At 65.7% G+C, this 113,588-nt stretch carries 112 protein-coding genes, 1 tRNA gene, 1 pseudogene and 1 riboswitch (1 of these 115 running past the window's edge); of the genes and pseudogenes, 37 read left to right on the top strand and 77 right to left on the bottom strand.

What is annotated here, in order from left to right:
* Positions 1-77: 77 nt before the first annotated feature.
* The 19 genes from CH274_RS21285 to dacB all read right to left on the bottom strand — a co-directional run bounded on the left by CH274_RS21285 (position 78) and on the right by dacB (position 20,548).
* Positions 78-2,618 carry an ATP-dependent Clp protease ATP-binding subunit gene (locus CH274_RS21285; RefSeq protein ID WP_032380134.1) on the bottom strand — a complete coding sequence of 847 codons (2,541 nt, stop codon included), beginning with the start codon at positions 2,616-2,618 and terminating at the stop codon, positions 78-80.
* 274 nt (positions 2,619-2,892) lie between these two features.
* Positions 2,893-4,416, bottom strand: a complete 1,524-nt coding sequence (gene lysS, locus CH274_RS21290) for a lysine--tRNA ligase (protein WP_094659117.1) — start codon at positions 4,414-4,416, stop codon at positions 2,893-2,895.
* 36 nt (positions 4,417-4,452) lie between these two features.
* Positions 4,453-4,875 carry a rhodanese-like domain-containing protein gene (locus CH274_RS21295; protein WP_032395529.1) on the bottom strand — a complete coding sequence of 141 codons (423 nt, stop codon included), beginning with the start codon at positions 4,873-4,875 and terminating at the stop codon, positions 4,453-4,455.
* Between the two features lie 11 nt (positions 4,876-4,886).
* The gene (locus CH274_RS21300; protein ID WP_032395162.1) at positions 4,887-5,456 is read right to left on the bottom strand and encodes a cysteine dioxygenase; all 570 of its coding nucleotides are present in this window, start codon (positions 5,454-5,456) and stop codon (positions 4,887-4,889) included.
* Between the two features lie 122 nt (positions 5,457-5,578).
* Positions 5,579-6,379, bottom strand: coding sequence for a type III pantothenate kinase (locus CH274_RS21305; protein ID WP_032395163.1), 801 nt, complete (start codon positions 6,377-6,379; stop codon positions 5,579-5,581).
* 4 nt (positions 6,380-6,383) lie between these two features.
* Positions 6,384-6,815, bottom strand: a complete 432-nt coding sequence (gene panD / locus CH274_RS21310) for an aspartate 1-decarboxylase (protein ID WP_032395164.1) — start codon at positions 6,813-6,815, stop codon at positions 6,384-6,386.
* A gap of 9 nt (positions 6,816-6,824) precedes the next feature.
* The gene (gene panC / locus CH274_RS21315; RefSeq protein ID WP_094658863.1) at positions 6,825-7,763 is read right to left on the bottom strand and encodes a pantoate--beta-alanine ligase; all 939 of its coding nucleotides are present in this window, start codon (positions 7,761-7,763) and stop codon (positions 6,825-6,827) included.
* Positions 7,760-8,674: a Rossmann-like and DUF2520 domain-containing protein gene (locus CH274_RS21320; protein WP_094658864.1), complete on the bottom strand. Its 915-nt coding sequence runs from the start codon at positions 8,672-8,674 to the stop codon at positions 7,760-7,762. The genes panC and CH274_RS21320 overlap by 4 nt, the downstream gene beginning before the upstream one ends.
* A 113-nt stretch (positions 8,675-8,787) precedes the next feature.
* Positions 8,788-10,152, bottom strand: coding sequence for a DUF6779 domain-containing protein (locus CH274_RS21325; protein WP_094658865.1), 1,365 nt, complete (start codon positions 10,150-10,152; stop codon positions 8,788-8,790).
* A 90-nt stretch (positions 10,153-10,242) separates the two neighbouring features.
* Complete coding sequence (locus tag CH274_RS21330) at positions 10,243-10,713, bottom strand: DUF3180 domain-containing protein (RefSeq protein ID WP_094628620.1); 471 nt, start codon at positions 10,711-10,713, stop codon at positions 10,243-10,245.
* Positions 10,710-11,252: a 2-amino-4-hydroxy-6-hydroxymethyldihydropteridine diphosphokinase gene (folK, locus tag CH274_RS21335; protein ID WP_094658866.1), complete on the bottom strand. Its 543-nt coding sequence runs from the start codon at positions 11,250-11,252 to the stop codon at positions 10,710-10,712. Before folK ends, CH274_RS21330 begins: the two co-directional genes overlap by 4 nt.
* On the bottom strand, positions 11,249-11,653 hold the full coding sequence (gene folB / locus CH274_RS21340; RefSeq protein ID WP_094658867.1) for a dihydroneopterin aldolase: 405 nt from the start codon (positions 11,651-11,653) through the stop codon (positions 11,249-11,251). The genes folK and folB overlap by 4 nt, the downstream gene beginning before the upstream one ends.
* Entirely contained in the window at positions 11,650-12,498 is an 849-nt protein-coding gene (gene folP, locus CH274_RS21345; RefSeq protein ID WP_179275817.1) for a dihydropteroate synthase, read from the bottom strand. The genes folB and folP overlap by 4 nt, the downstream gene beginning before the upstream one ends.
* Before the next feature lie 19 nt (positions 12,499-12,517).
* Positions 12,518-13,117, bottom strand: coding sequence for a GTP cyclohydrolase I FolE (folE, locus tag CH274_RS21350; protein ID WP_094659119.1), 600 nt, complete (start codon positions 13,115-13,117; stop codon positions 12,518-12,520).
* A gap of 218 nt (positions 13,118-13,335) precedes the next feature.
* Entirely contained in the window at positions 13,336-16,248 is a 2,913-nt protein-coding gene (gene ftsH, locus CH274_RS21355) for an ATP-dependent zinc metalloprotease FtsH (RefSeq protein WP_094658868.1), read from the bottom strand.
* Between the two features lie 289 nt (positions 16,249-16,537).
* Positions 16,538-17,089 carry a hypoxanthine phosphoribosyltransferase gene (gene hpt / locus CH274_RS21360; RefSeq protein ID WP_032395535.1) on the bottom strand — a complete coding sequence of 184 codons (552 nt, stop codon included), beginning with the start codon at positions 17,087-17,089 and terminating at the stop codon, positions 16,538-16,540.
* 11 nt (positions 17,090-17,100) lie between these two features.
* Positions 17,101-18,063 (bottom strand): tRNA lysidine(34) synthetase TilS, encoded by a 963-nt coding sequence (gene tilS, locus CH274_RS21365; RefSeq protein WP_094658869.1) that lies wholly within the window; start codon positions 18,061-18,063, stop codon positions 17,101-17,103.
* Complete coding sequence (locus CH274_RS21370) at positions 18,063-19,154, bottom strand: zinc-dependent metalloprotease (RefSeq protein WP_373453940.1); 1,092 nt, start codon at positions 19,152-19,154, stop codon at positions 18,063-18,065. The genes tilS and CH274_RS21370 overlap by 1 nt, the downstream gene beginning before the upstream one ends.
* Positions 19,145-20,548 (bottom strand): D-alanyl-D-alanine carboxypeptidase/D-alanyl-D-alanine endopeptidase, encoded by a 1,404-nt coding sequence (dacB, locus tag CH274_RS21375; protein ID WP_032395171.1) that lies wholly within the window; start codon positions 20,546-20,548, stop codon positions 19,145-19,147. Before dacB ends, CH274_RS21370 begins: the two co-directional genes overlap by 10 nt.
* A gap of 144 nt (positions 20,549-20,692) precedes the next feature.
* Between dacB and CH274_RS21380 the strand changes: the two genes are divergently transcribed.
* Positions 20,693-21,184, top strand: coding sequence for an inorganic diphosphatase (locus tag CH274_RS21380; RefSeq protein WP_032395172.1), 492 nt, complete (start codon positions 20,693-20,695; stop codon positions 21,182-21,184).
* A gap of 63 nt (positions 21,185-21,247) precedes the next feature.
* The gene (locus tag CH274_RS21385; RefSeq protein ID WP_032395173.1) at positions 21,248-21,697 is read left to right on the top strand and encodes a PAS domain-containing protein; all 450 of its coding nucleotides are present in this window, start codon (positions 21,248-21,250) and stop codon (positions 21,695-21,697) included.
* A gap of 48 nt (positions 21,698-21,745) precedes the next feature.
* Here the strand turns inward: CH274_RS21385 and CH274_RS21390 are convergent, their stop codons facing one another.
* From CH274_RS21390 to CH274_RS21400, 3 genes are all read right to left on the bottom strand, one after another.
* On the bottom strand, positions 21,746-22,816 hold the full coding sequence (locus tag CH274_RS21390) for a sensor domain-containing diguanylate cyclase (RefSeq protein ID WP_094658871.1): 1,071 nt from the start codon (positions 22,814-22,816) through the stop codon (positions 21,746-21,748).
* A gap of 85 nt (positions 22,817-22,901) precedes the next feature.
* The gene (locus tag CH274_RS21395) at positions 22,902-23,366 is read right to left on the bottom strand and encodes a MarR family winged helix-turn-helix transcriptional regulator (RefSeq protein WP_032395175.1); all 465 of its coding nucleotides are present in this window, start codon (positions 23,364-23,366) and stop codon (positions 22,902-22,904) included.
* A gap of 1 nt (position 23,367) precedes the next feature.
* On the bottom strand, positions 23,368-24,195 hold the full coding sequence (locus CH274_RS21400) for a crotonase/enoyl-CoA hydratase family protein (protein ID WP_032395176.1): 828 nt from the start codon (positions 24,193-24,195) through the stop codon (positions 23,368-23,370).
* 119 nt (positions 24,196-24,314) lie between these two features.
* On the opposite strand from CH274_RS21400, the gene CH274_RS21405 reads away from it, so the two are divergent.
* The gene (locus CH274_RS21405) at positions 24,315-24,812 is read left to right on the top strand and encodes a 2-oxo-4-hydroxy-4-carboxy-5-ureidoimidazoline decarboxylase (RefSeq protein WP_032395177.1); all 498 of its coding nucleotides are present in this window, start codon (positions 24,315-24,317) and stop codon (positions 24,810-24,812) included.
* A 13-nt stretch (positions 24,813-24,825) separates the two neighbouring features.
* Here the strand turns inward: CH274_RS21405 and CH274_RS21410 are convergent, their stop codons facing one another.
* Both CH274_RS21410 and CH274_RS21415 read right to left on the bottom strand, forming a co-directional pair.
* Positions 24,826-25,050, bottom strand: a complete 225-nt coding sequence (locus CH274_RS21410; RefSeq protein ID WP_032395178.1) for a DUF6480 family protein — start codon at positions 25,048-25,050, stop codon at positions 24,826-24,828.
* A gap of 28 nt (positions 25,051-25,078) precedes the next feature.
* On the bottom strand, positions 25,079-25,723 hold the full coding sequence (locus CH274_RS21415) for a TetR/AcrR family transcriptional regulator (RefSeq protein ID WP_176459165.1): 645 nt from the start codon (positions 25,721-25,723) through the stop codon (positions 25,079-25,081).
* A 52-nt stretch (positions 25,724-25,775) separates the two neighbouring features.
* Here CH274_RS21415 and CH274_RS21420 point away from each other — a divergent pair, with 52 nt between their 5' ends.
* The 3 genes from CH274_RS21420 (at position 25,776) to CH274_RS21430 (ending at position 28,318) form a co-directional block, all read left to right on the top strand.
* Positions 25,776-26,780: a hypothetical protein gene (locus CH274_RS21420; RefSeq protein ID WP_094658872.1), complete on the top strand. Its 1,005-nt coding sequence runs from the start codon at positions 25,776-25,778 to the stop codon at positions 26,778-26,780.
* Between the two features lie 4 nt (positions 26,781-26,784).
* Complete coding sequence (gene alc / locus CH274_RS21425) at positions 26,785-27,768, top strand: allantoicase (RefSeq protein WP_032395180.1); 984 nt, start codon at positions 26,785-26,787, stop codon at positions 27,766-27,768.
* Positions 27,769-27,844: 76 nt separating this feature from the next.
* On the top strand, positions 27,845-28,318 hold the full coding sequence (locus tag CH274_RS21430) for a YbaK/EbsC family protein (RefSeq protein WP_094658873.1): 474 nt from the start codon (positions 27,845-27,847) through the stop codon (positions 28,316-28,318).
* 20 nt (positions 28,319-28,338) lie between these two features.
* Here the strand turns inward: CH274_RS21430 and CH274_RS21435 are convergent, their stop codons facing one another.
* Together CH274_RS21435 and CH274_RS21440 are read right to left on the bottom strand one after the other, a co-directional pair.
* A complete protein-coding gene (locus tag CH274_RS21435) occupies positions 28,339-28,839 on the bottom strand; it encodes a hypothetical protein (protein WP_094658874.1) in 501 nt (166 codons plus the stop codon).
* A gap of 155 nt (positions 28,840-28,994) precedes the next feature.
* Positions 28,995-30,326 (bottom strand): aminotransferase class V-fold PLP-dependent enzyme, encoded by a 1,332-nt coding sequence (locus tag CH274_RS21440; RefSeq protein WP_094658875.1) that lies wholly within the window; start codon positions 30,324-30,326, stop codon positions 28,995-28,997.
* Positions 30,327-30,380: 54 nt separating this feature from the next.
* A riboswitch (SAM riboswitch) is annotated at positions 30,381-30,496 on the bottom strand.
* 212 nt (positions 30,497-30,708) lie between these two features.
* On the opposite strand from CH274_RS21440, the gene CH274_RS21445 reads away from it, so the two are divergent.
* Both CH274_RS21445 and CH274_RS21450 read left to right on the top strand, forming a co-directional pair.
* Positions 30,709-34,653, top strand: coding sequence for a Pls/PosA family non-ribosomal peptide synthetase (locus CH274_RS21445; RefSeq protein ID WP_256993682.1), 3,945 nt, complete (start codon positions 30,709-30,711; stop codon positions 34,651-34,653).
* Between the two features lie 6 nt (positions 34,654-34,659).
* The gene (locus tag CH274_RS21450; RefSeq protein WP_094658876.1) at positions 34,660-35,997 is read left to right on the top strand and encodes a M1 family metallopeptidase; all 1,338 of its coding nucleotides are present in this window, start codon (positions 34,660-34,662) and stop codon (positions 35,995-35,997) included.
* 86 nt (positions 35,998-36,083) lie between these two features.
* Here the strand turns inward: CH274_RS21450 and CH274_RS21455 are convergent, their stop codons facing one another.
* The 15 genes and pseudogenes from CH274_RS21455 to CH274_RS21520 all read right to left on the bottom strand — a co-directional run bounded on the left by CH274_RS21455 (position 36,084) and on the right by CH274_RS21520 (position 47,729).
* Positions 36,084-36,278 carry a hypothetical protein gene (locus CH274_RS21455; protein WP_094658877.1) on the bottom strand — a complete coding sequence of 65 codons (195 nt, stop codon included), beginning with the start codon at positions 36,276-36,278 and terminating at the stop codon, positions 36,084-36,086.
* A gap of 59 nt (positions 36,279-36,337) precedes the next feature.
* Complete coding sequence (locus CH274_RS21460) at positions 36,338-36,958, bottom strand: hypothetical protein (protein ID WP_094658878.1); 621 nt, start codon at positions 36,956-36,958, stop codon at positions 36,338-36,340.
* Between the two features lie 63 nt (positions 36,959-37,021).
* Positions 37,022-37,555 (bottom strand): hypothetical protein, encoded by a 534-nt coding sequence (locus CH274_RS21465; RefSeq protein ID WP_094658879.1) that lies wholly within the window; start codon positions 37,553-37,555, stop codon positions 37,022-37,024.
* A 132-nt stretch (positions 37,556-37,687) separates the two neighbouring features.
* Positions 37,688-38,938: an MFS transporter gene (locus tag CH274_RS21470; RefSeq protein ID WP_094658880.1), complete on the bottom strand. Its 1,251-nt coding sequence runs from the start codon at positions 38,936-38,938 to the stop codon at positions 37,688-37,690.
* Positions 38,938-39,582 carry a GntR family transcriptional regulator gene (locus tag CH274_RS21475; RefSeq protein ID WP_179275839.1) on the bottom strand — a complete coding sequence of 215 codons (645 nt, stop codon included), beginning with the start codon at positions 39,580-39,582 and terminating at the stop codon, positions 38,938-38,940. The genes CH274_RS21470 and CH274_RS21475 overlap by 1 nt, the downstream gene beginning before the upstream one ends.
* A 142-nt stretch (positions 39,583-39,724) precedes the next feature.
* Positions 39,725-39,922 carry a hypothetical protein gene (locus tag CH274_RS21480; protein WP_094658882.1) on the bottom strand — a complete coding sequence of 66 codons (198 nt, stop codon included), beginning with the start codon at positions 39,920-39,922 and terminating at the stop codon, positions 39,725-39,727.
* 112 nt (positions 39,923-40,034) lie between these two features.
* Entirely contained in the window at positions 40,035-40,445 is a 411-nt protein-coding gene (locus tag CH274_RS21485; protein ID WP_094658883.1) for a DUF2752 domain-containing protein, read from the bottom strand.
* A 19-nt stretch (positions 40,446-40,464) separates the two neighbouring features.
* Positions 40,465-40,806, bottom strand: a complete 342-nt coding sequence (locus CH274_RS21490; RefSeq protein ID WP_094658884.1) for a cupredoxin domain-containing protein — start codon at positions 40,804-40,806, stop codon at positions 40,465-40,467.
* 22 nt (positions 40,807-40,828) lie between these two features.
* Positions 40,829-41,305: a HEAT repeat domain-containing protein gene (locus CH274_RS29935; protein ID WP_306436611.1), complete on the bottom strand. Its 477-nt coding sequence runs from the start codon at positions 41,303-41,305 to the stop codon at positions 40,829-40,831.
* A gap of 353 nt (positions 41,306-41,658) precedes the next feature.
* A pseudogene (locus CH274_RS29940) lies at positions 41,659-41,802 on the bottom strand (MerR family DNA-binding transcriptional regulator); the annotation flags it as partial.
* Positions 41,803-41,811: 9 nt separating this feature from the next.
* Complete coding sequence (locus CH274_RS21500; RefSeq protein ID WP_094658885.1) at positions 41,812-42,456, bottom strand: HEAT repeat domain-containing protein; 645 nt, start codon at positions 42,454-42,456, stop codon at positions 41,812-41,814.
* A 34-nt stretch (positions 42,457-42,490) separates the two neighbouring features.
* Positions 42,491-44,548 carry an FUSC family protein gene (locus CH274_RS21505; protein ID WP_094658886.1) on the bottom strand — a complete coding sequence of 686 codons (2,058 nt, stop codon included), beginning with the start codon at positions 44,546-44,548 and terminating at the stop codon, positions 42,491-42,493.
* Between the two features lie 21 nt (positions 44,549-44,569).
* A complete protein-coding gene (locus CH274_RS21510) occupies positions 44,570-45,862 on the bottom strand; it encodes a GAF domain-containing protein (RefSeq protein WP_094658887.1) in 1,293 nt (430 codons plus the stop codon).
* 44 nt (positions 45,863-45,906) lie between these two features.
* Positions 45,907-46,674 (bottom strand): acetoin reductase, encoded by a 768-nt coding sequence (locus CH274_RS21515; RefSeq protein ID WP_094646708.1) that lies wholly within the window; start codon positions 46,672-46,674, stop codon positions 45,907-45,909.
* On the bottom strand, positions 46,671-47,729 hold the full coding sequence (locus CH274_RS21520) for a 2,3-butanediol dehydrogenase (protein WP_094658888.1): 1,059 nt from the start codon (positions 47,727-47,729) through the stop codon (positions 46,671-46,673). Before CH274_RS21520 ends, CH274_RS21515 begins: the two co-directional genes overlap by 4 nt.
* A 182-nt stretch (positions 47,730-47,911) precedes the next feature.
* Between CH274_RS21520 and CH274_RS21525 the strand changes: the two genes are divergently transcribed.
* The gene (locus CH274_RS21525; RefSeq protein ID WP_094659121.1) at positions 47,912-49,027 is read left to right on the top strand and encodes a hypothetical protein; all 1,116 of its coding nucleotides are present in this window, start codon (positions 47,912-47,914) and stop codon (positions 49,025-49,027) included.
* Between the two features lie 34 nt (positions 49,028-49,061).
* Here the strand turns inward: CH274_RS21525 and CH274_RS21530 are convergent, their stop codons facing one another.
* Positions 49,062-49,847, bottom strand: coding sequence for a hypothetical protein (locus CH274_RS21530; RefSeq protein WP_094658889.1), 786 nt, complete (start codon positions 49,845-49,847; stop codon positions 49,062-49,064).
* Positions 49,848-50,084: 237 nt separating this feature from the next.
* Between CH274_RS21530 and CH274_RS21535 the strand changes: the two genes are divergently transcribed.
* Positions 50,085-51,926, top strand: a complete 1,842-nt coding sequence (locus CH274_RS21535; protein WP_032395198.1) for a flavin-containing monooxygenase — start codon at positions 50,085-50,087, stop codon at positions 51,924-51,926.
* 94 nt (positions 51,927-52,020) lie between these two features.
* Here CH274_RS21535 and CH274_RS21540 read toward each other — a convergent pair whose 3' ends face one another.
* The 7 genes from CH274_RS21540 to CH274_RS21570 form a co-directional block, all read right to left on the bottom strand.
* On the bottom strand, positions 52,021-53,385 hold the full coding sequence (locus CH274_RS21540) for an NAD(P)/FAD-dependent oxidoreductase (RefSeq protein ID WP_094658890.1): 1,365 nt from the start codon (positions 53,383-53,385) through the stop codon (positions 52,021-52,023).
* A gap of 63 nt (positions 53,386-53,448) precedes the next feature.
* Positions 53,449-54,921 (bottom strand): carboxylesterase/lipase family protein, encoded by a 1,473-nt coding sequence (locus CH274_RS21545; RefSeq protein ID WP_094658891.1) that lies wholly within the window; start codon positions 54,919-54,921, stop codon positions 53,449-53,451.
* Positions 54,922-54,948: 27 nt separating this feature from the next.
* Entirely contained in the window at positions 54,949-55,953 is a 1,005-nt protein-coding gene (locus CH274_RS21550) for an aldo/keto reductase family protein (protein WP_094658892.1), read from the bottom strand.
* 22 nt (positions 55,954-55,975) lie between these two features.
* A complete protein-coding gene (locus tag CH274_RS21555; RefSeq protein ID WP_094658893.1) occupies positions 55,976-57,214 on the bottom strand; it encodes a hypothetical protein in 1,239 nt (412 codons plus the stop codon).
* A 7-nt stretch (positions 57,215-57,221) separates the two neighbouring features.
* The gene (locus tag CH274_RS21560; protein ID WP_094658894.1) at positions 57,222-57,686 is read right to left on the bottom strand and encodes a MarR family winged helix-turn-helix transcriptional regulator; all 465 of its coding nucleotides are present in this window, start codon (positions 57,684-57,686) and stop codon (positions 57,222-57,224) included.
* Positions 57,683-58,285 (bottom strand): DJ-1/PfpI family protein, encoded by a 603-nt coding sequence (locus CH274_RS21565; RefSeq protein ID WP_094658895.1) that lies wholly within the window; start codon positions 58,283-58,285, stop codon positions 57,683-57,685. Before CH274_RS21565 ends, CH274_RS21560 begins: the two co-directional genes overlap by 4 nt.
* A 40-nt stretch (positions 58,286-58,325) precedes the next feature.
* Positions 58,326-58,970 carry a hypothetical protein gene (locus CH274_RS21570; protein ID WP_094658896.1) on the bottom strand — a complete coding sequence of 215 codons (645 nt, stop codon included), beginning with the start codon at positions 58,968-58,970 and terminating at the stop codon, positions 58,326-58,328.
* A 92-nt stretch (positions 58,971-59,062) separates the two neighbouring features.
* On the opposite strand from CH274_RS21570, the gene CH274_RS21575 reads away from it, so the two are divergent.
* Positions 59,063-59,422: an ArsR/SmtB family transcription factor gene (locus tag CH274_RS21575; RefSeq protein WP_032395205.1), complete on the top strand. Its 360-nt coding sequence runs from the start codon at positions 59,063-59,065 to the stop codon at positions 59,420-59,422.
* On the top strand, positions 59,419-60,456 hold the full coding sequence (locus CH274_RS29800; protein ID WP_094658897.1) for a TIGR03086 family metal-binding protein: 1,038 nt from the start codon (positions 59,419-59,421) through the stop codon (positions 60,454-60,456). Before CH274_RS21575 ends, CH274_RS29800 begins: the two co-directional genes overlap by 4 nt.
* Here the strand turns inward: CH274_RS29800 and CH274_RS21585 are convergent.
* The 4 genes from CH274_RS21585 to CH274_RS21600 form a co-directional block, all read right to left on the bottom strand.
* Positions 60,453-61,436 (bottom strand): ABC transporter substrate-binding protein, encoded by a 984-nt coding sequence (locus CH274_RS21585; RefSeq protein WP_094658898.1) that lies wholly within the window; start codon positions 61,434-61,436, stop codon positions 60,453-60,455. The two genes, CH274_RS29800 and CH274_RS21585, sit on opposite strands and share 4 nt — an antisense overlap.
* A 44-nt stretch (positions 61,437-61,480) precedes the next feature.
* Positions 61,481-62,626: an acyl-CoA dehydrogenase family protein gene (locus CH274_RS21590; protein ID WP_373453943.1), complete on the bottom strand. Its 1,146-nt coding sequence runs from the start codon at positions 62,624-62,626 to the stop codon at positions 61,481-61,483.
* Between the two features lie 69 nt (positions 62,627-62,695).
* Positions 62,696-63,517, bottom strand: coding sequence for an SDR family oxidoreductase (locus tag CH274_RS21595; RefSeq protein ID WP_094658900.1), 822 nt, complete (start codon positions 63,515-63,517; stop codon positions 62,696-62,698).
* Between the two features lie 72 nt (positions 63,518-63,589).
* Positions 63,590-64,411 carry a sulfurtransferase gene (locus CH274_RS21600; protein ID WP_032395208.1) on the bottom strand — a complete coding sequence of 274 codons (822 nt, stop codon included), beginning with the start codon at positions 64,409-64,411 and terminating at the stop codon, positions 63,590-63,592.
* A gap of 65 nt (positions 64,412-64,476) precedes the next feature.
* Here CH274_RS21600 and CH274_RS21605 point away from each other — a divergent pair, with 65 nt between their 5' ends.
* Entirely contained in the window at positions 64,477-65,622 is a 1,146-nt protein-coding gene (locus tag CH274_RS21605; protein ID WP_032395209.1) for an NADH:flavin oxidoreductase, read from the top strand.
* 33 nt (positions 65,623-65,655) lie between these two features.
* On the opposite strand, the gene CH274_RS21610 is transcribed toward CH274_RS21605, so the two are convergent.
* A complete protein-coding gene (locus CH274_RS21610; protein ID WP_143546627.1) occupies positions 65,656-67,839 on the bottom strand; it encodes an HNH endonuclease signature motif containing protein in 2,184 nt (727 codons plus the stop codon).
* A 140-nt stretch (positions 67,840-67,979) separates the two neighbouring features.
* Here CH274_RS21610 and CH274_RS21615 point away from each other — a divergent pair, with 140 nt between their 5' ends.
* On the top strand, positions 67,980-68,252 hold the full coding sequence (locus tag CH274_RS21615; RefSeq protein WP_179272852.1) for a hypothetical protein: 273 nt from the start codon (positions 67,980-67,982) through the stop codon (positions 68,250-68,252).
* Here CH274_RS21615 and CH274_RS21620 read toward each other — a convergent pair.
* The gene (locus tag CH274_RS21620) at positions 68,249-69,031 is read right to left on the bottom strand and encodes an IclR family transcriptional regulator (RefSeq protein WP_179275819.1); all 783 of its coding nucleotides are present in this window, start codon (positions 69,029-69,031) and stop codon (positions 68,249-68,251) included. The two genes, CH274_RS21615 and CH274_RS21620, sit on opposite strands and share 4 nt — an antisense overlap.
* A gap of 143 nt (positions 69,032-69,174) precedes the next feature.
* Here CH274_RS21620 and CH274_RS21625 point away from each other — a divergent pair, with 143 nt between their 5' ends.
* Both CH274_RS21625 and CH274_RS21630 read left to right on the top strand, forming a co-directional pair.
* Positions 69,175-69,936, top strand: coding sequence for a CoA transferase subunit A (locus tag CH274_RS21625; RefSeq protein WP_094658902.1), 762 nt, complete (start codon positions 69,175-69,177; stop codon positions 69,934-69,936).
* Positions 69,933-70,574, top strand: coding sequence for a 3-oxoacid CoA-transferase subunit B (locus tag CH274_RS21630; RefSeq protein ID WP_094658903.1), 642 nt, complete (start codon positions 69,933-69,935; stop codon positions 70,572-70,574). Before CH274_RS21625 ends, CH274_RS21630 begins: the two co-directional genes overlap by 4 nt.
* Before the next feature lie 68 nt (positions 70,575-70,642).
* Here the strand turns inward: CH274_RS21630 and CH274_RS21635 are convergent, their stop codons facing one another.
* Complete coding sequence (locus CH274_RS21635; protein ID WP_094646690.1) at positions 70,643-71,491, bottom strand: aldo/keto reductase; 849 nt, start codon at positions 71,489-71,491, stop codon at positions 70,643-70,645.
* Between the two features lie 54 nt (positions 71,492-71,545).
* On the opposite strand from CH274_RS21635, the gene CH274_RS21640 reads away from it, so the two are divergent.
* The 5 genes from CH274_RS21640 to CH274_RS21660 all read left to right on the top strand — a co-directional run bounded on the left by CH274_RS21640 (position 71,546) and on the right by CH274_RS21660 (position 76,402).
* Entirely contained in the window at positions 71,546-73,219 is a 1,674-nt protein-coding gene (locus CH274_RS21640; RefSeq protein ID WP_032395214.1) for a phospholipase D family protein, read from the top strand.
* A 44-nt stretch (positions 73,220-73,263) separates the two neighbouring features.
* Entirely contained in the window at positions 73,264-74,217 is a 954-nt protein-coding gene (locus tag CH274_RS21645) for a 1-phosphofructokinase family hexose kinase (RefSeq protein WP_045198496.1), read from the top strand.
* Complete coding sequence (surE, locus tag CH274_RS21650) at positions 74,214-74,963, top strand: 5'/3'-nucleotidase SurE (RefSeq protein WP_094658904.1); 750 nt, start codon at positions 74,214-74,216, stop codon at positions 74,961-74,963. The genes CH274_RS21645 and surE overlap by 4 nt, the downstream gene beginning before the upstream one ends.
* Positions 74,964-75,057: 94 nt before the next feature.
* Complete coding sequence (locus CH274_RS21655; protein WP_032395217.1) at positions 75,058-76,110, top strand: M4 family metallopeptidase; 1,053 nt, start codon at positions 75,058-75,060, stop codon at positions 76,108-76,110.
* A 10-nt stretch (positions 76,111-76,120) separates the two neighbouring features.
* Positions 76,121-76,402, top strand: a complete 282-nt coding sequence (locus CH274_RS21660; protein ID WP_052049464.1) for a protealysin inhibitor emfourin — start codon at positions 76,121-76,123, stop codon at positions 76,400-76,402.
* Between the two features lie 14 nt (positions 76,403-76,416).
* Here CH274_RS21660 and CH274_RS21665 read toward each other — a convergent pair whose 3' ends face one another.
* The 3 genes from CH274_RS21665 to CH274_RS21675 are packed head-to-tail and all read right to left on the bottom strand — an operon-like array spanning position 76,417 to position 79,498.
* Complete coding sequence (locus CH274_RS21665; protein ID WP_094659123.1) at positions 76,417-77,076, bottom strand: NADPH-dependent F420 reductase; 660 nt, start codon at positions 77,074-77,076, stop codon at positions 76,417-76,419.
* 37 nt (positions 77,077-77,113) lie between these two features.
* Positions 77,114-78,604 carry a flavin-containing monooxygenase gene (locus CH274_RS21670; protein WP_094658905.1) on the bottom strand — a complete coding sequence of 497 codons (1,491 nt, stop codon included), beginning with the start codon at positions 78,602-78,604 and terminating at the stop codon, positions 77,114-77,116.
* Between the two features lie 27 nt (positions 78,605-78,631).
* Positions 78,632-79,498, bottom strand: a complete 867-nt coding sequence (locus CH274_RS21675; RefSeq protein WP_094658906.1) for an SDR family oxidoreductase — start codon at positions 79,496-79,498, stop codon at positions 78,632-78,634.
* Between the two features lie 73 nt (positions 79,499-79,571).
* On the opposite strand from CH274_RS21675, the gene CH274_RS21680 reads away from it, so the two are divergent.
* Positions 79,572-80,216 carry a TetR/AcrR family transcriptional regulator gene (locus CH274_RS21680; protein ID WP_032395220.1) on the top strand — a complete coding sequence of 215 codons (645 nt, stop codon included), beginning with the start codon at positions 79,572-79,574 and terminating at the stop codon, positions 80,214-80,216.
* 8 nt (positions 80,217-80,224) lie between these two features.
* On the opposite strand, the gene CH274_RS21685 is transcribed toward CH274_RS21680, so the two are convergent.
* Positions 80,225-81,226, bottom strand: coding sequence for an EamA family transporter (locus CH274_RS21685; protein ID WP_094658907.1), 1,002 nt, complete (start codon positions 81,224-81,226; stop codon positions 80,225-80,227).
* A gap of 39 nt (positions 81,227-81,265) precedes the next feature.
* On the opposite strand from CH274_RS21685, the gene CH274_RS21690 reads away from it, so the two are divergent.
* Positions 81,266-81,799: a CGNR zinc finger domain-containing protein gene (locus CH274_RS21690; RefSeq protein WP_032395222.1), complete on the top strand. Its 534-nt coding sequence runs from the start codon at positions 81,266-81,268 to the stop codon at positions 81,797-81,799.
* Positions 81,800-81,897: 98 nt separating this feature from the next.
* A complete protein-coding gene (locus CH274_RS21695; protein WP_094658908.1) occupies positions 81,898-82,179 on the top strand; it encodes a hypothetical protein in 282 nt (93 codons plus the stop codon).
* A gap of 44 nt (positions 82,180-82,223) precedes the next feature.
* Here the strand turns inward: CH274_RS21695 and CH274_RS21700 are convergent, their stop codons facing one another.
* The 4 genes from CH274_RS21700 to CH274_RS21715 are packed head-to-tail and all read right to left on the bottom strand — an operon-like array spanning position 82,224 to position 87,694.
* Positions 82,224-83,675: an aldehyde dehydrogenase family protein gene (locus tag CH274_RS21700; protein ID WP_094658909.1), complete on the bottom strand. Its 1,452-nt coding sequence runs from the start codon at positions 83,673-83,675 to the stop codon at positions 82,224-82,226.
* Between the two features lie 17 nt (positions 83,676-83,692).
* A complete protein-coding gene (locus CH274_RS21705; protein ID WP_094658910.1) occupies positions 83,693-85,237 on the bottom strand; it encodes a carotenoid oxygenase family protein in 1,545 nt (514 codons plus the stop codon).
* Positions 85,230-86,849 carry an FAD-dependent monooxygenase gene (locus CH274_RS21710; protein ID WP_256993654.1) on the bottom strand — a complete coding sequence of 540 codons (1,620 nt, stop codon included), beginning with the start codon at positions 86,847-86,849 and terminating at the stop codon, positions 85,230-85,232. The genes CH274_RS21705 and CH274_RS21710 overlap by 8 nt, the downstream gene beginning before the upstream one ends.
* Before the next feature lie 59 nt (positions 86,850-86,908).
* Positions 86,909-87,694, bottom strand: a complete 786-nt coding sequence (locus CH274_RS21715) for an IclR family transcriptional regulator (RefSeq protein WP_045198486.1) — start codon at positions 87,692-87,694, stop codon at positions 86,909-86,911.
* Positions 87,695-87,841: 147 nt separating this feature from the next.
* Here CH274_RS21715 and CH274_RS21720 point away from each other — a divergent pair, with 147 nt between their 5' ends.
* Genes CH274_RS21720 through CH274_RS21735 form a run of 4 tightly spaced genes read left to right on the top strand, consistent with a single transcriptional unit; the run spans position 87,842 to position 91,698 of the window.
* Positions 87,842-89,428 carry an MFS transporter gene (locus tag CH274_RS21720; protein WP_094646684.1) on the top strand — a complete coding sequence of 529 codons (1,587 nt, stop codon included), beginning with the start codon at positions 87,842-87,844 and terminating at the stop codon, positions 89,426-89,428.
* A 1-nt stretch (position 89,429) separates the two neighbouring features.
* Positions 89,430-89,933: a DUF3237 domain-containing protein gene (locus tag CH274_RS21725; RefSeq protein ID WP_218829234.1), complete on the top strand. Its 504-nt coding sequence runs from the start codon at positions 89,430-89,432 to the stop codon at positions 89,931-89,933.
* Position 89,934: 1 nt separating this feature from the next.
* Positions 89,935-90,867 (top strand): VOC family protein, encoded by a 933-nt coding sequence (locus tag CH274_RS21730; protein WP_094658911.1) that lies wholly within the window; start codon positions 89,935-89,937, stop codon positions 90,865-90,867.
* Positions 90,868-90,870: 3 nt separating this feature from the next.
* Positions 90,871-91,698, top strand: a complete 828-nt coding sequence (locus CH274_RS21735; RefSeq protein WP_094658912.1) for a fumarylacetoacetate hydrolase family protein — start codon at positions 90,871-90,873, stop codon at positions 91,696-91,698.
* Between the two features lie 32 nt (positions 91,699-91,730).
* Here CH274_RS21735 and CH274_RS21740 read toward each other — a convergent pair whose 3' ends face one another.
* The 3 genes from CH274_RS21740 to CH274_RS21750 all read right to left on the bottom strand — a co-directional run bounded on the left by CH274_RS21740 (position 91,731) and on the right by CH274_RS21750 (position 95,431).
* Positions 91,731-92,957 (bottom strand): AGE family epimerase/isomerase, encoded by a 1,227-nt coding sequence (locus CH274_RS21740; RefSeq protein WP_094658913.1) that lies wholly within the window; start codon positions 92,955-92,957, stop codon positions 91,731-91,733.
* A gap of 4 nt (positions 92,958-92,961) precedes the next feature.
* On the bottom strand, positions 92,962-94,692 hold the full coding sequence (locus CH274_RS21745) for a diguanylate cyclase domain-containing protein (RefSeq protein WP_094658914.1): 1,731 nt from the start codon (positions 94,690-94,692) through the stop codon (positions 92,962-92,964).
* A gap of 181 nt (positions 94,693-94,873) precedes the next feature.
* Positions 94,874-95,431 carry a dihydrofolate reductase family protein gene (locus tag CH274_RS21750; protein ID WP_094658915.1) on the bottom strand — a complete coding sequence of 186 codons (558 nt, stop codon included), beginning with the start codon at positions 95,429-95,431 and terminating at the stop codon, positions 94,874-94,876.
* 122 nt (positions 95,432-95,553) lie between these two features.
* Here CH274_RS21750 and CH274_RS21755 point away from each other — a divergent pair, with 122 nt between their 5' ends.
* Entirely contained in the window at positions 95,554-95,907 is a 354-nt protein-coding gene (locus CH274_RS21755; RefSeq protein ID WP_256993655.1) for a manganese catalase family protein, read from the top strand.
* Between the two features lie 55 nt (positions 95,908-95,962).
* Here CH274_RS21755 and CH274_RS21760 read toward each other — a convergent pair whose 3' ends face one another.
* Entirely contained in the window at positions 95,963-97,054 is a 1,092-nt protein-coding gene (locus CH274_RS21760) for a spore photoproduct lyase family protein (RefSeq protein ID WP_094658916.1), read from the bottom strand.
* Between the two features lie 114 nt (positions 97,055-97,168).
* On the opposite strand from CH274_RS21760, the gene CH274_RS21765 reads away from it, so the two are divergent.
* Genes CH274_RS21765 through CH274_RS21780 form a run of 4 tightly spaced genes read left to right on the top strand, consistent with a single transcriptional unit; the run spans position 97,169 to position 101,171 of the window.
* Positions 97,169-98,266 (top strand): DNA alkylation repair protein, encoded by a 1,098-nt coding sequence (locus CH274_RS21765; protein WP_094658917.1) that lies wholly within the window; start codon positions 97,169-97,171, stop codon positions 98,264-98,266.
* A 21-nt stretch (positions 98,267-98,287) separates the two neighbouring features.
* The gene (locus CH274_RS21770) at positions 98,288-99,415 is read left to right on the top strand and encodes a LolA family protein (RefSeq protein WP_094658918.1); all 1,128 of its coding nucleotides are present in this window, start codon (positions 98,288-98,290) and stop codon (positions 99,413-99,415) included.
* Positions 99,412-100,362 (top strand): ABC transporter ATP-binding protein, encoded by a 951-nt coding sequence (locus tag CH274_RS21775; protein WP_094628701.1) that lies wholly within the window; start codon positions 99,412-99,414, stop codon positions 100,360-100,362. The genes CH274_RS21770 and CH274_RS21775 overlap by 4 nt, the downstream gene beginning before the upstream one ends.
* Positions 100,359-101,171: an ABC transporter permease gene (locus CH274_RS21780; RefSeq protein WP_032395233.1), complete on the top strand. Its 813-nt coding sequence runs from the start codon at positions 100,359-100,361 to the stop codon at positions 101,169-101,171. The genes CH274_RS21775 and CH274_RS21780 overlap by 4 nt, the downstream gene beginning before the upstream one ends.
* Here the strand turns inward: CH274_RS21780 and CH274_RS21785 are convergent.
* Together CH274_RS21785 and CH274_RS21790 are read right to left on the bottom strand one after the other, a co-directional pair.
* Complete coding sequence (locus CH274_RS21785; protein ID WP_094658919.1) at positions 101,161-101,970, bottom strand: lipase family alpha/beta hydrolase; 810 nt, start codon at positions 101,968-101,970, stop codon at positions 101,161-101,163. The genes CH274_RS21780 and CH274_RS21785 overlap by 11 nt on opposite strands.
* Positions 101,971-102,027: 57 nt before the next feature.
* Positions 102,028-102,627, bottom strand: a complete 600-nt coding sequence (locus CH274_RS21790) for a TetR/AcrR family transcriptional regulator (protein WP_094628707.1) — start codon at positions 102,625-102,627, stop codon at positions 102,028-102,030.
* A 117-nt stretch (positions 102,628-102,744) separates the two neighbouring features.
* Between CH274_RS21790 and CH274_RS21795 the strand changes: the two genes are divergently transcribed.
* Together CH274_RS21795 and CH274_RS21800 are read left to right on the top strand one after the other, a co-directional pair.
* The gene (locus CH274_RS21795; RefSeq protein WP_032395235.1) at positions 102,745-103,503 is read left to right on the top strand and encodes an enoyl-CoA hydratase/isomerase family protein; all 759 of its coding nucleotides are present in this window, start codon (positions 102,745-102,747) and stop codon (positions 103,501-103,503) included.
* 52 nt (positions 103,504-103,555) lie between these two features.
* On the top strand, positions 103,556-104,347 hold the full coding sequence (locus tag CH274_RS21800; protein WP_094658920.1) for a maleylpyruvate isomerase N-terminal domain-containing protein: 792 nt from the start codon (positions 103,556-103,558) through the stop codon (positions 104,345-104,347).
* A gap of 66 nt (positions 104,348-104,413) precedes the next feature.
* On the opposite strand, the gene CH274_RS21805 is transcribed toward CH274_RS21800, so the two are convergent.
* From CH274_RS21805 to CH274_RS21815, 3 genes are all read right to left on the bottom strand, one after another.
* Positions 104,414-105,463, bottom strand: coding sequence for a zinc-binding dehydrogenase (locus CH274_RS21805; RefSeq protein WP_256993656.1), 1,050 nt, complete (start codon positions 105,461-105,463; stop codon positions 104,414-104,416).
* A gap of 106 nt (positions 105,464-105,569) precedes the next feature.
* Positions 105,570-105,642 (bottom strand) — tRNA-Thr (locus tag CH274_RS21810).
* Between the two features lie 66 nt (positions 105,643-105,708).
* Positions 105,709-106,404, bottom strand: coding sequence for an SDR family oxidoreductase (locus tag CH274_RS21815; RefSeq protein WP_094659127.1), 696 nt, complete (start codon positions 106,402-106,404; stop codon positions 105,709-105,711).
* Positions 106,405-106,492: 88 nt separating this feature from the next.
* On the opposite strand from CH274_RS21815, the gene CH274_RS21820 reads away from it, so the two are divergent.
* The gene (locus CH274_RS21820) at positions 106,493-107,011 is read left to right on the top strand and encodes a CGNR zinc finger domain-containing protein (RefSeq protein ID WP_094658921.1); all 519 of its coding nucleotides are present in this window, start codon (positions 106,493-106,495) and stop codon (positions 107,009-107,011) included.
* On the opposite strand, the gene CH274_RS21825 is transcribed toward CH274_RS21820, so the two are convergent.
* From CH274_RS21825 to CH274_RS21840, 4 genes are all read right to left on the bottom strand, one after another.
* Positions 107,008-108,195 carry a DNA polymerase III subunit delta' gene (locus CH274_RS21825; RefSeq protein ID WP_094658922.1) on the bottom strand — a complete coding sequence of 396 codons (1,188 nt, stop codon included), beginning with the start codon at positions 108,193-108,195 and terminating at the stop codon, positions 107,008-107,010. The two genes, CH274_RS21820 and CH274_RS21825, sit on opposite strands and share 4 nt — an antisense overlap.
* A gap of 131 nt (positions 108,196-108,326) precedes the next feature.
* Positions 108,327-111,320 (bottom strand): type I DNA topoisomerase, encoded by a 2,994-nt coding sequence (gene topA, locus CH274_RS21830; protein ID WP_094658923.1) that lies wholly within the window; start codon positions 111,318-111,320, stop codon positions 108,327-108,329.
* A 109-nt stretch (positions 111,321-111,429) separates the two neighbouring features.
* Positions 111,430-112,017: a hypothetical protein gene (locus CH274_RS21835; RefSeq protein WP_032395242.1), complete on the bottom strand. Its 588-nt coding sequence runs from the start codon at positions 112,015-112,017 to the stop codon at positions 111,430-111,432.
* Between the two features lie 147 nt (positions 112,018-112,164).
* Entirely contained in the window at positions 112,165-112,368 is a 204-nt protein-coding gene (locus CH274_RS21840) for a cold-shock protein (protein ID WP_005248460.1), read from the bottom strand.
* Positions 112,369-112,771: 403 nt separating this feature from the next.
* Here CH274_RS21840 and CH274_RS21845 point away from each other — a divergent pair, with 403 nt between their 5' ends.
* Positions 112,772-113,588, top strand: partial view of a DEAD/DEAH box helicase gene (locus CH274_RS21845; protein WP_179275820.1) — the 5' end (the start) only. Its footprint extends 1,553 nt past the window's final position; only the first 817 of its 2,370 coding nucleotides appear in the window; it begins with the start codon at positions 112,772-112,774; its stop codon lies off the right edge, out of view.

Here is a 113,588-nt window from a genome sequence, read left to right on the forward strand (position 1 = left end):
GGGTAAGCGGGCGGGTGGACAGACGACAATGGGCGATCCTCTCGAAAGAGGATCGCCCGTTGTGTGGAGCTGTGGAGCTACTCGCTGTCGCTGTCTCCGGTGGCCTTGGCCAGGTCGACCGGGACCTCGTCGGGGACGATGATCGCCTTCTTCTCACCGCGGAAAGTGAACTTCGCGTCCTCGCCTGCGCCTTCGCCGTCCCAGTTCTCGACGTCGACCAGGATGATCTGGCCGGCTTCGATCTCGCCGAAGAGAATCTTCTCCGACAGCTGGTCCTCGATCTCGCGCTGGATGGTGCGACGCAGTGGCCGCGCACCCAGGACGGGGTCGAATCCGCGCTTGGCGAGCAACGACTTCGCCTTCTCGGTGACCTCGATCGCCATGTCCTTGTTCTTGAGCGCACCTTCGACTCGGTTGAGCATGAGATCGACCATCTGGATGATCTCGTCCTTGGTGAGCTGGTGGAACACGACGATGTCGTCGATACGGTTGAGGAACTCGGGGCGGAAGTGCTTCTTCAGCTCGTCGTTGACCTTGAGCTTCATCCGCTCGTAGTTCGATCCGGTGCCTTCGCCCGAGGAGAAGCCGAGGCCGACTGCCTTCGAGATGTCCGAGGTACCGAGGTTCGAGGTGAAGATGAGCACGGTGTTCTTGAAGTCGACCGTGCGTCCCTGGCCGTCGGTGAGACGACCGTCTTCGAGCACCTGCAGGAGGGTGTTGTAGATCTCCTGGTGTGCCTTCTCGATCTCGTCGAACAGCACGACGGAGAACGGCTTGCGACGGACCTTCTCGGTGAGCTGGCCGCCCTCTTCGTACCCGACGTATCCGGGAGGAGCACCGAACAGGCGCGACGCGGTGAAGCGGTCGTGGAACTCGCCCATGTCGATCTGGATGAGTGCGTCGTCCTCGCCGAAGAGGAAGTTCGCCAGAGCCTTCGACAGCTCGGTCTTACCGACACCGGACGGGCCGGCGAAGATGAACGAGCCCGACGGACGCTTCGGGTCCTTCAGTCCTGCACGGGTACGACGGATCGCCTTCGAGACGGCCTTGACTGCTTCGACCTGACCGATGATCCGCTTGTGCAGTTCGTCCTCCATGCGGAGCAGACGAGTGGTCTCTTCCTCGGTGAGCTTGAAGACGGGGATGCCGGTCCAGTTACCCAGAACCTCGGCGATCTGCTCGTCGTCCACCTCGGCGATGACGTCGAGGTCACCGGAGCGCCACTGCTTCTCCCGCTCGGCGCGCTGACCGACGAGTGTCTTCTCCTTGTCGCGCAGGTTCGCGGCCTTCTCGAAGTCCTGTGCGTCGATGGCCGATTCCTTCTCCCGGCGCGCGTCGGCGATCTTGTCGTCGAACTCGCGCAGGTCTGGCGGCGCGGTCATCCGGCGGATGCGCATCCGCGCGCCCGCTTCGTCGATGAGGTCGATTGCCTTGTCGGGCAGGAACCGGTCGTTGATGTACCGGTCGGCCAGGGTGGCGGCAGCGACGAGGGCACCGTCGGTGATCGAGACGCGGTGGTGTGCCTCGTAGCGATCGCGCAGACCCTTGAGGATCTCGATGGTGTGCTCGACGGTCGGCTCGCCGACCTGGACGGGCTGGAAACGACGCTCGAGTGCGGCGTCCTTCTCGATGTACTTGCGGTACTCGTCGAGGGTGGTGGCACCGATGGTCTGCAGCTCGCCACGAGCCAGCTTGGGCTTGAGGATCGATGCTGCGTCGATGGCACCTTCGGCGGCACCTGCGCCGACGAGCGTGTGCAGCTCGTCGATGAACAGGATGATGTCGCCGCGGGTGTTGATCTCCTTGAGCACCTTCTTCAGGCGCTCTTCGAAGTCACCGCGGTAACGGCTGCCGGCCACGAGCGAGCCGAGGTCGAGAGTGTAGAGCTGCTTGTCCTTGAGCGTCTCGGGAACCTCGCCGTTGACGATGGCCTGTGCCAGGCCCTCGACGACTGCGGTCTTACCGACACCGGGCTCGCCGATGAGCACCGGGTTGTTCTTGGTGCGACGCGACAGCACCTGCATGACGCGCTCGATTTCCTTCGCGCGACCGATGACCGGGTCGAGCTTGCCTTCGAGCGCTGCCTGGGTGAGGTTGCGGCCGAACTGGTCGAGAACCAGTGACGTCGACGGGGTGCCCGCCTCGCCGCGGCCGCTGCCGCTCTCGGACGGCTCCTTGCCCTGGTAGCCCGACAGCAGCTGGATGACCTGCTGACGCACGCGGTTGAGATCGGCTCCGAGCTTGACCAGAACCTGAGCTGCGACGCCTTCGCCTTCGCGGATCAGTCCCAGCAGAATGTGCTCGGTGCCGATGTAGTTGTGGCCGAGCTGCAGTGCTTCACGCAGGCTGAGCTCGAGTACTTTCTTGGCGCGCGGGGTGAACGGAATGTGACCGGACGGAGCCTGCTGACCCTGTCCGATGATCTCCTCTACCTGGCTGCGTACTCCTTCGAGGGAGATGCCCAGCGACTCGAGAGACTTGGCTGCGACGCCTTCGCCCTCGTGGATGAGGCCGAGCAGAATGTGCTCCGTGCCGATGTAGTTGTGGTTGAGCATCCGGGCTTCTTCTTGAGCCAGGACGACAACACGCCGCGCGCGATCGGTGAACCTCTCGAACATCGCTCTCCCTCACTTCTTGGCGGGTGGTAGCTCGCCCACCAGTTCTTCTAGCGCCGCAGTGTCCAACACGCCGGGTCGCTTGTGCATTTGAAGGTAAGACTGCTTCTCACTGTAGTTGGCCGACGTGACGAACGCCGACCCTCCACCCCTGAAATGCTGCGCGACGGCCCACGTGTGCGGACTGCCTTGCCTGCTTATTGTTCATAACGCAGGCACTATGCAAAACGTTTCCCGTTCACTGTCCGCTGCTGGCGAACAGCTCTTCACCGTTCGATCAGGCCTGGGAAGGCTTGACGATGGGGAACAGGATAGTTTCGCGGATCCCCAAGCCGGTCAGCGCCATCAGCAGGCGGTCGATGCCCATGCCGGTTCCGGTGGTCGGCGGCATGCCCTGTTCCATCGCGGCGAGAAAGTCCTCGTCGAGCACCATGGCCTCGTCGTCGCCTGCCGCGGCCTGACGCGCCTGATCCTCGAAACGCTCACGCTGGATGATCGGGTCGACCAGTTCGGAGTAACCGGTGGCCAACTCGAATCCGCGAACGTAGAGATCCCACTTCTCGGTGACGCCGGGCTTGCTGCGATGCTGACGCGTCAGCGGGGACGTCTCGACCGGGAAGTCACGGACGAAGGTGGGCTCGGTCAACGCGTCGCCGACCTGGTGTTCCCACAGTTCCTCGACGAGCTTGCCGTGGCCGTAGATCGGGACGCCGTCCTTGCGCGGCACCTCGACCCCGACCTTGTCGGCGATCGCGAGCAGTTCGTCGACGGTGGTGTCGGGGGTGACGTCGAATCCGAGCGATTCCGACAGCGACGGGTACATCTCGAGCGTCGTCCATTCACCGCCGAGGTCGTAGGTGGTGCCGTCGGGCAGCGTGACGACTGTGGACCCGAGTGCGGCCATGGCCACTTCCTGGACGAGTTCACGCGTCATTTTCGCCGAGTCGTCGTACGTCCCGTAGGCCTCGTATGTCTCGAGCATCGCGAACTCCGGCGAGTGCGAGGAGTCGGCGCCCTCGTTGCGAAAGTTACGGTTGATCTCGAACACCTTCTCGATGCCGCCGACGACGCAGCGCTTGAGAAACAGTTCCGGCGCGATCCGGAGGTAGAGGTCGGTGTCCATGGCATTGGAATGGGTGACGAACGGCCGAGCCGCCGCGCCGCCGTGCAAGGTCTGCAACATCGGAGTCTCGACCTCGAGGAAGCCGCGACGCTCGAGTGCGTTGCGTAGTTCCCGGACGACGGCGATGCGCTTGCGGGCGGTTTCCCTGGCCTCCGGACGCGTGATCAGATCCAGATACCGCTGCCGAATGCGCGTCTCTTCGTTCAGTTCCTTGTGCGCGACGGGCAACGGACGCAACGACTTCGATGCGATCTGCCATGCGTCGGCCATCACGGACAGCTCGCCGCGGCGGGAGCTGATCACCTCGCCGTGCACGAACACGAAGTCGCCGAGATCGACATCGGACTTCCACTGCGCGAGAGCGTCCTCGCCGACACCTGCCAGGCTGATCATGGCCTGCAGCTGGGTGCCGTCGCCCTCCTGCAGCGTGGCGAAACACAGCTTTCCGGTGTTGCGCACGAAGATGACCCGGCCTACGACGCCGGCGATGAGGCCGGTCGTCGTGTCGGGTTCGAGTTCGGGAAATTCGGTCCTGATCTCGAGCAAGGAGTGCGTGCGTGGAACCGACACCGGATACGCCTCGACCCCACGCTCGAGCAGCGCGGCGCGCTTGGCACGACGAATCCGTAGTTGCTCCGGGGTGTCGTCGGCCTGCTGGGTGGAAGCTGTGTCAGTCACGCGCACACACTTTACAGTCCGGTCCGGTGCGGACGATCAGTGCGCAGCGACGGCCTCGGCCTCACGGACGCAGTGCTTCGCCTGCGTGAGCACACCGAGCAGTCCTGCCGACTTCAGCGCCTGGTAACCGCCGACCAGATCGGTGGACCGGTGCAGACCCAGCAGCTTGAGCGACGCGGCGGCGAGAGACGAGGTGTAACCCTCGGAGCAGATGACGATCCATTCGACGTCGTGGTCGACGGCGATCGCCAGGCGCGCATCGCTCGTCGGGTCCAGACGCCATTCGAGGACGTTGCGTTCGATGGCGAGCGCCCCGGGCAGCGTTCCCTCGACGGCGCGCTGCGCCTGGGGGCGGATGTCGACGACGACGGCTCCGCGGTCGACGGCGTCGCGCAGCTCGAAGACGGTCATTCGATCGATGGTCTCGCGTGCGGATTCGAGCATGTCGACAATGGTCATGGCGGGGATGGTCACAGCGTGGCCTTCTCGGGTTCGTCGGTGAGCTCGCTACGGGTGCGACGCAGCGTGGACCGTTCGGTCACTTCGTAGTAGGACATCGCCGTCAGGGGCGGCGAGTAGGCGTGCACGCTGAGGGTGGGGCCGGTCGTGGTGGACGCCGGATCGTGCATCACGTCGTGAACCCAACCGAGCGGGAACGACGCCTGATCACCGGCGTCGAGGTGACGCTCCTTCAGTCCTGTTCCGGCCCAACGATATTCGAGAAGCGAGCCGCTGAGAACGGTGAGCGCACCGAGCGATCCCGCGTGATCGTGCAGTTCGGTGGAACGATCGGGAACCCAGCTGATCAACCAGACGTCGAGGTCGTCGTCGGAATGCAGTCGGGCGGCCCAACGCTCGTCGGTCGGCCAGCGGCCGCCGCCGGGAAGCAGGTGGTCGAAGCGGCCCTCGAGGACGTCGGATGCGCCCTGGTCGGTGATGCGCAGCAGGTCGGGTGGGCGCAACCGGGTCGGAAGCGTCGAGACCGAGCGCGACGACAAAGGGGTGCGCGAAGGTACGGAAAGTACAGGTGTGGAAAGCATGAAGCTCTACTCCAGGGGTGTGTACGAACGAGGCAGGGTTCAGCCTCGACAACACTCCTGGGTGGCCATGCACGTCATCACGCCGACGATTCTGGCACACCATCGCACGATGCGCCAGCCGTTCAGCGGGGGCGTCGTTTGGCCATGTTGCGTTCGTAGACCAGACGCAGCCCCTCGAGGGTCAGGTCGGGTTCGTGGTGCTCGATGGTCGTCGACTCGGGCAAGATCAACGCTGCGATGTCCCCGGTACCGATGATGGCGACGTCCGCGCCCGTCACCTCGGGAACCTCTCGTCGAATTCGCCCGACGAGGCCGTCGACCAGACCGGCGAACCCGAAGATGGTGCCCGACTGGATGCACTCCACGGTGTTCTTGCCCAGTACCGAACGGGGCCGGATCATCTCCACCTCACGCAGCGTGGCCGTGCGAGTGGACATGGCCGACGCGGACATCTCCAGCCCAGGAGCGATGGCACCGCCGAGAAATTCCCCCTTGGCCGAGACGACGTCGACGCAGGTGGTGGTTCCGAAATCCACCACGATGCACGCCGTTCCGTACAGGTCGTGTGCGGCAAGGGTATTGACGATGCGATCGGCACCGACCTCTTTGGGATTGTCGACCAGCAACGGCACGCCGGTCCGCACGCCGGGTTCGACCATCACGTGCACCACGTGATCCCAGTAGCGCGCGAGCATCGTCCGCATCTCCCGAAGCACCGACGGAACGGTCGACAGTGCGGTGATTCCGGTGATCTGTTCCGCGTCCTCACCCAGCAGGCCGCGCAGCATCAGTGCCAGTTCATCGGCCGTCACATGAGGGTCGGTGCGAATGCGCCAGTCTCGCAGTAGCTTCGAATGATCACCGGTGCCGGTGAACAGGCCGACCACGGTACTGGTGTTGCGTACATCGATCGCGAGGAGCATCGAATCAGACCAGCACGGAATCGGCCCGCAGATCGCGCGGCGTGATCAGACCCGAGCCCGCGGGCGCATGAGCCGGATCGCTTCCCAGCTCGACGGGCCGGTTCTTCTCGTCGACGAACACCACCCTCGGCGCGTAGTCGGCCACCTCCTGCTCGTTCATCACGCCGTAGGCGATCAGGATCACCAGGTCACCCGGATCGACCAGATGTGCTGCAGCGCCGTTGATCCCGATGACACCGCTGCCGCGCTCACCGGTGATCACGTACGTTTCGAGCCGCGCACCGTTGTCGATGTCGACGATGGTGACCTGTTCGCCTTCGAGCAGGTCGGCTGCCTCCATCAGATCCTGATCGACGGTCACCGAGCCCACGTAGTGCAGATCGGCGTGCGTGACGGTGGCGCGATGGATCTTGGACTTCATCATTGTTCGAAACATGTTGTGCCCTCAGCTGTTCGGATCGTCGGGACTAATTTTTTCTGGTCGTTCCGCAGGCTCCACTCCTGCCTCCAGAAAACCGGTGCCGACTGCGACACCGACATTGTCGATCAATCTCGTGGTGCCGACCTTGGCCGCCACGAGCAGTCTGCCGTCCCCACGTTCGGGAGCCGGACCGAGATGCGGGTCGCGCACCTCCAGGTAGTCGACCTGCACCAGCGGAGCCTCGTCCAGAACGGCACGCGCAGTGGCGATGATGGCCTCGACTCCCCCGGCCGCGGCGTGCGCCCCGGCGACCAGCGCGGCCGACAGCGCCATCGCAGCGTCACGCTGCTCGGGGTCCAGGTAGCGATTACGCGAGGACAGCGCAAGACCGTCCTGCTCGCGAACCGTCGGGACCCCGATGACGGCGACGTCGAAGTTCAGATCGCGCACCATCTGCCGGATCAATGTCAGTTGCTGGTAGTCCTTCTCGCCGAAGAACGCGCGATGCGGAGCCGCGATCTGCAGCAGCTTGGCCACCACGGTGAGCATTCCGGCGAAATGCGTTGGCCTGCTCGAGCCTTCGAGCTCTACGCCGAGCGGTCCGGGATTGACGGTGGTGCGCGGACCCGACGGATACATGTCCGACGCCGACGGCGCGAAGACCAGTTCGACGCCCTCCTCACGCAGCAACGCGACATCGGCGTCGAGGGTGCGCGGGTAGGCATCGAGGTCCTCGCCCACACCGAACTGCAGCGGGTTGACGAAGATCGACACGATCACCACCGCACCGGTGAGCTTGGCCTGCCGCACCAACTGCACGTGCCCGGCGTGCAGCGCGCCCATTGTCGGAACCAGAGCGACCTGCTTCCCGACGCCCCGAAGTGCTTTCGACACCGACGTGATCACCGCAGGATCGTGGTGAACCGTCAACTGCCCCTTGGTGTAGCTGCCCGCGAGGGTCATCGATTGCCTTCCAGAAGTTCGATCAGGTCTGCCTTGGCACCGATCCGCTGCGCCGATCGCAAGGACAGCGCGCGGTATCCGGCTGCGATCCTCGAATCCACGGATTCGAGTACGTCGAGATGCTTGCCGACGGCCGCGGTATCGCCGCGGGCCACCGGCCCGGTGAGCGCCGACTGTCCGTTGCGCAGAGCATTGTCCAGCGCAGCTTCGAGCAGTGGAGCCAGAACACGCTCGGGCACACCGCGTTCGGAATCCGAACCGGGAAAACCCGGTCCGGCCAATGCAACGCGGAGGGCTTCGACCGCGTCGACCACAAGCGTGACGAGGTGATTGCTGCCGTGCGCGAGCGCGGCATGGTAGAGCGCCCGGTTGTTCTCGGGCACGTGCACCGGCTCGCCGCCGATCTCGAGCACCAGGGCCTGCGCCACCGCGTAGCCGATCTCGTCGCCTGCGGTGATGCCGAAGCACGCCGCCGTCATCCGGTCGGTGTCCTCGACTCCGCCGCTGAACGTCATGGCCGGGTGGATCGCCAACGGCACGGCACCGAGAGCGGACAGCGGCTCGAGTACCGAGATCCCGTTCGCTCCCGAGGTGTGCACCACCAACTTTCCCGGTGCAACCGCCCCGGTGGACGCCAGGCCCGCGACGATCGACGCCAACTCGCTGTCCGGTACGGCCAGAACGAGCAGTTCCGCGCGACGAGCAACCTCGTCGACGGGCAGAACCTGGGACTCGGGGAGCCGCTCACGCACCCGCGCGAGGGACGCATCGGACACCGCGGCGGCACCGACGACCACATGCCCGACGCGTTCGAGCGCCTCACCGAATGCGGTACCGACCCGTCCCGCCGAGACGACACCTACCGTCAAGCGAGCCGGAGACAGACCACCAGTGAACCCGGATGAGGTCACCGAAAATTTCCTCTCGTTCGTTCCAGTCCCGCTCTGCGGGTACCGGACGTCCTGCACGAACAATAGCGACCGCGACCCCTCGCGGGCCATGGAAGAACTGTGTGATCTGGTTCTCAGTCTGCGCGACGGCGACGGCGGCGGGTGCCCGGGTCGGTCGTGGCCGCATCTCCGGACCCTCCGCCTTGCAGTCCGGCCATGATCTCGGCGACGGATCGACCGTTCGAGTGTGCGCCCGACGCATCCTCGTCGTCGGTCGACTCCGCGCGCCTACGACCGCGTCGGGGCGAGACGGACGTGTCCTCAACCGATGTCCGGTAGTCGTGATCGGCCGCGAAGAACGCGTCCGCCGATTCACGCAGCGAGGCGCGAGACGCAGAGAGGGCGTCGCCGTTCCGGTCCGCGGCGGGCTCGTTCTCGGATTGCACGTTCGGCTCCGCGGAGAACGGATCCGCAGCATAGGACTCCGTGGAATACGAGTCTGTCGAATACGAGTCCGCGGAGAACGAACCCGTGGAGTACGAACCGACCGAATCGACCTCCGTGTGTTCGGTCTCGGCTGTGGCCTGCGGCTCTGGCTCCGCCTCGGGTTCCGGCTCGGCCCCAGGTCGACGCGTCTGCTCGAAGTCGTATGCGGTGAAAGGGGAGCTGGGCGGCGTCACGCGCCCCGCCGGTCTCGGTGCGCCGTAGGGACGGGCCTGTGCTGCAGGTCGCTCGTACGGGTCCGCGTCCGTGTCGGAGGCGTCGGTGTCGTGACTCGTCTCCTCGAACGAATCATCGGCGTACGAATCCTGGGCCGATTCGGCAGCCGACGATGCCGCTGCTGAAGCCGTGGCCTGCGGCATCTCGTCCGGATCCTCGGGGTACACCACCGACGTCTCGGCTGTGACCGGCTCGTCGTAGGGAGTTCCGACTCCGTTGAGGCCGGTTCCCGGTGCCATCGAACCGTTGCCGCGACCGGGGACGTACAGGCCGGACGGCGCAGGTTGGTAGCTGTCGTACCCGCGTCCGCCGAGTTCTTGCATCCTCATCGCTTCCGCACGCAGTGCGACACGTTCGGTGGGCAGATTGCCGTCGAAGAGCACCTGCAGGTTCTGGCGGAGGGCAGCGAGTTCGTTGCGCAGTGCTGCGACCTCGTCGATCTCGAGCTGCGATTCGCTGCGAACCCGGGCTTCGACGTTCATCTCGTACTCGCGTCGCGCCGAGATCTCCCGAGCCAACTGCAACTCGTAGACCGTCTGCAGATCCTTGGCCTTGATCTGATCGGCGGCCGCCTCGCGCCGGTACTTGGTCATCGCGAACGCACCGATCACCGCAGCCCACAGCGCCGAAAGGACACCGACTCTCATCCACTGCACGCTCTCGGTGAAGAGCAACAACACGCTGGCGATGATGCCGAACACGACGAGCGCCGCGAGGAACAGCTGGCTCGCACTACGCCTCTTACGGCGTCCCTTCTTTGCGCGAGTCTGATCTGTCATGTTCACAAGGGTAACTGGCAAATCGTTCGCAAATAGTCATCCTCGACCGATCACTTACACAACCGAGGTAACAATCAAATGTTTCGAGCGTTACCGAGAACGCTCGTCGTCACGGTCTTCCGGGGTACGGCAGCACTGTTCGAGCCACACCGCGGCAGCGACGACGGCCAGTCCCGCCACGAGCGCGACGACGGCTCCGGCCCTGTCCGACGACGCTGCCCGCACCGTCGCTGCACGCGGTATCACGTACACCAGAAACCCGACGCACACTCCGACGACAGCGGTCCCCACCAGCATCGATGCCTTGGCCAACACCAACGCCCTGAACACCGTCAACGGGTGCAGATCGTGCAGACCGCTGCCCACCCGATGCTCGGCGATGCGGTTGCGAACGATCACCGCGGTGACCACTTGCACCACCGCGACCAGATACAACGACGCCCCGGCGTACACCGGAATCGGAGGCAGCGAGCCGTAGAAGACCCGAACCAGCAACCACGTGCCTATCGAGGCGACCAGGAAAAGACCCAGCACATCCCAGACCTTGGTGGGATTGGTCACCACGATCCATCACCGACGCCTTCGTGCTCTTCCGGTCGTTCCTGCAGGCTCCACTCCTGCTGGACAACTCCCGCACGCTCCTCCGGACTCAGCCGCGCGAGCAATTCGGTCACCGGCACATCGTCGTCGTCGACGCGCAGGGTGGCGTCCGGTTCGACGTCCAGCCACGGCAGCAGGACGAACGCCCGCTCGTGCGCGCGCGGGTGCGGAAGGATCAGACGAGGGTCCTCGCTGATCAGGTTCTCGCACACCACCACGTCGACGTCGAGGCTCCGCGGCCCCCACCGCTGGACTCGAACGCGATCGGCCGCCTCCTCGAGGCGCTGCCCGAAGCGCAACCAATCCCAGGCGTCGAACGCGTCGTCCTCGGCCACCACGACGGCATTGAGGAAGTCCTGCTGCTCGACGCCGCCCCAGGGATCGGAGCGATAGACCGGCGAGCAGGCCACCAGCCGTGGACCCAATTCGGTTGTGACAGAACGCAAGTGGGCCAGCGAATCACCGACGTTGCTGCCGATGGACAGCACCGCCCGGGTCACGACCGCTCCCGGTACGCCACCACGGCAACGTCCCCGAACGTCAACGGGATGGGTGCCGACGGCTTGTGCAGCACCACTTCCACCGCGTCGACGCGTGGGTCGTACGCCAGCACGACCTCGGCGATCTCGGCCGAGACCGTCTCGATCAGATCCCTCGACGGGCCCGCGACGACAGCCGCGGCGTGCTCGGCCAGTTCTCCGTAGTGCAGGGTTCGCGTCAGGTCGTCGGTCTCGGCCGCGGGCCGCAGGTCCATCCAGACGGTGATGTCGACGACGAAGTCCTGCCCGTCTCGCTTCTCGAAGTCGAAGACGCCGTGATTGCCGCGCACCGTCAGGCCACGCAGTTCGATGCGGTCGCCGCGACGCGTCCCGGTACCGACGCGGCTGCTGATCTCGCTCATGCCCGATCACCCTGCCATGCCCGTACGACCGCCACCGCGTCGAGTGACGCTCGAACGTCGTGCACGCGCACACCCCACGCTCCCCCGGCGACGGCGAGCGCCGACACCACGGCCGTGGCGACCTCTCGCCCGTCCGGCGGGCGCGGAGAACCGTCGTCGTCCGCCAGCAGTGATCCGAGGAATCGCTTCCTGGAGGCACCGACGAGAACCGGGAAGCCGGCCGACACCAGATCGGGGAGGCCACGGAGCAGTTGCCAGTTGTGCTCGGCGTTCTTGGCGAAGCCGAGGCCCGGGTCGAGCACGAGCATCGCGGTGTCCACTCCCGCGGCCACTGCGTGGTCGACCTGTTCGAGCAGTTCGCTGCGGACGTCGGCGACCACGTCGTGGTATCGATCGGCCGGACCGGCGTGCCGGTATTCGGATCCGGCGGCTCGCCAGTGCATCAGGATCCACGGCAATCCGCCGTCCGCAACCACCCCGGCCATGGCCGGATCCGCCCGACCGCCCGAGACGTCGTTGACGATCGATACCCCGGCCTCGATCGCGGCATCGGCGACCGAGGCACGCATGGTGTCGACGCTGGTGGCCACCCCTGCTTCGGCGAGCGCAGCGATGACCGGTACGACACGCTGCGCCTCGAGTGTCGGATCGATCCGGTCTGCTCCGGGCCGCGTCGACTCACCACCGACGTCGACTATGTCGACGCCGCGACGATGCATCGCCAACCCGTGTTCGACGGCAGCGTCGACGTCGAGGTATCGACCGCCGTCGGAGAACGAATCGGCAGTGACGTTGAGTACACCCATGACGACGGGTGCCGGGGGGATACTTCGCGCCGGGTTCATCGGGAATCGACCGGACGCGTCATTTCCGCAGAATCAGGTCCAGAGCTTCCGAACGCGACGCCGCGCTGGACTGCAACAGACCCCGCACCGCGGAGGTGGTGGTGCTGGCACCCGGCTTGCGAATCCCGCGCATGGCCATGCACAGGTGCTCGGCCTCGATCACGACGATTGCACCGCGCGGGTCGAGCTTGCGCATCAACGCGTCGGCGATCTGGCTGGTCAGACGCTCCTGCACCTGCGGGCGCTTGGCGTACATGTCCACCACGCGCGCCAGCTTCGACAGGCCGGTGACCTTGCCGCTCTTGCCAGGGATGTAGCCGACGTGTGCAACGCCGTGGAACGAGACGAGGTGATGCTCGCACGTGGAGAACATGGGGATGTCGCGGACGAGAACCAGTTCCTGGTGCCCCTCGTCGAACGTCGTGTTCAGCGCAGTGTCCGGGTCGGTGTAGAGCCCGGCGAAAATTTCGCGGTAGGAACGCGCGACGCGGGCCGGGGTGTCGAGCAGACCTGGACGGTCGGGATCCTCGCCGACGGCGATCAACAGCTCCCGCACGGCGGCCTCGGCGCGAGGCTGGTCGAAGACCGCGCCGGTGGCGTAGGCCACTGTCTCTCCCACTGCCCTCTGCTGCTCTGCTGGGACTTCTGCCGAGTCGATTGCCGACTCGTCGGTCCGGTTGACTGACACGAGAACGTACCTCCGGTTGGGCTCCGCGAATGTGACAGCTGGGCCGAACTGCACCTGTTCTTCACGAGCAGCTGCGTCGACCTTCAGCAGGGTTCGAACGACGGACTGGGCCGACCGAAAGGGTCGACCCAGCCAGCCTAATGATGGACCTAGCGGTACGAACCGCCCGGCCCTTCCCAGCGTTGCGTCCTCGGACCTTCGTCGCCGTCGTCCTCGGCTCGCTCGTCTCGCCGCGAGTCCTCGGACGGGCTGCTCGCGGAACGATCGTCTCCGGGCAGCGGATAGCTCTGCGACGGAGTCGGAACCTCCCAGGTGGGAGGCGACGCCTCGGCCGGTGCAGCATCGTTCTGGTTCTGGCCGTACGGGGGCTCGTGCCGAGAGGTACGACCCTGGTCCCGAGCGTCCGGCCGGAACGGATCCGGCTGATACTGCGGCTGCTGATATTCCGGTGGTTGATTCGAAGGCGGTTGATTCGACGGTGCAGCGGTCGGCGGTTGATACGCCTGTGGCTGCTGATAGGTGGGGTGCTGCCGGTACGCCGGTGGCTGTCCCTGCGGCGGCTCGTACCGATTCTGGTCCGGCCGATCCGATTCCGACTGCTCGCGATTCGGTTGGTTCGCAGCAGCAGGCGGCGTGGTCGGTCCCTGGTAACGGGGAACCGCGGACTGCTCGCGCGGAGGCCATCCCGGAGCCGACCATCCGGCCGGGGCACCGTAATCGGGACGCGAGCCCTGGCTCGGGCCACTCGGGCGCGGGTCCTGCCTGCGATAGCCCTCGGAGTATCCGCCCCCGTTGGGAGCTCCTCCGTTGACCGGGCCGCCGTAACCTCCGTTGGGCCCGCCGTTGTAGCCGCCGCCGTTGAAGCCGCCGGTTACCGGGGCGCTGCGTCGCCCACCGGTGTTCGGCGCATCGACGTCGCCGGTGCTCGGCGATCCGTTGACCGGGCCACCGTTGGTCGGAGCGCCGTTCGACGGGGCACCGTTGGTCGGAGCGCCGTTGGTCGGAGACCCGTTGTATCCGTTGCTTCCGTTCGGGTAGCCACCCTTGCTCAGCTGCGGCGAACCGGCGTAGCTGGGCTGCGGAAACTGTTGCGGCGGAAGCTGCTTCGGGGCCGGCGGCACCGGAGGCCACGGCTCGCCGCGCTCGGCGGCGAGTTCGCGAGGAGTCTTGACCGGCGGCTTGTCCGAGGGCTTGCGATCACCGAAGTCGTTGAACAGCGTGATGCGCGGACGCTTGGTGACGCTGTGGAAGATCTTCTCGAGGTCCTTGCGGGTGAGCGTCTCGCGTTCGAGCAGCTCCGAGGCAAGGGTGTCGAGCAGGTCGCGGTACTCGTTGAGGATGGCCCACGCCTCGGTGTGCGCCGCCTCGATGAGCTTGCGCACCTCCTCGTCGATCTCGCGGGCGACCTCGTGCGAGAAGTCGGACTGCTGGCCCATCGAACGGCCGAGGAACGGGTCACCCTGTTCCTGTCCGTACCGGACGGCTCCGAGCTTGCTGCTCATGCCGTACTCGGTGACCATCGCGCGAGCGATCTTGGTGGCCTGGTCGATGTCCGAGGACGCACCGGTGGTCGGCTCGTGGAAGACGAGCTCCTCGGCCGCGCGGCCACCCATGGCCATGACGAGGCGAGCGATCATCTCCGACCGCGTCATCAGGCCCTTGTCGTCCTCGGGCACCGTCATCGCGTGACCGCCGGTGCGACCGCGAGCGAGGATGGTGACCTTGTAGACGGGCTCGATGTCGGGCATCGCCCACGCCGCGAGAGTGTGACCACCCTCGTGGTACGCGGTGATCTTGCGTTCGTGCTCGCTGATGATGCGGCTCTTGCGGCGCGGGCCACCGACGACGCGGTCCACCGACTCCTCGAGGGATGCCTCGGTGATGACGGTGCCGTTCTCGCGGGCGGTGAGCAGTGCCGCTTCGTTGATGACGTTCGCCAGGTCGGCACCGGACATTCCGACGGTTCGCTTGGCGAGACCTTCGAGGTCGGCGTCCTGCGCAACGGGCTTGCCCGCGGAGTGCACCTTCAGGATCGCCCGACGGCCGGCCAGGTCGGGGGCACCGACCGGGATCTGCCGATCGAAGCGGCCCGGACGCAACAGCGCAGGGTCGAGGATGTCGGGGCGGTTGGTGGCGGCGATGAGGATGACGCCGGTGCGCTCACCGAAGCCGTCCATCTCGACGAGGAGCTGGTTGAGCGTCTGTTCGCGCTCGTCGTGACCGCCACCCATGCCTGCGCCGCGCTGACGACCGACGGCGTCGATCTCGTCGACGAAGATGATGCAGGGGCTGTTCTGCTTGGCCTGCTCGAACAGGTCGCGCACGCGGGACGCGCCGACACCGACGAACATCTCGACGAAGTCCGAGCCGGAGATGGTGAAGAACGGCACGCCTGCCTCGCCCGCGACGGCGCGCGCGAGCAGCGTCTTACCGGTTCCGGGAGGGCCGTACAGCAGTACGCCGCGCGGAATCTTGGCACCGAGGGCCTGGTAGCGAGACGGGTTCTGCAGGAAGTCCTTGATCTCGTAGAGCTCTTCGACTGCCTCGTCCGCGCCCGCGACGTCGGCGAACGTGGTCTTGGGCATGTCCTTCGTCAGCTGCTTGGCCTTGGACTTGCCGAAGCCCATGACGCCACCGCGTCCGCCACCCTGCATGCGGCTCATCACGAAGATGATCACGCCCAGGATCAGCACCATCGGCAGGATCAGCAGCAGGAACGAGCTGAACCAGCTCTCCTGGGTGACGGTGGTGTTGTAGCTCGTCAACCCCTGGGAGTCGACCTTGTCGAAGATCTGCTCGGACGCCGAGTCCGGGTACTTCGCAATGATCTGAGTTTCGTTGCCCGAGGCCTCGTTGGCCTCTTTGAGCGTCAGCCGAATCTGTTGCTCACGGTCGTCGATCTGCGCGGACTCGACATTGCGGTCGTCGAGCTGGGCGATCGCCACCGAGGTGTCGACCGTCTTCCAATCCCGCGTGTCGTTACCGAAGTAGCTGAAGGCATAGATCACCAACAGAATGCCGAAAACGATGGCAAGATTTCGTATTACTGTCTTCCGATTCATACAGCTTCAGCCGAGTCGGCCGTGTCCTTTCAGTCCGCTCCAGCGCGCTGGCTGCTCCCTGCCCGCCGGATACTCCAGGCTAGCGCGAGACTCGGACATCTGACTCGCTCTTACCTGGCGCTGTGCGTCCACGCACCTGTTTGCGTCGACGCTCCTTCCCCTCCAACGACTGCACTCCCCCGGCAGTTCCCCACCTGATGGGCACCTTATCCGCATCGATGGACCATTGCATGCGTCTCCGCGCGGCAATGGTCCATTCACGCGGGCGGGGCGGACCGAACGAACGAACTCAGCTGTAGACCTTGGGATCGAGTAGGCCGATGTACGGCAGGTCCCGGTAGCGCTCGTTGTAGTCGAGGCCGTAGCCGACGACGAATTCGTTGGGGATGTCGAAGCCCACGTTCGCGACCTCCACGTCGACCTTGATGGCGTCGGGCTTGCGCAGCAACGTCACCACCGACAACGAGGCAGGCGAGCGGGTCGCGAGGTTGCGCTTGAGCCAGCTCAGCGTCAGACCGGAGTCGATGATGTCCTCGACGATCAGCACGTGGCGTCCGGTGATATCGCGGTCGAGGTCCTTGAGGATCCGGACGACGCCCGACGACGAGGTGGACGACCCGTAGGAGCTGACCGCCATGAACTCGAGCTGCGCCGGGATGGGCAGGGCCCTGGCGAAGTCGGTCATGAACATGATCGCGCCCTTGAGGACGCCGACCAGGAGCAGGTCACCTTCCGGCGAGCCTTCGGGATACCGCTGGGCGATCTCTTCTGCGAGTTCCGCAGTGCGTGCTTTGATCTGTTCCTCGGAAATGAGAACCGATTCGATGTCGCCCTCGTACACGGGGTTTCCCTTCATTCGTTCTCCAGGCCGACGCTCAGCCTGCCATGCCGACGCGAGCACACCAACCTGGCGTCGGGCGTTCCTCCTGGCAGCGCGACTCCGCCCTGACCCTTCCACCGTCCGACGAGGGCATCGACGGCCCGGAGCTGCCGGTCGGTCAGCGACGTCACACCTCGGCCGAGCAACCATCGACGCAGCACTCGCCTGCGAACGGCGGGAGCGAGCGGGTCGAGTGCAGCGACCTCGAGGTCCGGCGCATCGGTATCGACGACGGACTCGGCCATCGCGTCGAGGACCAGGCCGTCCTCGCGCAACTGCTCGGCAGTCCGCGCGAGTGCAGCGGCGACACCACCGCCGAGCACATTCTCGAGCAGGGGCAGCACCTCGTGACGCAACCGAACCCGGGTGAAGTCGGTGTCGATGTTGTGCGGATCCTCGAACGGCTCGATCCCCAGCTCGATGCAGGCAGCCCGGGTCACGCTGCGCCTGACTCCGAGCAGCGGCCGGCCCCACGGCGCATCGAATGCCGCCATCCCGGCGATCGACCGCGGTCCCGATCCGCGCCCCAACCCGAGCAGCACCGTTTCGGCCTGATCGTCGAGGGTGTGCGCCACCAGCACCGACGCGTCGCCGCGGGCTTGGTTCAACGCGTCGTACCTGGCTCGGCGGGCGGCTGCTTCCATCCCTCCCGAACCGCTCACCTGCACCGTCAGAACACGCGCGTCGGCGACACCGAGTTCGAGAGCGTGCGCCGCCGCAGTCGAGGCCACCTGCGCCGAGCCGGCCTGCAGACCGTGATCGACGATCAACGCGAGCACACCCGGAGCCTCCGCCACGGTCGCTGCGGTCAACGCCAACGAATCCGCGCCGCCGGACAACGCGACGGCGACAGGACCGGGGTGGGCGGCGAGCCACGCGCGCACCGCATGCCTGACCTCGAGCAGCGCGGGGCCTTCGGGTAGCCGCGTGGGCATCAGCCCAGAACTCGGGCGATCCAGGCGTCGGGGTCCTCGATCTCCGACCGCAACGGCAGGGTGTCGGGCCCGGTCCACACGGTGTTGAAGCGTTCCATCCCCACCGTGGCGACGACGTGATCGACGAATGCCTTGCCGCGCACGTACTGCGCCATCTTCGCGTCCATGCCGAGCAGTGCGCGGACGACGCGTTGCAGCGGGTTCACCTTGCGTTGCCTGCGCTGATCGAACGCACCACGGATCTGCGTCACGGTCGGCACGACGGCCGGTCCGACGGCGTCCATCACGTGGTCGGCGTGGCCTTCGAGCAGGGTGCCCAGCACCAGGAGTCGGTCGATGGCGTCGCGCTGGGGCTGCGGTTGGGTGGCGCGCAGGAGTCCGACGATGCCTGCGTCCTCGGACCTGGTGGACCCGCTCGGATTCTTGCGGGCCTTCAGCGCACCGGTCAGCCGGTTGGCGACATCTGTCAGCGGCTCGTCGGTGCCGTCGGAGAGCACCCCGACGTTCTCGCGCATGTAGCCGCCGAGCCACGGCGCGGAGGAGAACTGCACTCGGTGCGTCACCTCGTGCAGGCACACCCACAACCGGAAGTCGCTCGGCGACACACGCAGCGCCCGCTCGACGGCAATCACGTTGGGCGCGACCAGAAGCAGCGTTCCGTTCTCGCCGGTGAAGGGGTCGTACTGTCCGAGAATGGCGCTGGACAGGAAGGCCAGCATCGCTCCGGCCTGCAGTCCGGCCGGCTTTCCGCCGAGCAGACCGGACGGCGGCGTACCGTCGTCGTCTCCGGTCAGGTGCTTCATCGACGACGCGGCCGCGGCGATCCAGCCGGCGCGGTCGACCACCTGGGCGTCGGGCACGGGGAGGCCGTCGGCCAGGCCGGTGGTCTCGCGAACCGGCCCCTCGGCCCGAATCGATGCGGCGGCAAGCTCTTCCACGGCCGCATCGGCGGTGTAGCGCGACGTGGCCGGACCCGGGCGGGCCAGCTTCGCTCCGGTCTTCGCCGCCACCGACCAATCGACGGCACCGGCGAAACCGGACGTGGATTCGCTGTCTTCGGCCTTCGTTGCTGCGTCCGTGTTCACTGGCAACCACACAATCTCAGGGTCGATGCGACGGCATCGAGGGCGGGACGACTGACGTCGGGCGGCCGGTCGTTGGACATCAGCGCAAAGGTCAGGATGCGGCCGTCGACGTCGACGACGTACCCCGCCAAAGCGCTTGCAGCAGAAAGGGTTCCGGTCTTGGCGCGAACCCAGCCCGCTCCGGTTCGATCCCCCGAGGCGTACCGATCCGTCAGGGTTCCGGTCGCGCCGGCCACAGGAAGATAGTCGAGCATCGGACGCAGCGCAGGCTGCTCGGTTCCCGCTGCCGACGTCAACACCTGATCGAGCAGCCTGGCCGGAATCTTGCCGTCGACCGACAGTCCGCTGGCGTCCTCGAGCGTGAGTCCGGCCATGTCGAAGCCTGCCGAGTACAGGGTCTGCCCGATCGACGCCACTGCTCCGGAAAAGCTTGCCGCCGTGTTCATTTCGAGAGAGATCTCGCGTCCTACGGCCTCGGCGAGGACATTGTCGGAGCGATAGATCATCTGCTGCAATCGGTTCCGCAGCGGCGCGGATTCGACGGATGCGATCTGATCGGCCCCGTCGACGGCCTTGCCGATCGTCACCGCTGCCGGGTCGACGCCCAGCCCAGCGGCCAGTGCGCGGCCTGCGTCCAGCGCCGGGGTTGTGCTGCGCGGCGACTCGTCGACGAGTGGGTCCGATCGTCCGCCGTCGAGCATGATCGGTTCGATCGGTGTGATGGAACCGGCGGCGATGTCGGCGGGGAACCAGCCCTGCGCCATCGTGTCACCGGAATAGACGGAGGTGTCGACGCCGATGCTGCGCACCACCGTTCCGCTGCGCCGAATCTGCTCCACCAGGTCGTCGATGCGCGCCGCTCCCGGATAGAACCCGTCCGTTCCGACCGGAAGCGCGGTGAGTGTGGGGTCGCCGCCCGCGATCAGCACGATGTTCCCCTCGCCGTTGCCCTGGACCACGCGGGTGGTGACGCGGTGATCGGCCGGGAGCGCGAGCATCGCCGCGGCAGCGGTGAGGACCTTGGTGGTCGAGGCAGGCGTCATCGGAGTGTCGGGGTTCTGGGACCAGAGCACCTGACCGGTCCGTGCGTCGGCGACGGTGCCGGTGAACGTGCCGAGGGCCGGATCGTCGACCACCTGGGCCAGCGCAGCTGCCAGAGCTGCCGAGTTCGGCACCGGTGCCGATTCCGGGAACGGGGTGATCGCAGGGTCGGGCAACACCGTCTCGGGTGGGGGCTCGATCGCGGTCTCGGCTCCGTCGGACACCGACGGCAACACGAGGGCGGCGGTCGTCGCGGCGAGGATCACGACGAACAGCGCACACAGCGTCAGGATCACGCGCTTCTTCCTGCGCCGTCGGCCCGCTGTGGGGCCGAGGAACCGTCGTGTCAGCCCCGCCACTGTTCCTCCGTATCTGCCGTGGTCGTACCCACGATCGTTCAGTCAACAGTATCCTCGGGTCCGGTAGCCTTGCGCCGCCACCATCGACACATTCGCAACGGTTCGGGCCCGGTCGGGCCCGAACGAAGACAGTGAGGACTGCACGTGCCGTTCGACGTCACCATCGAGATCCCCAAGGGGCAGCGCAACAAGTACGAGGTCGACCACGTCACCGGACGTGTTCGACTCGATCGCTACCTCTACACCGCGATGGCGTATCCAGCCGATTACGGCTTCATCGAGAACACGCTCGGCGAGGACGGCGATCCGCTCGACGCACTGGTTCTGCTGCCCGAGTCGGTGTTCCCCGGCGTCATCGTCGAAGCCCGTCCCGTGGCGATGTTCAAGATGGTCGACGAGGCCGGCGGCGACGACAAGGTGCTGTGCGTTCCCGCAGGCGACACTCGTTGGGACCACATCCAGGATCTGAGCGACGTCTCGACGTTCGAGCTCGATGCGATCAAGCATTTCTTCGTCCATTACAAGGATCTCGAACCCAACAAGCACGTCACCGGGGCAGACTGGGTGGGCCGCGCAGAGGCAGAGGCCGAAATCGCTGCATCATTCAAGCGCTTGGCGGACAATCCGGAGCACTGATCGTTTCGGCATCACACACCTCGCCCTCGGCCGAACGCCGACGAAACTAGTTTGGGGAAACGCATGACCGACAGCACTTCCAACGGTGATCGGCGCAATCTGGATTCGCGACCGATCTCGGATCCGACGCAGTTTCCCGATCTGCCGGTCACGGTCGTCCTCGACCGAATTCCGGTGCCGATCCTTGCCGTCGATCCCACCGGTGCCATCGTGTTCGCGAACGAGGCCTTCGACGATCTGTTCGGCCTGGACCGCACCGAGCGGGAGGACTTCCACCTGCACGACATCTTCCCCGACCGGGCACCGGAGGGCGTCAATGTCGCGGACATGTTCCTCACCACGGTGGCCACCCGCGCGGATTCTCTGTGGCGGATGACCGACAAGACCGGCGATATCGTGCAGGTCCGCGCCAGTAAGTCGATTCTGCGCCGCACCGAGGACACCATCGTGCTCGTCGCGTTGGAGGACTTCACCGATCAGCTGTGGAACGACCCCAAGAGCGCCTTGCGCTGACGGAAGTCACACGTTCTTCCCCGAACGACGACGGTGTACGCCGGCGGATCATTCGCCGGCATACACCGTCGCTCTGTTTCCGCCCGCGTGCTTGGACTCGTACATCGCGGCGTCGGCGTCGAGCAGAACGTTGTGCAGCAGGTCCTCCCCGTCACCCGACTCTGCTGCGTCCGACCAGCGGCTGCCGTTGATCATCGCCACACCGACGCTGACCGTCACCGGTACGTCGTCGAGCGAATCGTGGACGGATTCGCGGATCTCGTCGGCAATCGAGTGCGCCGCGGCTTCCGTGACCGGCAGCGCGATGGTGAATTCCTCACCTCCGGTGCGGGCCACACACGGCCGCGCCCCCGTGGCGCTCTTCAATCTACGAGCCGTGCGACGCAGCACGCGGTCGCCCACTGCATGGCCGTAGGTGTCGTTGACCTGTTTGAACTGATCGAGATCGACAACCATCAACGCCACCGAACGATCCGCGTCGAGCGAGGCCATCATGCGTTCGAATCGCAGTTCCAGGCCGCGCCTGTTGAGCAGACCGGTCAGCGAGTCGGTGTTGGCGAGATCGAGTTGATGTTGAATCACGGCGCGAAACACCAGCACCGAATTGACCACCAGCAGCGTCGCGAGGGTCCTGGCGGCGGTCGACGCCAGATCGTGAGTGTCCTCCGCCAGCGCCAGCGCCGCCAGAATTACGACCGCCACATTGACGAACAGCATGTGGAATCCGAGCACTCGCCGCCGGGCGAAGTAGACGATGTAGATGCCGATCACCGCGAACAGGGCCGCCCCGTTCAGAGCCAGGTCGCGGCCGGCGAAGGTGAGCAACATCGCTGCGACGCCCACGTCGGCGTACACCACGAACCACCCGGGCATGTGCGACGCATCCAGCGAACGCCGAAGCCACCACGCTCCCACCGGGACGGTCGAGATCAGCACCAGCAGACAGACGACCTTCGCGGTCGTGCACGCGGGACCGTCGTCGGAGAACATCGCGATGGCCCCGATCAGACCGAACGAGGGAACCAAGGCGGCGATCCCGAGCGCGACGCGACGTTCGAGCCTCACCGAACCGACTCGCGGTCCGCTCGCCGGACCGTGCGGCGGTCGATCGCGATCCATTGGCACCGCGCCCCCTCCGTCCGAACCGGTTGTCCCGACTCGTCGCGCACCTCTACGAAACGATCCCTTGTCGACTGTCGGCGGCTCAGACGCTACCTGCGCGTCGGGCCGGAAGGTCCGGTCTCATTTCTTCGTAATCGGTCAAGAAACGATCCAGCAAAGCGACCAGTGACGCCCGGTCCTCGCGATCCCACCCCTCGATCACCCGACCGAGAGATTCGGTACGGCGTTGCTGAATTGCCGCGGCCACGTCCCGCCCGGACTGCGTCACGGCGAGAACGAAGGCCCTTCCGTCTCTCTCGTCGGGCACACGCTCGACGTGCCCCCGTTCGACCAGTTGAGCCACCTGCCTGCTCACCGTCGACGGATCCGAGTTCACCATCGTGGCCAGCTCACTGGATCTCATCGGCCCGTCACGCAGCAGGCGGAACAAGCATACGTAAGCAGCCCCGTCGACACCGCCCGAAGACGAGATCTGGGCGATGTTCCGCTCGCGCAAGCGTTGCAGCCGAACCAGCTGCGTGCCCAGTTCCTCGGCGAACTCGACCACGTCAGTTACCGGTGAACTGCGCCGGTCGCTTCTCGAACACCGAGGTGATCGCCTCGGTGAGATCGTGCGAGGCGAGGAAGGCGGCGTTCCAGGCCGCGACGTAGCGAAGCGAGTCGTCGACGCTGGAAGATCGGGAATGGTCGAGCACGGTCTTGATGCCCTGCACCACCAGAGGCGGATTCGCAGCGATGGCGGCGGCGCAGTCACGAGCAGCGGCCAGGGTGGCGTCGTGGTCCTCGAACACGTCGTTGACCAGGCCGATCTTCTCGGCGCGCGCGGCATCGATGTCCTTGCCCGTCAGAGCGAGCTCACGCATGTGGCCATCGCCGATGATCGCGGGCAGTCGGGCCAACGACCCCATGTCCGCGACGATCGCGACCCGGACCTCGCGCACGCTGAACTTCGCGTCGGCGCTCGCGTACCGCACGTCCGCGGCGGTGATGAGGTCGACGCCGCCGCCGATGCACCAGCCCTGAACCGCCGCGACGACGGGTTTGCGGCAGTCGGCAACCGCGTTGATGGCCTTCTGCATCGTCTTGATGGTGTCGTGGAACGACGTTCGGGGACCGGCCAATGCCTTGTCGGCCATCAGCGGACCGAATGTTCCTGCCATCGCTGCGAGGTCGAGTCCGTAGGTGAAGTTCTTACCCGAGCCCGCGAGCACGACAGCCCGAACCTCGGGATCGGCGTCGAGCTGCGCGAACAGCTCGGGGCTTTCGCTCCAGAAGTCCGGGCCCATGGCGTTGCCCTTGCCCGGTCCGAGAAGTGTCACGTTCGCGATGTGGTCCGCGATCTCCACGGAGAAGGCGTTCCAGGTTCGTTCCGTCATGCCTGCGAGCCTAGCGGCAGCGTCGCACAATGCTGCACCGCATGTTACGGCGCGTAACGTCTGCGCTAAGTCCCTGCTCAGCTCTGGTACATGCATCGAATCGCGCCCATCATCGACTCATGTTGATGCATCAGGGACTGGGCCTGGAGACGTTCAACGATCTGCCGCGCCGCAAGGCGGTCCATGCGCTGTACGAGTGCTGCTGCTCGGTGGCGTGGGCGTCCAGGGTGGCAGACGGCCGCAGGTACCGCTCACGGGCTGACCTGTTCGCCGCAGCCGACGCGGAACTGACCGAACTCTCGGACGGGGATGTGGATTCGCTCGCCGCGACGCTACCGGAGCCGAGCAAGGTGTGCGCGGCCATGGACACCGACACTCGCGGGGCACTGGGAACTGCGGCCAGGGCGTACGAGGACCGGTTCGGTTACCCGTACGCGTCCAGCCGGTTGTTCGAGCCCGAGGGCTTCGAGCCGCGAGACATCCTGGTCGATCTGGGCCATCGCCTCGACAACGACGATCAGACCGAGCGCAAGATCATGCGCGACGAGCTGGCGAAGATCAACCACACCAGATTGGATCGCCTGCTGGGGCCCGAAGGCGGTTGGCCCCAGTACTGAGCTCGGTCGGGGATCAGCCGAACAAACCGACGACGCGACCGATCAGTCCACCGGCGATCAGGATCGCCAGCAATGCCACGACGCAGATGACGACGATGGGCATCACCCGGCTGCGCTGCGGCGGCTCATGGTTCGGACCGCCGATTCCGGTTTCGGCGGGCGGGGTGTCTCCTGGCGTGACGCCGCCTCCCGCTTCGAGTCCTGTGGTGACGTCGGGGTCTGGATTCTGGGCATTCATCTTGTGCGGTTACCCGGTGCGGTCTCGCTCAATCGAGATGTGTTCTGGCTATCGCTCCCGCGAACAGTTCCGACACCGCGTCGGCGATGACTCCCTCGTCGATCTCCTCCGGATCCACCGAATGTTCGACGGCCAATCCGGAGATCAATGCCGCCAGTGACGTCGCGAGGCGTCGCGCATCGAAGTTCTTGCCGACTCCCCACCGCCCTGCGTGCTCGGCGATGAGGCGTTCGAGCTCCCCGCGCAGCGCGCGACGGTCGGTGCGGTACCGCTCGGCGACGGCAGGGTCGCGTCCGGCGAGGATGCCGAATTCGACGGTCAGCAGGGGCCACCGGGGTTCGGCCACCACCCAGGACGCTATTTCGCCGCCGCCCGCTCCTGCCGCTGCACCGGAGTCCAGATCGGATACGTGGGCCAGTACGCGGGCGGCGAGGTCGAGGGAACGGCGGGCGAGCAGTTCGGCGAACAGCGCTTGCTTGGACTCGAAATTGGAATAGACGGCTCCCTTGGTGAAGCCGGCTCTGTCGGCGATATCGGTGAGTTTCGCTGCGGCATAGCCGCGTTCGGTGAATTCGTCGGCTGCCGCGGCGAGCAGTCGGTCCCGAACGTCGGTGCGTTGGGGTCGTCGCCGATCCTGTGTCGGCCCCCACTTTTCTTGCTCCTCCGCATTCACGATACCTAGAGTATTGAATACCTCGGGTATCGACAAGATTCAGGAGTCACCCATGCGCAAGATGTCACTGCTCGCTGCCGCGGTGCTGGTACTTCAGCTCGGCTTCATCCTCAGCTACGTCTCGGCCTTCCATCAGCCGACGCCGCACGCCATCCCCATCGCGGTGGTGACCGAGCCCGGCCTCCCCGAGGGACTGGACCAGCAGACCGCCGACCGCCTCGACGCCATCGACGGCACGCCGCTCGCGGCACGCACCGCAGCCGATACCGCAGAGGTCCGTTCACTGCTCCGCGACCGGGACATTCTCGGGGCGTACGTCATCGGTGCCGACGGAACGGACACCCTCATCACCGCGAGCGCGGCGGGCAGTTCCGTGGCCACCGCCCTCGACTCGATCTTCACCGAGGTCGAGGCCTCGCAGGGTCGCCAGTTCGTGGTCCGCGACGAGATTCCGGTGGGAGTACACGACAACCGGGGGCTGTCCGGCTTCTACCTCTCGGTCGGCTGGGTCGTCGGCGGCTACCTGCTGGCGGCAGCATTCGGACTGCTGATCGGGGCACCACAGTCGCGTCGCGAAACCTGTTCGCACGTCGGAATTCTCGCTGCCTACGCCGTCACCTCGGGTGCACTCGGCGCCTTCCTCACCACCCATGTCCTGGAAACGTTTGCCGGCCATTGGTTTCCGCTCGCATTACTGGGCACCGGCGTGGTCTTCGCCACCGGTCTGTTCACCATGGGCCTGCGCGCACTGATCGGGGTCGCCGCGGTTCCGGCCGCGATCGTACTGTTCGTGATTCTCGGAAACCCGAGCGCAGGAGGCGCTTTCGGAGCTGACGTCCTTCCCTCACTCTACGCTTCCATCGGTCGGTGGATCACTCCGGGCATCGGCACCGAGGGCGTGCGCAGCATCGTGTACTTCTCCGGCACCGGACTGGGGCAACCCGTACTCGCACTTGCTCTGTACATCGTGATCGGCACGCTGCTGATGGGCGCGGCAGCACTGCGTCGCCGGTCCGCACACAACCCGATGGCCGCACGCGCGACCAGTAAAGTGTGATCCCATGACCGCCAACTTCCCCTTGCCACTGCCCGATCTCGCCGTCCGCACACTCGGAGGCGCAGTCGTGTGGGCGAACGACGAGACGTTCGCGGAGAAGGAGAATCTCGTCCGGCCAGGAAAAGCCGACTACTCGACGGCGACATTCGGACACAAGGGCCAGATCTACGACGGGTGGGAGACACGACGCCGACGCGAGGCCGGCTACGACGAGGCCATCGTTCGTCTCGGAGCGCCGGGTGTCGTCTCGGCGGTCGTTGTCGACACCGCGTGGTTCACCGGAAACTATCCGCCGGAGATCTCGATCGAGGCCGCCGAGGTCGACGGCTTTCCGTCACCGGAGGAGCTTCACACCCAGACGGAGTGGACCACGATCGTCCCGCGCAGCTCGGTCGACGGCGACAGCGAGAACAGGTTCACCGTCGCCTCCGATGCTCGGTGGACGCACGTGAAGCTGTCGATCTATCCCGACGGCGGAGTGGCGCGGTTGCGGGTGCTCGGCCGCGGCAAGCCCGACCCGAAATTTCTCGCTGCCGGGCCGGTGGACCTGGCTGCACTCGAGAACGGCGCGTACGTCTCGGCATGCTCGAACATGTTCTACAGCTCGCCCAACAACCTGCTCTTCCCCGGACCCCCACGGTCGATGGGTGAAGGCTGGGAGACCTCGCGTCGACGCAACGAGGCGAACGACTGGGTCCAGGTGCAGCTCGCCGGCACCGGGCTCATCTCTCTGGCCGAACTCGACACCACCTGCTTCCTCGGAAACGCGCCCGGTGCGGCATCTCTGCGCGGCCGGCTCGGCGACGGCGAGTGGATCGAACTGTTGCCGCGTACGACGCTGCAGCCCGACACCCGGCATCGCTTCGTCCTCACCCACGACACCCCTGTCTCCGAGGTCCGCATGGACATCTTCCCCGACGGCGGGATGGCGCGATTGAGACTGTTCGGTGATCTCGCGGGAGTGGAGCCTGCAGGAACGACCCAGTAAGGCGGGAGTGGAGCCTGCGGAATGACCGGATAAGCAAGCATCTGCGTAAACGGTCGCGGGGCAATAGGGTTGGCACATGACCCGGCTACTTTATCCGAATGCAGCCCATGTTGCCGACACTCTGATCTCTCGCGGCCATCACGGTGTGGTGGTCAACAGCCCTGAGGGCACGCACACCGCCGCCGATGCTGCCGCGGCGCTGGGCGTCGAGGTAGGTGCGATCGTGAAGTCGATGGTGTTTCTGCTCGACGACGAGCCGGTACTACTACTGGTTTCCGGTGCCCACAACGTTCATCTCGAGCACACCGGTGAGCGTCTGGGCGGGACGCTGATGCGCGCGCCCCTGGACACGGCCAAGCACGCAACCGGGCAGCCGATCGGGGGGATCGCACCGGTCGGCCACCCCACCAATCTGGACACGTTCGTCGACCAGGATCTGGCCGGGTATGCCGAGGTGTGGGCGGCCGCCGGTCACACCAACACGATCTTTCGGTCCACGTTCACCGAGTTGGTGCGCATCACCGCGGGTCTGGCGATCGACGTCACCTGACCCTGCCCCACTGTCGGGGCTCAGGACGCGAGTGTCGGGGCGATGGGTGCGCCGAGGACCGAGTCGACGACGTCGATGTCGAGTCGGGTGCCGCGCGATTCGAGCAGCGGCAACACTGCGTTGTTGATCAGTACCGACTGGCGAGCGACATCGCCTGGCACCGTCAACGTCACGCCGTCGGCCACATCGGCCGCGGTGACATCGGAGATCAAACTGGCCAGGCCCGCCGGTGTTCCGACGTAGCGGATGGACGCCGGGCTGCTCGGCGCGTCCAGTGCGGCGAATTCCCGACGTGCCGTCCGGGCGTCGGTTGCGATGTGGATCTCGAGGTCGAGAAACACTGCTGCACTGTCGGCAGATTCGCCGCGCTCGATTGCCTCGGCCCGCACCCGGGCCCGGTGTTGCTGGGATTCGCGCAGGTCGGAGGCCTGGATCCGGACTACGTCACCGTCCGACGGCAGGGTCAGTTCGGTCCAACCTGCAGAGAATTCGACGGCGACACGGGTGAAGTTGTGCGACATGAGTGGTGATCCTGTTTCTGGAAGTCGGTGAACGCATTCGGTCGGAGCGGAGCCGAACTCGAACACGACCCGGACGCAGTGCGGCACAGATCCACGTATCTGTTGCTCCAGTGACGGTTGCCCGTCCACACGACACTCACGGTCATGACGCCATGCTAACGGCCTGCGGGGCTGCACGGGGATCCAACCCCGGCGGCCCCGTCGGCCAGCTCGGGGAAGGGTCGCGGGTCGGGTACCGGGTTCCACCAGCCGGCGTCCTCCGCGTAGTGCCAGTTCGGTCCCGACTCGACCAGGGCGGCGAGAGCGTCGACGAGTCGGTCCACATCGGCCGACGAGCTGCCGAGGCCGATACTGGCTCGAACCGCTCCGGCCGCGTGCCCCAGCCGGCTCAGCAGGGGGTGTGCGCAGAACTTGCCGTCGCGCACGCCGATTCCGTGTTCGGCGGACAGGTACGCAGCCACCTCACCGGGATCGCGTCCGGCAACGGTGAACGTCACGATGCCCACACTGTCGGGCGCGTCGGCCCAGACCCGGAGCTGCTCGACGCCGTCCAGATCCGCCAGGCCGCGCCGCAGTCGGGACGACAATTCCTGCTCGTGCGCCTGCAGCTCGGCATCGTCGAATCCGGCGATTGCCTCGCAGGCCGCGGCGAGAGCCACAACGCCGAGGACGTTGGGCGTGCCCGCCTCGTGCCGCTGCGGTGCCGGAGCCCAGTCGGTGTTGTCGATGCTCACGCTGCGCACCGCGCCGCCGCCGGCCAGGTGCGGCTCACCGGCGTCGAGCCAATCACGTGTGCCCACAAGCACTCCCGCGCCGAACGGGGCGTAGAGCTTGTGCCCCGAGAACGCGAGATAGTCCACGCCGAGTGCGGCGATGTCGACCCGCCGATGCGGAACCAGCTGGGCGCCGTCCACCGCGATGCGTGCGCCGTGCCGGTGCGCCAGTGCTGCGAGTTCCGCGATGGGAAGTACCTCACCGGTGACGTTGGACGCGCCCGTGATCGCCAGTAGTGCAGCAGGTTTCGCGGCGAGCTCCACGTCGAGCCGCGTGATGGTCTCGGCGAGGGTCGACGCCGCCACCACCACTCGTCGATCGCGCCACGGGAGCAGGTTCGCGTGGTGTTCGATGTCGAGCACCACGGTATCGCCCGGCACGCAGGCGGCCAGCAGGTTCAGCGAGTCGGTGGTGTTCCGCGTGAACACCACCACCGAATCACTGTGCGCACCAACGAAATCAGCGACCGTCACCCGAGCCTTCTCGTACGCCGCCGTCGAGACCCGTGAGGCGTAGCCGGCACCCCGGTGCACGCTCGAGTAGAACGGCAGCAGTTCGGCGATCCGATCGGTCACCGCGTCCAGGGCCGGCGCGCTGGCGGCGTAATCGAAGTTCGCGTAAGTGCATGTGCCGCCGTGGACCAGCGGTACCTGCAGATCCGTGCCCGAAACAGGGGCAAAAGGAGCACAGGGGCGGGAGAGTACAGATGTCATGACAGATCAAGCCCTCACGTTCGAGGGACCCGCAACCGAAGGACGTGGTGAACGAGTCCGCGCTTGCCGCGCCGGTTTTCCGGCATCAGCCTGGTCGTCACCCGGAGCACCCCACCGCGGAGGAGGGTTGCCGACCAGCTAGCCGGGGCTTGATGCTGGTACTCGTGACCGTGGGAAAGACAATCGCAAACTCGCTGCCGTTTTGTCAAGCCGGGACTCGCCCCTGCGCCGCAGTAGGATTCCCGCGGTGGGAAGGCGCGCTCGTTCACCTGCTGGCAAACAGAACGTGAGATAACCAACGGCGCTGCTGCTCGCCAGCACCACAGAATCACTTGCCAACGCAGAGTTACTTGCAACGAACGAGAAGGACGCCCGGTTGTCTGTGCATCGAGAGAACGATCTGCCGGGTTCGAGCGCGGACACAGCACCTGCCCCGGCGGCGTTTCTTCGCTCGCCGCAGGCTCCACCCGCCCGGACGCTCATCGACATCCTCCGCGACACGGCACATCGCTTCCCCGACGCCCCCGCGATCGACGACGGTGCCGTGTCGGTCAGTTACTCCGAGTTGTTGGACGACATCGCCGAGGGCGCTCAGTGGCTCGCCAACGCCGGTGTCAGGCGCGGCGATCGCGTCGGAATCCGCATGCCGTCGGGTTCGTTCTCCCTCTACGTCGCGATCCTGTCGATCCTCGCGGTCGGTGCCGCCTACGTGCCGGTGGACGCGGACGACCCCGAGGAGAGGGCCGAGTTGGTCTTCGGCGAGGCGCAGGTGACGGCCATCGTCACCGCGGGCGGCATCGCGGCCGGTACTGCCCCCAAGCAGGACGTTCCTCAGCACGACCTCACCGAACACAATGCCGGACCGCCCACCCCGCAGGACGACGCGTGGGTCATCTTCACCTCGGGTTCGACGGGCACTCCCAAGGGCGTTGCCGTCAGTCATCGCAACGCGGCGGCGTTCGTCGACGCCGAGGCCCGCATGTTCCTGCAGAAGGATCCGCTCGGTCCGGGCGACCGAGTGCTGGCCGGACTGTCGGTGGCGTTCGACGCGTCGTGCGAGGAGATGTGGCTGGCGTGGCGGCACGGCGCGTGTCTGGTTCCCGCGCCCAGGTCTCTGGTGCGGTCCGGCTTCGACCTCGGCCCGTGGCTCGTCTCCCGCGACATCAGTGTCGTCTCGACGGTCCCGACGCTGGCGTCGCTGTGGCCCGCGGTGGCTCTGGAAGCGGTGCGGCTGCTCATCTTCGGCGGCGAAGCCTGCCCGCCGGAGTTGGCCGAGCGGCTCGCCGTCGAGGGCCGTGAGGTCTGGAACACCTACGGCCCCACCGAGGCGACGGTCGTCGCCTGTGCGGCGATCATGGACGGTAAGGGTCCGGTCCGGATCGGGCTCCCCCTCGACGGGTGGGACCTCGCTGTCGTCGACGGCTCCGGCACCCCGGTGCAGGTCGGCGAAGTCGGCGAGCTGGTCATCGGGGGCGTCGGACTCGCTCGGTATCTCGATCCGGCCAAGGACGCCGAGAAGTACGCGCCCATGCCGTCCCTCGGGTGGGAACGGGCGTATCGCAGCGGCGATCTGGTCAAGCTGGAGCTCGAAGGTCTGTTGTTCCAGGGTCGCGCCGACGACCAGGTCAAGCTCGGCGGTCGACGCATCGAGCTCGGCGAGATAGACAATGCGCTGCAAGCACTTCCGGGCGTCGGCGGTGCGGCGGCCGCCATCCGCAAGACGGCTGCCGGTAACTCGGTGCTCGTCGGATATCTCGCGAGCACCAACCCCGATTTCGATCTCGAAGCCGCTCGCGAGTTGCTCGCCGAACAGTTGCCTGCGGCGCTGGTTCCACGCCTGGCGTTGGTCGACGAGATGCCAACGCGTACCTCGGGCAAGGTCGACCGCAATGCGCTGCCGTGGCCCCTGCCCGGCATGGCGGGTGCCTCCTCGCTCGGCGGCACGGCGGGGTGGGTGGCCGAACTGTGGACCAACATCCTCGGCGCGCAGATCGCGGACGAGAACGCCGATTTCTTCGCCAACGGTGGCGGTTCGCTGTCGGCCGCGCAATTGGTGACGGCGCTGCGCGAGCGGTTCCCCGAAATCACCGTCGCGCAGCTCTACGACCACCCGCGGCTGGGTTCGCTGGCGCAGTATCTCGACGACCTGAAGCCGGTCGTCGAGGCCGTTCCCCGTGAGGTCGCACCGACCTCGCGCACCGCGCAATGGGCGCAGATCGCGGCAACGGTTCCGTTGACCACCCTGACCGGATTGCAGTGGGTCACCTGGCTCGGACTGCTGTTCAACGTCATGTCCTGGTTCGGCGACGTGCCCTGGGCTCCGACGCTGTCCTGGTGGTGGGTGCTCCTGGCATTCGTCCTGTTCATCACCCCGGTCGGCCGCATGGCTATCTCGGTGATCGGATCGCGCATCCTGTTGGCCGGGCTGAAACCGGGCGCGTACGAGCGCGGCGGGAGCATGCACATCAGGCTTTGGGCCGCAACGAGATTGACCGATGCCAGTGGTGCGTCGAACCTGTCGGGCGCACCGTGGATGGTCTACTACGCGCGCGCTCTCGGTGCCAAGATCGGCAAGGGCGTCGACCTGCACACCCTGCCGCCGGTCACCGGCTTGCTCGAGTTGGGTGACGGCTGCTCCATCGAGCCCGAGGTGGACCTGTCCGGTCACTGGATCGACGGCGATCTCGTCTACATCGGCGGCATCGAGATCGGTGCCGGTGCCACCGTCGGTGCCCGCTCGACGCTGCTGCCCGGCACCAAGGTCGGCAAGAACGCGGTCGTCACGGCAGGCTCCGCCGTCGTCGGACGCGTGAAGGCCGGCCAGATGTGGTCCGGTTCGCCGGCTCAGAAGGTCGGGAAGGCCGATCATCCGTGGCCCGCGGAAGCTCCACCACGCGCAACCCATTGGGTATTCGCCTACGGCGTCGCATCTCTGTTCCTGTCCGGCATGGCTTTGTTCTCGATCGGCGTCAGCCTGGTGCTGATGGGCTGGTGGATTCACACCGCCGACTCCGTGCTCGACGCCTTCGAGCGTGGTCTGGTGATGTTGCCCGTGGCGACGCTGGTGTCGTTGGCGGTGTTCGCGCTGATCACCGTCGTTGCGGTGCGGGTGCTCAGCATCGGCCTCGTCGGCGGCTACCACCCGGTGCGCAGCCGCATCGGTTGGCAGGTGTGGGCCACCGAGCGCCTGATGGACTCGGCGCGCACGTTCCTGTTCCCGCTCTACGCGTCGCTGTTGACGCCCCATTGGCTCCGGCTGCTCGGCGCGAAGATCGGCAAGGACGTCGAGGCGTCGACGGTGCTGATGATCCCCAAGTTCACCACGGTCGCCGACGGCGCATTCCTCGCCGACGACACCATGGTCGCCAGTTACGAACTCGGCGGCGGCTGGATGCATCTGGGCGATGCGAAGGTGGGCAAGCGAGCGTTCCTCGGCAATTCCGGCATGACCGGTCCCGGCCGAACCGTCCCGAAGAACGGTCTGGTCGCCGTGCTGTCCGCCACTCCGGACAAGGCGAAGTCCGGCTCGTCGTGGCTCGGCAGCCCGCCGGTGCGGCTACGTCGAGCCGCCGGTAGCGCGGACTCGTCACGCACGTTCGATCCGGCACTCGAGCTGAAGGTCGCCCGCTCGCTCGTCGAGACGTGTCGGTTGATTCCCGTCGTCGTGACGTTCGGCATCGGACTCGGAGTGTTGTTCGGGCTGACCGCCGTCGCCGACGCCGTCGGATATTGGTTGGCGGCACTGGTCAGTGGCCTCGTGCTGCTCGTCGCCGGTTTCGTGGCCGCTGCGGTGTCGGCGTTGGCGAAGTGGCTGTGGGTGGGCCGGATCGGCAAGACCGATCATCCGTTGTGGAGTTCGTTCGTCTGGCGCAACGAGGTGGCCGACACGTTCGTCGAGACCGTCGCCGCGCCGTGGTTCGCGCGCGCGGCCGAGGGCACTGCCGTGTTGAACATGTGGTTGCGATGGCTCGGTGCCGATATCGGCCGCGGAGTCTGGTGCGAGACGTACTGGCTTCCCGAGGCCGATCTGGTGACATTGGCCGACGGTGCGACCGTCAACCGAGGGTGCGTTGTGCAGACGCACCTGTTCCATGATCGGATCATGTCCATGGACACGGTCGATCTCGGTAGAGGCGCAACACTGGGACCACACTGTGTCGCGCTGCCGGCATCGGGAATCGGTGACGGCGCGACGGTGGGGCCTGCCTCCCTGGTGATGCGCGGTGATACGGTTCCCGCGCATACTCGTTGGCAGGGCAATCCGATCGCGCCCTGGGCCAAGGGGGATCCCTTCCCGCGCATCCGCGACGACCGAAACGAGGGGTGATCTTTCGTGCCAGACAGGCTGGTGGCACCGGTGTTCGACGTCGATGCCAGCGACAATCCGATCGATACATACCTTCCGCAGAACGGAAATCGGGGCTACCGCGTCTCGCGCTACGAACTCGATCTCGAATACAAGGTCGAGAGCAACCGGCTGACGGGCAAGGCGAAGATCACCGCGGTCACCACGGCGACGGTGTCGAAGTTCGCGTTCGATCTCGGCCCGGCGATGAACGTGTCGAAGGTGTCGGTCAACGGCTCGCGATCGGTGAAGTTCAGCCACCAGCGCGGCAAGCTGAAGATCACGCCCGCCAAGCCCATCGCGTCGGGCGCGGCACTGGTGGTGACGGTGTCGTACGGCGGAACCCCCAAGCCCATCAACGGTTTCTGGGGTGAGGTCGGCTGGGACGAGCTCACCGAAGGCTCGATCGTCGCCAGCCAGCCCAACGGGGCCGCGTCGTGGTTCCCGTGCGACGACCATCCGGTGTCCAAGGCGAGCTACGGCATCACCATCACCACCGATTCGCCGTACTACGCGGTGGCCAACGGAACGTTGGTGCGCAAGCAGACTCGCGCCAGCCGCACCACCTGGGTGTACGAGCAGCCCGAGCCGATGGCCAGTTACCTCGCGACCATTCAGATCGGTCCGTACGAGCATCGCATCGTCAGCCCGGGGCCGGTGCCGATGAAGGCCATCACTCCGCCGCGCCTGCGCGCGCAGTTCGATCACGACTTCGGTCGTCAACCGCAGATGATGGATACGTTCGTACGGCTCTACGGCCCTTACCCTTTCGCGTCGTACACCGTGGTGGTGACCGACGACGATCTCGAGATTCCGGTCGAGGCGCAGGGGCTGTCGATCTTCGGTGCCAATCACTGTTCCGGTTCCCGGTACTACGAGCGTCTGGTGGCACACGAGCTGGCGCACCAGTGGTTCGGCAACTCGCTGACCCTCGGCAAGTGGGCCGACATCTGGCTGCACGAGGGATTCGCCTGCTACTCCGAGTGGATCTGGGCCGAGAACTCCGGCGGCGCAACGGCTCACGACAAGGCCAAGCGGGCACACACCATTCAGCGCGGACTGGCCATGGACCTACAGCTCAGCGATCCCGGGCCCGCCCGCATCTTCGACGACCGCGTATACAAGCGCGGTGCACTGGCACTGCACGCCGTGCGGCGCACCATCGGCGACGAGCGCTTCTTCGGACTGATCCAGGAATGGACCTCCAAGTACCGCTACTCGACGGTCGCGACGGCGGACTTCACCGACCTCGCCTCCCGCTTCGGGTGCCCCCGAAGTCTGTGGGACGCATGGCTCGTGGACACGCAGCTGCCGTCGTTGCCGTAGTTCCAGCGTCGCCAATCGGCTCCCCGGTTTCGGATATTTGCCTGCAATCGAGGGCCGGAATCCAAGTCTGGGGAGCCGATTGCCCGCTAGACCCGGCGACGGCGCTTCTGCGCGTAACCGATGGTCAGGAAGCCCACCGACATCAGCGCGAAAAGATTGATCGGCGACGCGATGGCACGGCCGACACTCGCATCGAGTGCCACGACCTGAAACAGCACCCAGAACACGATGACGCCCAGCACGGCGAAAATCGGCCAGGGGCCGGAGTAGTTGTACTTCATGTCCGCTCCCGTCGTACGAGGTGGGTACCCGCTCCACGGTACCCACCGCATCGGCTGCGTCAGCGATACCCGAGCGACAGGGCGAGGCCTGCCGCGGTGTAGCCGTACATCGCCGACGTCGCCAGTGCCTGCAGCCAGAAACCTCTCGGGAACGACGCCGCCCAGCGTCCCTTGCCGTCCAATTGCAGATCGCAGGGGAAGTCGCTGATGGCCATGGCACACGACGGTTGCTTCGAGTGCGCGAGCACCACACCGGTGGTGAACGGCAATCCCCGAACGAACAGGTGCCCGCGCGCTTCCCCGGCCCGGTACCGAACCGTGGATTGAGTGACAACCCCTGTGTACCAACGTCGTTGGACGTTCCATCCCGTGGCGTGCGCGAGGCGAAGGTTACGGTCGCCGCGCAGAGCGGTGTCCACGCTCTCGACGTCGGCGATCACCCCCCACCGCAGCATCGACACCCACCAGGCAACCCGTCTGCAACGAAACACCAGCGCCCCGAGCAGAACGATCGCGAACACGTACGGCACCACCATCGGATATTCGGACCAGCAGGCCGCCGGCACGATCACGGCGATCAGGAACCAGTACGCCTCACGCCGGTTCCATACGGTTGCACCCGCGAGCGCCACCGTCGGAGGTACCCGATGCGGCGGGACCGTGCGCGAGGACTGCAGCATGATGCCGCTGATCCTAGAGCCGAACGGGTCGGCTCGCAGCGACCCGAGCGGATCGGACCTATGTCATGGCGCGGGAGTGACCTCGGGGGGAAGAGGCCGGGCAGTGTCGCTCAGCTCCCCCGGCTCGTAGACGTCGAACGGGGCGTCGACGGTCACAGTTCCGGCGCGCTCGAACTCGAAACTCACAGGGATCGATGTCCCCGGCGCAAGTTCTCCGTCGGTCAGCTCGAGGGTCACGGTGAACGGCCGGTCCGTTCCGTCGTCTCCACCGTCCGGATTCTCCACCGGCTGGCCGGCTGCGATGGACGTCTCGGGTTCGATGACGAGCTGGTTCGCGCCGGCGTCGATCGTCACCGAAGACGCGGCGGGAGAGGATATCTCGAGCAGACGATCGGTCCCTGCCCCGGCGGTGTTCACCGCCGTGAACTCCAGGTTTGCGTTGCCGTACTCCGAGGCGGAACCTGCGGACGTAGCACCGGTGAGCTCGGCCTGCAGCGTGACACTCTGCAGCTCGATGCTGCCTGCCTCCTCTGCTGCGCCGGTGTCCTGCGCGATGACCGGGTCGTTCGAGCAGCCGGCCAGCGCGCCGACGGTCACGCTGCGGCGAGTGCCGCAGTCATCGAACCGGAACCGACGGGGCGACGCCGACCGGCGCAAGCATGTCCGTTGATTTTCATGCGCGGTGCCTACCCCGAGCGTCACCGGACGAAACGGCGGTGGTACCGGCCCCTACGGCAAGTGAGCAGATGTCTTCGCCCGAACCACCAGGCCACACAGCGCCGCCATCACTGCGCCGAATCCGAAGATGATCGGATACGTGACCACCCCGGGCCAGGTCTCGGTGAGCGCCGACAGAACGGCAGGCACCGCGAAGCCCAGGTAGGTCAGCGAATAGAACACCGCGGTGAGGCCGGCGAGGTCATCGGGGCCCGCAATGCGTTGCACCTCTTGCAGACCCGAGACCAACGCCATGCCGTACCCACAGCCGAGGACCGCTGCCGCGATCAGCGCCGCAGCAATGGTGAGCACCGACGCCGCCCAGGCAGCAACGGCCATGCCGACCACCAGGAGAGTGAGTGCAACCAGTGCCCCTCGCGCGTTGGCCGGTGTGTCGATGCGACGCCCGACGGCCTGAATCGCGAAGCCGGAGCCGAGGGCGATCACGGCCATCGCAGCGGAGAGCGCGACGGGGTAGCCGCCACCGGGCTCGTCGGCCAGAGCATCCGCCATCAGTGACGGCAGCACCGCGTAGGCGACGCTCGCGGCACCGAACACCCATGGGGCCAAGGGCAATACGACGAACAGGAATCGGCGATGAGATGCGGACGGAATCCTCAGGTCGTCGAGCAGCCGCTTGTTCTTCGACGCTGATGTGGCAGCGCGTGTTTCGGGCACCGAGAGCATGCCGATACCGGCGGCGATGCAGATCAGCACGTGCACGCTGTAGGCGAGGTGCGTCGGCCAGGGCGCCCATTGTGCGAGCACGCCTGCGACTCCAGCACCGAGGGCGAAGCCGGCGGTCAGCGACATCGCGGCGCGGCGCGCTCCGGCACCGGGCTTGGCGGTGGAGTCGCGACTCGAGAGTTCCTTGACCCAGCTCCCGCCCACGGCCATACCGATTCCGAGCGCGATGCCGCTGAGCACACGGCCACCGAAGAGCATGTAGGCGTTGTCGGGTCCGAGTGCGATCAGAATGGACCCGGCCGCTGCAATTGCGGGGGCGGGCAACATGATCGGGCGTCGACCGAGCCGATCCGAGAGCGGACCGCAGATCAGCATCGCCGGGATGATGCCCAGGACGTAGGCGAACAGGAACGTATCGACCACAACGGCCGAGAAGCCATGATCGAGCCGATACATCACCAGCAACGGCGTGAACTCGTTGCCGCCCCATGCCACGGCGAACATGCCCGACGCGACCAGCAGCCAGCGTCGTGCAGTCAGCTCGAGGTCTCGATCGTTCGTGAGCGTTTCGCTCATCATGCTCCCCCTCTGTCCGGTCGTAGGCCGTGCACCCCGAGCATGTGTCGTTCGACGGCCTGCTCGAATCCGTCTGCGTCGCCGGCCTCGATCAGATCGGTGAGTCGGCGATGGTCGTCGACGATGCGCGAGATCTGACCCGGATCACGCGTCACCGAGGCTGCCGTCATCCGCCGCTGACGCTCGCGAAGTCCGTCGTAGAACGCGTCGAGCAACGGGTTGCCGCCGGCATGGACGACGGTGCGATGAAAGTCGGCGTCGACGGCACTGAATTGTGCGGCGGTCCCGTTCACGGCCAGCTGCTGTTGTAACTGCAGGTTCTCGCGCAGGGCGGCCACCACGGATTCACGGGCACTGGCGTCCGCGATGAACGCTCGGACGCTGCCCGATTCGACCAGCCTGCGCGCATCGACGACACTCTCGGCTTCACCCACCGCGATCGGCACCACCAGTGCCCCACGCTTGGGATACAGGCGCATCCATCCTTCGACCTGAAGCCGCAGAAATGCCTCGCGTACGGGAGTGCGACTGATCTCGAGGCGCGACGCGATCTCGCCCTCACTGACGAGCTCACCGCCGGGAAGCTCCCCCGAGACAATGAGCTCCTTGACCGTCGCATACGCCGTATCGGCGGCAGATCTCATCTCGGACACAACATAGATACTAGATGCACCTCAACTGTGCACCAATTTCGACCACCCCAAAAGTCCACTCAACGTGACATCGACCGTCGAAAAGGCCACTGAACGTCACATTGACTCCCCAAGGGCGGCGGGGCGGGGTCGGTCAGGGCACCCAGTGCCGTGCGGCGATGTCGTCGATGATCGGATCCCCGTCCTGTGCCGCGTCGAGTGCGTCGAGGTCGTCGCGCAGGGCGTTCAACCGTGGGTCGTCTCCCTCGGCCTGTTCGGCGGCGGTGCCTCCGTCGTCGGCGAGTTGTGCGAGGAGTTTCGCGCGGACGCGATCCCGCAGAGAGTCGCTCATTCGTCGTCACCTTTCTTGAACACGCGGCGGGCCGTGGGGATGAGCGCGATGAGCACGCCCAGCAGCACGATGATCGAGAAGATTTCCAGCAGCACAGCTACTCCTAGTTGTGTCAGGTCGGGGCGATCGCGGTGCCCCACGGGGTGTTGCGCACCACGGTGAAGACGGCCAGAAGGGCGAGCACCACAGCGGCGGCCAGCCGAGTCGGGCCAGGCAACGTCAGAGGTATCTGCATCCAGCGAGCCCTGAGCCACAGGCCCCACAGTCCGACGGCCACGACGACGCACATCACCGCAACGACATTGCTCGACGCGGCCGCGGCGACGTCTCCGCGAGTGAGGTCACCGAGCGCCCTGGTCGTGCCGCATCCGGGGCACCATAGTCCGGTCAGAGCGTGGAACGGGCACGGCAGATACGTGGATGTGCGGGGGTCGCGAACGTGAAGCAGTACTGCCACACCGATGGCGGCAGCGGCCACACCGAGGGGTGCGACGATGCTGCGTCCTCGGGTCGGTGCCGTCATGCCCCTGAGCCTAGGAGTTTCAGGGCTCGACGACGATGGATGCCGTCATGTCCGGATGCGGAGTGCAGTGGTACGTGAAGGTTCCCGCGGTGTCGAAGGTGTGCGTGAACTGTCCGGTTTCCATGATCTGACTGCGAAACGAGTTGTCGTCGGCGACGACGTTGTGGGCCATGCCGCGGTCGGCGAACACCCAGGTGACGGTGTCTCCCACCGAAATCGTCAGTGTCTTCGGCGAGTACATCCGATCGGCGACGGTCACCTGGTTCTCGGCAACGGATTCGGCAGGTGCGGCGGGGGTGGTTGCGGTGGAGCACGCTGTCAACGTGATCGTCAGGACTGCGAGGAGTCCGAAAGCCTTCATACCGTCGACGGTACCCAAAGGGTCATTCCCGTCGGCCGAGGACGTATTCGGCCGTCAGCGCGATCGAGCGGTCGGTGTCTCGGGTCAGCTCCCGCAGGGCGCGCGAGGCTGCCTTCCCCGGAATACTCGCCAGTGCCTGGGTCACTCGCAGCCGCGTCGACGCATCACTCGGCCCGTCCATCAGTGCCGCCACGATCGAGTCTGCGGGTCCCAGCGTGCCCAGGGCATCGGCGGCGTCCACGTCGTTGGTGCCCTCGATGACCATCTCGATCAGCGTTGGGATCGCGTCGGCCACCCCGCGCGCACCGAGTTCCAGCGCCGCGATCCACCGGACCTGGTCGTCGTCGTGAGTGAGCGCCTCTCGCAGCACGTCGGTGGCGTCGGGGTGAGCGATCTCGACGACGGTGTCCACCGCGCGGCGTCGAATCTGGGGGTCCGGTGAACCGAGACCGTGCCGGAGCACTTCGAGAGAATCGCCGCCGACTGCGCGAGTGCCCATCGAAGTGCCCCCGCGACGTTGGGCGCGGGCTCACGCAGCACGGCTTCGGCCAACGCGTCCGCCGGGATGGGCCGATCGCCGACCGAGGCCAGCGCCGCTGCCTGTCGGGTCCCAGCACTGACCGACTGCAGGTCACCGAGCAGCGCGACGGTTCCCAGTACGTCTTCCCAGTCCTCCGGCCGCGCGTCGCCGATTCGACGCAACCGCGTGAGCAACTCGGTATCGCGCGCGATTCGCTCCTCGGCTCGGGCGGCGAGCTCGTCGACGAGTCCGGAGGCCGCGAAACTCGGGTCGTCGAGGGCGCGACCGACGTCGCTCAGCGACAACCCGAGCGAACGCAGCGACTCGACGTGGAACAGGCGTCGAACATCCTCCGGCGCGTATTCGCGGTAACCGGTGCTGCTGCGCGAGGTGGGGCACACGAGCCCCAACCGGTCGTAGTGCCGGAGCATGCGCGCACTGACGCCCGACCGCTGCGCCACCTCACCGATCAACATCGCTCCATCTCACCCCGCCGTGTCGTCTACGCCAAGGGCATCGATGCGCTTGGCCTCGAACACTGCGAACCCCGCATCCGGGTCTCGGAGCAGCGCCTCGGTGGCCAGTGCGTGGGCACGAACCGAATCATTCGTGCTCGACGCGGCCCGGCGCACCATCGGTTCGATCACCGATCCGAGCGCAACCAGCGCACGGCTCAGGCTTCGCTGAACGTCGTACCCGCCTCGACCGAGTTGGGTGCCCAGCATCGCGGCCAACTGCCCTTCACCACCGATCGGCAGCAGGACCACCGCGGCACGCCATGCGCTTCGTGCCACCTCGTCGTCGGGGTCGGAGATCAGATCCTCGGTGATCACCGGCCATGCCGACGGGTCCTCGATCTTGGACAACGTGTGCAGCGCCTGGCTGCGAGCCAGAGCTCCACCGGATCGCACCTGATCGATCAGCCGCGGAACCGTCAGCGACGCGGGATGGCGAATCAGGGCCCAGGTCAACATCTCCCGCACCTGAAAATCGGGTTCGACGGCGCACCGCTGCACCAGGGCGTCCAGAAATTGCGGATCCGGTGTCGTACCGATGTCGAGCGCGGCCCGCAGCCGGGCCGACGGATTGCTGTGCTGAAGTGCCCCACCTACGAGATTCATCGAGTTCATGACGGTCAGCCAAGACCTTGTCACGGTGTGAAGGTCAAGCCCGACTCAACACATCGGCGAGTGTTCGGTTCATCGTGTTCAGTGCCCGCACCGCGCCGCGCAGCGGACCGGGCGCGTTGGTGGAGGTGAGCAGTACATCCAATACCGTTGTCTCGGTGATTTTCTCGGGCGGGTCGACGTGATCCCCGGCGACAACTGCCTCCACCTGGCGTGCGGTCTCGCTAACCAGGGCCGCGGCGTCGCGTAGAGCTCCGGCGGTCTCTGCCGAGGGTGCCGTGTCCGGGTCGGCACGCGAGGCCAGCACACCGGCCCGGGCCAGTGCGTGCGCTGACCGACCGCTGACGGCCAGCACCCGCAACAGTCGCTTCGCGCCGCGTCTGCTGCGGGTCGTCGGCCCGAGTACCAGCGGCTTACCTGACGTCAGAACGTCTTTGAGGGCGTTGTCGAGTGTGCGCGTCGACGCCACCAGGTCGGTTGCACCTCCCGGCGCGAGAACGGATTCGACACTGGACTCGATCAACGCATCCAATTGCTCGAGGTAGCTGTCGACGTTGCTCACCAGTGTCTTTCGGGTGCTGGTCGAGAAGATGAAGTAGGCCGACGCCATTCCGACGGCACCACCGACAGCAGTCTCGACGATGCGAAGCTCGAGCACCTCGATACTGAACGTGCCCAGCAACCCGTAGAGCATCGCGAGCAGGATGGTCACGAAGAACGACAGCAGCGCATACGCGACCGTCACCAGGTAGAACGCGAAGAAGACGCAGACCACGATCAGCACCAGTTGCACGGGCTGGTTGCTGCCCACCAACGCGGCGATCACCACCCCGGCGAGCACGCCCGCAATCGTTCCGAGAACGCGTTGGCCTGCCCGCGTGAGGATTTCACCCCGAGTCGACGCCCCCGTGAACACCAGAAAGGCCGTCAGCACCGCCCAGTACCAGCGGTCGGGAGAGACGAGTTCGCCCAGTACCGTTGCGGCACTCGTGGCGACGGCTACCTGAACGGCGGCCTTGGTGCTGGGATGCAGACCACTCGGGGTGTCCTCGGCCGCGGGTTCGGACGGGCCGATATCGGGGGCCGTCGACGCCGAGACGGCGTTGGTGGTGATGTGATGAATGGCTATGTGCGCCTGGACGGCTCGCTGCGCGGACACCGTCGCGATTCCGGCGGGGGTGGACGGATCGGCCCGCTCGGCCGCTGCAGCCGCCAACCGTCGAGCGGCCCGCAGCTGCTCCGAGGACGGCGTGTTCTGCAGACACGATCCGAGCGCGGTGGTCGCCTGCCCCAGGGCCGTCGGCCACGGCTTGGTGGGATCGAGAGCCCACAGTGAGCTGACGAGTTGCTCGGTCGCGATCTGGGCGTCGAACACTCGGAGCGACAGATCGGCGCTGGTGACGCTGAGCAGCTGTCCGGCATTGTGTCGGTCGAGCCAGTCGTCGATCATCAGTGCGGTGTTGCCGAGCCGGTCGAGTCTGCGGCGCACCAGGTTCAGGTCGCGGCTCTGCCCTGCCGAGGCCGCCTCGAGCACCGAGGCCGATACCGCTCGCATCGCGAACAGCAACCGGCGCACCTCCACGACCGGCCGGTCCGGGAAGACGACGGCCCGCACGAACAGGGCGATCAGCAAGCCGCCGAGGATGGCCGCGATCAACATCGGCAGTTGCTCCGGTGTCGCGCGCAGGAACAGTGCGAAGAAGTACGAAATGAACGACACCATCCCCAACGCCGTACCGCGAGGGCCGAATCTGCGCACCCACACCGCCGTGAAGAGGACCGCGATGAATCCGACGTCGGCCACCTTGCCGAGTTCGGAGAGCAACGCCGCCAACGTCACTGCCGCCGACGCAGGCAATGCCATCAGCGCGGTGGTGATCAGCCGACTGCGTTGATCTCTGTCCTTCACCGCCGCCGACGCCTGCATCGCCACGACGGTTCCGAGCATCGCCACCGTCACCGGTTGGCCGATGGCGCGTGTGGTCAGCACCAGCGTCACCATCGCCAACAGCACCGTCAGCGTCGTAGCCGATGCACTGCGCAGCCGTACCTGCCCGGGGTCCGAGGCGTCGAGGATCCGGGCGAGGCGCTTCATTCCCCGATTCTGCGCTACGGCTCAGCCCCGTGCCGCCCGGATCGCAGGAGCGGACGAATGCGGGAGCAACCGACTCATCTCCGACGGCATGATCACCTCCACGGTCGCCGATTCGTCCAACCGATACGGCTGCGTGGAGATGATGCCGGCGAGGTGTTTGCGCAGCCGCGACATCTCGGCCCGCACCGTGATCGCGCGGCCGTCGTCGCCGAAGAGATCGGCCGCCATCTGTGAGGCGGTACGTCCTTGGCGATGGGTGGCGAGCAGGTACATGATTTCGGCGTGCCGGGGTGTCGGTTCGTGTGTCCACTCCCCCACCTCGCTGCGCACTTCGATGCGAGGCTTCTGCGAATTGCGCAGGTCGATACGGATTCTCGTCGATCCGATGTCGGCGACGCCGGAATCCATCGTGCTGGTGGGTCGGACGAGCCATCCACCGGGCAGGGGTTCGAAGTCGCACACGCCCAGGGTCGGCAGCCAGAAGCGTCCGGTCGCGAGGTCCTCGGGCAGCAGGATGCGATTGCGCAGCGCCACCGATTCGACGGCCGCGACCCAGCCGTTCGCGTCGACGGCCAGGGCCGGGGATTGCAGTCGCGCGAGCATCGGTGCGGCCACCGACCGCAGTCGATCGAGTGTGCTCCGATGCAGTTCTCGCAGTTGGGATTCGGCCAATCGTGCGACGGCGTCGACCAGCGCGATGGTGGTGGGGTGCACCGTCTTGGCCGGCCCGCTGACGTCGATCGCGCCCAGCACCTGACCGGTTCGCGGATCACGGATCGGCGCGCCGGCGCAGGTCCACGAATGATGGCTGCGCACATAGTGTTCGGCCGAGAAGATCTGGACCGCGCGGCGTGAGACCAGGGCAGTTCCGATGGCGTTGGTACCCACCGAATCCTCGGCCCAGTTCGCGCCCTCCACGAAGCCGAGGTCGTCGGCCCGGTCCAGCACCGAGGTCGATCCGCTGCGCCACAACACCCTGCCGTGCCGATCGGCGACCACGAGAATGTTGTCGCCGTCCTGCACCACCGACTCCAGTCCGCGCGCCAGGTCGTCGAGGATGTCGAACAATCCCGATTCTCGACGGCTGAGCTCGAGGTCGGAGACGTCCATCTGCGTCTCGGCGGGGTTACCCAACTCCGGATCGATACCCAGGGTCTGCAACCGCCGCCACGAGTCCCCGATGACCTCACGGGGCCGTGCGGGCGACTTGCCGCCGGTCATGGTCGCGTCGTACACGGCCGTGAGAATCTGCGCGTAGCGGCGCGGGTCTTCGCCGGCCGCCAGCGCAGGTTCGGGGCCTGTCGACTGCGTCATCACAGCCAATTGTGCTCCAGCTCACAAATCGGAATGAACGGGGGTCACCGATAGACCAGACCACCGTCGATCAACGGTGCCTGGCCCGTCATGTAGTCCGAGTCGGGCCCAGCGAGATACGAGACGAACGCTGCGACGTCCTCGGGCGTCTGCGCGCGACCTAGGGCGATACCGCCGACGAATTTGTCGTACGTCTCGCCTTCGGCGGCACCGGTCAACTCGGCGAATCGCTTGTCGATGGTGACCCACATGTCGGTTCCGACCACACCGGGGCAGTACGCGTTGACGGTGATTCCCTCGGCGGCATATTCCTTCGCCGCTGCCTGGGTCAGGGCACGTACCGCGAATTTCGTTGCGCTGTAGACCCCGAGCATCGCGAACCCGTCGTGACCGGCGATCGAGGACGCGTTGATGATCTTGCCCTTCCGGCCGAGAACCTTGAATTTCGCTGCGGCAGCTTGGATTCCCCACAGCACGCCGTCGACGTTGACGGCCCAGATCTTCGCGACGTCCTCGGGGCGCACATCGTCGAGTGGGGCGACCTGCGCGATGCCCGCGTTGTTGACGATCACGTCGAAGCCGCCGAGTGCCTCGTTGGTGTGTTCGACGGCGGCGAACACCTGATCGCGATCGCTGACATCGGCCACGAATGTCGTTGCTTTCGAGCCTGTTCGACGCACCTCGTCGGCCACGTCTGCAATCTTGTCCTCGTTCAGGTCGGCCAGCGCGATGTCGTGGCCGTCGTTCGCCAACCGCAACGCGATGGCCCGGCCGATGCCCTGCCCGGCGCCCGTCACCAACACCGCGCTCATGACGCTGCTCCGGTGGAGGGGTCGACCAGGACCTTCATCTTGGTGCCCGCATGCAGCGCCTCGAATCCGTCGTCGATGACGCCGTCGAGCGTGATCTTGTCCACCCACCCCGTCGTGTCGTAGTGGCCCTGGCTCATCAGGTCGATGACGGCCTCGTAGTCGGCGGCGGTGTAGCAGAGCGAGCCCTGAATCCGAGATTCGTTCATCACCAGCTTCTGCAGCGGTGTGGTCAAAGGCTTTTCGTAGATCGCGACGCTGACCAGCGGCTTACGCGCACCGATGCATCCGAGCGCGGTCTCGACGGCGGGTTGCACGCCTGCCGCGTCGTAGATGGCGTCGGCCCCGTTGCCGTCGGTGAGGTCGGCGATGAACGCGGGGACGTCGACGGCCGTCGGATCGAGTGTCTTCGCACCGAGTGCTTCGATCGATGCTCGACGCGTCGGCGAGGGCTCGACGACGTAGACGTTGCCCAGTCCCTTGCCGCGCAGTGCGAACCACAGTCCGATGCCGATGGGGCCGGCTCCGAACACCATCGCGGTGTCCTCGGGCTTCGGATCTCCCAGTGTCGCAGCGTGATAGGCAACCGACATCGGTTCGACGAGGGCTCCGAGTTCGAGCGAGACGTTGTCGGGCAAGGCGTGGATCATGTCGGTCGGTACCACGGTGTATTCGGCCATTCCGCCGTCGGACATCAGTCCGTGGAAACCGATCTGCGCGCAGATGTTGTAGTTGCCGGCCCGGCACGGTCCGCAGTGGCCGCAGCGGTACAGCGGCTCGATGGCCACGCGGTCGCCCACCGCGATGCCGGTCACGCCCTTCCCGAGCTCGGTGACCGTTCCCGAGAACTCGTGGCCCAGCACCAGCGGCATCTCCTGTCCGGTCAGCGGATGCGGCGAGGTGGGGATGAAGATGGGGCCTGCGTAGTACTCGTGCAGGTCGGTTCCGCAGATTCCGTTGAACCCGACCTTGACCTTGACCTGGCCTTCACCGGGACTGGGCTCGGGAACGTCGGTGATCTCCACCTTGTTGGGTCCGTAATACACAGCTGCGCGCATCGGTTCTCACTCCTGACTGGATCGGATATGCACACAGGTCTATGTGACCCGGAGCACAAGCGCCAGGGTTGCAGCGCGTTGCAGTGCCGCGGCCGAGCTGCAACCTGCCGCAACCCTGACGCGCGGTTGTGATCGAGCTCATAGTGACGGCGACACTGTCGCCTCACGGAAACGAGCACCACATGACCGCAACCGCAGATCGACCTGTGAGCAAGCCGAAAATCGATACCCCACAGGGCAACTGGCTCCTGTTCGGAATCGCCAACCTCGCCGTCGTACTCGTCGTTTCTCTGGCGACCTGGTATCTGCTGGCCGACCCCACCACCAGCCCGTGGAACTTCTATCCCCTCCCGTTCAACGCGGCGCTGTTCTGGGCAATTCTGTTCATCGTGTTCATCGGATTCGATTGCGAGTTCGCCGGTTTCGACTCCCTGAAGCAACCGATGCGCGGGCTCGCCATCCTCGTCTCCACGGGCGTCTTCGCCGTTGCGGTCACCTGGATCCTCGGCAACGGGCTCGGTGCGCTGTATCCGGATTTCGCCGGCTCTCGTGCGGGCGGACTGGGATATTTCGCTGGTGCTCTGTTCGTACTCTTCGGATTCGGTACCTGGGTGATGGTGGTCCTCAACTGGCAGCACTGGCCGTGGACCGTACTGCGCATGAAGCAACCGCTGATCGGGCTGTGCGAGATCGCCTTCGTCGCCGTCCCGACTCTCGCGTTGTACTTCGTGTTCGGATTGCCCTCGGTCTCGCTCTCGGCCACAGATCCTGTGATGTCCGTCGACACTGCCCTGGGTTGGTTCTATTCGATCGTCGTCTCGGTGATCCTCACCGGCCAGACCCTCGACAACTGGCCGTGGAAACTGGCAGGCGGCGGCGGACGTACCGCACTGGCGGCAACGGTCGGCAACGCCGTTCTCGGTACGGCGATCTACTTCCTGATGGTTCCACTGGCGAAGCTGCTCGTCGGGTCCGATGCCACGGCCGAACTCGGCTCCGTGATCAACCAGTTCCCGGCGCAGATCGGCGTGTGCTGGGCGTTCTGGATGATTTTCTGGGCCAACGGCTTCGGTAACCGCTTTCCCCCGGCGGGGCGCGCGATGCTGACATTCGCCCTGGCCATCGGCACGTTCCTGGCCTACTACTTCGTCCTTGCCGAGCACATCCTGCACGAGCCCGCGGTTGCCGCCGGTATCTCCGGGAACGCGCTGGGGTTCGTCGACTGGCTGGTGCTGTGGACGTTGCTCTACGTCGTCGGATTCCAGTCGTTGGGGTTGAAAAAGCTGTCGGCCGGCTGAGTTCGATCGGGGTACTCCACCACCGAAGACCCGATCAGTCGTCGAGCGCTGGACACTGAAATGTCAGTGCGGCCCTGATGAACTCGACCCGATCCCGTTTGATCTGCAGAAGATGTTCATCGGTTTCCTTCTCCAGTCGCCCGAGGATGTCCTGCAACTCGATCACATCATGTCGGGCACTGCGCCGATTCTCCGGAAGCTCACCCGGCTCCACGGGAGAGGCAAGGTAGTCGAGGCGGTCCTGCAGCGAGTTCCGGTGCATCGCTCTCATGAAGTCGACGGCACCGGCAGCGTTGTCCTCCGATTCGGCCAGCTCCTCATCGGCCCTGGCCAGGTAATCGACAGTATCGCCCGACATCTCGATGTCGGTGCAGAGTCGACGGCCCAGACTGCGCAAGAACCCCGGGGTCGAGACCACCGACTCGAACTCGCTGGACGACAGGCCTGCCTTCCACTCGAATTCGAGACCGCACGTGGCTGCGGCGAATTGCGCATCGCCGCCGGCAGGTGTGTTCGGGTACAGCAAGGCAGTCTTGCTTCCACCGGGTACGAACGCGCTCAGACGGCGCACGTCGAAAGGGTCGTCGGGCTGACCGTTACGCCAGTAGAACTCTTCCTCGAATTGCGTGCGCACTTTGCCCCGCACCCGCAGATACGGCGTGTGAAGAAGCGCGTCACCCATGACGGTCAACGTCGAGTTCTCGCCGACGGAGTCGATGCACGGGACCAACGGAGACCGTGTGCCGGAAGCGACGGCAGCCTCGTCCTGTGATGACGAGGAACACCCTGTCAGAGCGACCAGAACAAGAGCTGCAGCCATACGACGAATCATTGTTTCCCCCCGGAAATTTCTCGAACTCTAACGCCCCAGTCAGCGGGACGTGAAATACAACCCAGTGCGCCTGTCGCAAATCGGAAAAATCCGGTACAGACGACCGCGGTGAGCGCGGTCGTCTGCACCCGATTCGCACTGCAACCCACTGCAACTCTCGACCCCTGCGCGCATCAGGAGTGTGCTGGGTCACATCGCTGGAACCACGAATCGCTAGGAGTTTTCATGACCCAGACCATCGAGCCGATCGAGATCACCCGCACGCACACCCCGCAGGAACGGGTCGACGCCTGGCTGTCGAAGTTCGAGCAAGCCCTGGTCGCACGTGACATCCCCCGCGTTGCCGGCATGTTCGCCGTCAGCAGCTTCTGGCGCGATCTCGTGACGTTCACCTGGAATCTCAAGACCGTCGAAGGCCGTGACGGTGTCAGCGACATGCTGTCCGAGCGCCTCGACGACACCGATCCCACGGGCTTTCACACCACCGAGGTTCCCGACGAGGCGGACGGCGTCGTCTCGGCGTGGATCGAGTTCGAGACCGCCACGAGCCGCGGCAAAGGACATCTGCGCCTGACGGTGGACGCGGACACGGGCGACGACGTGGCCTGGACGTTGCTGACCACGATGCAGGAGCTCAAGGGATACGAGGAACGGCAGGGCAGGACTCGCATCAAGGGTGCGGTGCACGGCTCGAATGCCGACACCCAGAACTGGGCGGAGAAGAAGGAGATCGAGGAGTCCGAGCTGGGCTACAGCGTGCAGCCGTACGCCCTCGTGATCGGCGGAGGCCAGGGCGGCATCGCTCTGGGCGCGCGGTTCCGGCAGCTCGGTGTGCCCGCGATCGTCGTCGACCGCGCCGACCGTCCCGGCGACCAGTGGCGCGGACGCTACAAGTCGCTGTGCCTGCACGATCCGGTCTGGTACGACCACCTCCCCTACCTGCCGTTCCCGCCGAACTGGCCGGTGTTCGCGCCGAAGGACAAGATCGGCGACTGGCTCGAGATGTACACCAAGGTCATGGAGGTGCCGTACTGGAGCAAGACCACCGCGAAGTCCGCCACCTACGACGAGGTGGCGAAGGAGTGGACGGTCGTCGTCGATCGCGACGGTGAGGAAGTGATTCTGCGGCCCAAGCAGTTGGTGATGGCCACCGGAATGTCCGGCAAGAAGAATGTTCCGAACTTCCCCGGCATGGACGAGTTCGAGGGCGAGCAGCATCATTCCAGCGAACACCCCGGTCCCGACGCGTATGTCGGCAAGCGCGTCGTGGTGGTCGGTTCCAACAATTCTGCGCACGACATCTGCAAGGCACTGTACGAGACGGGCGTCGACGTGACGATGCTGCAGCGCTCGTCGACGCACATCGTCAAGTCCGATTCACTGTGCGAGATCGCGCTGGGAGATCTGTACTCCGAGCGGGCCGTCGAGTCCGGAATGACCACGGGCAAGGCCGATCTGACGTTCGCTTCCTTGCCCTATCGGATCATGCACGAGTTCCAGATTCCGGTGTATCAGCAGATCGCGGAGCAGGACAAGGACTTCTACGACCGGCTGGAGAAGGCCGGGTTCCAGCTCGACTTCGGTGACGACGGATCCGGGTTGTTCATGAAATACCTGCGCCGCGGCTCGGGCTACTACATCGACGTCGGCGCATCCGAGCTGGTCGCGGACGGGAAGATCAAACTCGTTGCCGGACAGGTGGAACGGATCAGCAAGACCGGCGTCGTACTCGACGACGGCACCGAGCTTCCAGCGGATCTCATCGTCTACGCCACCGGCTACGGCTCGATGAACGGCTGGGTCGCCGATCTGATCGATCAGGAGACCGCGGACAAGGTCGGCAAGTGCTGGGGACTCGGCTCGAACACCACCAAGGATCCCGGTCCGTGGGAAGGCGAACAGCGCAACATGTGGAAGCCGACGCAGCAGGAGAACTTCTGGTTCCACGGCGGCAATCTGCATCAGTCCCGGCACTATTCGCTGTACCTGGCACTGCAGATCAAGGCGCGCTACGAGGGCATCGACACCCCGGTCTACGGGTTGCAGGAAGTGCATCACCTGCGGTGACTCATGTGAGCGGAAGTTCGTAGCCTGCTACGAAATTCGGAGTGGAGCCTGCGGAACGACCGCAGGCTCCGCGCTCACGTGCGGCGCAGCCGCTCTAGTCGTACAGATCGATTGCCTGAGCCTTCTTGATCAGCGCATCCTCGGATCGCACCTGCGCGAGGTTGACGACCCGCGTCGGCAGCACCGAGGAATACAGCCAGTCCGTCGCCACCCGCACTCGGGCGGAGACCGTCGGCAACGCGTAGAGGTGATATCCGCGCGCGACGAACTTCGCCACCGGTCCGGTCAGCGGAATGCCGAGAGGCTTTGCGACACCGTCGAATCCGCCGAGGTCGGCGACCAACCCCAGATCCTTGTGCTTGTACGGACGTGCCTGCCCGACGCCCATCGACGCCGCGACATTGCGTGCGACGGCAACGCCCTGCCGCTGGGCGTGCTGAGCCGTCGGTGGTGTCGGCTTCGACGGGTCGGCGGCGAGGTCGGGGACTGCGGCCGCGTCGCCGATCGCCCATACGTCCGATACGTCGGGGACGGTCATGTCCGCCCGCACGACGAGGCGTCCGCCCGCTGTCGGTAGACCCAGCTGCGCGATGAGAGGGCTCGGTGCGACGCCTGCTCCCCAGACCAGAGTTCGGGACGGTATGACCTCGTCGTCGGTGAGCGTCACCGACGTTGCGGTGGCCGAGGCCACCGACACACCGAGCCGCACGTCCACACCCCTTTCGGCGAGCACGGCGAGCGCTTCTCGACCGAGTCGCTCACCGAGCTCGGGAAGTACCGCGTCGGCCACGTCGACGAGCACCCAGCGCACCTCGTCGGGGTCGACGGTCGCCCATCGGGATGCGATACCGCGAACCCAATTCTGCATCTGGGCAACGAATTCGGTGCCGGTGTAGCCCGCACCCACGGCGACCACGGTCAACCGCTCGGCGCGTTCGCTCCGGCCTTCCGGGGTGTCGGGCAGGGCATCGGCCGCGTCGAGTTGCGCGAGCACATGGTTGCGGATGTAGACGGCCTCGCTCAACGTCTTGAGCCCGTACGCATGCTCGTCGACGCCGGGGATGTCGAACTGCTTGGTCACCGAACCGGGCGCGAGTATCAGCTTGTCCCACTCGAGCGTCGACTCACCGTCGGGGCCGGTCACCGTCAGCTCGCGCGCCTCGAAATCGACGGTGGTGACGTGACCGAGCACCAACTTGACGCCCGGCAGTGCCTGACGAGTGGAGACGGCGATGTCCCGCGGATCGAGCACACCGGTGGCGACCTCGGGCAGCAGCGGACTGTAGAGCAGGTAGTCGGTGGGAGCCACCAACGTCAGCACGGCGCGGTCGGGCCCCAGCAGCTTCGTCAGCCGCTGAAGAGCGTTGAATCCGCCGAAGCCGACTCCGACCACCACGACGCGAGCAGGCCGCGCGGGGGCCGGAGAACTCGAACCGAAACCGGGAAGGAATCTGCGCATATCCGAGATTAACCCGACGGCGGGAGGCCTCGCAGACGACGTTCGGAGGTTGTGGAGCGGAGGTCAGCGCACCCCGTCCCACACCGCGCGTGTCGCCGGCCTAGGGTCGAGGGCGACGCCGGGCTCGTTGCCGAACATCATCACGGCGCGGTCGGTGCCGTACGAGTCCCAGCCGGGAGTGCCGTCGCGCACGAAGTCGACCCAGGCGCGGTGCATCAGGTCGGCCACCTGCTGCGGCGGGTTCGGTCCCGTGATGCGCGAGGTCTCGGGCTTGTGCAACATGTCGAATACGAACGGGATCTCGAGTGCGTGGCAGGCACCGAGGGCACCGTCGAACAGCGATGAGCGCCAGGTGAATTCGTAGACGAAGGCGTTGCCGGAGCGGGCTTCGACCAGACGCGTCGCCGGGATACGGAAGAACCAGTCGGTCATGACGGCGATCATCAGCTCGCCGGCAGAGGCGTCGGGAAGCTGTTCGCGGTACTTCTCCAGCGCCGACGCATCGGCTCGGTACCCGGCGAGGACCATCTTCACGTAGTCCTCGGTGAGGTGCGGGACCAGCCCGGCCGGGACGATGAAGAAGGCGTGCTCTTCGCTGGTGGTCCCGATCAACACATCCACCTGCGTGCTCGCGCCGTCGCCGATACGCGAAAAGGGCAGTGCTGGAACGATATCGCCGTCGATGTACGGTTCGAAGGCCATCACGTTCAGAGCCAGCTCACCCCACGCTCCGGTCGGAGCCTCGGCAGTGATCCGATCCGACAGTTCGCGTTGAGCATCGACCAACGCGTCCACCGGTACCGAACCCAGGCCGTCGACCGTGGCCTCGACGCCGAGCGAGGCCGCCAACGCCGCGGCGACCTTTGCGGCGGTCTCGGCGGTGATGACGTGGTGCCCGGCTCCGCTCTGCAGAATCGCCCGCTGGAAGAGCCCGTCGGCACGGGGCATCGACATCAGGGTGCCGACGCTCATCGCCCCGGCAGATTCTCCCGCGATGGTCACCTGCGCGGGGTCGCCGCCGTAGGAGGCGATGTGGTCACGTACCCATTCGAGGGCTGCGACCTGATCGAGCATTCCGCGATTGGCCGGGGCACCGTCGATCAGCGCGAAACCGTCGACTCCGAGGCGGTAGTTGATCACCACGGCGACGACGCCGTCCCGGGCGAAGGCGGAACCGTCGTACGTGGGAATGGCGTTGCTGCCGTTGACGAATGCGCCGCCGTGGATCCAGACGAAGACCGGCGCCGATCCCGCGACGTCGGGGGTGAAGACGTTGACGTTGAGGCACTCTTCGCCGGGCACCACCGGCTCGCTGAGGATCTCGCTGGTCGGCGGCCGGTAGCCCACCTTGGGGACGGTGGCCCCGAGCTCGAGGGCGTCGCGCACGCCGTTCCAGGTCGGCGGCGGCGAGGGTGCCTGGAATCGGCGGGGCCCGAACGGGGCCTCGGCGTACGGAACTCCGAGGAACGAGATGATGCCTGCGTCGGTCCGACCACGAACCTGGCCCTGAGGTGTATCGACGGTGATCATGTCCATACGTCCTTATTACAGGGCCTTCGGGCACTAGACCAGGCGCGCCTCGGGCGAGCCCGTCTTACCCGCGTCACGCTCGACGGAATCGCCGAGTGCGTCGTCGATCTTGGCGAGCACGTCGGCGTCGAGCGTCACTTCGGAGGCCTTGATGTTCTCGGCAATCTGCTCGGGGCGGGAGGCCCCGACGAGTGCGGCGGCGATGTTGTCGTTGGCCAGTACCCACGCAACGGCCAACTGCGCCATGGTGATTCCGAGGTCGTCGGCGATCGGCTTCAGCTGCTGCACTCGGGTGAGCGTCTGATCGTCGAGGTAGCGCGCGATCATCTTGTCGCCGCCCTTGTCGTCCTTGGCGCGCGAACCGTCGGGCAGGGGTTGACCGGGAAGGTACTTACCGGTGAGCACCCCCTGGGCGATGGGCGACCAGACGATCTGCGAGATGCCCAGTTCCTTGGACGTCGGGATCACCTGATCCTCGATGACGCGCCACAGCGCGGAGTACTGCGGCTGATTCGAGATGATCGAGAAGCCGTTCTGCCGGGCGAGTTCCTGACCGGCCCGGAGCTGGTCGGCGGTCCATTCGGAGACGCCGATGTAGAGCGCCTTTCCCTGGCGGACGACGTCACCGAAGGCAGCGATGGTCTCTTCGAGCGGAGTCTCGACGTCGTAGCGATGCGCTTGGTAGAGGTCGACGTAGTCGGTGCCGAGCCGACCCAGCGAGGCGTCGATGCCTTCGAGGATGTGCTTGCGCGAGAGTCCGGTGTCGTTGGGACCCTTGGGCCCGACTGGGAAGTAGACCTTGGTGAAAATCTCCAGCGATTCCCGACGCTCGCCCTTCAGCGCGTCACCGAGGACGGTCTCTGCCGCTCCGTTGGCGTACACGTCGGCGGTATCGAAGGTGGTGATGCCCGCATCGAGCGCCGCGCGCACGCACTGGGTTGCGATGTCGTTCTCCACCTGCGATCCGTGCGTCAACCAGTTGCCGTAGGTGATCTCCGAAATCTTCAGTCCACTGTTTCCGAGGTATCTGTAAGCCATACAGAAAACGGTACTCCGGTGGTCAGTTCGATAGTGGCCGACGACCGAGAGCCCACATCCCGACGCCGCAGAGGACGACCGTCACGACGGCCGCACCGGTCGAGAGCCACAAGTCGGCAGTGGGCGAGAAGGTACTGGTGTCGATGGTGGTCAATGGCGTGTACGCCGTCCAGCCGTAGGTGACCACCATCGGCACGGTGATCGCGACCGGCACCGCGAGGCCGAGGGTCGCCGGTGCAGGGTCGGCGGGTGTGCACGCCACGTAGAGGTAGGCCGTAGCGGCCGGAAACACGATCAGAGACGCCACATAGTGAACGTTGTCCAGCGGCGGCTGTGCGAACAGTGCCGTCGCGCAGACCACCGCCAGAACTCCGACAGCGACCATCGGACGCCCCCAACGCAATCCGAGTGCAGCGCCGGCCGCAACCGACAGTGCGATGACGGCCACGATTCCGAGTGTCCAGACTCCGTCCGACACTTCGATACCCACACCCGACGTGGTGGTCGAGGCGAGCAACACGGCCGTTCCGGCGAGAACCGTCACGCCACCGCGACCCGGCAGCAAGCCGGCCGCCCCGAACAACACGGGTACGACGAAGAGGCCGAAATACCACCGGCCACTGAACCCGTACTCACCATGGAACACGCTGTGGCCGAACAGCATATCGAGCAATAGCCCACCGATCGCCACCAGCAGTATCGCCGAGCCCGTGCGAACACCACGATCGGTGGCCGGGCTGTGGGCCTGGCTTTCGAGGCGAGCCGCCCACGCCGCTGCCAACCCCACGAGCACGCAGAGCACCGGCACGACCACCGGTGTACCCAGCTCGGATTCGGCGAGGTAGTCGGCGTAACGCCGTGGAATGCCTGAGTACTGCAACGCTTCGATCGCGCCTGTGCTGAGCAGTCCGAGAACGAACGACGCGGCCAGCAGCGCCTGACGAACTCGTTCGCGATTGGCATGTACTGCGCTGCATCCCAACAGAACTCCGCCTGCCACCACCTCGACGAAGTCGGACGAGAGCAGCAGCACCGAGCCACCGATGGCGACAGCAGCGGCGATGGACAGACCGGCCAGAATAGTGCGCCGACGAACGAACATCGCCAGACCCGACGCCAGAATCACTGCCACCGCGACTCCTCCGCCGCCACTGAAGAACAGCACCCCGCCGAAGCCGGTGTCGCCGAGGATATCGATCCCGTCCGGCTGCATCGACAATCCTGCCAGCAATCCGGTCAGCAGTACCCCGAGCGCATTCATACCCGAATTATGCACTGCCGCTGCGATAGTCCCGGGATGCCGCCAGGATCTTGCCGAGGGTGGCGGAGAAGGCACGCAGTTCGCTCTCTCCCACAGCGGCTCCCACGGCATCGGACCATGCATGTTGCGCATCCCGCAGCTGTGCAACGGTGTCCCGCCCCTTGGGGGTGGGTTCCAACAGCTTTGCGCGCTTGTGGTTCGGGTTGTCGACGTAGACGGCCCAACCTTTGTCCACCAACAGGTTTGCCGTCCGCTGCACACTCTGCCGCGCCAACCCGAGCCCAACGCGTCGCGCGATGTCGGCGACCGATAACGGCTCGTCCAGGGTGGCACCGAGAACCTGCCACCACGCCGGCGTCAGACCCGTCGGCTCGGTGATGTCGTGTGCGGCAGCGAGGAATTCGCCGTTGAGCTCGAAGACGGGCAACACCAACTCTGTCAGCGCATCGCCCTCGGGTGTGCGATGCTTCATGCGTTCACGAGCTGGTCGTAGTACTTGCGATCCCCCGTCTTGTAGAGGCCGTACCAGGCATCGACGACGGGCTGCGGAAACACGTTCAACCGCTCGAATACCAGCTTCGCGAACTCGAGCGGGTTCACGCCTCCCGCGGTGATCACTGTGCCGTCGGACACCGCTCGGTCGTCCCGATAGTGCTCGGCACCGCGGTATTCGATTGCTTGCGTGAGGAATTCGGCAGCATTAGAGGTGTGCGGCCTGTTGTCGAGCAGTCCGGTCCGGGCGAGCCCGTAGGTGGCACCGCAAATCGCCGCGATCGGTTTCCCCGCCGCAACCAGTTCGGCGGCCAGCGTCAGAACCGTGTCGTGCCCGGAGTCCCAAGTGTCCGCGCCGGGCAGAATCAGGGCATCGAGGGTCGGAAGATCGGCGACCGAGACGTCGGGAACGATGCGGACACCTCCCATCGTCGTCACAGCCTCCCCGGTCTCGGAGGCGATGATCAGCCGGTTGGCGTCCGGGGCTTGTTCACGGGCCATGGCAAGTCCGGCGGTGAGGTAGCCGTACTCCCAGTCGGCCATGGTGTCGGTGGCATAGAGCGCAATGGTGGTGGTCATCGGACGTCCTCCGAGTAGATTGACAGGATGCTGTCGATCATCACTCGATTGACAGCAGACTGTCAATACCCGGAAGCACCCGAGTAGCTCGCTCGCGTGGATCCACTTCGTCGAGATAATTCCGGCACGCCGCGTGATAGCGCTGATCGAAGGCTCTACCTGCCGCTTCCGTGCCGCCGAGCGCATCCGCATCCCTGGCGACACCTCGGGCTCGCGCGAGTTCCATGGGGGTGCCGACGAAGACGGTGTAGTCCCAGTAGTCGGGCAGCGGCGGCCGATGGAGAAATGTTCCGTCCACGACCACGATCGCATCGGCAGGCACCGATTCCAGCGAATCGTCGACCGGCTCGTCCGTCACCAGATCGATGATCCGCCGCCGAATGGCATTGCTTCCGTTCGGCCCCAACGGAATCAGCACGTGTGTTCGGAGCGCGTCGAAGTCGTAGGCATCCCGGTAGTAGCCGAGGGCCGACGCCCGACCCTGTCGGTAACGGTGGGCGCGCCGGTGATGAAAACCGTCCATCGTCACATGTATGGACGGACGATCATGTGCTGCAACAGCATCCACAAGCCATCGTGCGCACGTGGACTTACCGGAAGACGTCACTCCGTCGATGGCCACCCGTAGCGGATGGCCCGGAGCATGGGAGAGCACGTCTCGCACCATGTCATCACCGACGCTCATACGACCGGGGTAGGCGATCCCTTTATCAACCAATTGGTTGACTACGTTCGGCGGGCGGCCTATTCTCGGCGGCACCACACAGTGAGGACACCATGGACGATCGAACTGAGCAGCTCAACAGGACGTTCGCTGCCTTGGCCGACCCGACGCGACGCGACATCGTCGCTCGACTCGCCGGGGCGGATGCGAACGTCAGCGAGCTGGCCGAGTCGTACGACATCAGCCTGCAAGCGGTGTCGAAGCACGTGAAGGTGCTCGAAGCGGCCGGATTGGTCACCCGCAGCAAAGATGCCCAGCGTCGTCCGGTGCATCTCGACGCCGAGGTGTTCGGCCTGATGACGAAATGGATCGAGCGTTATCGCCAGGAAGCAGAGCAACGGTATCGACGCCTCGATGCCCTGCTGGAAACCATCGCAGACGACAAGACCACCGAGACGAAGGAAGTGTCATGACCGCGCACGAAACCGAGATCGTTGCGGACGAGAAAGTCCCCACGATCGAGATCATTCGAGAGTTCGATGCGGCACCGGAGCGGGTGTTTCGCGCTCACATCGACCCCGAGCTGTATCGCCAGTGGGTTGGTCCGCGATCGTTGACGACCCGAATCCTGAAGTGGCAGGGCCACACCGGAGGCGCGTGGGCGTTCGCCAACGACCGTGACGGTGAGGAAATTGCCTCCTTCTTCGGCAGCTTCCACGAGGTGCGCCCGAACGAACGAATCGTGTGGACCTTCACCTACGAGGGCCAGCCAGATTCGGTCGCGCTCGAGACGCTCACGTTCGAGAACCGCGAAGGCGGGGGCACGCTGCTCAGAGTGCTCAGTGTGATGTCGGACTTCGCCTCTCGCGACAGCATGCTCTCCAGTGGAATGGACGTAGGCGTGAAGGAGGGCTACGACAAGCTCGACGAACTGCTCGCGCAACGAACGGGGCCGGCTGGGCAGCACCTGCAGGACGCGGCAGCCTTCACCGCACTCGTCCTGTTCGCGTCGCCCGAGGACTGGTCACGCCCGAGCCCGGTATCAGGCTGGGCGGCAATCGATGTCGTGAAGCACCTGATCGAGTGGTCTCGCGGTTTTCTCGCCGGCGGGGCCGGTGTCGAACTGCAGACCCTGGACGTCGAAGCCGACCCGGCCGCGGCCTGGACCCAGCACGTCGCCGACATCCAAGCAATTCTCGACGACCCCGCCGGCCGGATTCTGAGCAACCCGCACACCGGAGACATGCCGGTGGACAAGGCGATCGAGATGTTCTATACCGCCGACGTCTGGATGCACTCCTGGGACCTGGCGAAAGCCCTTGGCCGAGAGCCTGATCTGGGTCAGGAGCGCTGCGCTGCAGCCTTGGAGGCCATGCGACCGATGGAGCAGATGTTGCGGGACAGTGGGCAGTACGGCCCCGCCGTCCCCGTCGCCGACGACGCATCCCCACAGGACAAGCTGATGGCCTTCATCGGACGGGACCCGGCTTGGTCACCCCGGAGCTAAGTCGCCACCGCCTCGAGTTGTGGCCGAATCTTGTTCAGCGAGTGCTCGACCGACGCCTTCGACGGTGTATTGAAACCGACGACCGTAGCGTAGTCCACCACGGCTACTCCACCACCCGCCGCCGCAGGCAGACTCGAGAATCCCGGAAGCTTCTCCAGGTCTTCCCGCGTTCCCCCATTGGGAAGCATCACGACCAGATCGGCCGTCAACACGTCGAGACGCTCGGGGCTGAGCACGATGCGTCCGTGCGAGATGTCGGGTGAATCGACCAGACTCTGCGGCACACTGAGCCCGATGCTGCCGAACACTTGGGCAGCGCCGTCTTCGGGGTCGGCGACGACAGCAAGCTGCTGGGAGTCGAAGACGAACTGAGAGAGCACCGCTGTCTTTCCGTCGAGTCCCGGATAGTCCTTCTTGATGTCGTCGGTGACGGCGTGGCCCTCGTCGATGATTCGCCGAGCGTCGTCTTCCCGATTTAGCACAAGGCCGACGGTCTCGATCTGCGATTCCCAGGTCTCGACCCTGTCCGACTTGGGCAAGATTGTCGGTGCGAAGTCCGCCAGACCTGCATACGGTTCGATCGACGCGATCCCCGACACCAAGATCAGATCCGGCTGCAGCGCCGCGATCTGCTCGGTCGGCACCGCACCGTCCATCTGGCCGACCGCAGCCGAGTCGAGCATCTCGGCATCGGAACTCACTGTCGACTGCCAGGGGTAGAGCCCACGTTCGTCGCCGTTCGATCCGGCAGAGACGTACCCGACGGGTTGCACATCGAATTCCAACAGCGCGTCGACCCACTGCTGCCCGAAGGCGACTATGCGCTCCGGCGTTCCCGTGATCTGAGTCGGCCCGGCAAGTGTGTCGATCGTGACGGTGCGGGCGTCGGTTCCGGCGTCGTCGACTGCCCCGCTACTGCACGCGACCAGCGCCGACGCGGTTGTCAGAACGAGCACACACCCCAGGAATGTCCGTTTCATCCGCAGAAGTTAGCACAGGCTCACCTTGCTACGGTGGGCTACCTTCACAGGTATTTCTTCAGCTCCATCTTCGCGATAGACATCTTGTGCACCTCGTCCGGACCGTCGGCGAGCCGCAGCGTGCGGATGTGTGCGTACATCATCGCGAGCGGGAAGTCGTTGGACACTCCGCCACCGCCGTGAACCTGGATGGCACGATCGATGATCTTCAGCGCCATCTCGGGTGCCGCAACCTTGATCGCTGCGATCTCCGTGCGCGCTTCCTTGTTCCCGACGGTGTCCATCAGGTACGCGGCTTTGAACGTGAGCAACCTGGTCTTCTCGATCTCGATGCGCGCCTCGGCGATCCAGTCCTGAATGTTCGAGCGCATCGCCACCGGCTTGCCGAACGTCACGCGCGATACCGCACGGCGACAGAGCAATTCGAGTGCACGCTCGGCCACGCCGATCGTGCGCATGGCGTGGTGGATCCGGCCCGGTCCCAAGCGGGCCTGGCTGATGGCGAAGCCCTCACCCGGTCCCTTCAGCACATCCTTCGCCGGCACCCGCACGTCCTCGAAGAGCACCTCGGCGTGGCCTTCGCGGTCGATGTACCCGAACACCGGCAGGTTGCGCAGCACCGTGACACCGGGTGCGTCGATGGGAACCACCAGCATCGACTGCTGGCGGTGCGTAGCCGCCTCGGGATCGGTCTTGCCCATCACGATGAGCACCTTGCAGTTCTTGTGCATCGCATTGGACGTCCACCACTTGCGCCCGTTGAGAATGAAATCGTCACCGTCACGCTCCATCCTCATCGCGATGTTGGTGGCATCGGAGCTGGCCACGTCGGGCTCGGTCATCGCGAAGGCAGAACGAATGGTGCCGTCCAGCAACGGCTTCAAGTACTTCTCTTTGTGCTCGTCGGTGCCGAAGAGCGTGAACACCTCCATGTTGCCGGTGTCCGGAGCGTTGCAGTTGCATGCCTCGGGAGCGAGCAGGCTGCGGCCCATGATCTCGGCCAGCGGTGCGTATTCGAGGTTGGTCAGGCCCGGGCCCCACTCGGGATGCGGGTGGAACAAATTCCACAGTCCACGCGAGCGCGCTTCCTTCTTCAGGTCCTCGATGATCGGCGGCTGAAAGTGTGGGTCACCCGACTCGAGCATCTGCTGCTCGTACACTGCCTCGGCCGGATAGATGTGAGAGTCCATGAACTCCAACAGATCCGACTCGTACTTCTTCGCGCGGTCGGAGGTCTCGAAAAATGCCACGGTGGGCCCCTATCGGTTGTTGTCGAGCAAGCTGTCCTGGTAGCGACGCATGCCGCGCAACCACCGGTCGTAATCGGCACCCTTGTTGCGGTACATGTCCAGTACGTTCTCGTGCGGCAGGATCAGGAACTGCTCGCGGTCCATTGCGTCGAGCACCACATCGGCGACGTCGAGCGGTTCGAGCACGGCACCGGCACTGAGAACCGCGGCAGTTGCCGCCGCTCCCAATGCATCTCCGGATTCACGTCCCTCGTAGAGCAGTTTGGTGTTGACACCCATCGGGCACAGGCAGCTGACGCGGATGCCACGGTTGCCGTAGGTGACGTTCATCCATTCGGCGAATCCGACCGCCGCGTGCTTGGTGGTCGCGTAGGTCGCCGAGCCGATCTGGGTGAGCAAGCCGGCCGCGGACGCGGTGCTGACGAAGTAGCCCTCGCCGCGTTCGAGCCAACCCGGCACCAGCAACTGCGCGGCGCGAATGTGCGCGCGCACGTTGACGTCGAACGAGAGGTCCCAGTCCTGCTCGGCGGCGTCGAGTCCGGGTGCACCGCTGATGCCTGCGTTGGCGAAGTAGAGATCGACGGGTCCGAACGAATCCTCGGCCACCGCGATCAGCCGTCGAATGTCCTCGGTGTTCGACGCGTCCGCCGCAGCGGCGACGGCCGTTCCCGGCCGATCGCGTTCGATGGCGTCGACCACGGACCGGGCCGTGGACTCGTCGAGGTCGGAGACGACGACGCCTGCCCCGTGTTCGGTGAGCCGGGCAGCGATGGCACCGCCGATTCCGCCACCACCCCCGGTGACGATGGCAACTCTGCCTTCAACCTTCATGCCCCAGGTATAGTTGAAGTCAGTTTCAAGTTCAACCCTGGTTGCATGAACGCGCTGGTCAGGCGACGTGTCCTACGCCCGTGGGCGCGCCGGATCGGTGATCCATCCCGACCACGACCCCGGGTACAACGCCGCATCGATGCCCGCCAACTCGAGCGCGAGAATTTGATGTGCCGCAGTAACCCCCGATCCGCAGTAGACGGCGACGTCCTTCCCCTCGGGCACGAGTCCACCGAATGTGCCATCGAGTACCTCGGGAGGCAGGAAACGCCCATCCGCATCGACGTTCTCGGTCGTCGGACGATTGACCGCACCGGGGATGTGACCGGCGACGGGATCCACTGGCTCCACTTCTCCACGAAACCGTTCGGGTGCGCGGGCGTCGAGCAGGATGTTGTTCTGCGCGAAGTCGAGCACATCGTCGACATCGAGGACGCGTGCGAGCGATGGTCGGGCGGTGAACGATCCGGCCGCCACTATCGACGGCTCGGTCCCGATCGGAAATCCGGCTGCGACCCACTGGGCGAGGCCACCGTCGAGGACCCGAACGTCGCGGTGCCCGAAGTAGCGCAGCAGCCACCACGCGCGCGCCGCGGCGGTTGCTGGGCCTGCGTCGTAGACCACCACGGAGGAGTCGTCGTCGACCCCGGCGCCGCGCATCGCTGCGACGAACGTCTCGGCGTCGGGCAACGGGTGGCGTCCGCGACTGTCCGGCGGAGCCGCCAGCTCCGCGTCGAGGTCCACGAATTGCGCGTTCGGGATGTGGCCGGCTTCGTATCCGGCTCGGTCGCTGCCGGTGAGGAGCGTGAATCGGACGTCGAGTAGGACCGGGCCGCGCCCCATCTCGAAGAGGTCGTGCAGTTCGGCGGCAGAGATCAGCGGCGAAGGGCTCATAAGGCTTCGACGCTAACAGCCTCGCGTCGGGAATAGCTCGGTGTCGATGCAGGTTGCCCGCAGGCGTGACCGAAACTGCATCCACAACACAGCATCTGTCCACCGCCGGGCTTTTCGAGCCGTTCGAGGTCAAATCGCTGAAGCTGCGCAACCGCTTCGCCATGGCCCCGATGACGCGCGCTTTTTCCCCAGACGGCGTCCCCGGTCCCGATGTGGCCGAGTACTACCGCAAACGCGCTGCCGGTGGCACGAGCCTCATCATCACCGAGGGCACCTACATTCCCGATCCCGCCGCCGGCCCTCACACCCGCGTCCCGCGGATCTACGGTGACGCCAGCCTCGAGGGCTGGAAGGGCGTCGTCGACGCCGTGCACGCCGAGGGCAGCGCCATCATCCCGCAGCTGTGGCACCTCGGCGTCGAGCGCGGCACCGAACCCCGCCTGTTCCCGGACGTCACTACCGTCAGCCCGTCGGGGATTGCACTCGACGGTTCTTCGGTGGGTCGAGCATTCACCGACACCGACCTCGACGAACTCACCTCGCAGTGGGTACAGGCCGCGGTCAATGCGAAGAACACCGGTTTCGACGGCCTGGAGCTGCACGGCGCGCACGGGTATCTGCTCGACGAATTCCTTTGGGCCACAACCAACGTACGCGACGACGAGTTCGGCGGTTCCCTCGAAGCTCGGACGCGCTTCCCGGCGCAGGTTGTCGCCGCGATCCGCGCCGCGGTGGGCGAGGACTTCGCCATCGTGTACCGATTCTCGCAGTGGAAGAGCAATCACTTCGACGCCAGGATCGCACAGAACCCCGAGGAACTCGGACGAGTCCTGACTCCCCTGGTCGACGCCGGAGTGGACATCCTGCACGCCTCGACCCGTCGCCACTGGGATCCGGCATTCCCGGAGCTGGACGGCAACGACGGAAAGCTGGGCTTGGCCGGGTGGACCCGCAAGCTCACCGGCGTACCGACGATCACTGTCGGTTCGGTCGGCCTCGACTCGGTGTTCACCTCGGCATGGTCGGAGGACGCCGCATCCGGTGTCACCGGACTCGACGCGCTGGTCGGTCAGTTCCAGGACAACGAATTCGATCTGGTGGCCGTCGGACGTGCGCTGCTGTCCGACCCCGAGTGGGTGAACAAGGTCGGAGACGGCCGCGTAGACGAGCGCATCGAATTCACCCGCGACCACATTCAGCACCTGATCTGACCCAACGGGCACTTGTATCCACGGCAGCATCGCCTAGAACGGCGGTGCTGCCGTGTCGTCTGTCTCGGGCTGTTGGTTGTCGGGTGGGTTGGGGTAGGCGATGATTTCGGAGTTTCTCGGTTGGGTGGGGATGTGTGGTCTGAGGTCGTTGCCGAGGATGGGGACGGCGGTGCCGTTGGTGGGCAGTGTGATTCGGGTGGTCTTCGAGGTCGAGGTCCACAGGATGGCTCCGCCGGGGAGCATGGTGGCTTTCCAGTAGCCGGCGGTTTTGACGCAGTGGTGGTACTCGCACAGACACTGCAGATTGCCCACGGTGGTCCAGCCGCCGCCGAGAGGGTTGGTGTGGTCGAACGGGTTGATGTGGTCGAGTTGGCAGCGGGCGGCGGGGCGGTGGCAGCCGGGGAAGCGGCAGTGTTTGTCGCGGAGTCGGACCGCTGCGGTGGTGAGAGTGTCGGGTCGGTAGATCAGTGCGCGGTCGGTGAGGGGGTCGCGGGAGACCGACTTTCCGAGGGTGGGGTCGGCGGCGATGGCGGCTTCGAGTGCGGCGGCGAGGGAGGCGTTGCCGAGGTAGATGCCGGAGGAGGTGTGGCTTGCAGTGGGGATCGTTCGGTTGTTGCGCCGGATCGCGGAGGGCAGGTCGAGGGCAGAGCTGTGCCGTGTGCCCCGGCCGACGGGAGTGTGGGTACAGAACAGCGCTGCGGCGGAGGTCAGCGATTGCGTCCGCCGTTGCCTGTCCGCGCCTGCCCCGGTCTCGGTCTCGGTCTCGGTCTCGGTCTCGGTCTCGGTCTCGGTCTCGGTCTCGGAAGGAGCTGAATGGGCAGAGGTGTCCCCCGCGTGATCCTCCGTCTGATGATTCTCCGTCTGGTCGTGCTTTGAAGTCGGTGATGTCGCCGTGCCCGGTTCCGGCGGGATAACTGTTCCTGGCGTGGGGCTTGTTGTCGGTGGTGGTACTGGTGTCGGCGGGACCGCCCCGGGGCGCTCTGGAGCAGATCCTGTTTCGGTTCGGTCGGGTGCAGTGCCGGACTTCGGCGGAAGCATTGGCCCAGGCGTTTGCGCGGGGATCGGTGCTGCATCGGTGTCGACATCGACGGAAGTGCCTGTGGACGTGCAAGTCTCGGGTTCCGACTCGGTCTCGGTCTGGGGCTCCGGGTTGCTGTCGGTGCGGCTGTGGGTCTCGGCCGCGCGTCTTCCCGACGCAGCGTTCGTCCCTGAGTCGGCGTCCGTGTCCGTGTCCGCTGTCGCTGCCGACCCTGGGTCCTGTTCCTGAGCTCGGGTTTTCGGTGTTCGTTCCCATTCCCCGGTTTCCGGGTTCTGCACAGCCAGTCCGAGTTTTTCAGCGAGGGTGACTGCGTCGGTGAGCAGGATCTGCCATTGACTGTTGCGCGCGAGTTCTCGGGCGAGGTCAGGATCGATGGAACCGTGCCCGGCCAGATACGCCGGGTTCGCGAGCAACCCGATCAAGGTGGCTATATCGACGGTGATCATCGTGAGCGGCACCCGCCGATCGGGCAGCACCGCATCCTTCTTGGGGCAGTCCTCCCGTTGGCACAGGCACGCCAGTTGGGGTTCGCCGTGCATGCGGGCCATGAACGCATCACACAGGCGTTCCTTCTTCCCGCGCGGATCTTTCGGGCACAAGGTGTCGGCCATCTCCTCGAGCAACTGCCACGCAGCGGCAGCTTCCGGGGCGGTCAACTCCGCCCGGATCCGGGCCAGTTCCCCGGCCGGGGTGTAGGTGACGGTGCGGAACCTCTTCGCGAACTCGCGTAGTGCGGCTGCTTCTTCCGGGGCGGCCCGCAGGAGGATGTCCCAGATCTCCTTCTCGAGTGGACCCGGTGACAACCGGTGGGCTGCTTCGACGACCTCGGCTTCGACGGAGGTGACGATGTCGTCTGAGAGGTTGTCGAGGATCCGGCATGCCGTGCGCACCCGCGGAAGGTCGATCTCCCCGGTCTCGAATGCGTCCCGCAGCAGTGGCAGTCGCGTGTGCAGGGCGACGGCGATGGACACGTACGATTCGGCGACCGTCGCCGAGCACCCCAACGCGACGGCCATTTCGGTGCGCCCGTATCGGCTGTACTGCTTGTACTTGATGTCGTGGGTGATCCAGCTCCGATGGACCTCGTAACAGGCGGTGATCTTGCGGGCCGCCTGCCGATTCTCCGCACGCGCAGCAGCAGTCAACGCCTCCAGTGACACGATCGGTACAGCACCCATCTTCCACCCCCCGGTGAGCCGAAACAAGAACGCCTGTTCGAACAAGAAAACAGTAACCCGGGCCACCGACAAGATTGCTGGAGCCGAACAGCAGGCGACTGACCTGCCATTGTTCGCCGCGTCGTTCTACACTCCACCCCATGAGCGAGCCTGATTCCACGGCGTCCGAGATGGCCGAGTTGCGAGCTCGGGCACACGAGGGCGATCACGACGCCCTCGACCAGTTGGTCGAACTCGCAGGTTCTCGAAACGACCTCGACGAACTCCGCTCTCTCGCCGATGCGGGCAGCAGCGATGCCGTCGACATCCTCGTCGAGCTCGCCGGTGAACGCGGCGACCGCGAGGAGTTGCAGAGGTTGGCCACCGCAGGCAGTCAGGACGCCGCGGACATTCTCGAAGAGATGGACAGTTAGCCGGGGCTGGGACGCTCCCCCAGTTGCACGGTGAGTCGATGGGCGGCGTCGAGCAGCAGCTTGCCCAGCTCACGTCGTCGATCATCACGGAATCGCGTCTCGACACCCGTCAGGCTCAGCGCCCACGCAGGACCTCCGGCACGGTCGAACACGGCAGCACCGAGACCCCAGCTACCTTCCACCAGCAATCCAGGGTTCACGGCGAACCCCGTTGTCCTGGTGAGTCCCACGCGATGTCGAATCGCGTTGTCCGAGTGCGTCTCTCCCCACTCGGGAACCAAGTCGACTCCACCCAGGTACTCGTCCACCTCCCGATCGGGAAGGTGAGCGAGAATGGCCAGACCTGCGGACGCCACCCCGAGCGGAAGCCGAATGCCCTCGTACAACACGTGCGAACGCAACGGAAAGCTCCCCTCCACTCGAAGCAGGCACACGGTCTCCGCTCCGCGCCGGACCGACAGGAACGCACTCTCTCCGCTCTCGGCAGCCAACGCCTGCACTATCTTTCGAGCCTTGTCGGTGATGTCGTAGCGCAATGCCGCCATCGACCCGAGCAGGTAGATCTCCGGGCCCAGTGACCAGTGGCCGGTGGCGGCGTCGCGGTCGATGAACCCTTGGTCGGCCAGAGACGCCAAGAGGCGATGTGCAGTCGGTCGCGCGATACCGGTCGCCCGAGCGAGCGCGGTGGTCGAGGCACCCGACGGCTCCTCGCTTCCCGCCGCGCGCAGCAACGAACAGATCTTGCCGATCACACTTGCGTTGGCTTCCGCTGAGGTCACCTGGCCATAGTACGTCCACTCAGTGGACGCCGAGCCCGCATCCGTTCACCGAACGAGCAAAAACCGGCATTCTCCGCATCCAAATACACAGCTCAGGTTCACTGGGTTCAACGTTTGCTCAACGAACACATCAGGAGCTGCAAGTGACTGGAAAGACCTACGTGTCCGCCGCCGAGGCGGTCGCGGACATCGGCCGAGGAGCGACCATCGCGGTCGGTGGCTTCGGATTGTGCGGCATCCCCGACGCCCTCATCGAGGCCATCGCGAACACCGACGCCACCGAGCTCGAAGTGTTCTCCAACAACTGCGGCGTCGACGGCTACGGGCTCGGAATCCTGCTGGCAGCCGGACGCATTCGCCGTGTCACCGCGTCGTATGTCGGTGAGAACAAGGAGTTCGCCCGCCAGTACCTCGCCGGCGAACTGGAGGTCGAGCTCACCCCGCAGGGCACGCTCGCCGAGCGACTTCGCGCCGGCGGCAACGGTGTTCCCGCGTTCTTCACTCCGGCCGGAGTGGGCAGCCCCATCGCCGACGGCGGAATGCCGTGGCGCTACGCCGCCGACGGATCCGTCTCGATCGCGTCGCCGCCCAAGGAGACTCGGGTGTTCGGCGACAAGCGCTACGTTCTCGAGGAGTCCATCAATGCCGACTTCGCACTGGTGCACGCCGAGATCGGTGACACCGCAGGAAATCTCGTATTCGACAAGACGGCGATGAACTTCAACCCCCTCGCCGCGATGGCAGGCAAGATCACCATCGCGCAGGTCGAGAAGCTCGTCGAGCCGGGCGAGATCGATCCGGCCCACGTACATCTTCCCGGAGTGTTCGTCCAACGTGTCGTGCACACCGGGCCACAGGACAGGCGCATCGAAAAGCGCACCGTCAGTTCAGGAGTTCGAGCATGAATACAGGGTGGACACGCGACCAGATGGCCGAACGCGCCGCAGCGGAAATGGTCGACGGGGAGTACGTCAATCTCGGCATCGGACTGCCGACGTTGATCCCGGGGTACCTCACCGACGCGGTCAAGGTCACCCTGCACTCGGAGAACGGCATCCTCGGCACCGGGCCGTACCCCACCGAGGACGAGGTCGACGCCAATCTCATCAACGCGGGCAAGGAGACGGTCACCGTCAATCCCGGTGCCGCGTACTTCGATTCGTCGTTGAGCTTCGGCATGATTCGCGGTGGCCACATCGACACCGCCGTGTTGGGCGGCATGCAGGTCTCACGCACCGGCGACCTCGCCAACTGGATGGTGCCCGGCAAGATGGTCAAGGGCATGGGCGGTGCGATGGACCTCGTGCACGGTGCCCGGCGCGTCATCGTCGTCATGGAACACACCGACCGCGACGGAAACCCGAAGATACTCGACGCCTGCACTCTGCCGTTGACCGGACAGGGCGTCGTGAATCGCATCATCACCAACCTCGCCGTCATCGACGTCGTCGGCGACGGTGCCCTCGCACTGGCCGAGCTCGCACCCGGTGTCACTTCCGAAGAGGTCACCGCCGCAACGGGATCCGCACTCACGATCCCGTGACACAGATGTCGTGATACCACTGTGGGCTCGAACGTATCGACAACGTTCGAGCCCACAGTTCGAGGTATCTAGTCCGGAATCATGTCGAAGGTGTCCGGGTTCGGGCCGTTACGACCCTGTTCACCCTTGTCCAGGGCCGTGATGGCGTCGACGTCGGCGGAGCTGAGCTCGAAGTCGAAGATCTCGAAGTTGGCCTTGACACGCTCCGGCGTCACCGACTTCGGGAAGATGATGTTGCCCCGCTGAATGTGCCAGCGCAGCACCACCTGAGCGACGGATTTGCCTGTTGCGTCGGCGATTCGCTTCAGTTCGGGGTCGTCGAGAACGTTTCCCTGAGCGATCGGCGACCACGCCTCGGTGGGGATGGCGTGCTCACGGCCGTAGGCCCACACGTCGTTGTTGACGAAGTACGGGTGCACCTCGATCTGGTTCACCGCGGGGACCGTCTCGGTCTCCTCCGCCAACCGATCGAGGTGGGCCGGCTGGAAGTTGGATACGCCGATGTTGTGGGCGCGCCCGTCGGCGACGAACTCCTCCAACGTCTTCCAGGTGGAGACGAAGTCTCCGTCGTAGCGAGTCGGGAGCGGCCAGTGGATCAGAAAGAGGTCCACGTAGTCGGTTCCGAGGTCGCTGAGGGTCTTGTCGAATGCCGTTCGCGCGTCGTCGGGCTTGTGGAAGCCGTTGTTGAGCTTGCTGGTGACGAAGACCGACTCGCGGTCGAGGCCGGAGTTGCGAATACCTTCGCCGACCTGCTTCTCGTTGCCGTACATCTCGGCCGTGTCGATATGGCGGTAGCCGATTTCTAGTGCCGTTTCGACAGCCTTCGCCGTCTCGTCGGGATCGATCTGGAACACGCCGAAACCGAGCTGCGGGATCTGCTTGCCGTTTCTGAGCGTGACGTTGGGTACCTGAGTCATGACGCTCGGGTGCCCGCCCTCTCGGTGCTTCAAACCGGATGAAATGATGCGGTCGTGATAGTGCAGCGCATCCGGCGCGTCGTCGACCGTGTCTCCGAAAGCCTCGGCCGATCCTCCTCAGCCTTGATCTCTCCGGAGCGGCACTTCGACCCCGCTCATCCGTGGTTCCTCACTGCCACCGAACGCGGCAACGACGACACTCGAATCACGGCCTGGACGGAGGGCAACCGCGTCCAGAATCTCGTGCACGGCAAGACGTACTTCGCGGCGTTGGCGAAGGCGCTCGAGAAGACCGAGCGCGACGATCTGGTGCTCTTCACCGATTGGCGCGGCGACCCGGAGCAGATGCTCACCGACGACGGCGTGACCGTCGAGGATGCACTCGCCGACGTCGCGCACCGCGGTGGTGTCGTCAAAGGCATGGTGTGGCGCTCGCACATCGAGACGCTCGGTTTCACCGGACCGAAGAATCGCAAGCTCGCCCTTCGCCTCGAGGAGGCCGGTGGCGAGGTGATCCTCGACCAGCGCGTGCTGGTGACCGGAAGCCACCACCAGAAGTTCGTGGTCGTGCGGTACGGCAGGAAAGACCTGCCCGACATCGCGTTCGTCGGCGGGATCGACCTGGCCCGTGCCCGACGCGACGACGCCGATCATTTCGGTGATCCGATCTCACGCCCCTTCCCGCCCGAGTACGGGGAGATCCCGGCCTGGCACGACGTGCAGGTGCAGCTCGAGGGCCCGGCGGTGCGGGACGTCGAGGACGTCTTTCGCGAGCGGTGGGAGGATCCCGCAGCCCTGTCCCGACTGCCGTGGCACGCGATACCCGACATGATCCGAGGCGTGACGCGTGAGCCGTCGGAACTGCCGCCTGCGGCACCGGCTCCGGAACCTCGGGGCACGTGCTCGGTGCAGCTGTTGCGCACCTACCCCAGGCGGCGTCCCGCCTACCCGTTCGCGACCAAGGGCGAACGCAGTGCAGCCCGGGCGTACGCCAAGGCACTCGACCGCGCCACCGAATTGATCTACATCGAGGATCAGTACCTGTGGTCGGTCGACGTCGCCCGCGTGTTTGCGGTTGCGTTGCGTCGCAAGCCGAACCTGAAGCTGGTGGTGGTGGTTCCCAAGCACCTCGACGACGACAGCGCACTCACCATTCCCTCTGCGCTGCTGGGGCACTCGGCCGCGCTCGAGGTCATCCGCGCTGCCGGAGGTGATCGCGTACTGGTTCTCGACATCGAGAACGACCGCGGAATACCTGTGTACGTGCATTCGAAGGTCTGCATCATCGACGACGTGTGGACCGCGGTGGGCTCGGACAACTTCAATCGTCGTTCGTGGACCCATGATTCGGAGCTGACGGCGGCCATCGTCGACGAAGAACGCGACACCCGCGAACCCCTCGACCCCGCAGGCCTGGGCGACGGTGCCCGTACCCATGCCCGCAACCTGCGCCTGGAGCTCATTCGCGAACACCTCGGCCGGGCCGATGGTGACGACGCCGACCTGGTGGATCCACAGCAGTTCTTCGATGCGATCTCGGCCTGTGCGACGGCACTCGACGAATGGCACCGCAACCCGTCCTCGGGCCCGCGCCCGACCGGCAGGCTGCGCCGACACGAGATCTCCGTGCCGCCCGTCTGGCAGCAGCGACTCGCTGCGTTCGCGTACCGGCTGTTCGTCGACCCCGACGGCCGCCCGATCGGAATGCGCCTGCGCCGTCGCTTCTGACGTGCTTGCCGTTTCGGACCTGACATATCGGGCATTCGACCTCGATGCCTCCCTCCCCTCGCGAACTCAGTGCTCTCGTCTTCGCCCCATCCCCACTGTTGACGGTGACCCTCGACCGAGCCCCCAACGGCAACACCGAACTGCACGTGCACGCAGGCGGCCAAGGCCATTGGATCGCCCGGATGGCCACGGTGCTCGGCCTCGACGTGACACTGACGGGAGTGTTCGGCGGCGAGATCGGGGGCATTCTTCGCGACATCGTCGAGCGGGAGGGCATCACCGTCGTCTCCGTCGACATCGGCCAGGAGAGCGGTTCGTACGTTCACGATCGCCGCAGCGGTGAGCGCGAGATCCTGGCCACTGTCGACCCGCCGCCGCTGGCCCGGCACGCCCTCGACGACCTGTTCAGCGCCGCCCTCGCCGCCGGTGCCCGCAGCGACGTCGCCATTCTCGGCGGACCGCACGAAGACGACATCGTTCCGCCCGAGGTGTACGAGCGGCTGTGCGCGGACCTCACCGCCCTGGGCAAGACGGTGGTGGCCGACCTCTCGGGACCGACCATGATCGCCGCGCTCGCCGGCGGCCTGACGGTGCTCAAGGTCAGCCACGAGGACCTCATCGCCGACGGCCGGGCCGAGTCCGAGGACCCGGCGCACCTGATCGATTCGATGCGGCAGATGCACGACGACGGCGCGGAGATCGTCGTGATCTCGCGGGCCGGAGATCCGGCCCTGGCGCTGGTCGACGGTGACGTGCTCGAGATCGTCACGCCGGGGCTGCGCATGGTCGATCACCACGGAGCAGGCGATTCGATGAGTGCAGGCATCGCCGCGGGGCTGGCTCAGGGACTGTCGGTCCCCGAGGCGTTGCGACTCGGCGGCGGAGCGGGCACGGCCAACGTCACGCGCCGTGGCCTCGGTAGCGGGCGACGCGACCTGGTTCTCGGCCTCACCGAAGCGGTGGAGGTTCGTCCGTACGAGAAGGCAGGCAAGAAATGAGAGCCCTGATCACCAACGACGACGGCGTGTCCAGTGAGGGCATCGCCCTGCTCGCACGCGTGGCAGTGGAAGCCGGCCTCGACGTCGTCGTCGCCGCGCCGCACGAGGAGCGCAGCGGGGCCAGCGCGTCCTTGACGGGCATGGGCGTCGACGATCACCTCGGTATCGGGTCCGTCGCCATTGCCGGTCTTCCCGACGTGCCGGCCTACGCGGTGCAGGCGTCACCCGCTCTCATCGCGTTCGTGGCCACCCGCGGGGCGTTCGGCGACCCCCCGGATCTGGTGCTCTCCGGAATCAATCACGGACCGAACACCGGTGCCGCCGTACTGCATTCGGGCACGGTCGGAGCCGCGTTGACGGCACTGACGCATCGGGTCCCGGCAATGGCTCTGTCGTCGATCGCCACGGAGCCTGCCCATTGGGCGACGGCCGAGCACGTGGCCCGCATCGCGGTGACGTGGATGATGTCCCACGGCCCGTCCGATGCCGTCGTCAACGTCAACGTCCCGGACGTTCCGCTCGCGGAGTTGGCGGGAATCGTGCCCGCATCTCTGGCCCGCTACGGCGCGGTCCAGGCCGAAATAGGCGATCGCGGGGAGGATTTCGTCACCGTTCGTTTCGACGAGATCCGAGCCGAGGACGACGATTCCGACGCGTCGCTGTTGGCCCGCAACTGGGCGACGTTGACGGCGATCCGTCCGCCCAGCGAGGTGGAGGGAATCGACCTGTCTGCGATGCGCAGCTGACCTGATTCGTTCGAGCTCACCGAGATGTGTCGGTGAGCTCGTGCACACTGGGAACCATCACCGCACATGCCACGGACCTAGGGGGTCACCGCGTATGACGTTCCATTCTGTAGTTCCACCGTTTCTGCTCGAGCGGCTGCAGGGGCCGGGTGCTCGCGCCACTCTGCTCGCCGATCGTGAGATGCGCGCAGGCCGCGAGGTGGTGCAGGCGCGCACCGCCATCGCCCCGCGCACCGGCGGCACGCTCGAGCGCACGATCTCCGACGCGCAGTCCACTCGTGATCTACCCGGCCGGCAAGTACGTGCCGAGGGCGAGGATCCCACGGGCGATGCCGCGACCGACGAGGCGTACGACGGCCTCGGTGCCACATACGCGTTCTTCGACGAGGTCTACGGCTACTCGAGTCTCGACGGAAGCGGCCTGCCCCTCGACGCGACCGTGCACTACGGCCAGGACTACGACAACGCGTTCTGGGACGGCTCGCGCATGGTGTTCGGCGACGGTGACGGTGAGGTGTTCGCTCGATTCACCGTCTCGCTCGGCGTCATCGCACACGAACTCGCGCACGGGTTCACGCAGTACACCACCCCGCTCGAGTACAAGGACCAGGCCGGCGCGCTGAACGAGTCGATCTCCGATGTGTTCGGCGCATTGGTCGAGCAGTACACAGCCGGGCAGAACGCCGAGGACGCCTCGTGGCTGATCGGCGAAGGCCTGTTCCTGCCTGCAGTGCAAGGTAAGGCGTTGCGCTCGCTGCTCGAGCCCGGAACCGCCTACGACGACGACGTGCTCGGTAAGGATCCGCAGCCGGCCAGCATGGACGATTTCGTCGTCACCACCGAGGACGACGGTGGCGTGCACATCAATTCGGGTATCCCGAACCGCGCGTTCGCCGTTGCGGCCACCACGCTCGGAGGTCCGGCCTGGGACCGCATCGGGCAGGTCTGGTTCGACACGATGACCGTCGGCGGACTGTCCCCGACAGTCGATTTCGCCGGGTTCTCGGCCGCGACCCTCGCCGCAGCAACCAAGCGATTCGGAGCCGGTTCAGACGTTGCCGAGGCCGTGGCCACGGGTTGGTCTACCGTGGGGGTGAAGACAACAGGGCTCGAGTCCCTACCGAAGCCGAGCGACGATCGGGTGTGATCGAGAGCAGATGAGCCTGCGCATCGAGGTACTGCGAACCGGTGGTGTCGCCGGGATGTCCAAGCGCGGCGTCGTCGAGACCGACGAGCCGGAATGGCAGTCGTTGGTCGAGGCCGCGCAGCCGTACATCGCCGATCAGCAGGCCGCCGATCCGGCCGAGTCCAACGCCCGCGACACCTTCGTGTGGAGTGTGTCGGTGGGTGAGCACTCGTGCCGGGTGGGCGATTCCAGCCTGACCGGCCCGCTACGCGACCTCGCGGAGCGCACACTCCGCGAGGGTCGCGTCCGGTAGCGCGATAACCTCGTTCAGGCCTTCCACTCCGCACTGCGTTCGTCGGTCGCCTGACCCAGCGCCTCGACGAGAGCGTCGATTCCGAAGTCCTTGCCGTACGACGGCGTTCCCGGCTGCTGACGCCACGACTGGGCGAGGGTTCCGCCGTCGGCGGGGTCGAATCCGAGCTCGTCGATGACCGAGAAGACCAGCTTCTTCGAATCGTCGTCGTCGCCTGCGATCGGTAGTGCGATTCGACCTCTGGTCCCGGCGGGCACACCCTTCTCGAGCAGGTGCTTGTACCAGATTCCGTTGAACGCCTTGATGACCGGCTCGCCGAGTTGCTGAGAGACCCACACGCTTTCGGGCGTCCCACCCTCGATGTCCTCGATCAACCCGTCCCGCTGCTGCGGGTAGTAGTTGTTGGTCTCGATGATCGGGGCCCCGGGCTTGCGGGCGGAAGCAATTCCCGGAGCGAGATCGGGAACGTTCTTCTGCGGAATGCTCAGCAGCACCAGGTCTGCGTCCTGCGCGGCCTCCGCGGCCCAGACGGCCGTCGCTCCGGTCTCCGCTGCCAGGTCCGCCAGCGTTTCCGGGTCACGTGAATTCGAGAATCTGATCTCGTGACCGAGCGCCGCCCAACGCCGAACGAGGGTGCCGCCGATCAGTCCACTTCCGATGATTCCAATTTTCATATCGAGAACCAACACACTCGACCCGAAACAATTCCCGTCAGGATCCGATCGAGACCTTCGCGCGCGGACGGCCGAACTTCATGGCCTTGTCCACCACCTTGCCGTAGCGCAGTACCGGAAGGTCGCGGAAGTAGTTCATGCGCAGCGTCCACGGGGTCTCGCTGCCCTGCCTGGGGAAGTTGTCCACCGCCCGCAGAACGTAGCCCGCGGCGAAGTCGAGGAACGGTTCTTCGTCGATGGACGGGTCGCGCTCGAGTTCGACGGTGCTGTATCCCTTCTCGTCCATGTGCGCGAGCAGTCGCATCACGTAGTTCGAGACCATGTCGGCTTTGAGCGTCCACGAGGCGTTGGTGTATCCGACGACGAAGGCGAAGTTGGGGATACCGGTGAGCATCATGCCCTTGTAGGCCATGGTGCTGGGCAGGTCGACGTCCTTGCCGTCGACGCGGAACGTCGCGCCGCCCAATGCAGACAGATTCAATCCCGTTGCGGTGACGACGATATCGGCATCGAGGTGCTGGCCGGACTTCAGCTTCAGTCCGGTCTCGGTGAACGTGTCGATGTGGTCGGTGACGATCGAGACCTCGTCTTTGCGAATCGAGCGAAACAGATCGTTGTCGGGCACCAGGCACAGCCGCTGATCCCACGGGTTGTAGGACGGGGTGAAGTGGGTGTCGAGGTCGTACCCCTTCGGCAGCCACCCTTCCTGCATCGTCCGGATCCGCTTCTTCATGAACTCCGGATACTTCTGGCTCAGGGTGTAGATCAGCATCGCCATGGATACGTTCTTGAGCCGAGTGGCGCTGTAGGCCAATTTCTTCGGCAGGCGCTTGCGAAGGGTCAGCGCAATCGGATCCTGCGACGGAAGTGAGAGGACGTAGCTGGGCGAGCGCTGCAGCAACGTGACGTGCTCGGCATCGCGAGCCAGATTGGGGGCCAACGTGATTGCCGTGGCACCACTGCCGATCACGACGATCTTCTTGCCCGACCAGTCCAAATCCTCGGGCCAGTGCTGCGGGTGGATCACCTGGCCGCCGAACTTGTCCTGTCCGGCGAACTCGGGACTGAAGCCCTTGTCGTAGTCGTAGTAGCCGCTGCAGGAGAACACGAACGACGCGGTGACCGTGACCGTCTCGTTCGTATCGCTTCGATGCGCGGTCACCGTCCAGAACTGCTGCTCGGACGACCATTCGAGAGCGACGACCTTGTGATGGAACCGGATGTGCTTCTCGACGCCTGCTTCTCGCGCGGTCTCGACGATGTAGTTGCGGATGTCGGTGCCGTCGGCGATGGATTTCTCCCCCATCCACGGCTTGAAGCTGTATCCGAGGGTGTACATGTCGGAGTCGGAGCGAATTCCGGGGTAGCGGAACAGATCCCACGTTCCCCCGATAGCGCCGCGGCTCTCGAGAATTGCGTAGGTCTTGCCGGGCAGATCGTGCCCCAGGTGGCGCGCGGCACCGATCCCGGACAGGCCGGCACCGATGATGAGGACGTCGACCTCGGGAGTGGGCAGTACGGCAGTCATGTCAACGATTCCTTCGATGTCTTTCGATCAGCTGGTCTTGTTGCGAGCGCTCTCGGACCTGCCGAGGCGGGCCACTTCCTCGTCCATCTTCGGCAGGATCGTCGGCACGTGTTCGAGCATGCTGCGATCGCCGACCCGCGAGGTGATGACGGCTTTGAACCACGACGCAGCTCCCACCCACCGCGGCACGTAGACGCGACGCTTGCGCTTGGCCAGGCCGTCGACGAAGGCGTCGACGCACTGGTCGACGGTCATCGTCTTACCCAGCGGGCCCGGGAGCACCGCGAGCAGATCCTGGAATGCGGTGAGGTCGGACTTGGCGTCCTGCACCATCGGCGTATCGATCCAGGCCATGTGTGCCGAGCCGACGTCGACGCCTCGATAGTTGACCTCGAGCCGGAGCGCATTCGCAAAGTGTTCTGCTGCAGCCTTACTGGCGTTGTACGCGGCCAGGCCGGGGCACGGGGTGAACGCCGCGAGCGAGGAGACGACGAGGACGTAGCCGTTGCGTTCGATGAGCGACGGCAGCGCGGCGCGGACGGTGTTGAACACGCCCATCACGTTGATGTCCATGACACGTTGGAACGTGGCGGGATCGACCTGCATGATCGATCCGTAGCTGGCAATTCCGGCGTTCGCGAGCACCAGGTCGATGCCGCCGTACGCCTCGATTCCGCCGTCGACGGCCCGCTGCATGTCGTCGAGGTTCCGGACGTCGGCGACGAACGCGGTTGCCTTCAACTGGGCCGCGACCTCGCGGAGCGGGGCTTCGTCGACATCGACGAGGATCAGCTGGGCACCTCGGCCGGCGAGCGCCCGCGCCGTCGCGGCACCGATCCCCCGTGCCGCCCCGGTGATCAGAACGACCTTGTTCCGTAGCGTCGACGCCGCCATGTGCTCCCCCTCGATCGGAATGCCTGTCTGCGAACACTTTGCATCTGATACCGAGCGGTGTCAAGATCTGTCTGTGACCATCCCTCACAGTGAAGTCGGCCGCACCTACCGAGGTGCCGATCCTCGGCAGCGGCAGCAGGAGCGTCGGATTCGCCTGCTCGACGCAGCCGTCGAAGTCTTCGGCACCACCGGCTACCGGACCGCAACCGTGGAGAAGGTGTGCAGCGAGGCGGGCCTGACCAAGCGCTACTTCTACGAGTCCTTCACCAACAGCGAGGACCTGCTGATGGCGACCTACGCCCGCGCCACCGACGCCATGCGCGAGAACATCCTCGCCGGTGCCGCCGCCGAGGCCGACTCCACCGAGCAGGTGCTTCGAGCCGCTCTCACCGGCTTCTTCACCTTCGTCGCCGAGAATCCGAAATCTGCGCGCATCGCCTTCGTCGAGATTCTCGGGGTCTCGTCCACCGTCGATGCGCTCTACCGCAAGACCACGACCTCGTTCTCGGAGACCGTGCTCCAGGTGGCCGAGGCGGTCGGTTCCGGCCACGGGCTCGCCGGGCCGAACCGTCGAACACTGGCTATGGGCCTGGTGGGCGCGGTCCTCACCATCGCCCAACAATGGCTGCTCTCTCCCGAGCGCGAACCGTTGGATTCGGTGATCGCCAGCGCCCACACCATCCTCGCCGCCGTGGTCTTCGGCCGCGTCGACGGTTGACCGTCAGGTCACGGCCTGCTCTGCAGCGGCTCCACCGGCTCCTCCGCCGTGGCTCGCTCGCCGGACTTGACGACGACCACGCCGAGCAGAACCAGTGCGCCACCGGCCAATTGGATCGGCGCCGGGGCCTGACCGAGCAGCAACCACGCGAACACAAGTGCGGCAACGACTTCCATCAATCCCATGAACGATGCCAACCGTGACCCGAGGCGTCGGCCCGCGGCGATCCCGAGGACGTAGGCCAGTGCGGCCGTCACGACGCCGAGGCCGATGATCGGGACCCACCACGGCACAACCGCATCGACGAAGGTGACGTCGGTGAGCGGGGCCGCGAACGGGACGATACCGATCAGCCCTGCGACCAACAGGATGAGACCACCGGTGAGCAGGCCGGCCCCGGCGAGCACGATCGGCGGGAGTCCGTTGCTCTCGTCCGCCGACAGCACCCAGTAGACGGCCGCACCGGCCATCGAGCCCAGCGCCCACAGCACACCGACGGTGTCGACGTCGGCACCGGAGATCAGGTCGAGCACGAGCACCAGACCCATCGCGGCCAGCAGTGCGCCCACCACGGTCAGCCGACCCGGTCGCTGTTGGTGACGGAACCACATCCAGCCGATGACGGCCACGGGCGAGGTGAACTCGATCAGCAGCGCCACCCCCACCTCCATCCGTCCGACGGCGTTGAAGAACGCGAGCTGGCAGCCTGCCACAGCAAAGGCTCCGTAGGCGAGCAGCAGCTTCCAGTTCTTCACCACCAGGCTCCATCGCCCACGCAACGCGAGGATCGACGGAATCAGCAGGACGGCCGCCGCCAGCAGGATTCGCGCGGTCACCGCAGCCCCGGCCGTCCAGCCGGCGTCGAGCAGTCCCGTCGCGAGCGAACCGGAGAGCCCGAAGGACGCCGCCGAGAGCAGCGCGAAACCGAGTCCCGAGAGTCGCCGCGACCGCGCCGCAGCGTCGTGGGTGGCCGCGAGATCTAACTGCGCGTCATGAGTGTAAGCCGTCATGACATGTGACAGTAGGGAGTGACTTGGTAAGGTGTCAACATGCTTTTTGCTCATGACGCGGAATTGTCGTTGCTGTCCGCCGTGGCCTTGGTCAATTCGGCCGAGGACCCGGACACGCTGACCACGCGGGAGCAGCTCGCCGAGTTCTTCACCGAACAGGGGTACTCCGGGCGGTTCGACGGCGACGACGCCGAGCTCGAGGCGGTGAGGGCACTGCGGCCGACCCTGCGCGCACTGCTGACCAGCAGCCGCGACGACGCGGTGGTCGAGGTCAACCGATTGCTGGCCGAGTCCTCGGCCCTGCCCCGACTGGTTCGTCACGGAGATCTCGACTGGCATATCCATGCCGTCGCCGACGACAGTCCCCTCGTGACCCGCATCGTGGTCGAGACCGCGATGGCCATGATCGACGTCATCCGGGCAGACGAGCTCTCGCGCTTCGACGTCTGCGCCGATCCGGACTGCAACGGGCTGGTGCTCGACCTCTCACGCAACCGGTCGCGTCGGTTCTGCAGCACCACGTGCGGCAACCGCGCAGCCGTTGCCGCGTATCGAGCACGCAAGGCCCAGTAGGACCGCGGGGCTTAGTCGATCGGCTTTCGGGTATTCCACGATCGAACTGATCGAAAGGAATTACTCCCATGGTCGAGAAAAGGCCTCCCGTATCAAGCATGTCCAGAGCTGTCGTCAACATGTTGGCCGTCGTACTGATCTTTGCCGGAATTGCCTCAATCGGCGGCCTGATCGCCGCATTGGCCGGCGGCTTCGAGGGTTGGGCCATCGTTGCGGGCATCGCGGTAATCGTGCTGTTCGCCGGCGGATATCTGGCCGTACGCGAGGGCGCTCGTCGTCGATCCAGCGAGTCCACGCAGGTCGTCTACGCGCCGGACCACACCGACGAACTGTTCGACGTCGACCCCAACACCGGCGAGCGGACCCCGCACCGCGACTAGCGTTTGGATGCGGGGCCGCTGCAGGTTCGAAACGGCTGTGGGGCTCAGAACGGATATCTCTGGATGTCCGACTGCATCGTGACCCACTGCAGGTCACAGAAGGTGTCGAGGTTGACGGTGGTGCCGAAGTGCCCACCCGAACCCGAGGCCTTCACGCCACCGAACGGGGCGACCGCCTCGTCGTCGACCGTCTGATCATTGATGTGTACTGCGCCGGAACGGATTCGGTCCGCCAACTCGTACGCCGCGAACGGATTCGCGGTGACGATCGCAACGGACAGGCCGTATTCCGATGAATTGATGATCTCGATCGCCTCGTCCACGGTGCGGTACGTGGTGATGGGTGCGACCGGGCCGAAGATCTCCTCGGTGAACGCCGGCGAATCCTTCGGCACGTTGCCGAGCACGGTCGGCCGATAGTGGAGACCGTCGAACGTTCCGCCTGCAGCCAGTTCGGCACCGGCCGTCACCGTGCTCTGCACGATGCCGTCGACTCGCTTCAGTTGGTTCTCGTCGATGATGGGCCCCAACGCATTCGACGGGTCGGTCGGGTCTCCGACGGTGATGCGTGCGGCGATCTTCGCAAGCTCCGCGGTGTACTGCTCGGCGAGATGCTCGGGAACGAGGTGCCGGCCCGACGCCATGCAGATCTGCCCCTGGTGCAGGAACGATCCCCATGCGCCCGCCGATGCGGCGGCCTCGATGTCTGCGTCGGGCAGCACGAGGAACGCGTTGTTCCCGCCGAGTTCGAGGTGGACCTTCTTCAGTAGTGGCGCTGCAGCTTCCGCGATTCGCCGGCCGGCCGCCGTGGACCCGGTGAACGAGATGCACGGGACATCGGGGTGCGAGACGAGAGCGGCTCCCACATCGGCACCCGAGGGCAGTACGTGCAACAGACCGTCCGGCAGGCCCGCTTCGGCGAAGATCTCGGCGAGGATCAGACCACCCGAAATCGGCGTTCGCGGATCGGGTTTGAGAACGACGGCATTGCCGACGGCCAGAGCAGGCGCGACCGACCGCATCGACAGCACTGCCGGGAAGTTGAACGGACTGATCACGCCGACGACGCCCATCGGAACGTAACGACCCACCGAGAAACGCGATTTCGCGCTCCGCAGCACCTGCCCGTAGGGCTGCGACGCGAGAGCGGCGGCCTCGGTCAGCTCGGCGAGAACCAGTCCGATCTCGGCCCCCGCCTTGCCGTGACTCGATCCCGATTCGGGAACCAACCACCGCGTCAGACGCTCGGGATCGTCCGCGAGAAGCTCCGCGGCCCTCGTCATGACCGACGCTCGCTCGGTGTACGGCTTGGCGGCCCATTCCTTCTGCGCACGTGCAGCTTTCGCGACTGCTCGATCGAGGTCGGCGACGTCGGCGGCACCGACGGTGGCCACGACCGACCCGTCGGACGGCGCGGTCACGTCGAGGGTTCCACCACCGCCGTCCACCCATCCGCCGTCGAAGATCTTTGCCGTCCACGCCAGTGTGTTCGCCATGTCAGTCCTGCTCTTTCCTACTCGGTGTTCTTCGTTCGTCGAGGTTGGGCTGCGATCGCTGCGTCGAGCACCTCGGCCTCGGCCCAGGATCCGTGGAATGCGAACGGCACTCGGACGGGGAGCTTGACGCGTGCGAGTGGTTCGCGGGTGAACGAGTCGGCCTCGTGCACCAATAGTTCGGACAGACCGGACGCCGGATTCCACCACAGGGTCAGCAGGTAGCCGTCGTTCTCGATGCTCGCGCCTCGACGCTGAACGAAGACCGGTTCACTGGGGCTGGTCAATCCGTCCGGTCCTTCGAGCACGATCGTCTGTCCGGTCGAGAAGTCATGGCGCGCAAGCCCATCCGTCAGGGTCAGCGGCGACAGGCTTCGGGTGGTGGCGAAGTATCCGAAGCGATTCTCCTGGCCCAGCCACGCGTCGTTGATCTTCGGGAACTCGCCCGCCACCCCGCTGTGCATGTGCTGGGTGGTCGTCCTGGTTGCGGTATCGAGCACGAACCGCCAGGCCATCGCGGGCGGAAACCAGGAATGCGAGTCGATCGGCTCGTCCGAATCGTCGGCCGGATTGCCCAGTCGTGCAATGACGTGCAGGTCCACCACGATTCCCGTGGCAGTTTCGTGGGCGTTGAAGAAGTGCGTCGGGGCCAGCATAAGGCCGGTGTCGTACCACGTGACTTCGTGGGTTCGACGGTCGAGGACGGCGAACCTGCTGCCGTTCGGTGTAGCCGATTCGTCCCAGAGCACCCCTGGCCGCCCCGCCATGATGCGGTCGAGGCGGAACTGGTTGGGCGAGATCAGGAAGATCGCGAGGTGTTCGCTCACGATGTAATCGTGCACCATTGCCGGACAGCCCATGTCGAAAGTGACGGTATCGATGACGGTGCCGCTGGTATCGGCCTCGTACCACGTCAGATTCGGCCCGATGGCAGAGTAGAAGAGCATGTTGCCCGTCGACGGTTCGATCTTGTAGTGCGCTGTGCACAGGATGTCCAGTGCGCCACCGAAATCGTACGTGCCCTGCGTGTCCAAGCTTTCGGGGTCCATCGAATGCGGCAGTCCGCCTTCGTAGTACACCAGCAGGTGGTCGGCGAACAGGCCGACGTTGGTATTGGCGACGCTCTTGGACGGCGGTGCGCCAACGGGCAGATCCCGCTTGGCCTTGCCCGAGCCGTTGACGAAACCGCTGTACAACGCTTCACCGGCCTCGACCTCGATCTTCATGGTGTCGGTGTGCACCCACTTCATCCGGAACGACGCCTTCCCGTCGCGGATATAGGTGCCGGCGACTCCGCCGTCGCCTTCCCACCAGTGGTAGCGGTCGGTGTCGAGCGGCTCGAAGCGGGGGTTGTCGGCTACCCGGAACAGGGCGCCGGCCAGGTCGTCGGGCAGTTTCCCGATGACCTCGAGGTCGAATGCCTCGGTCTCCTCGTGCCACGGCGCGAACGGACCGTTCAGGAACTTGTTGGACGTGTTCCAGTCGACATCCGCCTCGTGGCGCGCAGTCGCAGGCGCGGTCCGTCGGACCAGTGTCGTCGGGAGCGGGGTGGGTAGGTCACGCATAGCTGACGCCTTTCGTCTCGAGACAGGACAGTTCGGAAGGGCTCGGGGAAGATCCGGTCCACGACGCCACCGCGGCTCGAACGTCGTCACCCTCGTGCGGAAGCCACGCGGCCGCGACGAATCGGTCGGGCCGGACGAGAACGAATCTGCCGGTGTACGTGCGCATCTCGTCGTCCAATCGACCGTCGACGTCGAGCAGTACGTTGACGTCGTCGATTCTCGGTGCCGTGCGATCGGTGGGCACTGCGGCCTCGACGGCGTGCAGGCCGCGCGCGATACCGCGGGCACGGGACCAGTCCCCCGCGTCGTGCACGTCGATTCCCATCAGCGCCCAACCGGTTCCGAGAATCTCGTCGAGCGGGCGGATGGTTCGGGTCGCCGAGTCGAAGGCCAGGGGTTGCCCGATCGCACTCCCGGTGTCGTCGCCGGGGAGTACGAGTCCGTCGGAGAATCGGTACGACGGGCGGTAGGCCATGGTCTCGAACCAGCGTCGCCCGTTCTCGGTGGCCAATGCGGCTCGGACCAACTCGTCGCGCCTGGCCGCGACACGAGCATTGGTCGTCATCACCACCCGGCCCAACCGCTCGGACGCGCGAACCACCGCGGCGGCGTGCGGGCCACGCTCGGATCGGTATGTGGCCAAGACGCTTTCGTGCAGACAGCCGTCGAGCACCCCGGCCAACTTCCACGCAAGGTTCGCGGCATCACGAATGCCGGAGTTCAGACCCTGACCGGCGAACGGGGGCATCATGTGTGCGGCGTCGCCGAGCAGGAAGCAGCGCCCGAGCTGCCATCGGTCGGCCACGAGACCGTGGAAGCGATAGTTGACGGCTCGTTCGACCTGAGCGGGTGTGATCGGGCGGTAGCGCGAGACGAGTCTTTCGATGAGCTCGAACGGTGGCGAGTCGGTGGCCGTGCCCTCGCCGTCGAACAGGCGGAATTCGTATCGACAGCGACCGTCGAGTCCGGGTACCACCACGTGCGGCCTGCTCGGATCGGCATGGTGCATTCCGTAACGCTCGATGTGAGGGTCGCCGAGCGTGTCCACCACCAACCACAATTCCGGATGGCTGCGTCCGGTCATGCCGATCTTCAGCAGGTTTCGAACCGTGGATCGTCCGCCGTCGCTGCCGAGGAGGTAGCGGGCGCGCACCGTGCGTCCACCCGCTTCGATGGCCACGGCGTCCGCGTCCTGCACGATCGAGGTGACCTCGGTGTCGAACCGTACGGTGACATGGTGTGCCGTATGCAGAGCCGCTGCCAGCACGCGTTCGAGATCCGGTTGCGCGAACGGGTTCTTGAACGGGTAGCCCAGTCGGTAGGCGCTCTCCGCGCCACCGTGGAAGAGCGGTTCGTCGTCGAGGCCGTAGTAGCGAGTTCCGGTGCCCGGCACGACGATCGGCAGAATTCGGTCGATGACGCCGGCCTGCTGATAGGTGCGCAGTGCCTCGTCGTCGATGCTGATCGCTTTGGGTTCGTCGCTCGTCGTCGAACGACGCTCGAGAACGATGACGCGAAGCCCTCGTGCAGCGAGCAGCAGGCCCGCGGTCATCCCGACCGGACCGGCACCGCAGATCGCTACGTCGTAGAGGGTGTCGAATCTCGTGTCCACACCACCAAGGTAGCGCGCATCACGTTAAATAGGAATGGTGTCCCATAAAATAGGACACGTTACGAGCTGACGACGGCGAGCCTCGTCGACAGAGTCTCCGCCGCGGCCCGCACTGCGGTGACGAGCACGTCGGTCCGATCCTCCGGAACACGACGTCTGATCGCGACGATGCTCAATGCCGCTGCCACCGAACCGGACTCGTCGAAGATGGGTGCGGCGATGCCCATCGCATCCGGGTCCACCTCCGCGACGGTGACGCCGTAGCCGGTGGTGCGGATGCGCTCGAGGCGGTCGACGAGGCGATCGACGTCGGTCAACGTCCGATCGGTGAAGCGTTGCAGCACATGCCGACCCAGGATCGAGCGGATCTCCTTCTCCGGCAGCCAGGCCAGGAGCGTCAACGCCGACGCACCTGCATTGATGGGCAGCCGACTCCCACGCTCGTAGCTCAGGCGCACCAGCTGCTTGGCCCCCTCGCACCGCTCGATGCACACAGCCGTGTCGTCGACGAGCCTGGTGAGCAACACGGTTTCCCCTACCTCGTCGGCCAATTCACGCATCACGGGTTGGGCGATCGTCGTCAATCCGTAACCGCGCCTGGCCAATCGAGCAAGTTCGAGTACTGCGACACCCAACCGAAAGCCGCCATTGGGAGCTTCCTCGAGAAACGATGCGCCGACCAACGTCTGCAGATATCGGTACGCCGTGGAGCGCGCGCTGCCCAGGGCCTCGGCGACATCGTTGGCGCTGATCTGCAGGCGATCCTCGGTGAACATTCCCAGGATGATCAGCGCGCGGTCGGCCGTGCTGTTGCGTTCTCGGTATCCACTCGTCTCAGGAGCCATGTCTCCATCCTAGTTCTGATTGTCAGGACTGCAGTGTCATCAAACGGATCTTCGCCCTTGACAGCTGTGATCCAGGCCATGAACACTGTCCCGTATTAGACAACAGTGGTCCTGCTTTACAGGACATTCCCTCAGGATGAGGAACCCATGAACCCCACCCACCAGAAACTGGATCGCGGCACGCTCATCGCCTGTTGCCTCGCGATCGGCGTCGCCCAGATGGGCGTCTCACTCGCAGCGCCCATTCTCGGCGTAATCCAACGCGACCTCGGAGCGAGCGCAGCGGCGCTGGCCTGGATCCCGGCCGCGTTCATCCTCCCCACCGCCATACTCGAGCTGAATTTCGGCGTACTGGGCGACATGTTCGGCCGCAAGAGGCTGCTCGTCTGGGGCGGCGTGCTCGTCTTCGTCGGCGACGTCGTCGCCGGAACGTCGGGAACCCTGACACAACTGATCGCCGGGCAGGCCATCGCCGGACTCGGTGCCGCCGCAATCTTTCCCACGTCACTGGCCATGCTGGTCTCGGCAACCCCCGATCGTCAGGAGCGAGCCCGCGCTCTGTCTCTCTGGGCAGTCAGCCTGGCGTTCGGTGCCATGATCGCTCCGCTGATCAGCGGCTTCGCGGCCGAACACTTCAGCTGGGGCTGGTCGTTCGCCATTCCCGCCGTTCTGGGTCTCGTCACCGCCGTGGTCAGCGCCGCGGTGATCGTCGACTCACGTCATCCCGCCGGACGCGGACTCGACTGGCCGGGCCAGATCACCATCGCCGTCGCCTTGCTCGCCCTGCTGTATGCGGTGATCCAGGGCTCCGTGGACGGCTATTCGAGCCCCGTCATCGTGGGTGCCTTCGTTCTCGCGGTCGCCGCAGGCGTCGCGTTCGTCGTCAGCGAGCAGCGAGCGCGCACCCCGATGCTGAATCTCGCGCTGTTCCGTACGCCTGCCTTCGCGGCGACTGCGCTGATCGGTTTGCTCGCGATGTTCGGCTTCATCGGAACCGCCTACGCGCTCAGCGTGAAGCTCGAAGCGATCCTGCACGTCAGCCCGCTGCAGGCTGCACTGCCGTTCGCTCTCATCCAAGCCGTACCGCTGCTCCTCACGCCACTGCTCCCGCGCCTGTTGATGCGCGTCGCGGCCCGCACCCTGTTGGTCACCGGACTGTCGGCATTGGCCGTCGGTCAGATATGGATGGCTCAGCTACCCGGCGACTCCACCTCGCTGCTCGCGATGACCGGCCCGATCCTGTTGCTCGGAACCGGCTTCATCACCATGTTCACCGCACTGACGGCCGTCGCCGTCGGAGCCGTCGCCATCGATTACGCCGGAATGGCCAGCGCGGTAACCAGTCTCGTTCGCGAGACCGGGCAGAGCCTCGGGCCCGCGATCGTCAGCGCCGTGGCGTTCGGAGTTGCCGGAGCCACCCTGACCTCCACCCTGTCCGACGGTTCTCTCCCTCCCGAGGCGGTGGGCGTGGCATCCGGCGTCGCAGAGCAGGGCGGGCCGTTGGCGGTGGCCAACGCCGACCTCGGTCCGATCTCGGATCTGGTTGCACCACTTGCCAGGACGGCTCTCGAGACCGGCCTCGACATCGGCATCTACGTCTGTGCCGGAGCCACCGTCCTGGCTGCGCTCATCGCCCTCGTCATTCCCGGCGGAGCCCCCAGGGGACTCGATGCTGCCCCGATCGACGCGGCAGCATCACCTACGGCCGGGCGACTGCTGCCCGCCGGTGAGTGACATGTCCACGCCCACTCTCCATCACGTCTTCACCCTCGACGTCGAGCTGGCTCCCCCGGTGGTGATCGGGTCGACCCCACACGGAATGCGTCGGGTCATCCCGATCACCGGCGGCCGATTCCAGGGACCGGCCGGATCCGGGACGATCCTGCCAGGCGGTGCGGACTGGAACCTGGTGCGCACCGACGGCGTCACCCACCTGTGGGCTCGCTACACGATCGTCACCGACGACGACGTGACCATCATGGTCACCAACGAGGGCTGGGGCACCCAGGACGATGCCACCATGGAGCGCATCTTCGCCGGCGGTGGTGCCGACATCGACCACTGGTACTGCTCCACCAACCCGCGCTTCGAGGTGGCCGATCCAGGATGGAAGTGGTTGAACCACAGCGTGTTCCTCGGCCACTTGGAACCGCCCACCCGCGGCGACCGGGTGCGTATCACCGTCTACACCGACGCCATCGTCCCCACCCCATCGACGCCCCGAAAGGCGGATCACTGACATGACCACTCCCACCCGGAACAGACTGCAGGAAGGTAGAGCCGTGGGCACACTGCGCCGGACCGCCGTCTCGCACCTCGGATTCACCGTTCCCTGCGTCGCCGCCACCGCCGACTTCTACGGCCGCACCGTCGGCCTGACCGTGCAGGAGGAGCTCGCAGGCGGCGGCCTGCGCCTCGGCTGGGGCCTCGGACACCACGTTCTGGACCTCACCGAGGGTCCTAAGGCACTGTCTCACTACGGCTTCGAGGTTCGTGATGCCGACGGTATCGCCGGGATCACCGCACGATTGAAGGACGCCGGCCACGACGTCACGGATCTGGATCCGTCCGTCCTCGACCATGCCGTCGGCGCACCGTCGGGCATCTCGGTGACCGACCCCGACGGCACCACGGTGCATTTCCACGGACCGGTCGCGCGCCAGGGTGAGAACGCTGCCGATCCGGGACGACGCCCGATCAAGTTCCAGCACACCACTCTCGGCACCGACAACGTGGCGCAGATGGTCTCGTTCTTCGTCGACACCGTCGGATTCCGCATCTCCGATCAGCTCGAGGACGGCAAGTTCGCGTGGCTGCGCAGCGACCGCGATCACCACACTCTGGCCGTCGTCGAGAACGGTGTGCCCGGCGATCTCGACCATTACTCCTACGACCTCGCCGAGTGGGAGGACTTCAAGTCCTGGTGCGATCGCCTCACCGAGATCGGTGTCGACGTCGTCTGGGGCCCGGGACGCCATGGCCCCGGCAACAATCTGTTCGTCTTCTTCGACGATCCGGCGGGCAACCACATCGAGCTCTCGGCCGAGATGGAGAAGTTTCACGACGACCGAGCTACGTACGTGACGCGGCAGTGGCGTCCGGTACCCGCGTCGGTGAATCTGTGGGGCGGACAGCTGGCGAGCTGGCGCAAGACGAGCGAAAGCGAGATCTGAGCTATGGCTTACATCAGCTACGAGCACAACGGTATTCGCGGAGTCGGCGAGGTCGACGGGGATTCGCTGATCCCGCTGCAGGGAATCGACGCACTCGGGCGAACCAGTTCGCTCGAGGCACTTGCCGGGGCAGATCGCCTGACCGGGGAGCGTCTACCGATCGGCGACGTGCGCGTCCTCCCGGCTGTCACCGACCCCGCCCGAGTGATCTGCGTCGGACTGAACTACCGCGACCACATTGCCGAAACAGGACGCGAGTTCCCCACGTACCCGGTGATGTTTCCCAAGTTCGCCTCCAGCCTGATCGGGGCCTACGACGACATCGCCGTCCCACCGGAGAGTTCCGAGGTGGACTACGAGGGCGAGATGGCGGTGATCATCGGACGCGCGGGCAGGCGCATCACCGAGGAGAACGCACTCGATCACGTTCTGGGTTACGCCGTCGCCAACGACATCACGATGCGTGATTTCCAGTACAAGACGCATCAGTGGATGCAGGGAAAGGCTTGGGACGCAAGCACTCCCCTCGGCCCGTATGCCGTCTGCCCCGACGAGGTCGACCTCGCGACTTGCGGCATCCGCACGATCGTCAACGGCGAGAAGGTACAGGAGTCGAATCTGTCGCAATTGCTGTTCACGGTGCCGAATCTGATCGCAACAATCTCCACGTTCACCACCCTCGAGCCCGGTGATGTCATTCTCACCGGCACGCCCGGCGGAGTGGGCTACCGCCGCAAGCCTCAGCTGTTACTGAAGCCGGGCGATCACGTGAGTGTGGAAATCGACAACCTCGGGTCGGTGAGCAATCGATTGGTGGCGGAGGGGCACTGACATCTGTGCGTCTGCGCTGCCTGTGGCACTCGTCAGTCCGAATCGGGCTGCAGCGCAGCCAACATGCTCGTGTTCGGAGCATATCGGCTGATCCACGTCGCTTGGACGGCGTGGTAGAGATCGGGTTTGCCGCTCCACACCGTTGCCGCGGGAACGTTGTGGGAGTCCAGTTCGTGATGCCAGGAGCCGTCGACGCGGTCGACGAAGTAGTCGGCCGCAACGTCCCACCACGTTCGATAGTCGCTGCCGTACCGTTCTTCTCCCGTAACGCGTCCGAGAGTCGCGGCAGCTCCGATCGCCTCGCACAACACCCAGTGCAGTCGACCCGTGACAACCGGCTGCCCTGTCCAGTCCGTGGTGTAGACGAACCCGGGGGTGGGCCCGGGCTGCCAGCCGTCGACGGCAGCCCGGTCGTACAGGGACTGGGCCGCATCGACGTAGTCCCGCCCGCCCGCAACGAGACTTGCCTGCACGAGGAGTCGCGCCCACTCGAAGCCGTGGCCGACGGTGGCACCGTAGGGCTTGAACTGGTTCGCTACGTCGTCGCGGTTGTACTCGAGCTGCGGGATCCACTCTGCAGTGAAGTGCTCCGGGACGCGCCACTCGTTGGCCGCGGACCATCGACATACGTTGTCGCAGATACGCAGTGCACGTTCGCGCCAGAGCTCGGGCGCACCGGCGTCGGCGGCGGCCAGCAGCGCCTCGACCATGTGCATGTTGGCGTTGATGCCGCGATACGGATCGAGCTCGGACCAGTCGACAGTCCAGGTGTCCGAACACATTCCGTACCGTTCGTCCCAGAACCGAGAGTCGACGGTATCGAGTGCCTCGTCGAGAAGTTCCCGGCCACGTGGATGTCCCACCGCGGTGGCAGCCGACGCGGCGAGCACCACGAAGGCATGCGTGTACGCCGATTTCACTGCATCGGGCGAGGTCGCGTCGGCACTGGACTCGAACCAGCCGCGGTTCGTGTTGTCCCGCAACGTGGTCGACAGTCCGTCGAAGACGCGATCGGCTCTCCTGCGGGAACCCGGTCGGCCCTGCACGGACCCGAGAAAGTGCACATGCGCCATCCGAGCGGTGATGTACGTATGCGCCGGATGGTCGAGGTCGGGGTTACCGCGATCGTCCAGCCACGCCGCGCCACCGGCGGGGTGGTCGAGTGTGGTTCCGAAATCCAGAAGTCGAGACGACTCGGTGTCGAGCCACGATCGGTGAGAGGGCAGTGTCCACCAGTTGCCGGGGTCTGCTGGAGTCATGCGTTCATTGTGCTGTGCCCGCGATCGCCTGTTCGGCGGACGCGACCTTTTCCTCCGAATCGTCGAACAGTTCGATCCGATCCTTGCCGCTCTGCTTGGCCCGGTACATCGCGGAATCCGCGTCCCGAAGCACATCCTGAGCTGTGGCACCCCTGCGGGCCAGCACCATTCCGATGCTCGCCGACACCTCGTACTGCCGCCCCTCGAACTCGATGGCCGAGGCCAGCGCGGCCTTGATCCGTGCGGCCACGCTGCCTGCGAGTCCGTCCGCGTCCGAGGCCGGGTCGTCCATCTGGGCGTCGAGGACCAGGACGAATTCGTCACCGCCCACCCTGGCGATGAAGTCGTCGCTTCGCAGTATCGCGCGCAGACGCCGTGCCACCTCGACCAGCACCGCGTCGCCCGCAGCATGTCCGCCGCTGTCGTTCACGCTCTTGAAACCGTCCAGGTCGCAGAACAGCACCACCGCCGCGATACCGGTGCGCGCGCCCCGATCGATCGCAGAGCCGATCCGGTCCAACAGCAGCATGCGATTGGGCAGTCCCGTCAACGGATCCTGCAGCGCCGCACGTTCGAGAGCACGCTCGGCCTCGACGACGTCGGTCACCTCTCGGAGGACCGAAAGCACCTGCAGCACCTCACCCGACGGCCCCCGGCGAAAGGGCGTGGTTCGACGCGACAACCACCGGGTCTCACCGCCGAGGCCACGCACTCGGTACTGAGTCGTGAGGCTTTCCCCGTCTGCCAACGATGCAGCGGCCCGGTCGGCCGCCGCAACGATGTCGAGGTCCTCCACAAGCACCTCGATGTCGGACGAATCCTCGGCACCGTCGACTGTCGAATCTCCGCCGGGCCGCCCCTCCGGATCACCGGCGGTCGCGGTACCGATCAACGAGCGGAGGCTGCGCGACGCCCACGTCAGGTGCCCCGTGTCGACGTCGACGACCGTCGCGATATCCGGCGACGCGGTCAACACGGCGTCCCGGAATGCTCGCGCACGATCCAGCTCCGCCCGCGCCTCACGCTCGGCCGTCACGTCCTCCGACAGCACCATGGCACCGACGATGGCATCGGCCTCGTCGCGCAGCGGCCGGGCTCGAACCTGGAAGACTCTTCCGGTCCCGGCGCTGACGGAATCGAACGAGGATTCCTCCCCTGCGACAGCTGCCCGGTAGTACGGCGCGACGTGCGCGAAGACCTCCGGTGGCACCGTGTCCTCGAGCAACTTCCCTTCCATCCGGTGCGGGTCGTAGCCCTCCGCGACCAGATCGGCACCTTCGACCAGGACGAATCGAAGGTCACGGTCGACGATGAACACCGTCGTGTGGGGCAGATTCGCGGCGAGCTGACGGTACCGAGCCTCACTGGCATCGTCGAACATCGCCGGCGAGCGAAGCAGTGGCCCGTAGGAGCGGCGCATTCCGAGATACACAACACCCGCCAACGCGGTCGACAAGGTCACTGCGACATCCAGATCGCCGCCCATGGACTCCCGCATGATCGCGATCGTTCCGCCGCCTGCATGTTCGCTGTGCCCGGCCCCCGCGAGCAGGTGAACCGCATGCAACACATGGTGAGCCGCGCAGGTGGTAAAGATGGCGGCGGTTGCCAGCGCCAATCGATTCTTCCGAAGCTGGGCGGTGCGACGCAGCCCACGAACGATGAACAGCACGATCCCGAGATACGCCGACGCAGTGATCGCGTTCAGGATCACGACCCAGAGCCAACCGCTCATACGACGGACTCTCTGTCGGTCGCGTCCGGGTCCGCGTCGGAGTGGGAGTGCGGCATGTGCGGCATCGATGACCTCCGCGGGGTCTGAACTGCTGGGTGTGGGCCGGACCGACAAAGCGGACGAACCACCCGCCGGTGTCGTGCCGCGAGGGTATCTCAATCCGGCCCGTACCTGCGAGATGTCAGCGAGACACGCTGTAACGCAGGTACAGCCACCCCGACTCGGCGAACACCTTCTGCTCCGCGAGTGTCAGGTCGAGATGGTGACCGACCGGAAAGTACGGTTTGCCACCGCCCAGGATGGTCGGCAGAAGGATGACCTCGAACTGATCGATCTCGTCGACCAGCGACTCCGCCAATGCGGCACCGCCCACGGCCAATGTCCCCTCGGTCTCGCGTTTCAGCCGCTTGACCTCGGCGACAGCGTCGGCACTGCGCACCAACCGGCACCCGTCGGCCACCGAATCGAGAGTGTCGGAGAAGACGATCCGCGGGGTGTCCACATACAGTCGCGCGAACTCCGCCTCGACCTCGTCACCCTCCGCTCGTAGCGGGTCCGTCCAGTAGTCCTCCATGGCCTCGTACAGTCGACGCCCGAACAGAAAGGCAGTAGTGGCCTCCGTCTGCCGGTTCGAGAATCGATGGGACTCCTCGTCGGGCACGGAGAAGTCGAGACTGCCTGCGGAATTCTCGATGAAGCCGTCGAGAGAAACGTGCATGTTGTACGTCAGAATTGCCATGTCACTCCTGAAATCCGATGGGGTCGTGGGTACTGACCTCGACGAGCCCGATTTGTCACCGGGCGCTGGGCAAGGTTTAGATCGCCTGCACGACGGCCATGCAGAGGGGGCCCAGGGTTCGAGTGCAGGCAGAGGGGGCACTGCCGGTCGATTCCGTCGGCAACCCGTGGAGCGGTAGCTACGTCTACAACTCCGGCAACCTGGTCCTCGACCTGATGTACAACCTCATGCTCGAGTCGACCGGTCGCCTGCAGAAGTGCCGCATGTACGAGATGACCGCCAACAAGGCTGCGCGATCGACCATTTCGTACCGGATCGTGCGCGACCAGGCACCCGAAGGCGTTCCGATGGAAATCTCACCGGAGCGGCTGGAGGAGTTCGCCCCGGGACTGGACACCGACCTCATAGAGCTGATTCGGCAGACCGCCGAGATGGAGATGGCCGACATCGACGCCACGTTCGGAAAGATGAAGTGAATCATCCTCTTTCGCAGCCCGGCCTCCACCGCACACCGGTGGAGGCCGGGCTTCGTCACGTCCAATAGAGAAGCTGCGCGTCGGGGAGCACGGACCCCAGTTCTTCGACGAACCATGTGCGCATCTCGGTCATCGTGTCCTTGGGGTAGACGTACTTCACGCCGCCGAACTTGTTTCTGTTTGCTGTGCGGGCACTTTCGTCCATCTCGAGCTTGGTCCCCGGGTACCAACTCAACAGCACGTCCTTGCTGGACGGCGTGAATCGATGGGTGATGATCTCGGCAGTCAGGTCGAGATGAGGGACATCGTGCACCGCGTCGGCGACGTTCGAGAGCAGTCGACCGTATTGTTCGCGCCACTGCGGTATCGGCATGATCGGAGCGATCGTCAGCCCCACTCGATATCCGGCGAGAGCCAACCGTCTCAGCGCCTCGATTCGAGCGGGCATCCTCGCGGTTCCACCCTCGAATCGGTGGGCGATGTCATCGGCGTTGACCGACAGTCGAACTCGGGTTCGTCGCCCGTGATCGAGCGTCACCAACTCGGTGACGTCGTCGAACTTTGTGGTGAAACGCAGCGACACGTCGTCGCCGTAGGTTCCTGCACCCACCCTGCGTACGGCCTCGGCGAGTGATCCCGTCACGTGCTCGATCCCCAGAGGATCGGTGTAGCAGGACAGTTCGAAGGTGGTGCCCTCGTGTCCACGCTCCTCGGTCCCGGAGGTGATGGTGCCACGGCCGGCATGGGTGCCGAAACCGGCCAGGACGTCGTCGATGTTGGCGAACACCCTGGTGATCGGAGGCCCGGACAACGAGCCCGCCAGATAGCAGTACTGACAGTGCGCCGGGCACCCCTTCGCCAGATCGATACGCCAATCTGCACTCGGCGGAATCGGTTGTGGCTTCAGCACACTCGGTGGTGCCACCACCACCGCCATCGTCGTCTTGGCACGCGCATAGGTCTCCCGCTCGGACTCACCGCGCAGGCCGGTCAGACGGTCCCCCTGCAACACATCGATCTCGGTCACTCCGGCTGCTTCGCATCGACGGATGATCTCCGCGGTATGGGGAAGCTCGGACGCAGACCGGGTGACCAGGACACGCGAGGGCGTCCACAGTCGAGTGGGGGCACAGAGATCGTTGTCCATTACCTCTTCTCAACGTACGGGGACTGTCGATCCTTCCCGCCAACTGCAGCTCGGACGCTGCCCGACTCGGCTCCGGTGATTCCGCGGCTCATGGATCTCGGGTAAGAAGCTCTCATGCCCTTCGCCGACGAACTCATCGGCCCGGACGCGGCTCGCACGCTGCTTCGGACCATTCGCAACGCCGCACCGAGTGCTGATCTGTCGCTGCTGACGGGATCGGTCGATCAGTTGGGACCGCTCGCGCTGCGGGCGCGCGCCGATCTACTGCGCGACGCGCTTCTCGTGGGATTGCCCGGCGATTACGCAGAGTTCGCTCGGACCATCCGACGGGCCGCCGAGGATCCGGATTTCCAGGGCTGGTCGATCTGGCCGGTCACGAGCGCCGTGGCGACGAAGGCCGTCGAGGAGCAGACCTCGGCCGCGTTCGACGACGGAATGTCGCTGCTGGCCGAACTCACCGGCAGGCTCAGCTCCGAGTTCGCCGTCCGCACGTTCCTACGAGCCGATCTGGATCGGGCTCTCGCCATCGCGGCGGAATGGACTCGATCACCGGACGAGCACGTGCGGCGTCTGGCATCGGAGGGCACACGCCCGTATCTGCCGTGGTCGGTGCGTGTCCCCGAGATTCTCGCGCGGCCCGGCGTCACGGTAGCGATCCTCGACGAGCTCTACCGGGACGACAGTGACTACGTTCGGCGGTCGGTCGCCAACCACCTCAACGACTTCAGCCGGGACGTCCCGGACTTGGTCGTTCGGACCGCGGCGCGGTGGCTCGACGACCCGGACGCGCACACCGACCGGCTCGTACGACACGCACTTCGGACGGTGATCAAGAACGGTGACACCGACGCACTCGCCCTGCTGGGGTTCGCGCCCGCCGACTTGGAGGTGACAGGCCCCACCCTCGATGTCGCGGAGCTACGGATCGGCGAGAGCGTGCGCTTCGATGCGTCGATCCACAATGTCGGCACCGAACCGGCCAAGGTCGCGATCGACTACATCGTCCACCACACCAAGGCCAACGGTGGAGTGACGGGTAAGACGTTCAAGCTGACGACGAAAACGATCGCGCCCGGTGAGGGCGTCGACGTTGCGCGGCAACACTCCTTTCGAGCGTTGACCACACGGAAGTACTACCCCGGCCCGCACTCGATCGAGCTCCAGATCAACGGTGTGAGTTACGGTCTCGCGAATTTCGTGCTCGTCGACTGACGCGGGCTTTGTACTACCCACATGCAGCACAACGGGTACGTCCGTACGGTCGATGAGGTGCACAAGAAGTGGCGGTGGCTGGCGGTGGTGCTCGGCATCGCCGTGCTCGTCACCACGCCCGCGGTGATCGAGCGCTGGCCCGTCGACGCGTCGGACATCAGTGCGGCCGAACTGCTCTCCCGCGTCCAGTCCTCGACCGCGACCCCGTACTCGGGCTACGCCCAGGCCGTCGGCGGTGTCACCCTCCCCGTCACCGACGGTCTCGGCGGACTTCCGGATCTGTTGGGCGACACCACGACTCTGCGCGCTTGGTATCGCGCCCCGGACAGCTGGCGCGTCGACACCGTGCGCCTCGCCGGTGAGCGCGGTCTCTACCGGAGCCCGGCTCGGCTGTGGAGCTGGGACTACGAACAGAACACGGCCGTGGTGACCCCCGTCCCCGAGCCGAGTCTGCGCCTGCCTCGCCAAGCCGACCTGCTACCCCCGGAGCTCGGGCAGCGGTTGCTCAGCGAGACGACCGCCGATGAGGTCACCCGGCTGCCCGCCCGTCGGATTGCCGGCCGCGACGCCCCCGGCCTGCGACTGATCCCCAGCGAATCGCAGAGCACGATCACCGAGGTCGACGTGTGGGCCGACCCCGACAGCGGGCTTCCACTGCAGGTAGACGTGCTGGGCGACGGGGTCACTCGCCCCATCGTCAGCACCGCGTTCCTCGACTTCTCCTCCGCGACCCCGGACGCCGACACCGTCCGCTTCGTTCCGCCGCCGGGTACCGATGTGCAGCAGCAGGACGGTCTCGACATCGCCTCGTTCGCCGACGGGATCGACTCTGCCGGTCTCCCTTCGACGCTGTCGGGACTCGATCTGAGGGACCGCGGAGTCCAGGGTGCGGTGGGAATCTACGGCCGCGGCGTGACGGAATTGATCGCTGCTCCGCTGCCGCGTCGCGCCGCACGGGGGCTCGTCGATCAGCTGCGGGCCGCGCCGGGGGCGGTCGTCACCGGTAGCAGCGTCGCACTGACGATCGGCCCCCTCAACGTCCTGATCACCGAGCCCAGCGCCGACCGGCGTCGCTACCTGCTCTCCGGCACCGTCACCGCGCAAACCCTGGCCACCGCCGCCCAGCAGCTCGAAGGAGCAGCCACATGATCCGCACGACCGGCCTGACCAAGAGTTACGGATCGGTGCGGGCAGTCGACGGCGTCGACCTCGACGTGCGCGCCGGCGACATCTACGGCTTCGTGGGTGCGAACGGATCCGGTAAGACGACGACCGTGCGGATGCTGCTCGGGCTCGTCCTGGCGACCTCCGGGCAGATGCAGGTGCTCGGCGAGGAGATGCCGCGGCGACGCAGGAGCGTGCTGCCGCGGGTGGGGGCGCTGATCGAGAACCCCGCCGCCTACCCCAACCTCTCCGGACGACGGAATCTCACCTTGCTCGACGCAGCCGGGCCGGGAGGTTCCCGGCGCACCAGGACCGCCCGCGTCGGCGAGGCCCTCGAACAGGTGGGACTCGGCGGGGTGGGACGGAGGCCGGTCAAGCAGTACTCGCTCGGAATGCGGCAGCGTCTCGGATTGGCTGCGGCACTGATGCGCACCCCCGAGCTGCTGATCCTCGACGAGCCGACCAACGGTCTCGACCCACAGGGAATCCTCGAGATTCGGGAGTTGCTCCTGGGCCTGCATGCGAAGGGCACCACCGTGTTCCTCTCGAGCCACCTGCTGGCCGAGGTGGAGCAGTTGTGCGACCGCGTGGGAGTTCTCGATCGAGGTCGCCTCGTTCTGCAGGATCAGCTCGCCGCGTTCCAGCAGCCGACCGGTCGGGTGCTCGTGACCACCCCGGACCCGGCCGAGGCCGTCACCGTGCTCTCCGGAATCCAGAACGCGACCGTGTTCCACCGTGAAGGGCAGCAGCTCGTGATCGAACACCCGGACTCTGCCCTGCTCAATCGGCTGCTCGTCGAAGGCGGCGTCCGGGTGAGCGAGCTGACCCCGCAGCAGATGAGTCTGGAGCAGTCCGTGTTGGCCGTCACCGGTGCCAGTGCCGACCGCGTCGACGGTCCCGTCCGCTCCACCGAGATGGAGGTGACCGCATGATCGGCGTCGAGCTGCGCGCAATGCTGAGCCGACCCCGCACGTGGGTCGTCATTCTCCTGCTCAATCTGCTGCCCACCGTCGTCGCGGGTCTGTTGGCCCTCACCGACGTCGGTCCGCGGCCCGGCGAAGGCCCCGCCTTCCTGTCGGCGGTGCTCACCAACGGTCAGCTCTTCCCGCTCGCCGCGCTCGCCATCGTGCTTCCGTTGTTTCTTCCTGTCGCTGTATCGGTCATCGCAGGCGATGCCGTTGCCGGGGAGGCCCAGGCCGGCACCCTGCGCTACCTGCTCGCGCGCCCGGTGGGACGCACCAAGCTACTGGTGGCGAAGCTGATCTCGGTGGCCGCCTTCGTGCTGCTGGCGGTGGTCATCGTGGCTGCTGTCGCGTACTTCGTCGGCACGACGCTGTTCGACGTCTCGACCGTTGGTGGCGTCGCCAGCGTGTCCGGCACGGTGCTGACCGATCAACAGGTCGCCGTGCGGACCGTCATCGCCGTGCTCTATGTGACGCTCTCGATGCTCGGAGTGGCGGCCATGGGCCTGTTCCTCTCGACCCTGACCGACTCCCCGCTCGCCGCGACGCTCGGCGCACTGGCGTTCCTCATCGCCAGTTCGCTGCTGCTGACGCTGGACGCCGCCGATGCCATCGCGCCGTACCTCCCGACGCGATACTGGTTGGCTTTCGTAGACCTCTTCCGCGACCCGGTGCCCACGCGGGACCTGGTGCGCGGCGTCGGGTTGCAGGGCGTCTACGTCGTCGTGCTTCTGGGTGCGGCGTGGGCGAACTTCACGACCAAGGACATCACGAGCTGAGACGGCTGCAATCGGCTGCGCCGAGCTGGGTGGTGGAATCGCCGTCCAACTGGGCGGACACGATTGCGCCGACGAGAGGATCGCGGGGCAGGTTCCCGTGATCGACGGTGGAGTCCGCACACACGCTCTGCACGGGGATGTCGATCGCTCCGTCGAGTCGGGCCGAGGACGGCGGGGTCACCACCTGATCCAGTTCGGTCCACACCGACACCCACTGCGGCCCCTCCGGCGTCTCGTCGCCGGAGTTCAGGGCGGTGAGCACGGAACTGTCGGGGACGAGCTGCTGACAGGCCGTCGGGCATTGGTCGGGCAGGACCTGGGACGCCAGAGCGGCCACCTGGGTGCCGTGATGTGGGGAGCCGAGGGTCACGATGCGTCGAGCCTGCTCGACGCCGCCCATATCGGTGGCCCAGATCCGGGCCACCACCCCACCGGCGGAATATCCGACGACGTCGACCGACGTCGCTTCCGTGCGAGTAAGGGCTGCGTCGACGGCGTCGCGCAGGGTCTGCGCCTGCACGGTCAGGTCGCCGACGCCGCCGTCGGGCAGGGCCACGACGGTCGCGTCGCGGCCGTTCTCTCGTAGTTCCGCCGCAAGCACATCCAATGCATCGGTGGACCCGCCGAACCCGGGGACCAGCAGCACCGGGCCGGGAGCGGACTGGTCGACGCTCGCGACGGGGTCGCTCGTGGGGCGTGATGCGACGAAGGCCGCCACGGCCGCGAGAATTCCGACCAGGACGAGAGCGAGTACGACGAATACGAGACGACGGCGCGCGGGGGCGAGGGAGGCGAACACTTCATCCAGTGTGCCCGCGGGTCCGATGTCCCTCGCCGGCGCGACCGAGATCTCGACTCACCGAACTGGCGGTTGCTCGGTTTCGAAGCGATCGATGAGGCCGCGGGCTGCTTCCCGCGCAGCATGCGCCCAGGACGGCCCGGGTTCGGCGTAGGCACTGGCCATAGCGCCGTCGTACAGGGTCGTCAGCTGGAGGATCAGCATTTCGTCCGAGCTTGTGACACCGAGTGGCCGCAGAAGTTCTGCGAACAGATCCCGCACCCATCCGCGATGCCCCAGATTCACTTGATGCCCCGGCGCATCCGGTGCCGACTCCGCCTCGGCGTTGATGAACGGACAGCCTCGAAAATCGTCCGTCCCGAACCATTCGCCGAGTAGATCGAAGACCGACAGAGCCTTGTCGGTCGAGCTTCCCCCGCGCACTGCGAGCTGCTCGGCGACGTGCCGCTGCCAGCGGTCGCTGCGGCCCTGTAGGTATGCCGCGACCAGGTCGTCCTTGGTTCGGAAGTAGGTGTACATGGTGGTCTTCGAGACACCGGCCTCGTCGGCGATCAGATCGACTCCCGTTGCATGGATCCCGCGCTCGTAGAAGAGCCGATCGGCGGTCGCGAGGACGCGCTCGAGTCCCGGCCGGCGGCGAGTCTTGACGGTGGTCATAGCGCAAGCCTACCCGCCCTGAACAGATCTGTTCAGTTAGCGCTTGACAATATCTGAACCGACCTGTTCACTCAGCTATGCGAACAGACCTGTTCAGTTAGAGACGAAAGGCGCTCCATGACCACCCCGGCTTACTTCACCGAGTACGACAACTTCGCCATCACTCGCGACGAGGATGGCGTGCTGCTCGTGCGCCTCCACACAGGCGGCGAGGCACTGACCTTCACCGGCCGAACCCACGAAGACTTTCCGGCGCTGCTCGAGCAGATCGCGCTGGACGGCGACAACAGGGCGATGGTGCTGACCGGCACCGGCGACCACTTCGTGAAAGACATCGACGGCCCGAGCCTCGGGGAGATCTTCAAACCGGCCGCTTGGGAGAAGACCCGCGTCGAGGGTGCGAAGGTTCTCCAGCGCCTGGTCGAGCTTCCACTGCCGGTGATCGGTGTCGCCAATGGCCCGGCGACCATCCACTCCGAGTACCTGCTGCTGACCGATATCCACATCGCTTCCGAACAGGCCACCTACGGCGACTCGCCCCACCCGGCCTTCGGCATCACCGGCGGCGATGGCGTGCAGGTGGTGTGGGAGGAGATCGTCGGGACCGCTCGCGCCAAGTGGCTGCTGTGGACCGGCGAGTCGATCGACGCGAAGACCGCACTGCAGTGGGGCGTCGTCAGTGAGGTGCTGGCCCACGACAAGGCGCTCACACGGGGCCTCGAGATTGCGCGCGGCCTTGCCGCCAAGCCGGCACTCTATCGAACCCTGCAGAAGCAGACCCTGAACCGGAACCTCCGCAAGCGAATCGTGCAGGACGTGCCGTTCGGTATGGCACTCGAGGGCCTCACCGCCGCCGACATGCCGTACCAGGTCTGACGTATCAGGCCTACCCGAGTTCTGCACCCGCCATCACCGACCGAGGAGAACAATGCCCCAATTCGACCACACGACGCGCCCCTCACGAGACTGGCTACACGCCCTCCAGACCGCCTCTAACGATCTACGACACCTGGTCGACGGGCTGAGCACGGAAGATCTTTCGCTGGCGTCTCGTGATGGGGACTGGACTGTCGCGCAGGTTCTCTCGCATCTCGGCAGTGCCGCCGAGATCTGCACCGACCTGGTACGCCGCGGGCTGGCCGGTGACCACCGCGGCCCGCAACGAGACGAACTCACCCCGATCTGGGACCGCTGGAACGACCTGGGCCCTGCCGAGCAACGGCTGCAGTGGCAGCGAGCGGACGCCGCCCACCTCGAACTGCTCGCAGGCATCACCGTCGAGCAGGAGAAATCGCTACGGGTCCCCTACTTCGCCGGCCCGATGGACCTGACCACGTACCTGGGCTACCGGCTCTCGGAGCACGCTCTGCACGGTTGGGATGTCGCGGTGACATTCGACCCGTCGGCGACGGTCGGCCAACTCGACCTCGTGTGGCAGCGGATCGACATGATTGCCTCTCGCTTTCACGACGGTGCCGTCCGGCAACGACTCGCCGCGCGGCAGATCCTCCTGTTGCACAGCGACCACCGCGATCTCCTGGTTGTCGACGACGAGGTCCACATCGAAACCGGAACGGATCGCAGTGCACCGAGCACTGTCACCGCCACGTCCGACGTCACGACCCGGCTCGTCTACGGCCGCCTCCGTCCCGAGGACGACATGGATATCAGCGGCCCGACGGCCCGCGACGATCTGGTACAGCTGTTCCCCGGATTCTGAACGCACCGGGGATTCGTTGTACAACAGTCTCATCGAGATGGCTCCCGTCGATGTCGTCCCCTCTCACTACGATTCGATCCGGTCGACGATGACCGGCGGAACGAGCACGAACTTTCCGACGTGGTTCTTCTCCAGGAAGCGCTGCTGCGCTACAGCGGTCTGCTCGAGGGGAAACGATTCGGCCAGCAACGGACGAATCTCACCGGCCTCGATGTACGACACGAGGTTCGGAAATACATCCTCGTCCCACGCCGTGCACCCGAGGAGCGTCAGATCGTTCAGGTACATCGTGCGTAGGTCCAGCTCGACGACGGGTCCTGCGATCGCGCCGGAGGAGACGTAGGTTCCCCCGCGAACGAGGAGGTCGAGCAGAGGGCCGAAACCGTCGCCTGCGACGTTGTCGATCACCACATCGACGCTGTGCTTGCCGAGGGCGGTCGCCAGGTCCTCATCGCGCCCGTGGACCTCGTCCACGCCGAGTTCGCGGAGCTGGTCGTGTTTGGCGCGGCTCGCGACGCCGATCACGCGCGCGCCGCGCCGAACGGCGAGTTGCACTGCGGCAGAACCTACTCCACCCGACGCGCCGGTGATCAGCACCGTCGACTCCGGGCGGACTCCCGCGCGAGCGATCATGTTCTCCGCTGTGCCGTACGCACACGGGATCGTCGCCAGCTCCGCGTCGGTCCACCCACAATCGACCACGAAGACCTCGCTCGCGGGAACGACGACGAACTGCGCGAACGCGCCATCCATGTCCGAACCCAACCAGCGCGTCTCGCCCGACGAGAATCCGTCGACGCGCATGCACGATCGAACCAGGACCCGGCGGCCGATGATGGACTCGTCGATACCGGGACTCGCACACACGACCCCGCAGCAGTCGGTGCCCTGGATCAACGGAAACGGCGTCGCGTCGTTCCATCCGCCGTTGGGGTACCAGCCCACGCGTGTGTTGATCTCGGTGTTGTTCATCCCCGCCGCCAACACGCGAACGAGCACCTCACTCGGACCCGGCACGGGTCTCGGCACCTTTGACACGACGAGCTTGTCGTATCCCCCGGTGCCGGTGGTGACGACTGCCGTCATCAGGTCACCGCGGGCGCTGTCGGTATGCATGGACTGATCTTGCAGGACCGACGGGGCGAAGGGGACGATCCGGCGCTGAATCGAACAACCACAAAGGCCCCCGACACGCTGATGCGTGTCAGGGGCCTATTGGTCGAGCCGCCTAAGAGAATCGAACTCTTGACCTTTTCATTACGAGTGAAATGCTCTACCGACTGAGCTAAGGCGGCGTGCCTTTCGGCGTTGGTGAGTCTAACGGAGCATCCTCTCGAAACGAAAATCGCCTCCTCGTGCGATCAGCCTGCGAGGCCGAGGCCTTCCGCCGGCCCGCTCAGGATCGACTTGACGTGCCTGGTCACGTCGTCGGCGAGCACTTCGGTCTCGCCGGCCTCGACGGCGTCGAGCACCTGGCGCACCACGTCGCGTGGGTCGTTCTTCGGGACGTCGAGATCGGCGATCATGTCGGTGTCGGTGTATCCGAGATGCACCCCGACGACGAGGGTTCCCTGCGGTGCGAGCTCGAGCCCCAGTGAGTTGGTGGCCGACCAGATCGCCGCTTTGGATGCACCGTAGGCACCCGCGCCGCCGAGCCAGGACAGCACCGAGTGGATGTCGACGAGCGCGCCGCCTCCGTTGGCCTTCAGGATCGGGGCGAATTCCTGCGCGATTCGCAGGGCACCGAAGACGTTGGTCTCGAACACCGCGCGAATGTCGTCGATCGACGTCGTCAGCAGCGGAGTAGTACCCGGCGCACCGGCATTGTTGAAGACGATCGACACGTCGGACGCGATATCGCCAAGCGCTGCAACGGAATTGGCGTCGGCGACATCGAGGGCAACCGGCACCACCCGAGGATCGGTGTCCTCTCGCGGATTTCTGGCTGTCGCGTAGACCTTCGCGGCCCCACGCTCGAGCAACGCGTCGACCGTCGCCTTGCCCAGACCGCGCTGACCGCCGGTCACCAACACTGTTGCTCCTTGAATCGCCACCATGGCGGTCACCCTTCGAGACAGAGGTCAAATGCTTTTGATTCTGTCATTCATAGTTGACCGACACGACATAGTCAAATACAGTTCAGTTATGTCACTGTCTCCGACGGAGCGCTTCCGACTCGCGCCGGCACCCGACGGCTTGCAGGTGGTTCAGGATCTGCTCAACACGCGGGCCATCGATGCCTACGACCTGCCCGACCTCATCGCAGACGGCAGGTCAGCATCCGCTACCTGGGGGACGTCTTTGTCGGACACAGACGCAGCCGCTCTACGGATACTGAGATCCGATGTGGAAGCGGCCATTGCAGGCGATATGGCTGCGCAGCCGGCAGTGCGAGTCGAGCTCGTTCCGGGTACCGACGGCACCGTCCGGCTCTCCCCCACCGGCACCGGGTCCGACCGGATCGCGTCGCAGATCTGGTCGGAAGTGCTTCTCGCCCAACAGGCGGACACGTGGCGTCGACTCAAGCGTTGCAAGAACGAGGCGTGCGGATCCGCCTTCTACGACCGCTCCCGCAACAACAGTGGCGTCTGGCACGACGTGAAGACCTGCGGCAACATTGCCAATCTCCGGGCCTCGCGGGCCCGCAAGAAGACGCAGAACTAGCGCAGCACGTCGCCCAGCGTCGCGACCATCGCATAGATCGCGAACTTCGGTTTCGCGTTGACCGCCAACGACTCTCGGCATTCGAGGATCGCTTCGATGCTCTTCAGCAGCGCCTCGGGTGGGACGGCTTTTGCCATGCGTTCGACCTGCTCGGCCATGTCGGGGTGCGTCGCGGTCGCGGTCGATCCGTACGAGCGAGCGAGCGCATCTCGATACAGGCCCACCAGATCCATCAGCGCGCGATCGAGTGAATCGCGACCGGTTCGGGTGGCACGCGACTTCTGCCGCTTCTCCAGATCCTTGAGCACCCCGGCCGAGCCGCGCAGCGCGCCCGCCGCGCCCTTACCGGTACCGCCCGCACCCAGCGCCGTCCGCAGCTCCTCGGTTTCGGCCTCGTCGCGCGAGGCACTCATCTCCTTGGCCTCGTCCTCGGCGGCCTTCACCAACTCCTCGGCCGCGAGGTAGGCCTGATTGGGCCGAGCCGCAGCCGACGCCAGAGCCAGCGCACGTTTGCGACGCGCCCGCGCGTCCTCGTCGGTGGCGAGTCGACGCGCTCTGCCCACGTGGCCGCCGCTGATCGATGCGGCCCACTCCGCCGTCTCGGCGTCGAGCTTGTCGCGCGTCTGCAGCACCTGCGCGATCGCCGGCACCGTGGGCGTGACCAGTGAGACGTGCCGGCAGCGCGAGCGCAGGGTCACCGAGATGTCCTGCGGATCGACCGACGGCGCACACAGCAGGAACACCGTCCGCGCCGGCGGCTCCTCGACCACCTTCAGCAACACGTTTCCGGCACCTTCGGTGAGTCGGTCGGCGTCCTCCACGACGACCACCTGCCACAGGCCTGTGCTGGGGCGACGCGAGGCGATGGAGACGATGTCTCGCATCTCCTTGGTGCTGATGCTCAAGCCCTCGGGCACGACGCGTCGCACATCGCCGTGGGTTCCGGCCATCGTCGTCGAACAGGCCTGGCAGTGCCCGCACCCCGGAATGCCCTCGGTGGTGCACTGCAATGCCGCGGCGAAGCACAGGGCGGCGATGGAACGACCGGACCCGGGCGGGCCGGTGAACAGCCAGGAATGCGTCATCGCCGACGAGTCGACACCGGTGCGAGCCGCCACCGCTGCCGCCGTCAGATCGGCCTCGACATCTTCCTGACCGACCAATCGATCGAACACACCCACCATGCTGGCAACCCTAACGGTTGGGCCCGACTACTCCGGCGCGGGCAGGAACGGCTCGAGCGACCGAGAATTGCCGAACTCGAAGTTATGGACGCATTCGGCCGAAATCCCGTCCATAACTTCGAGCTCGCGGGCTAATCGCTGTCGGTCTTCTTGGCCGGAGCCTTCTTGACCGATGCCTTCTTCGCAGCAGTGGTCTTGGTGGCCGTCTTCTTCGCAGCAGCTTTCTTGGCCGGAGCCTTCTTCGCAGCGGCCTTCTTCGCCGGTGCCTTCTTGGCAGCCGCCTTCTTCGCCGGTGCCTTCTTCTTCACCGGTCCGCGAGCACGCCTGTCCGCCAACAACTCCGACGCGCGATCGTCGGTGATCGACTCCACGTCGTCGTCCTTGCGCAGGCTGGCGTTTGTCTCACCGTCGGTGACGTACGGCCCGAAGCGACCGTCCTTGATCACCATCGGCTTCTCACTGATCGGGTCGACGCCCATCTCGCGTAGCGGCGGCTTGGCTTCACCCTGACGACCGCGACGCTTGGGCTCGGCGTAGATCTTGAGCGCCTCTTCCAGCGTGACGGTGAACATCTGATCCTCGTCGGCGAGCGAGCGAGAGTCGGTGCCCTTCTTCAGATACGGGCCGTAGCGACCGTTCTGCGCGAGGATCTCTTCCTTGGACTCCGGATCGACTCCGACGACACGCGGCAGCGACAGCAGCTTGAGTGCATCGTCGAGCGTGATGGTCGCCAGATCCATGGACTTGAGCAGAGAACCGGTGCGCGGCTTGGGGCCGGTCGCCTTCTTCGCAGCCGCCTTCTTGGCCGGTGCTTTCTTGGCCGCGGCCTTCTTCACCGCGGTCTTGACCCCGCCGCCGCCATCACTGTCGTTGCCGGACGGCACCGGGACGATGTCGGGCTCGGGGGGCGTCGGTTCGGGCTCCGGCTCGGGCAGGATCTCGGTGACGTAGGGCCCGAAACGACCTTCCTTGGCGACGATGTCGTGACCGGTCAGCGGATCGACACCGAGCTTGCGGCCCTCTTGCGGTGTGGCGAACAGCTTTTCGGCGAAGTCGATCGTCAACTCGTCCGGCGGAAGATCGTCGGGCAGGTTGGCGCGCTGGCTGATCGGATCGCCGTCGGGATCGTCGTCGTTGCGCACCATGCGCTCGAGGTACGGGCCGTAACGGCCTACGCGCACATGGATTTCGCGACCCTCGGAGTCGTCGAACAAGCGAATGGAGTTGATGGTGCGCGCATCGATCTCTTCGAGATTCTGGCCCACCATCTTCTTCAGACCACCGGAGCGGGCCACCGAACCCTCGGCACCGGTGTCGCCGCCGAAGTAGAAGCTCTGCAGCCAATTGCCGCGTCGCTCACGGCCTCCCGCGATGGCGTCGAGGTCGTCCTCCATCCCTGCGGTGAAGTCGAAGTCCACCAGACGCCCGAAGTGCGCCTCAAGCAAGGCAACCACCGAGAACGCCACCCACGACGGCACCAGTGCACTGCCGCGCTTGTAGACGTACCCGCGGTCGAGGATGGTCTTGATGATCGACGAATACGTCGACGGCCGACCGATGCCCAGCTCCTCTAGCGTCTTGATGAGCGACGCCTCGGTGAATCGTGCGGGCGGGTTGGTGGTGTGGCCGTCGGGATCGAGCTGGGTGGCGGTGACGGCCTGGCCCTGAACCAGGGCAGGCAAACGGGATTCGGCGTCGTCGGACTGTCCGCCTGCCTGATCGTCGACGCTCTCCACGTAGGCCTTGAGGAAGCCGGCGAACGTGATGGTGCGACCGGATGCGGAGAACGTGCACTCCTCGCCGGTTCCGGCCGTTCCGGTGATGCGCAGTGTCAGCGTGGTGCCGCGAACATCGGCCATCTGCGACGCGACCGTGCGCTGCCAGATCAACTCGTAGAGCCGGAATTCGTCGGTCTGCAGGGCCGAGTGCAACTGACCGGGCGTCTGGAAGACGTCACCGGACGGGCGGATGGCCTCGTGGGCCTCCTGCGCGTTCTTGACCTTGCGGGTGTACTGCCGCGGCGAGGGATGGACATACTCCGGCCCGTAGAGCTCGGTCGCCTGTGTGCGTGCCGCGGAGATCGCCGACGCCGACAGCGTCGTCGAGTCGGTACGCATGTAGGTGATGTAGCCGTTCTCGTACAGCCGCTGCGCGACCCGCATGGTGCGCTCGGAGCTGAAGCGCAACTTGCGGGCGGCTTCCTGCTGCAGCGTCGACGTCATGAACGGCGGGTAAGGCTTGCGGGTGTAGGGCTTGTCCTCGGCGGACGCGACCGTCAGATCGACGCCCTCGAGAGCCTCGGCGAGGCGTCGGGCACGGGGTTCGTCGAGGACGGTCACTGCGTCGGACTTGAGCTTGCCGTCGGCCCCGAAGTCGCGACCGGCGGCGACACGATTGCCGTCGACATTGACCAGACGGGCACCGAAACTGCGCGGCGTTGCCTCGGCTCCGGCGTCGAGCGTGGCGGAGATGTCCCAGTACTCGGCGCTGCGGAAAGCCATTCGCTCGCGCTCACGCTGGACGACGATGCGGGTGGCGACGGACTGCACTCGGCCTGCCGAGAGCTTCGGCATGACCTTCTTCCACAGCACCGGGCTGACCTCGTAGCCGTAGAGACGGTCGAGGATACGACGCGTCTCCTGGGCGTCGACCAGGTCTTGGTCCAGGTCGCGGGTATCGGCCGCTGCGGCGAGGATGGCCGGCTTGGTGATCTCGTGGAACACCATGCGTCGAACGGGGATCTTGGGGTTCAGGGTCTCGAGGAGATGCCAGGCGATGGCCTCACCCTCGCGGTCGGGGTCAGTGGCGAGATAGAGCTCGTCGGCGTCCTTGAGCAGGCTCTTGAGCTCGGCGACCTTGCCTTTCTTCTCCGGCGAGACGACGTAGAGGGCCTCGAAGTCGTGGTCGACGTCCACGCCGAGACGCGCCCAGGGCTCACCCTTGTACTTCGCGGGAACGTCCGCGGCACCGCGGGGAAGGTCGCGAATGTGGCCGACGGAGGCCTCGACGACGTAGTTGCTCCCGAGGTACGGGGCGATCTTCTTTGCCTTGGTCGGAGACTCGACGATGACCAGACGACGTGGCTCGGCGGAGCTGTCCCCCGTGCCGTTGTTACGTGCTGCCACCTTGCTGCCGAACCTTCCCTAGTGCGTTTTCACAGGCAGATTTGCCTGTCCCACTACTAACAGACTGACATACGTCGGCCAAATACTCGCAGATCAGTCACAGATCGTTCTACTCGGCGTGGGGCCAATTGGTACGTGCGTCCACGTTCTGTGGAGCCTCGCCGACGTTCTCGGTCAGTCGCAACAGCCGACGTCGACCGGTGATTCGGAGGCCAGGATTGGATCCGCGCGTGCCGATGAGCGTCGGCGCGATACCCGCGCGCATCAGTGACTGAGCCAGGACGGCGTGCGTCTCCGGCGCATGGGGATCGAGGCCGAGCACGTAGCGCTCCCCCTCGGCCTCGGGACGACCCGATGCGAGCACCCAGGCGCGCAGTTCACGGGAACCCGGTACCCAACCGGGCGGGACGGCCTTGACAGCGCCCTTGGTCCACAGAGACGCCAGTGCAGACAGTTCGGGCACCGACGCGGTACGCACCAGTGGTCTGTCCTCTTCCGACCGACCGAGCTCCGGCGTCAGACCGCATTGCTCGATGAGTTCGGCGATGGCATCCGCGCGCCACTGCGCGTCGACCACGACGGAGATACGGGCCGAACCCGAGGAGGTGACGACATGCCCGGTGGCAGCCAGCAGCCCGCTGAGATCGGTCACCGCGGGCGGTAACGACTCGGCAGAGAAGAAGGACAGCTGGTTCACAGCATGGACATTAGGACATCGGCGTCCGCGCTCACGGCTTTCGACGCTCCCCGGTGGTTCGCCCGAACGAAACATCCCCCTTTCCCATCGCCTGTAGTAGGCCGATGGGAAAGGGGGATGAGTATCTCGACTCCGAAGAGAAGAGAATCAGACTGCGCGAACGCCCGTGGCCTGAGGACCCTTGGTGCCCTGTCCGACCTCGAACTCGACGCGCTGGTTCTCCTCGAGGGTGCGGAAGCCGCTGCCCTGGATCTCGGAGTAGTGAACGAAAACGTCAGCGGAGCCGTCTTCTGGTGCGATGAATCCAAAGCCCTTTTCGGCGTTGAACCACTTCACAGTTCCCTGTGCCATGCTTTTCCTTCTCTTTCTAACACCGGATTCGATGGAGCGCACTTTCGATCCATCGGGCCGGTTCCGACCGCTGCACTTGTACGAATCCCCCTCAGGATTCCCCCTGATGGACGAGCTCTCCCAGTACCGCGCCCGCAACATAAGATCCTGCGAAGCGTAGAACGAACACAGAAGCTGCGACCGCGTCAAGTGAACCATGAACTCCGCGTTCGCAACAGTCGAAAACCGACCCTTTTCGAACAAATTGCCCGCGTCGGGGGAGCACACACCGCCGGACGGGCGAAATACCACTCTCACCAGGGCTCGAGCGGCCCGTTTCGTGTCCGCGATAGCATGAGGACCCCAGGTCGCATCGAGCTCGAACGGGTGGCCAGTAGATCGAACGAATGCATGGAGACCGGCAGTGAGCGACAAGCATCCGTTGGGCGGTGCGGATGTAGAGACTTACGGGCAGCGGTTGCTGGATCGGGTGCTGGCGGGCTCGCCCGCGAACAAGAGCCCGCTGACCCACGTCGCGGAGCTGCCGGCACGGGCCTCGCAGTTCGCCTCCTGGCCGTCGTGGGTCGGCCCGGAAGTGGTGCAGGTGATCACCTCTCGTGGGATCACACAACCGTGGACGCATCAGGCACGTGCGGCGACACTCGCGGCCGAAGGCAGTCACGTGGTGCTCTCGACCAGCACGGCGTCGGGCAAATCGCTGGCATATCAACTCCCGATTCTGACGACGCTGTCCGCCGATGCCCGGGCGACCGCGCTGTACCTGGCTCCCACCAAGGCCCTCGGTGCCGACCAGCTACGCACCACTATCTCGATCACCGACGAGTTACGTTCGTGCTCAGACGAACTCGCCGAAGTGTTCCCCAGCGCGTACGACGGTGACACGCCGATCGAGATTCGCCAGTGGGCACGCGCCAATGCGCGGTGGATCTTCACCAATCCCGACATGTTGCATCTCGGCATCCTCGGCTCGCACGAGCGATGGTCGCGGTTCCTTCGCAATCTGCGCTACGTGGTGGTGGACGAATGCCATTACTACCGAGGCGTTTTCGGATCCAACGTCGCGTTGGTGCTACGCCGGCTACGACGCCTGTGCGCACGGTACGGCGCATCGCCGGTATTCGTTCTGGCCAGTGCGACGACGTCCGAACCGGGGCGAGCAGCCAGTCGCCTCATCGGAGCGCCGTGCGAGGAGATCACCGAGGACGGATCCCCGCACGGAG

Source organism: Rhodococcus sp. 06-418-5, from assembly GCF_002258285.1.
Classification (GTDB): domain Bacteria; phylum Actinomycetota; class Actinomycetes; order Mycobacteriales; family Mycobacteriaceae; genus Rhodococcoides.

Bases quoted from the DNA above. Each gene is read 5' to 3' on its own strand.
- CH274_RS21285 (WP_032380134.1), bottom strand. From the start codon at position 2,618: ATGTTCGAGAGGTTCACCGATCGCGCGCGGCGTGTTGTCGTCCTGGCT.
- CH274_RS21295 (WP_032395529.1), bottom strand. From the start codon at position 4,875: ATGACCATTGTCGACATGCTCGAATCCGCACGCGAGACCATCGATCGA.
- CH274_RS21300 (WP_032395162.1), bottom strand. From the start codon at position 5,456: ATGCTTTCCACACCTGTACTTTCCGTACCTTCGCGCACCCCTTTGTCG.
- CH274_RS21305 (WP_032395163.1), bottom strand. From the start codon at position 6,379: ATGCTCCTCGCGATCGATGTACGCAACACCAGTACCGTGGTCGGCCTG.
- panD (WP_032395164.1), bottom strand. From the start codon at position 6,815: ATGTTTCGAACAATGATGAAGTCCAAGATCCATCGCGCCACCGTCACG.
- panC (WP_094658863.1), bottom strand. From the start codon at position 7,763: ATGACCCTCGCGGGCAGCTACACCAAGGGGCAGTTGACGGTTCACCAC.
- CH274_RS21325 (WP_094658865.1), bottom strand. From the start codon at position 10,152: ATGACAGATCAGACTCGCGCAAAGAAGGGACGCCGTAAGAGGCGTAGT.
- folB (WP_094658867.1), bottom strand. From the start codon at position 11,653: ATGAGCGAGATCAGCAGCCGCGTCGGTACCGGGACGCGTCGCGGCGAC.
- folP (WP_179275817.1), bottom strand. From the start codon at position 12,498: ATGAACCCGGCGCGAAGTATCCCCCCGGCACCCGTCGTCATGGGTGTA.
- ftsH (WP_094658868.1), bottom strand. From the start codon at position 16,248: ATGAATCGGAAGACAGTAATACGAAATCTTGCCATCGTTTTCGGCATT.
- tilS (WP_094658869.1), bottom strand. From the start codon at position 18,063: ATGCCCACGCGGCTACCCGAAGGCCCCGCGCTGCTCGAGGTCAGGCAT.
- CH274_RS21385 (WP_032395173.1), top strand. From the start codon at position 21,248: ATGACCGACAGCACTTCCAACGGTGATCGGCGCAATCTGGATTCGCGA.
- CH274_RS21390 (WP_094658871.1), bottom strand. From the start codon at position 22,816: ATGGATCGCGATCGACCGCCGCACGGTCCGGCGAGCGGACCGCGAGTC.
- CH274_RS21400 (WP_032395176.1), bottom strand. From the start codon at position 24,195: ATGACGGAACGAACCTGGAACGCCTTCTCCGTGGAGATCGCGGACCAC.
- CH274_RS21405 (WP_032395177.1), top strand. From the start codon at position 24,315: ATGTTGATGCATCAGGGACTGGGCCTGGAGACGTTCAACGATCTGCCG.
- CH274_RS21410 (WP_032395178.1), bottom strand. From the start codon at position 25,050: ATGAATGCCCAGAATCCAGACCCCGACGTCACCACAGGACTCGAAGCG.
- CH274_RS21420 (WP_094658872.1), top strand. From the start codon at position 25,776: ATGCGCAAGATGTCACTGCTCGCTGCCGCGGTGCTGGTACTTCAGCTC.
- alc (WP_032395180.1), top strand. From the start codon at position 26,785: ATGACCGCCAACTTCCCCTTGCCACTGCCCGATCTCGCCGTCCGCACA.
- CH274_RS21430 (WP_094658873.1), top strand. From the start codon at position 27,845: ATGACCCGGCTACTTTATCCGAATGCAGCCCATGTTGCCGACACTCTG.
- CH274_RS21435 (WP_094658874.1), bottom strand. From the start codon at position 28,839: ATGTCGCACAACTTCACCCGTGTCGCCGTCGAATTCTCTGCAGGTTGG.
- CH274_RS21440 (WP_094658875.1), bottom strand. From the start codon at position 30,326: ATGACATCTGTACTCTCCCGCCCCTGTGCTCCTTTTGCCCCTGTTTCG.
- CH274_RS21455 (WP_094658877.1), bottom strand. From the start codon at position 36,278: ATGAAGTACAACTACTCCGGCCCCTGGCCGATTTTCGCCGTGCTGGGC.
- CH274_RS21460 (WP_094658878.1), bottom strand. From the start codon at position 36,958: ATGCTGCAGTCCTCGCGCACGGTCCCGCCGCATCGGGTACCTCCGACG.
- CH274_RS21470 (WP_094658880.1), bottom strand. From the start codon at position 38,938: ATGAGCGAAACGCTCACGAACGATCGAGACCTCGAGCTGACTGCACGA.
- CH274_RS21475 (WP_179275839.1), bottom strand. From the start codon at position 39,582: ATGAGATCTGCCGCCGATACGGCGTATGCGACGGTCAAGGAGCTCATT.
- CH274_RS21480 (WP_094658882.1), bottom strand. From the start codon at position 39,922: ATGAGCGACTCTCTGCGGGATCGCGTCCGCGCGAAACTCCTCGCACAA.
- CH274_RS21485 (WP_094658883.1), bottom strand. From the start codon at position 40,445: ATGACGGCACCGACCCGAGGACGCAGCATCGTCGCACCCCTCGGTGTG.
- CH274_RS21490 (WP_094658884.1), bottom strand. From the start codon at position 40,806: ATGAAGGCTTTCGGACTCCTCGCAGTCCTGACGATCACGTTGACAGCG.
- CH274_RS29935 (WP_306436611.1), bottom strand. From the start codon at position 41,305: ATGGGCACTCGCGCAGTCGGCGGCGATTCTCTCGAAGTGCTCCGGCAC.
- CH274_RS21500 (WP_094658885.1), bottom strand. From the start codon at position 42,456: ATGAACTCGATGAATCTCGTAGGTGGGGCACTTCAGCACAGCAATCCG.
- CH274_RS21505 (WP_094658886.1), bottom strand. From the start codon at position 44,548: ATGAAGCGCCTCGCCCGGATCCTCGACGCCTCGGACCCCGGGCAGGTA.
- CH274_RS21510 (WP_094658887.1), bottom strand. From the start codon at position 45,862: ATGACGCAGTCGACAGGCCCCGAACCTGCGCTGGCGGCCGGCGAAGAC.
- CH274_RS21515 (WP_094646708.1), bottom strand. From the start codon at position 46,674: ATGAGCGCGGTGTTGGTGACGGGCGCCGGGCAGGGCATCGGCCGGGCC.
- CH274_RS21520 (WP_094658888.1), bottom strand. From the start codon at position 47,729: ATGCGCGCAGCTGTGTATTACGGACCCAACAAGGTGGAGATCACCGAC.
- CH274_RS21525 (WP_094659121.1), top strand. From the start codon at position 47,912: ATGACCGCAACCGCAGATCGACCTGTGAGCAAGCCGAAAATCGATACC.
- CH274_RS21530 (WP_094658889.1), bottom strand. From the start codon at position 49,847: ATGGCTGCAGCTCTTGTTCTGGTCGCTCTGACAGGGTGTTCCTCGTCA.
- CH274_RS21535 (WP_032395198.1), top strand. From the start codon at position 50,085: ATGACCCAGACCATCGAGCCGATCGAGATCACCCGCACGCACACCCCG.
- CH274_RS21540 (WP_094658890.1), bottom strand. From the start codon at position 53,385: ATGCGCAGATTCCTTCCCGGTTTCGGTTCGAGTTCTCCGGCCCCCGCG.
- CH274_RS21545 (WP_094658891.1), bottom strand. From the start codon at position 54,921: ATGGACATGATCACCGTCGATACACCTCAGGGCCAGGTTCGTGGTCGG.
- CH274_RS21550 (WP_094658892.1), bottom strand. From the start codon at position 55,953: ATGGCTTACAGATACCTCGGAAACAGTGGACTGAAGATTTCGGAGATC.
- CH274_RS21555 (WP_094658893.1), bottom strand. From the start codon at position 57,214: ATGAATGCGCTCGGGGTACTGCTGACCGGATTGCTGGCAGGATTGTCG.
- CH274_RS21560 (WP_094658894.1), bottom strand. From the start codon at position 57,686: ATGAAGCATCGCACACCCGAGGGCGATGCGCTGACAGAGTTGGTGTTG.
- CH274_RS21565 (WP_094658895.1), bottom strand. From the start codon at position 58,285: ATGACCACCACCATTGCGCTCTATGCCACCGACACCATGGCCGACTGG.
- CH274_RS21570 (WP_094658896.1), bottom strand. From the start codon at position 58,970: ATGAGCGTCGGTGATGACATGGTGCGAGACGTGCTCTCCCATGCTCCG.
- CH274_RS21575 (WP_032395205.1), top strand. From the start codon at position 59,063: ATGGACGATCGAACTGAGCAGCTCAACAGGACGTTCGCTGCCTTGGCC.
- CH274_RS29800 (WP_094658897.1), top strand. From the start codon at position 59,419: ATGACCGCGCACGAAACCGAGATCGTTGCGGACGAGAAAGTCCCCACG.
- CH274_RS21585 (WP_094658898.1), bottom strand. From the start codon at position 61,436: ATGAAACGGACATTCCTGGGGTGTGTGCTCGTTCTGACAACCGCGTCG.
- CH274_RS21590 (WP_373453943.1), bottom strand. From the start codon at position 62,626: ATGGACTCTCACATCTATCCGGCCGAGGCAGTGTACGAGCAGCAGATG.
- CH274_RS21595 (WP_094658900.1), bottom strand. From the start codon at position 63,517: ATGAAGGTTGAAGGCAGAGTTGCCATCGTCACCGGGGGTGGTGGCGGA.
- CH274_RS21600 (WP_032395208.1), bottom strand. From the start codon at position 64,411: ATGAGCCCTTCGCCGCTGATCTCTGCCGCCGAACTGCACGACCTCTTC.
- CH274_RS21610 (WP_143546627.1), bottom strand. From the start codon at position 67,839: ATGGGTGCTGTACCGATCGTGTCACTGGAGGCGTTGACTGCTGCTGCG.
- CH274_RS21615 (WP_179272852.1), top strand. From the start codon at position 67,980: ATGAGCGAGCCTGATTCCACGGCGTCCGAGATGGCCGAGTTGCGAGCT.
- CH274_RS21630 (WP_094658903.1), top strand. From the start codon at position 69,933: ATGAATACAGGGTGGACACGCGACCAGATGGCCGAACGCGCCGCAGCG.
- CH274_RS21635 (WP_094646690.1), bottom strand. From the start codon at position 71,491: ATGACTCAGGTACCCAACGTCACGCTCAGAAACGGCAAGCAGATCCCG.
- CH274_RS21645 (WP_045198496.1), top strand. From the start codon at position 73,264: ATGCCTCCCTCCCCTCGCGAACTCAGTGCTCTCGTCTTCGCCCCATCC.
- surE (WP_094658904.1), top strand. From the start codon at position 74,214: ATGAGAGCCCTGATCACCAACGACGACGGCGTGTCCAGTGAGGGCATC.
- CH274_RS21655 (WP_032395217.1), top strand. From the start codon at position 75,058: ATGACGTTCCATTCTGTAGTTCCACCGTTTCTGCTCGAGCGGCTGCAG.
- CH274_RS21660 (WP_052049464.1), top strand. From the start codon at position 76,121: ATGAGCCTGCGCATCGAGGTACTGCGAACCGGTGGTGTCGCCGGGATG.
- CH274_RS21665 (WP_094659123.1), bottom strand. From the start codon at position 77,076: ATGAAAATTGGAATCATCGGAAGTGGACTGATCGGCGGCACCCTCGTT.
- CH274_RS21670 (WP_094658905.1), bottom strand. From the start codon at position 78,604: ATGACTGCCGTACTGCCCACTCCCGAGGTCGACGTCCTCATCATCGGT.
- CH274_RS21675 (WP_094658906.1), bottom strand. From the start codon at position 79,498: ATGGCGGCGTCGACGCTACGGAACAAGGTCGTTCTGATCACCGGGGCG.
- CH274_RS21685 (WP_094658907.1), bottom strand. From the start codon at position 81,226: ATGACGGCTTACACTCATGACGCGCAGTTAGATCTCGCGGCCACCCAC.
- CH274_RS21690 (WP_032395222.1), top strand. From the start codon at position 81,266: ATGCTTTTTGCTCATGACGCGGAATTGTCGTTGCTGTCCGCCGTGGCC.
- CH274_RS21695 (WP_094658908.1), top strand. From the start codon at position 81,898: ATGTCCAGAGCTGTCGTCAACATGTTGGCCGTCGTACTGATCTTTGCC.
- CH274_RS21700 (WP_094658909.1), bottom strand. From the start codon at position 83,675: ATGGCGAACACACTGGCGTGGACGGCAAAGATCTTCGACGGCGGATGG.
- CH274_RS21705 (WP_094658910.1), bottom strand. From the start codon at position 85,237: ATGCGTGACCTACCCACCCCGCTCCCGACGACACTGGTCCGACGGACC.
- CH274_RS21715 (WP_045198486.1), bottom strand. From the start codon at position 87,694: ATGGCTCCTGAGACGAGTGGATACCGAGAACGCAACAGCACGGCCGAC.
- CH274_RS21720 (WP_094646684.1), top strand. From the start codon at position 87,842: ATGAACCCCACCCACCAGAAACTGGATCGCGGCACGCTCATCGCCTGT.
- CH274_RS21725 (WP_218829234.1), top strand. From the start codon at position 89,430: ATGTCCACGCCCACTCTCCATCACGTCTTCACCCTCGACGTCGAGCTG.
- CH274_RS21730 (WP_094658911.1), top strand. From the start codon at position 89,935: ATGACCACTCCCACCCGGAACAGACTGCAGGAAGGTAGAGCCGTGGGC.
- CH274_RS21735 (WP_094658912.1), top strand. From the start codon at position 90,871: ATGGCTTACATCAGCTACGAGCACAACGGTATTCGCGGAGTCGGCGAG.
- CH274_RS21740 (WP_094658913.1), bottom strand. From the start codon at position 92,957: ATGACTCCAGCAGACCCCGGCAACTGGTGGACACTGCCCTCTCACCGA.
- CH274_RS21745 (WP_094658914.1), bottom strand. From the start codon at position 94,692: ATGAGCGGTTGGCTCTGGGTCGTGATCCTGAACGCGATCACTGCGTCG.
- CH274_RS21750 (WP_094658915.1), bottom strand. From the start codon at position 95,431: ATGGCAATTCTGACGTACAACATGCACGTTTCTCTCGACGGCTTCATC.
- CH274_RS21760 (WP_094658916.1), bottom strand. From the start codon at position 97,054: ATGGACAACGATCTCTGTGCCCCCACTCGACTGTGGACGCCCTCGCGT.
- CH274_RS21765 (WP_094658917.1), top strand. From the start codon at position 97,169: ATGCCCTTCGCCGACGAACTCATCGGCCCGGACGCGGCTCGCACGCTG.
- CH274_RS21770 (WP_094658918.1), top strand. From the start codon at position 98,288: ATGCAGCACAACGGGTACGTCCGTACGGTCGATGAGGTGCACAAGAAG.
- CH274_RS21775 (WP_094628701.1), top strand. From the start codon at position 99,412: ATGATCCGCACGACCGGCCTGACCAAGAGTTACGGATCGGTGCGGGCA.
- CH274_RS21780 (WP_032395233.1), top strand. From the start codon at position 100,359: ATGATCGGCGTCGAGCTGCGCGCAATGCTGAGCCGACCCCGCACGTGG.
- CH274_RS21790 (WP_094628707.1), bottom strand. From the start codon at position 102,627: ATGACCACCGTCAAGACTCGCCGCCGGCCGGGACTCGAGCGCGTCCTC.
- CH274_RS21795 (WP_032395235.1), top strand. From the start codon at position 102,745: ATGACCACCCCGGCTTACTTCACCGAGTACGACAACTTCGCCATCACT.
- CH274_RS21800 (WP_094658920.1), top strand. From the start codon at position 103,556: ATGCCCCAATTCGACCACACGACGCGCCCCTCACGAGACTGGCTACAC.
- CH274_RS21805 (WP_256993656.1), bottom strand. From the start codon at position 105,463: ATGCATACCGACAGCGCCCGCGGTGACCTGATGACGGCAGTCGTCACC.
- CH274_RS21815 (WP_094659127.1), bottom strand. From the start codon at position 106,404: ATGGTGGCGATTCAAGGAGCAACAGTGTTGGTGACCGGCGGTCAGCGC.
- CH274_RS21820 (WP_094658921.1), top strand. From the start codon at position 106,493: ATGTCACTGTCTCCGACGGAGCGCTTCCGACTCGCGCCGGCACCCGAC.
- CH274_RS21825 (WP_094658922.1), bottom strand. From the start codon at position 108,195: ATGGTGGGTGTGTTCGATCGATTGGTCGGTCAGGAAGATGTCGAGGCC.
- CH274_RS21840 (WP_005248460.1), bottom strand. From the start codon at position 112,368: ATGGCACAGGGAACTGTGAAGTGGTTCAACGCCGAAAAGGGCTTTGGA.